Source organism: Streptomyces sp. NBC_00631 (genome assembly GCF_045206895.1).
In the GTDB taxonomy this organism is placed as follows: Bacteria; Actinomycetota; Actinomycetes; order Streptomycetales; family Streptomycetaceae; genus Streptomyces.
The window spans coordinates 566049-680022 of the sequence record NZ_CP107734.1 but is presented as its reverse complement, the minus strand read 5'-3'; the positions used below and the strand labels follow the sequence as shown (position 1 = coordinate 680022).

The 113974-nt window shown below is 72.1% G+C and carries 99 protein-coding genes and 2 pseudogenes (2 of these 101 only partly in view); 54 read left to right on the top strand and 47 right to left on the bottom strand.

The genetic code is table 11. The features are described from left to right. Positions 1-378, top strand: partial view of a glycoside hydrolase family 97 catalytic domain-containing protein gene (locus OHB00_RS03405; protein WP_406431051.1) — the 3' portion only. 1518 nt of this gene lie to the left of the window's left edge; 378 of the gene's 1896 nt are visible here — the last part of the coding sequence; its start codon lies off the left edge, out of view; its stop codon occupies positions 376-378. On the opposite strand, the gene OHB00_RS03400 is transcribed toward OHB00_RS03405, so the two are convergent. The 9 genes from OHB00_RS03400 to OHB00_RS03360 all read right to left on the bottom strand — a co-directional run bounded on the left by OHB00_RS03400 (position 369) and on the right by OHB00_RS03360 (position 12726). Beyond that, the gene (locus tag OHB00_RS03400) at positions 369-1283 is read right to left on the bottom strand and encodes a squalene/phytoene synthase family protein (RefSeq protein ID WP_406431049.1); all 915 of its coding nucleotides are present in this window, start codon (positions 1281-1283) and stop codon (positions 369-371) included. The two genes, OHB00_RS03405 and OHB00_RS03400, sit on opposite strands and share 10 nt — an antisense overlap. A gap of 55 nt (positions 1284-1338) precedes the next feature. Continuing rightward, complete coding sequence (locus tag OHB00_RS03395; RefSeq protein ID WP_406431047.1) at positions 1339-2301, bottom strand: alpha/beta fold hydrolase; 963 nt, start codon at positions 2299-2301, stop codon at positions 1339-1341. Between the two features lie 101 nt (positions 2302-2402). Beyond that, positions 2403-3932 carry an APC family permease gene (locus tag OHB00_RS03390; protein ID WP_406431045.1) on the bottom strand — a complete coding sequence of 510 codons (1530 nt, stop codon included), beginning with the start codon at positions 3930-3932 and terminating at the stop codon, positions 2403-2405. Between the two features lie 143 nt (positions 3933-4075). Continuing rightward, a complete protein-coding gene (locus OHB00_RS03385) occupies positions 4076-5089 on the bottom strand; it encodes an SDR family oxidoreductase (RefSeq protein WP_406431043.1) in 1014 nt (337 codons plus the stop codon). A gap of 43 nt (positions 5090-5132) precedes the next feature. After that, on the bottom strand, positions 5133-6242 hold the full coding sequence (locus OHB00_RS03380; protein ID WP_406431041.1) for an enolase C-terminal domain-like protein: 1110 nt from the start codon (positions 6240-6242) through the stop codon (positions 5133-5135). Then, positions 6239-8041, bottom strand: a complete 1803-nt coding sequence (locus OHB00_RS03375; protein ID WP_406431039.1) for a thiamine pyrophosphate-requiring protein — start codon at positions 8039-8041, stop codon at positions 6239-6241. The genes OHB00_RS03380 and OHB00_RS03375 overlap by 4 nt, the downstream gene beginning before the upstream one ends. A 36-nt stretch (positions 8042-8077) precedes the next feature. Further along, positions 8078-11131 carry an FAD-binding and (Fe-S)-binding domain-containing protein gene (locus OHB00_RS03370; RefSeq protein ID WP_406431037.1) on the bottom strand — a complete coding sequence of 1018 codons (3054 nt, stop codon included), beginning with the start codon at positions 11129-11131 and terminating at the stop codon, positions 8078-8080. Continuing rightward, positions 11128-11691 carry a cysteine hydrolase family protein gene (locus tag OHB00_RS03365; RefSeq protein ID WP_406445599.1) on the bottom strand — a complete coding sequence of 188 codons (564 nt, stop codon included), beginning with the start codon at positions 11689-11691 and terminating at the stop codon, positions 11128-11130. Before OHB00_RS03365 ends, OHB00_RS03370 begins: the two co-directional genes overlap by 4 nt. A gap of 78 nt (positions 11692-11769) precedes the next feature. Beyond that, on the bottom strand, positions 11770-12726 hold the full coding sequence (locus OHB00_RS03360) for an LLM class F420-dependent oxidoreductase (RefSeq protein WP_406431035.1): 957 nt from the start codon (positions 12724-12726) through the stop codon (positions 11770-11772). A 139-nt stretch (positions 12727-12865) separates the two neighbouring features. Between OHB00_RS03360 and OHB00_RS03355 the strand changes: the two genes are divergently transcribed. The 6 genes from OHB00_RS03355 to OHB00_RS03330 all read left to right on the top strand — a co-directional run bounded on the left by OHB00_RS03355 (position 12866) and on the right by OHB00_RS03330 (position 17369). Then, positions 12866-13591, top strand: a complete 726-nt coding sequence (locus OHB00_RS03355; protein ID WP_406431033.1) for a diguanylate cyclase — start codon at positions 12866-12868, stop codon at positions 13589-13591. Beyond that, positions 13588-14241 (top strand): hypothetical protein, encoded by a 654-nt coding sequence (locus OHB00_RS03350; protein ID WP_406431031.1) that lies wholly within the window; start codon positions 13588-13590, stop codon positions 14239-14241. Before OHB00_RS03355 ends, OHB00_RS03350 begins: the two co-directional genes overlap by 4 nt. Beyond that, positions 14238-14480 (top strand): BON domain-containing protein, encoded by a 243-nt coding sequence (locus tag OHB00_RS03345; RefSeq protein WP_406431029.1) that lies wholly within the window; start codon positions 14238-14240, stop codon positions 14478-14480. The genes OHB00_RS03350 and OHB00_RS03345 overlap by 4 nt, the downstream gene beginning before the upstream one ends. Then, positions 14477-15202, top strand: coding sequence for a metallophosphoesterase (locus tag OHB00_RS03340; RefSeq protein ID WP_406431027.1), 726 nt, complete (start codon positions 14477-14479; stop codon positions 15200-15202). The genes OHB00_RS03345 and OHB00_RS03340 overlap by 4 nt, the downstream gene beginning before the upstream one ends. 90 nt (positions 15203-15292) lie before the next feature. Next, entirely contained in the window at positions 15293-15712 is a 420-nt protein-coding gene (locus tag OHB00_RS03335; protein WP_406431024.1) for a CBS domain-containing protein, read from the top strand. Positions 15713-15851: 139 nt separating this feature from the next. Continuing rightward, positions 15852-17369 (top strand): cytochrome bc complex cytochrome b subunit, encoded by a 1518-nt coding sequence (locus OHB00_RS03330; protein WP_406431022.1) that lies wholly within the window; start codon positions 15852-15854, stop codon positions 17367-17369. On the opposite strand, the gene OHB00_RS03325 is transcribed toward OHB00_RS03330, so the two are convergent. Both OHB00_RS03325 and ctaD read right to left on the bottom strand, forming a co-directional pair. Beyond that, the gene (locus OHB00_RS03325) at positions 17290-17691 is read right to left on the bottom strand and encodes a cytochrome c oxidase subunit 4 (RefSeq protein WP_406431020.1); all 402 of its coding nucleotides are present in this window, start codon (positions 17689-17691) and stop codon (positions 17290-17292) included. The genes OHB00_RS03330 and OHB00_RS03325 overlap by 80 nt on opposite strands. Further along, a complete protein-coding gene (gene ctaD / locus OHB00_RS03320) occupies positions 17688-19364 on the bottom strand; it encodes a cytochrome c oxidase subunit I (RefSeq protein WP_406431018.1) in 1677 nt (558 codons plus the stop codon). The genes OHB00_RS03325 and ctaD overlap by 4 nt, the downstream gene beginning before the upstream one ends. A 231-nt stretch (positions 19365-19595) precedes the next feature. On the opposite strand from ctaD, the gene OHB00_RS03315 reads away from it, so the two are divergent. From OHB00_RS03315 to OHB00_RS03305, 3 genes are all read left to right on the top strand, one after another. Then, complete coding sequence (locus OHB00_RS03315; RefSeq protein WP_406431016.1) at positions 19596-19964, top strand: DUF6479 family protein; 369 nt, start codon at positions 19596-19598, stop codon at positions 19962-19964. A gap of 123 nt (positions 19965-20087) precedes the next feature. Next, positions 20088-20651 (top strand): hemerythrin domain-containing protein, encoded by a 564-nt coding sequence (locus OHB00_RS03310; protein WP_406431014.1) that lies wholly within the window; start codon positions 20088-20090, stop codon positions 20649-20651. 139 nt (positions 20652-20790) lie between these two features. Next, positions 20791-20928 carry a hypothetical protein gene (locus OHB00_RS03305; protein WP_406431012.1) on the top strand — a complete coding sequence of 46 codons (138 nt, stop codon included), beginning with the start codon at positions 20791-20793 and terminating at the stop codon, positions 20926-20928. A 16-nt stretch (positions 20929-20944) separates the two neighbouring features. Here OHB00_RS03305 and OHB00_RS03300 read toward each other — a convergent pair whose 3' ends face one another. The 4 genes from OHB00_RS03300 to OHB00_RS03285 all read right to left on the bottom strand — a co-directional run bounded on the left by OHB00_RS03300 (position 20945) and on the right by OHB00_RS03285 (position 22963). Further along, positions 20945-21466 carry a hypothetical protein gene (locus OHB00_RS03300; protein ID WP_406431010.1) on the bottom strand — a complete coding sequence of 174 codons (522 nt, stop codon included), beginning with the start codon at positions 21464-21466 and terminating at the stop codon, positions 20945-20947. Positions 21467-21666: 200 nt separating this feature from the next. Beyond that, entirely contained in the window at positions 21667-22143 is a 477-nt protein-coding gene (locus OHB00_RS03295) for an SRPBCC family protein (protein WP_406431008.1), read from the bottom strand. 24 nt (positions 22144-22167) lie between these two features. Continuing rightward, on the bottom strand, positions 22168-22374 hold the full coding sequence (locus tag OHB00_RS03290; protein WP_406431006.1) for a hypothetical protein: 207 nt from the start codon (positions 22372-22374) through the stop codon (positions 22168-22170). Between the two features lie 58 nt (positions 22375-22432). Further along, positions 22433-22963 (bottom strand): hypothetical protein, encoded by a 531-nt coding sequence (locus OHB00_RS03285; RefSeq protein WP_406431004.1) that lies wholly within the window; start codon positions 22961-22963, stop codon positions 22433-22435. A 139-nt stretch (positions 22964-23102) separates the two neighbouring features. On the opposite strand from OHB00_RS03285, the gene OHB00_RS03280 reads away from it, so the two are divergent. After that, positions 23103-23756 (top strand): dienelactone hydrolase family protein, encoded by a 654-nt coding sequence (locus OHB00_RS03280; protein ID WP_406431002.1) that lies wholly within the window; start codon positions 23103-23105, stop codon positions 23754-23756. A gap of 49 nt (positions 23757-23805) precedes the next feature. On the opposite strand, the gene OHB00_RS03275 is transcribed toward OHB00_RS03280, so the two are convergent. Continuing rightward, a complete protein-coding gene (locus OHB00_RS03275) occupies positions 23806-25041 on the bottom strand; it encodes an MFS transporter (protein WP_406431000.1) in 1236 nt (411 codons plus the stop codon). 253 nt (positions 25042-25294) lie between these two features. Here OHB00_RS03275 and OHB00_RS03270 point away from each other — a divergent pair, with 253 nt between their 5' ends. Further along, complete coding sequence (locus OHB00_RS03270) at positions 25295-26065, top strand: dienelactone hydrolase family protein (protein WP_406430998.1); 771 nt, start codon at positions 25295-25297, stop codon at positions 26063-26065. A 216-nt stretch (positions 26066-26281) separates the two neighbouring features. Next, a complete protein-coding gene (locus tag OHB00_RS03265) occupies positions 26282-27511 on the top strand; it encodes an alpha/beta hydrolase family protein (RefSeq protein ID WP_406430996.1) in 1230 nt (409 codons plus the stop codon). Between the two features lie 35 nt (positions 27512-27546). Here the strand turns inward: OHB00_RS03265 and OHB00_RS03260 are convergent, their stop codons facing one another. Continuing rightward, complete coding sequence (locus OHB00_RS03260) at positions 27547-29064, bottom strand: tryptophan 7-halogenase (RefSeq protein WP_406430994.1); 1518 nt, start codon at positions 29062-29064, stop codon at positions 27547-27549. A 37-nt stretch (positions 29065-29101) separates the two neighbouring features. Then, entirely contained in the window at positions 29102-37384 is an 8283-nt protein-coding gene (locus tag OHB00_RS03255; protein ID WP_406445598.1) for an SDR family NAD(P)-dependent oxidoreductase, read from the bottom strand. A gap of 324 nt (positions 37385-37708) precedes the next feature. On the opposite strand from OHB00_RS03255, the gene OHB00_RS03250 reads away from it, so the two are divergent. Further along, entirely contained in the window at positions 37709-38860 is a 1152-nt protein-coding gene (locus OHB00_RS03250) for a glutathione-independent formaldehyde dehydrogenase (RefSeq protein WP_406430992.1), read from the top strand. A 50-nt stretch (positions 38861-38910) separates the two neighbouring features. Here the strand turns inward: OHB00_RS03250 and OHB00_RS03245 are convergent, their stop codons facing one another. The 3 genes from OHB00_RS03245 to OHB00_RS03235 all read right to left on the bottom strand — a co-directional run bounded on the left by OHB00_RS03245 (position 38911) and on the right by OHB00_RS03235 (position 41751). Further along, positions 38911-39063: a hypothetical protein gene (locus tag OHB00_RS03245; RefSeq protein WP_406430990.1), complete on the bottom strand. Its 153-nt coding sequence runs from the start codon at positions 39061-39063 to the stop codon at positions 38911-38913. A gap of 75 nt (positions 39064-39138) precedes the next feature. Continuing rightward, positions 39139-39495: an ANTAR domain-containing protein gene (locus OHB00_RS03240; RefSeq protein ID WP_406430988.1), complete on the bottom strand. Its 357-nt coding sequence runs from the start codon at positions 39493-39495 to the stop codon at positions 39139-39141. 84 nt (positions 39496-39579) lie between these two features. Next, complete coding sequence (locus OHB00_RS03235; protein ID WP_406430986.1) at positions 39580-41751, bottom strand: MMPL family transporter; 2172 nt, start codon at positions 41749-41751, stop codon at positions 39580-39582. Positions 41752-42033: 282 nt separating this feature from the next. On the opposite strand from OHB00_RS03235, the gene OHB00_RS03230 reads away from it, so the two are divergent. Beyond that, positions 42034-43431, top strand: a complete 1398-nt coding sequence (locus tag OHB00_RS03230) for a 2-oxoadipate dioxygenase/decarboxylase family protein (protein ID WP_406430984.1) — start codon at positions 42034-42036, stop codon at positions 43429-43431. Between the two features lie 25 nt (positions 43432-43456). Then, the gene (locus tag OHB00_RS03225; RefSeq protein ID WP_406430982.1) at positions 43457-44986 is read left to right on the top strand and encodes an aldehyde dehydrogenase family protein; all 1530 of its coding nucleotides are present in this window, start codon (positions 43457-43459) and stop codon (positions 44984-44986) included. A gap of 19 nt (positions 44987-45005) precedes the next feature. On the opposite strand, the gene OHB00_RS03220 is transcribed toward OHB00_RS03225, so the two are convergent. Further along, the gene (locus tag OHB00_RS03220) at positions 45006-46118 is read right to left on the bottom strand and encodes a PP2C family protein-serine/threonine phosphatase (protein ID WP_406445597.1); all 1113 of its coding nucleotides are present in this window, start codon (positions 46116-46118) and stop codon (positions 45006-45008) included. Between the two features lie 393 nt (positions 46119-46511). On the opposite strand from OHB00_RS03220, the gene OHB00_RS03215 reads away from it, so the two are divergent. The 3 genes and pseudogenes from OHB00_RS03215 (at position 46512) to OHB00_RS03205 (ending at position 49639) form a co-directional block, all read left to right on the top strand. Further along, positions 46512-47180, top strand: coding sequence for a glycoside hydrolase family 11 protein (locus OHB00_RS03215; protein WP_406430980.1), 669 nt, complete (start codon positions 46512-46514; stop codon positions 47178-47180). Continuing rightward, positions 47180-47866 (top strand): annotated as a pseudogene (locus OHB00_RS03210) (polysaccharide deacetylase family protein); the annotation flags it as partial. The gene OHB00_RS03215 and the pseudogene OHB00_RS03210, both read left to right, overlap by 1 nt. Before the next feature lie 111 nt (positions 47867-47977). Beyond that, the gene (locus OHB00_RS03205; protein WP_406430978.1) at positions 47978-49639 is read left to right on the top strand and encodes a hypothetical protein; all 1662 of its coding nucleotides are present in this window, start codon (positions 47978-47980) and stop codon (positions 49637-49639) included. Positions 49640-49743: 104 nt separating this feature from the next. Here OHB00_RS03205 and OHB00_RS03200 read toward each other — a convergent pair whose 3' ends face one another. Next, positions 49744-51828: a SpoIIE family protein phosphatase gene (locus tag OHB00_RS03200; protein WP_406430976.1), complete on the bottom strand. Its 2085-nt coding sequence runs from the start codon at positions 51826-51828 to the stop codon at positions 49744-49746. A 218-nt stretch (positions 51829-52046) separates the two neighbouring features. Here OHB00_RS03200 and OHB00_RS03195 point away from each other — a divergent pair, with 218 nt between their 5' ends. After that, positions 52047-54515: a SpoIIE family protein phosphatase gene (locus tag OHB00_RS03195; protein WP_406430974.1), complete on the top strand. Its 2469-nt coding sequence runs from the start codon at positions 52047-52049 to the stop codon at positions 54513-54515. A gap of 280 nt (positions 54516-54795) precedes the next feature. Next, on the top strand, positions 54796-56313 hold the full coding sequence (locus OHB00_RS03190; protein WP_406445595.1) for a hypothetical protein: 1518 nt from the start codon (positions 54796-54798) through the stop codon (positions 56311-56313). A 439-nt stretch (positions 56314-56752) separates the two neighbouring features. Here the strand turns inward: OHB00_RS03190 and OHB00_RS03185 are convergent, their stop codons facing one another. Continuing rightward, positions 56753-57043 carry a hypothetical protein gene (locus OHB00_RS03185; RefSeq protein WP_406430972.1) on the bottom strand — a complete coding sequence of 97 codons (291 nt, stop codon included), beginning with the start codon at positions 57041-57043 and terminating at the stop codon, positions 56753-56755. A gap of 147 nt (positions 57044-57190) precedes the next feature. Here OHB00_RS03185 and OHB00_RS03180 point away from each other — a divergent pair, with 147 nt between their 5' ends. Further along, positions 57191-58810 (top strand): serine/threonine-protein kinase, encoded by a 1620-nt coding sequence (locus OHB00_RS03180; RefSeq protein ID WP_406430970.1) that lies wholly within the window; start codon positions 57191-57193, stop codon positions 58808-58810. Positions 58811-59038: 228 nt separating this feature from the next. On the opposite strand, the gene OHB00_RS03175 is transcribed toward OHB00_RS03180, so the two are convergent. Together OHB00_RS03175 and OHB00_RS03170 are read right to left on the bottom strand one after the other, a co-directional pair. After that, complete coding sequence (locus OHB00_RS03175) at positions 59039-59983, bottom strand: D-2-hydroxyacid dehydrogenase family protein (protein WP_406430968.1); 945 nt, start codon at positions 59981-59983, stop codon at positions 59039-59041. 61 nt (positions 59984-60044) lie between these two features. Continuing rightward, positions 60045-60641, bottom strand: coding sequence for a hypothetical protein (locus tag OHB00_RS03170; protein ID WP_406430966.1), 597 nt, complete (start codon positions 60639-60641; stop codon positions 60045-60047). A gap of 180 nt (positions 60642-60821) precedes the next feature. Here OHB00_RS03170 and OHB00_RS03165 point away from each other — a divergent pair, with 180 nt between their 5' ends. Then, on the top strand, positions 60822-62066 hold the full coding sequence (locus OHB00_RS03165; protein ID WP_406430964.1) for a ThuA domain-containing protein: 1245 nt from the start codon (positions 60822-60824) through the stop codon (positions 62064-62066). Between the two features lie 54 nt (positions 62067-62120). Here the strand turns inward: OHB00_RS03165 and OHB00_RS03160 are convergent, their stop codons facing one another. Then, the gene (locus tag OHB00_RS03160; protein ID WP_406430962.1) at positions 62121-62597 is read right to left on the bottom strand and encodes an iron chaperone; all 477 of its coding nucleotides are present in this window, start codon (positions 62595-62597) and stop codon (positions 62121-62123) included. Positions 62598-62983: 386 nt separating this feature from the next. Here OHB00_RS03160 and OHB00_RS03155 point away from each other — a divergent pair, with 386 nt between their 5' ends. Continuing rightward, the gene (locus OHB00_RS03155) at positions 62984-64588 is read left to right on the top strand and encodes an MFS transporter (RefSeq protein ID WP_406430960.1); all 1605 of its coding nucleotides are present in this window, start codon (positions 62984-62986) and stop codon (positions 64586-64588) included. 71 nt (positions 64589-64659) lie between these two features. Here the strand turns inward: OHB00_RS03155 and gap are convergent, their stop codons facing one another. From gap to OHB00_RS03140, 3 genes are all read right to left on the bottom strand, one after another. Continuing rightward, positions 64660-65655 carry a type I glyceraldehyde-3-phosphate dehydrogenase gene (gene gap, locus OHB00_RS03150; RefSeq protein ID WP_406430958.1) on the bottom strand — a complete coding sequence of 332 codons (996 nt, stop codon included), beginning with the start codon at positions 65653-65655 and terminating at the stop codon, positions 64660-64662. Between the two features lie 110 nt (positions 65656-65765). After that, a complete protein-coding gene (locus tag OHB00_RS03145) occupies positions 65766-66722 on the bottom strand; it encodes a GlxA family transcriptional regulator (protein ID WP_406430957.1) in 957 nt (318 codons plus the stop codon). 63 nt (positions 66723-66785) lie between these two features. Continuing rightward, the gene (locus tag OHB00_RS03140) at positions 66786-67151 is read right to left on the bottom strand and encodes a low affinity iron permease family protein (protein ID WP_406430955.1); all 366 of its coding nucleotides are present in this window, start codon (positions 67149-67151) and stop codon (positions 66786-66788) included. On the opposite strand from OHB00_RS03140, the pseudogene OHB00_RS03135 reads away from it, so the two are divergent. After that, positions 67143-67514 (top strand): annotated as a pseudogene (locus OHB00_RS03135) (FAD-dependent monooxygenase); the annotation flags it as partial. The gene OHB00_RS03140 and the pseudogene OHB00_RS03135 sit on opposite strands and share 9 nt — an antisense overlap. Before the next feature lie 112 nt (positions 67515-67626). Next, positions 67627-67794, top strand: coding sequence for a hypothetical protein (locus OHB00_RS03130; RefSeq protein ID WP_406446362.1), 168 nt, complete (start codon positions 67627-67629; stop codon positions 67792-67794). Between the two features lie 6 nt (positions 67795-67800). Here OHB00_RS03130 and OHB00_RS03125 read toward each other — a convergent pair whose 3' ends face one another. Then, positions 67801-68895, bottom strand: coding sequence for a LacI family DNA-binding transcriptional regulator (locus OHB00_RS03125; RefSeq protein ID WP_406430953.1), 1095 nt, complete (start codon positions 68893-68895; stop codon positions 67801-67803). Between the two features lie 260 nt (positions 68896-69155). Here OHB00_RS03125 and OHB00_RS03120 point away from each other — a divergent pair, with 260 nt between their 5' ends. Then, complete coding sequence (locus tag OHB00_RS03120; RefSeq protein ID WP_406430951.1) at positions 69156-70220, top strand: glycoside hydrolase family 5 protein; 1065 nt, start codon at positions 69156-69158, stop codon at positions 70218-70220. A gap of 198 nt (positions 70221-70418) precedes the next feature. On the opposite strand, the gene OHB00_RS03115 is transcribed toward OHB00_RS03120, so the two are convergent. Genes OHB00_RS03115 through paaI form a run of 3 tightly spaced genes read right to left on the bottom strand, consistent with a single transcriptional unit; the run spans position 70419 to position 72739 of the window. Beyond that, complete coding sequence (locus tag OHB00_RS03115) at positions 70419-70904, bottom strand: GNAT family N-acetyltransferase (protein WP_406430949.1); 486 nt, start codon at positions 70902-70904, stop codon at positions 70419-70421. Positions 70905-70964: 60 nt separating this feature from the next. After that, positions 70965-72311 (bottom strand): phenylacetate--CoA ligase PaaK, encoded by a 1347-nt coding sequence (gene paaK, locus OHB00_RS03110; RefSeq protein ID WP_406430947.1) that lies wholly within the window; start codon positions 72309-72311, stop codon positions 70965-70967. Then, complete coding sequence (gene paaI, locus OHB00_RS03105) at positions 72311-72739, bottom strand: hydroxyphenylacetyl-CoA thioesterase PaaI (protein WP_406430945.1); 429 nt, start codon at positions 72737-72739, stop codon at positions 72311-72313. Before paaI ends, paaK begins: the two co-directional genes overlap by 1 nt. 74 nt (positions 72740-72813) lie before the next feature. On the opposite strand from paaI, the gene OHB00_RS03100 reads away from it, so the two are divergent. The 6 genes from OHB00_RS03100 to paaE all read left to right on the top strand — a co-directional run bounded on the left by OHB00_RS03100 (position 72814) and on the right by paaE (position 77018). After that, complete coding sequence (locus OHB00_RS03100; protein ID WP_406430943.1) at positions 72814-73152, top strand: hypothetical protein; 339 nt, start codon at positions 72814-72816, stop codon at positions 73150-73152. Between the two features lie 146 nt (positions 73153-73298). Next, positions 73299-74270 carry a 1,2-phenylacetyl-CoA epoxidase subunit PaaA gene (gene paaA, locus OHB00_RS03095; RefSeq protein ID WP_406430941.1) on the top strand — a complete coding sequence of 324 codons (972 nt, stop codon included), beginning with the start codon at positions 73299-73301 and terminating at the stop codon, positions 74268-74270. Next, positions 74267-74557: a 1,2-phenylacetyl-CoA epoxidase subunit PaaB gene (gene paaB / locus OHB00_RS03090; RefSeq protein WP_406430939.1), complete on the top strand. Its 291-nt coding sequence runs from the start codon at positions 74267-74269 to the stop codon at positions 74555-74557. Before paaA ends, paaB begins: the two co-directional genes overlap by 4 nt. Before the next feature lie 9 nt (positions 74558-74566). Beyond that, complete coding sequence (gene paaC, locus OHB00_RS03085; protein WP_406430937.1) at positions 74567-75397, top strand: 1,2-phenylacetyl-CoA epoxidase subunit PaaC; 831 nt, start codon at positions 74567-74569, stop codon at positions 75395-75397. Beyond that, on the top strand, positions 75391-75906 hold the full coding sequence (gene paaD, locus OHB00_RS03080; RefSeq protein WP_406430935.1) for a 1,2-phenylacetyl-CoA epoxidase subunit PaaD: 516 nt from the start codon (positions 75391-75393) through the stop codon (positions 75904-75906). Before paaC ends, paaD begins: the two co-directional genes overlap by 7 nt. Beyond that, positions 75906-77018 carry a 1,2-phenylacetyl-CoA epoxidase subunit PaaE gene (gene paaE, locus OHB00_RS03075; RefSeq protein ID WP_406430933.1) on the top strand — a complete coding sequence of 371 codons (1113 nt, stop codon included), beginning with the start codon at positions 75906-75908 and terminating at the stop codon, positions 77016-77018. The genes paaD and paaE overlap by 1 nt, the downstream gene beginning before the upstream one ends. A gap of 96 nt (positions 77019-77114) precedes the next feature. On the opposite strand, the gene OHB00_RS03070 is transcribed toward paaE, so the two are convergent. Continuing rightward, positions 77115-77939, bottom strand: a complete 825-nt coding sequence (locus OHB00_RS03070; protein WP_406430931.1) for a DUF1684 domain-containing protein — start codon at positions 77937-77939, stop codon at positions 77115-77117. 456 nt (positions 77940-78395) lie between these two features. On the opposite strand from OHB00_RS03070, the gene OHB00_RS03065 reads away from it, so the two are divergent. Continuing rightward, positions 78396-78737: a hypothetical protein gene (locus OHB00_RS03065; RefSeq protein WP_406430929.1), complete on the top strand. Its 342-nt coding sequence runs from the start codon at positions 78396-78398 to the stop codon at positions 78735-78737. A 222-nt stretch (positions 78738-78959) separates the two neighbouring features. Here the strand turns inward: OHB00_RS03065 and OHB00_RS03060 are convergent, their stop codons facing one another. Next, the gene (locus OHB00_RS03060; protein WP_406430927.1) at positions 78960-79856 is read right to left on the bottom strand and encodes an RNA polymerase sigma-70 factor; all 897 of its coding nucleotides are present in this window, start codon (positions 79854-79856) and stop codon (positions 78960-78962) included. A gap of 253 nt (positions 79857-80109) precedes the next feature. Between OHB00_RS03060 and OHB00_RS03055 the strand changes: the two genes are divergently transcribed. Both OHB00_RS03055 and OHB00_RS03050 read left to right on the top strand, forming a co-directional pair. Continuing rightward, the gene (locus OHB00_RS03055) at positions 80110-81723 is read left to right on the top strand and encodes a purple acid phosphatase family protein (protein WP_406430925.1); all 1614 of its coding nucleotides are present in this window, start codon (positions 80110-80112) and stop codon (positions 81721-81723) included. Positions 81724-82106: 383 nt separating this feature from the next. Then, positions 82107-84014 (top strand): FHA domain-containing protein, encoded by a 1908-nt coding sequence (locus OHB00_RS03050; RefSeq protein WP_406430923.1) that lies wholly within the window; start codon positions 82107-82109, stop codon positions 84012-84014. 92 nt (positions 84015-84106) lie between these two features. Here the strand turns inward: OHB00_RS03050 and OHB00_RS03045 are convergent, their stop codons facing one another. Further along, positions 84107-84871, bottom strand: a complete 765-nt coding sequence (locus OHB00_RS03045; RefSeq protein ID WP_406430921.1) for a hypothetical protein — start codon at positions 84869-84871, stop codon at positions 84107-84109. Positions 84872-85061: 190 nt separating this feature from the next. Here OHB00_RS03045 and OHB00_RS03040 point away from each other — a divergent pair, with 190 nt between their 5' ends. From OHB00_RS03040 to OHB00_RS03010, 7 genes are all read left to right on the top strand, one after another. Continuing rightward, positions 85062-86219: a sensor histidine kinase gene (locus OHB00_RS03040; RefSeq protein ID WP_406430919.1), complete on the top strand. Its 1158-nt coding sequence runs from the start codon at positions 85062-85064 to the stop codon at positions 86217-86219. Next, positions 86216-86878 (top strand): response regulator, encoded by a 663-nt coding sequence (locus OHB00_RS03035; RefSeq protein WP_406430917.1) that lies wholly within the window; start codon positions 86216-86218, stop codon positions 86876-86878. The genes OHB00_RS03040 and OHB00_RS03035 overlap by 4 nt, the downstream gene beginning before the upstream one ends. A gap of 467 nt (positions 86879-87345) precedes the next feature. Next, positions 87346-88482: a molybdopterin-dependent oxidoreductase gene (locus OHB00_RS03030; RefSeq protein WP_406430915.1), complete on the top strand. Its 1137-nt coding sequence runs from the start codon at positions 87346-87348 to the stop codon at positions 88480-88482. Then, positions 88479-88880, top strand: a complete 402-nt coding sequence (locus OHB00_RS03025; RefSeq protein WP_406430913.1) for a hypothetical protein — start codon at positions 88479-88481, stop codon at positions 88878-88880. Before OHB00_RS03030 ends, OHB00_RS03025 begins: the two co-directional genes overlap by 4 nt. Positions 88881-88980: 100 nt before the next feature. After that, positions 88981-89622 carry a hypothetical protein gene (locus OHB00_RS03020; RefSeq protein WP_406430911.1) on the top strand — a complete coding sequence of 214 codons (642 nt, stop codon included), beginning with the start codon at positions 88981-88983 and terminating at the stop codon, positions 89620-89622. A 53-nt stretch (positions 89623-89675) separates the two neighbouring features. Continuing rightward, on the top strand, positions 89676-90728 hold the full coding sequence (locus OHB00_RS03015; protein WP_406430909.1) for an NAD-dependent epimerase/dehydratase family protein: 1053 nt from the start codon (positions 89676-89678) through the stop codon (positions 90726-90728). A gap of 118 nt (positions 90729-90846) precedes the next feature. Then, positions 90847-91521: a formylglycine-generating enzyme family protein gene (locus tag OHB00_RS03010; protein WP_406430907.1), complete on the top strand. Its 675-nt coding sequence runs from the start codon at positions 90847-90849 to the stop codon at positions 91519-91521. A 65-nt stretch (positions 91522-91586) separates the two neighbouring features. Here the strand turns inward: OHB00_RS03010 and OHB00_RS03005 are convergent, their stop codons facing one another. Continuing rightward, complete coding sequence (locus tag OHB00_RS03005) at positions 91587-92156, bottom strand: TetR family transcriptional regulator (RefSeq protein WP_406430905.1); 570 nt, start codon at positions 92154-92156, stop codon at positions 91587-91589. 94 nt (positions 92157-92250) lie between these two features. Here OHB00_RS03005 and OHB00_RS03000 point away from each other — a divergent pair, with 94 nt between their 5' ends. Beyond that, positions 92251-92976 carry an SDR family oxidoreductase gene (locus OHB00_RS03000; RefSeq protein ID WP_406430903.1) on the top strand — a complete coding sequence of 242 codons (726 nt, stop codon included), beginning with the start codon at positions 92251-92253 and terminating at the stop codon, positions 92974-92976. Between the two features lie 519 nt (positions 92977-93495). On the opposite strand, the gene OHB00_RS02995 is transcribed toward OHB00_RS03000, so the two are convergent. The 3 genes from OHB00_RS02995 to OHB00_RS02985 form a co-directional block, all read right to left on the bottom strand. Further along, positions 93496-94224, bottom strand: a complete 729-nt coding sequence (locus tag OHB00_RS02995) for a hypothetical protein (protein WP_406430901.1) — start codon at positions 94222-94224, stop codon at positions 93496-93498. A 192-nt stretch (positions 94225-94416) separates the two neighbouring features. Beyond that, complete coding sequence (locus tag OHB00_RS02990) at positions 94417-95529, bottom strand: sensor histidine kinase (protein ID WP_406430899.1); 1113 nt, start codon at positions 95527-95529, stop codon at positions 94417-94419. Continuing rightward, the gene (locus OHB00_RS02985; protein ID WP_406430897.1) at positions 95519-96265 is read right to left on the bottom strand and encodes a response regulator transcription factor; all 747 of its coding nucleotides are present in this window, start codon (positions 96263-96265) and stop codon (positions 95519-95521) included. Before OHB00_RS02985 ends, OHB00_RS02990 begins: the two co-directional genes overlap by 11 nt. Before the next feature lie 139 nt (positions 96266-96404). Here OHB00_RS02985 and OHB00_RS02980 point away from each other — a divergent pair, with 139 nt between their 5' ends. Genes OHB00_RS02980 through OHB00_RS02965 form a run of 4 tightly spaced genes read left to right on the top strand, consistent with a single transcriptional unit; the run spans position 96405 to position 100070 of the window. Further along, positions 96405-97118 (top strand): glycosyltransferase family 2 protein, encoded by a 714-nt coding sequence (locus OHB00_RS02980; protein WP_406430895.1) that lies wholly within the window; start codon positions 96405-96407, stop codon positions 97116-97118. Further along, the gene (locus tag OHB00_RS02975) at positions 97115-97762 is read left to right on the top strand and encodes a DUF2064 domain-containing protein (RefSeq protein ID WP_406430893.1); all 648 of its coding nucleotides are present in this window, start codon (positions 97115-97117) and stop codon (positions 97760-97762) included. Before OHB00_RS02980 ends, OHB00_RS02975 begins: the two co-directional genes overlap by 4 nt. Then, a complete protein-coding gene (locus OHB00_RS02970; protein ID WP_406430891.1) occupies positions 97759-98637 on the top strand; it encodes a class I SAM-dependent methyltransferase in 879 nt (292 codons plus the stop codon). The genes OHB00_RS02975 and OHB00_RS02970 overlap by 4 nt, the downstream gene beginning before the upstream one ends. Next, complete coding sequence (locus OHB00_RS02965) at positions 98634-100070, top strand: glycosyltransferase family 87 protein (RefSeq protein ID WP_406430889.1); 1437 nt, start codon at positions 98634-98636, stop codon at positions 100068-100070. The genes OHB00_RS02970 and OHB00_RS02965 overlap by 4 nt, the downstream gene beginning before the upstream one ends. Before the next feature lie 316 nt (positions 100071-100386). On the opposite strand, the gene OHB00_RS02960 is transcribed toward OHB00_RS02965, so the two are convergent. Next, the gene (locus tag OHB00_RS02960) at positions 100387-101292 is read right to left on the bottom strand and encodes a LysR family transcriptional regulator (RefSeq protein ID WP_406445593.1); all 906 of its coding nucleotides are present in this window, start codon (positions 101290-101292) and stop codon (positions 100387-100389) included. A gap of 88 nt (positions 101293-101380) precedes the next feature. Between OHB00_RS02960 and OHB00_RS02955 the strand changes: the two genes are divergently transcribed. From OHB00_RS02955 to OHB00_RS02945, 3 genes are all read left to right on the top strand, one after another. Continuing rightward, on the top strand, positions 101381-102010 hold the full coding sequence (locus tag OHB00_RS02955; RefSeq protein WP_406430887.1) for a carboxymuconolactone decarboxylase family protein: 630 nt from the start codon (positions 101381-101383) through the stop codon (positions 102008-102010). An 88-nt stretch (positions 102011-102098) separates the two neighbouring features. After that, the gene (locus tag OHB00_RS02950) at positions 102099-102530 is read left to right on the top strand and encodes a tautomerase family protein (RefSeq protein ID WP_406430885.1); all 432 of its coding nucleotides are present in this window, start codon (positions 102099-102101) and stop codon (positions 102528-102530) included. A 308-nt stretch (positions 102531-102838) separates the two neighbouring features. Then, the gene (locus tag OHB00_RS02945; RefSeq protein WP_406445591.1) at positions 102839-103783 is read left to right on the top strand and encodes an Ig-like domain-containing protein; all 945 of its coding nucleotides are present in this window, start codon (positions 102839-102841) and stop codon (positions 103781-103783) included. Here the strand turns inward: OHB00_RS02945 and OHB00_RS02940 are convergent. Together OHB00_RS02940 and OHB00_RS02935 are read right to left on the bottom strand one after the other, a co-directional pair. Further along, positions 103754-104542 (bottom strand): DMT family transporter, encoded by a 789-nt coding sequence (locus tag OHB00_RS02940; RefSeq protein WP_406430883.1) that lies wholly within the window; start codon positions 104540-104542, stop codon positions 103754-103756. The genes OHB00_RS02945 and OHB00_RS02940 overlap by 30 nt on opposite strands. A 93-nt stretch (positions 104543-104635) precedes the next feature. Further along, positions 104636-106444, bottom strand: coding sequence for an arabinofuranosidase catalytic domain-containing protein (locus OHB00_RS02935; protein ID WP_406430881.1), 1809 nt, complete (start codon positions 106442-106444; stop codon positions 104636-104638). 347 nt (positions 106445-106791) lie between these two features. Here OHB00_RS02935 and OHB00_RS02930 point away from each other — a divergent pair, with 347 nt between their 5' ends. After that, positions 106792-108330 carry an MFS transporter gene (locus tag OHB00_RS02930; RefSeq protein ID WP_406430879.1) on the top strand — a complete coding sequence of 513 codons (1539 nt, stop codon included), beginning with the start codon at positions 106792-106794 and terminating at the stop codon, positions 108328-108330. Here the strand turns inward: OHB00_RS02930 and OHB00_RS02925 are convergent. Next, positions 108323-109948 (bottom strand): serine/threonine-protein kinase, encoded by a 1626-nt coding sequence (locus OHB00_RS02925; RefSeq protein ID WP_406430877.1) that lies wholly within the window; start codon positions 109946-109948, stop codon positions 108323-108325. The two genes, OHB00_RS02930 and OHB00_RS02925, sit on opposite strands and share 8 nt — an antisense overlap. A 214-nt stretch (positions 109949-110162) precedes the next feature. Here OHB00_RS02925 and OHB00_RS02920 point away from each other — a divergent pair, with 214 nt between their 5' ends. Next, positions 110163-110369 (top strand): hypothetical protein, encoded by a 207-nt coding sequence (locus OHB00_RS02920; protein ID WP_406430875.1) that lies wholly within the window; start codon positions 110163-110165, stop codon positions 110367-110369. Positions 110370-110416: 47 nt separating this feature from the next. Here OHB00_RS02920 and OHB00_RS02915 read toward each other — a convergent pair whose 3' ends face one another. After that, complete coding sequence (locus tag OHB00_RS02915) at positions 110417-112033, bottom strand: cation acetate symporter (RefSeq protein WP_406430873.1); 1617 nt, start codon at positions 112031-112033, stop codon at positions 110417-110419. Continuing rightward, entirely contained in the window at positions 112030-112449 is a 420-nt protein-coding gene (locus OHB00_RS02910; protein WP_406430871.1) for a DUF485 domain-containing protein, read from the bottom strand. Before OHB00_RS02910 ends, OHB00_RS02915 begins: the two co-directional genes overlap by 4 nt. A 690-nt stretch (positions 112450-113139) precedes the next feature. On the opposite strand from OHB00_RS02910, the gene OHB00_RS02905 reads away from it, so the two are divergent. Further along, positions 113140-113974, top strand: partial view of a type III polyketide synthase gene (locus OHB00_RS02905; RefSeq protein WP_406430869.1) — the 5' portion only. The gene runs 350 nt beyond the window's last position; the window shows 835 of its 1185 coding nt (coding positions 1-835); its start codon is at positions 113140-113142; its stop codon lies beyond the right edge, outside the window.

The following is a 113974-nucleotide window of genomic DNA, read 5'->3' as shown; positions in this document are numbered from 1 at the left end:
ATGTTCGCGGGCACCCCCGAGTCCTACGACCAGCGGCCCCTGGCCCGGGACTTCCTCGACCAGGAGCCCGCGGCCTGGGACGACACCCGGCTGCTGTCCGGCAGTCCCGGAAAGGAAGCCGTGCTCGCCCGCCGCAGCGGGGACCGCTGGTTCCTCGGCGGGGTCTACGCCGGAGCCGCCCACACCGCCACCGTGCCCCTGACCATCGGCCGGGGGCGCTGGCTGGTGGAGACGGTCCGGGACGGCGCCGACGGCCTGGTCCAGGATCGGCGAGTGGTGAGCGGTGGCGACGAGTTGAGCATCGATGTCGTCGCCGACGGCGGCTTCGCCGGGATCGCCTGCCGCTGGCGGCCGGGCGTCACCACCTGCTACCGCTGAGCGCGCACAGCCTCACGGCGGGCACCGAGCAACAGTCCGAGCGTGCCCGCCGTGGACGGTGACGCCGAACCCCGCAGCACCCCCGTACCGCGCGCCAGTACCGCGTCAGCGGTCATCAGTTCGATCTCGACGAGGGCGCTCACCATCGGCCGGTGCGGCGCCGGCATCAGAGCCAGCACCTCCCGTCCCGACCGCAGATCGGCCCGGGCCTTCTCGACCTCGTGCTCCACCAGGGCGCGCAGGCCGTCGGAGGCCCGGCCCGCTTCCAGGTCCTCCACCGTCACCGAGAAACGCTTCAGGGTCTCGGCCGGGATCCCCAGATGCCCCTCTCGCAGGTCCTCGGCCAGGTCGTTGACGAAGTCCAGCCGCTGGCTGCCGTCGATGAGCGTGCGGCAACCCTCCCGGAACCGCCCGTCGGTGTCGCTCTCGGGCCCCAGCAGGCCGGCGATCGGCAGAAAGGCGGGCAGCGAGTAGGCATCCACATAGGCCTGGTAGTCGGCCTCCGTCGCGAAGCCGTCGAACTCCAACTCGGCGGCGGCGGTGGCCAGATACGACTCCACGACCTCCCGGTGCCGCGGGTACGCGGAGACCGTGTGCAGCAGCGTGCGGATCAGCGGGTCGGCACTGGTCCCGGTCTCCAGAGCGGTGCGCACCCGCTCCTCCCAGGCAGCCCAGGCCGCGGCCCGCTCCGGCTTCGGGCCGCTGTCCAGGAGGTCGTCCCCGTGGTGCATCACCGCCGTCGCGGCCACCACATGGGGCAGCACGGCGGCGGGCAGCAGCACCCGGCAGGCCAGATAGGCGCTGCGCCGGTACTGCCGCACCACACGCCGCTGGGTGCTGTAGTCCCGGCGCAGTTCCGGGTCCGTGATGCCTGCCGCGGTCAGGGTCTTGTTCCACGCGCTCACGAGATGATCGTAGAGGCTGCCGCGGACCGCCGGACGGTGGCCGTGAACCGTGCTCTCAGGAAAGGGGCTTCAGGAACTCCAGGAGCGCCGCGTTCACCTCGTCCGGCCGCTCCTGCTGGGTCCAGTGCCCGCAACCCGCCAGCCTGACGGGCTCCCGCACCAGGTTGGGCATCAGCGCGGGGAGCCGCTCGATGAGTTCGGGTGTGCCGGGGAACGCCGGGACCAGGTCACGGTCGCCGTAGACGTACAGTGCGGGCGGGGTGACGACGGCGCCCTGCCAGGGGGCGGTCAGTTCCCAGTTGCGATCGAGATTGCGGTACCAGTTGAGGGCGCCGGTGAAGCCGTGGGAGAAACTCTCGGTGAGGGCGTCGAGGTCCGCCTCGGTGAACCACCGTGGAAGTGTCTGCGGGTCCGGCATGTCCGCGAGCCACCCGCGCTCCGGGTCGACCAGCGGCTGCCGGACCTCACCGGTGCCCGCGCCCTCCCCGGACGCCATGGTGAAGAACTTCCGCAGGGTGGTGCGCGGGTCGCGGGCGAACTCGGCGTCGGCGACGCCCGGGCGGTTGAAGTAGTTCCAGTAGAAGCGGCCGCCGAATCTCTCCTCCATCGCCCGCAGCGGCGGCTGCGCCCCGCGGAACGGCGGCGGCACGCTCAGCCCGGCCACCCCGCGCACCAGGTCCGGCCGGAGCAGCGCGGTGTGCCAGGCCACCGGCGCGCCCCAGTCGTGCCCGACGACGAACGCCGTCTCCTCGCCCAGCTCCCTGATCAGCCCGACGACATCGCCGACCAGATGGAAGATGCTGTACGCCTCGACGTCCGCGGGGTGATCGCTGCTGCCGTACCCGCGCTGGTCGGGGGCGACCACATGGAAGCCGGCCGCGGCCAGCGGGCCGAACTGGTGCTGCCAGGAGTGCCAGGACTCGGGGAAGCCGTGCAGCAGCACGACCAGCGGGCCGGAACCCTCCTCGGCGATGTGCAGCCGGATCCCGTTCACGTCGACCATTCGATGCTGGACCATGTGCACGAGCGTACGTGCAACGATCTTCGGCTACCCGTCCTGCCCGGCTCCGGACACAGGCGCCGGGAGCCGGGGGCGGGAGCGGGGATCAGCGGGCGAGCCTACCTTCCGCCGGCCGCCGCCCGCCGGGTAGGCCGTCCCAGCGCCCAGAACAGGACGCCGAGGAGCATGAAACCGACGAGCGGGACCAGCTCCGTCAGCAGGTACTTCCCGCGTTCGGCGTGGGTCCAGCCGTCCGGCGCGTAGTCGGTGCCGAACCAGTGGTCACCGGCCCCGGGCGCGACCAGCTGCACGCTGGCGAAGAGGATGAGCAGGGTCAGGACCACGCTGATGGTCCGGGGGAAGGGGGCCCGGTACGGGCGGGGCGTGTCCGGGTACTTGCGGCGCAGGAACGGGAGCGCCGGGAAGATGCCCAGGTAGCTGACGAGCGTGGTGGACACGGCGAGGCCGAGGACGGCGCCGAAGAGCTTGGCCGCACTGCCGTTGGTCAGCTGGTGGGCCAGGATCAGGACGCCGGTGGAGACCAGGCCGCTGAGGACGTTCACCCGGACCGGGGTGCCGAACCGGCTGGAGATGACGCCGAGGAAGCGGGGCGCCGCGCCGTCGTAGCCGGAGACGGCCAGGGCGCGGTCGGAGCCCATGATCCAGGTGACGCCGGAGGACAGCACCGTGAGGATGAACATGATCGCGGCCAGGTCGCCGAGGACGGAGCCGACCCCGGTGAGCGTGGCCGTGCCGTCGGCGGCGACGTGACCGCCGTACACCGTGAAGACCTGGCGGAGCGCGTCGATGAACCCGCCGAGGCCGGTGATGGCCTTGACCGGCAGGACGAGCAGGATGCCGAGGATCGGCAGCGCGTACAGCAGGACCGAGAGGACGGCGCTGCGGAAGATGCCGTAGGGGACGTCCTTCTGCGGGTCCGTCATCTCGTCGCCGGCCGTGTTGGGCAGCTCGAAACCGACGTAGTTGAACATCAGGACCGGCACCAGGCCGACGAATCCCGCGTAGGTCGGCGAGAAATCGCTGATGCCGAAGCCGTGCAGGCCGTGCTGGACGCCGTAGACCACGACCGTCACGGTGAACAGGCCGAGCAGCAGGAACCGGCTCCAGGCGCCGATGGTCGGGATCCACTTGCCGATGTCGAAGGAGAGGATCGCGGCGAGCACGCCCACCCAGACGAAGACGAGGGTGAAGACGTAGAAGGCGGGGGTGCCCAGGTCCTTCCCGCCGTTGAAGAAGGTGGTGTACGCCGTGACGGCGGAGACGGCGAGGGTGCCGCCCAGCCACACCGGGTTGGTGATCCAGTACAGGAAGTTGTTGACGGCGCCGGCGAGGCGCCCGAAGGCCCGGCTGGTCCAGATGTAGGGGCCGCCCTCGTCGGGGAAGGCGGCCCCGAGCTCGGCGATCAGCAGCGCGGAGGGCACGAAGAACACCACGCCGAGCACGATCAGCCAGGTGAACGCCTCGGCGCCGGACGAGGCCACGGCACCGATGGTGTCCACCCCGACGATGGTGCACAGCAGGAAGAACAGGATGTCGAAGCGGCCGAAGTGCTTGCGCAGCTTCTGCCGTTCCGTCTGGGCGGCGGCCGGCGTGTCGACCGGCTCGGATGCGATGGGTCCAGCGGTCACCGGGAGCTCCAGCGTGCTCGGAAGGGGCGCGATTCGGCCATGGTCCACTGTGTCGCACAAGCGCACAAGCTTTCGGCTCAACTCGTGACCATCGCCCCGGCCGCTCACAACCGCCGGAAACCTCCCGGAAACCGGAGGGCCCGCTACCGGCCCCTGGTGCCCAGCAGCCGCCGTGCACCGCCGACCGCCGCGACGGTCAGGGCGGTCGTGGTCGCGGCCGTCACCGCCGGGTGCCGGGCCAGTGCGGCCTGTACCGAATGGGCGTGCGACCGCTGGTCGAACTCGCCGTGGGCGCCGTGGTCGCTGCCGGGCACGGCGTCGGCCGGCGCGTACAGGTTGCCCCGGCCGGCCGGCCGGGGCGCGTCCGTCTGCTGGGAGTCGAAGCCGGTGCGCGCCAGGTAGCGGTCGAGGAGGGCCGGGGCCAGCCGGTTGGCCCATACGGTCGCCGCCGTGCTGGCGCCGATGTAGCGCTGCTTGCGGCCGGGATGGTCGGCGGCGTGCACGACACCGCGCGCGGCCACCTCGGGCTGGTAGATCGGCGGCACCGGCTGCGGATGCCGGGGGAGCCGGGAACGCACCCACGAGAACTGCGGGGTGTTGACCGCCGGCATCTGGGCGACGGTGATGTGCACGTTGCTGCCCTTGTGCAGCAGTTCGAGCCGGACGGACGAGGTGAAACCGTTGATGGCGTGTTTGGCGGCGCAGTAGGCCGACTGGAGGGGGATCGCCCGCTCGCCGAGCGCCGAGCCGACCTGCACGACGGTGCCGCGGTCGCGCGGCAGCATCCGGGCCAGGGCGGCCCGGGTGCCGTTCACGAACCCGAGATAGGTCACCTCGGTGACCCGCCGGTACTCCTCCGGGGTGATCTCGGTGAAGGGCGCGAACACACTGGTGAAGGCGCAGTTGACCCAGACGTCGATGGGCCCGAGGAGCCGTTCGACGGCGTCGGCGGCGGCCTCCATCTGGTGGGGGTCCGCGGTGTCGGCCTGCTGGATCAGCGGGTGGCCGCCGCGTTCGGTGACCTCCTTGGCGGTCGCCTCCAGCCCGGCCTCACCCCGGGCGATGAGCGCGATGCGCGCACCGCGCTCGGCGAAGAGCCGGGCCGTGGCACGGCCGATGCCGGCGCTGGCTCCGGTGATGACGACGACTTGCGACATGGTCCTTTCCTTCGGCTCGTGAGCTTTCGTGAGCTCCGGTCGGTCAGCTGACGCGGTAGGGGCGGGCCCGTTCGGCGTCGAGCCGCAGTCCCAGGCCGGGGGATCCGTCCCGGCCCGGGACCAGGGCGCCGCCCTGCGGGCCGGGCGCGCCGTCGAAGAGCAGCCGCTCGATGCGGACGTGGTCGTGGAACCACTCCAGGTGCCGCAGGTTCGGCACCGAGGCCGCCGCGTGCGCGTGGGCGGCGGGCGCGCAGTGCCCGGAGATCTCCAGGCCGTGGCTCAGTGCCAGCGCCGCGACCCGCAGCCATACGGTGATCCCGCCGCAGCGGGTGACGTCCGCCTGCAGACAGTCGACGGCCCCGGCGGTGAGCATGTGCCGGAAGTACGGCAGCGTGTAGCCGTACTCGCCGGCTGTCACGTCGGCCATGACCCGGCCGCGGACGGCGGCGAGCGCGTCGAGGCGGTCGGAGGAGACGGGCTCCTCGAACCAGGTCACGCCCTCCCCGTCCAGCCCCGCCGCCACCCGCACGGCCTGTTTCACGCCGTAGCCGCCGTTGGCGTCGACGTACAGCTCGGCCGCGTCGCCGATGCTCTCCCGGGCCCGGGCCACCCGCGCCAGGTCGCGTGCCTCGCGGCTGCCCCAGGACTCACCGATCTTGATCTTGACCCTGGGAATGCCCTCCTCGGCCACCCAGCCCCGCAGCTGCCGGTCCTGCCGCTGCGCGTCGTACGTGGTGAAGCCGCCGCTGCCGTACACCGGCACGTCGTCCCGGGCGGCGCCCAGCAGCTCCACGAGCGGGAGCCCGAGCAGCCGCGCCTTGGCGTCCCACAGGGCGATGTCGACGGCGGAGATCGCCTCGGCGGCGATCCCCGGCAGCCCGGCGTTGCGCACGGCGCGCTGCATGGCCTCGTTGGCGCGCGGCACGTCGAGGGCCGGCAGGCCGGTGACCACCCCGGCGAGGAGGTCGTCGACGACCCGCGCGGCCGCGGCCGGGGCGTAGGTGTATCCCAGCCCGGTGACCTCTCCGCAGCGGACGGTGACCAGGACGAGCGTGGTGCTGTCCCAGGCCGCGGTCCCGTCCGCCTCGGGCGCGTCCGTCGGAACGGTGTAGACGGCGCTGTCCACCCGTTCGACGGCCGGCAGGTCGCTCACCGTCGCCCCGCTTCGTGCCGGTGCGGCAGGAACTCCTGCACCTTGGCCTTGAAGCCCTGGCGGACCATCGCGACCCGGTCGCTGTCGCCCTTGAGGACGGCGGCGGCCGCCGCCTCGATCTGGTCGAGGGTGGCGTGCGGCGGGATCGGCGGTACGGCCGGGTCGGTCACGAAGTCCAGCACGCACGGCCGGTCGGCGGCGAGCGCGGCCTCCCAGGCGCCCTGCACCCCGCCCGGCTCGTCGATCCGCATGCCGGTCAGGCCCAGCGAGCGGGCGAAGTCGGCGTATCCGACGTCCGGGATGGACTGCGAGGGCAGGAACTGCGGGGCGCCCTCCATGGCGCGCATCTCCCAGGTCACCTGGTTCAGGTCCCGGTTGTTGAAGACGGCGACGATCAGCCGCGGGTCCTCCCAGTCCTGCCAGTACTTGGCGACGGTGATCAGCTCGGCCATGCCGTTCATCTGCATCGCCCCGTCACCGACCAGGGCGATCGCCGGCCGGTCGCCGTGCGCGAACTTGGCGCCGATGGCGTAGGGCACGCCCGGCCCCATCGTCGCCAGCGTCCCGGACAGCGAACCCCGCATCGCCCCGCCCAGCTTCAGGTGCCGGGCGTACCAGTTGGCGGCCGAACCGGAGTCGGAGGAGAGGATGACGTCGTCCGGGAGCAGGCCGCTGAGGGCGTGGGCGACGTGCTCGGGGTTGATCGGGTCGGCCTCGACGGCGGCCCGCCGCTCCATGACCTCCCACCAGTCCTTGACGTTGTTCTCGATCTTCTGCCGCCAGGACGGGTCCTCCATCTGGTCCAGCAGCGGCAGCAGCCGGCGCAGTGTGCGCGCGGCGTCGCCGACGAGGTTGACCTCGAAGGGGTAGCGCATCCCGACCATGTGCGGATCGATGTCGATCTGCACCGCCCGGGCGTTCCCGAACGCCGGCAGGAACTGCGTGTAGGGGAAGGAGGAACCGATGACGAGCAGCGTGTCGCAGTCACGCATCATCTCGTACGACGGGCGGGTGCCGAGCAGCCCGATGGCGCCGGTGACGTAGGGCAGGTCGTCGTCGAGGGCGTCCTTGCCCAGCAGCGCCTTCGCGACCCCCGCGCCGAGCCGGTCGGCGACCTCCTTGACCTCGGCGCGGGCGCCGCGCGCGCCCTGCCCGATCAGGATGGCCGTCTTGCCACCGGAGTTGAGGACGTCGGCGGCCCGCTGGAGGTCGCCGTCGTCGGGCACGGGCGCGTAGTGCGACATGCCGAGGCTGGACGGCACCATCTTGAAGGCGTGCTCGGGCGGCGAGTAGTCGAGTTCCTGCACGTCGGCCGGGATGATCAGAGCGGTCACCGAGCGGCGCGCCATGGCCGTGCGCATGGCCCGGTCCAGGACGTTCGGGAGCTGCTCGGGGACGGTGACCATCTCGCAGAAGTCCGAGGCGACGTCCTTGTACAGGCTGAGCAGGTCGATCTCCTGCTGGTAGGAGCCGCCCATGGCGCTGCGGTTGGTCTGCCCGACGATCGCCACCACCGGGACATGGTCGAGCTTGGCGTCGTACAGGCCGTTGAGGAGATGGATGGCGCCGGGGCCCGAGGTGGCGGCGCAGACGCCGACCTTGCCGGAGAACTTGGCGTAGCCGCAGGCCTCGAAGGCCGACATCTCCTCGTGGCGGGACTGGATGAACCGGGGGTTGTTCTCCGCGCGTCCCCAGGCCGCGAGCAGTGCGTTGATGCCGTCGCCGGGGTAGGCGAAGACGTTTTCCACGTCCCACTCGCGCAGCCGCTGGAGGATGTAGTCGGAGACCTTCGTCGACATGTTCGACAACCTTTCCTGAAGTGGACGTGCGTGCGTTTACGGGCGGCGCAACTGCCGTACGGCGCCCAGCGCGGCCGCGGCCGCGAGGGTTCCGGCGGCGGCGGTGGTCGCCCACCGGGCCGGGCCGGAGGGTTCGGCGGGCCGCCGGGCCAGCCGCTCGGGCCGGTCACTGGGCACGGGGCCGTCGAGGGCGAGGGCCAGTGCCTCCGCCAGGTGCAGGGCCCGGCGCCCGGTGCCGCCCTGCTCGATCTGGGTGCGGCAGCTGAACCCGTCGGCCAGCACCAGGCTGTCCGGCGCGGCCCCGCGCACCGCGGGCAGCACTCCCAACTCGCCGACAGCCATGGAGACTTCGTGATGCCCACGTTCGAAGCCGAAGTTGCCGGCCAGTCCGCAGCAGCCCTCGTCCAGGACGTCCGCGTCCAGATGCGCACGGCGCATGAGTTCACGGTCGGCGTCGAACTTCATGATCGCGTGCTGGTGGCAGTGGGTCTGCACGGTCGCCTGCCGGGCCAGGAACGGCGGCTGCCAGCCGGCGGGCGCGTGGTGGACGAGCTGTTCGGCGAAGGTGCGGGTCCGCCCGGCGAGGCGCTGCACGTCCTGGTCGTCGGGCAGCAGTTCGGGGGCGTCGGAACGGAACACGGCCGTGCAGGACGGCTCCAGCCCGATGACGGGGGTGCCCGCCTCCAGGTAGGGCGCCAGCGCCCGCAGGGAGCGGCGCAACACCTTCTTGGCCACGGTCAGTTGACCGGTCGAGATCCAGGTCAGGCCGCAGCACACGGGTGTCTCGGGCACGGCGACCCGGAAGCCGGCGTCCTCCAGGACCCGTACCGCCGACATCGCGACCGAGGGGTGGAAGTGGTTGCTGAAGGTGTCCGGCCACAGCACGACGGTCGCCGGGTCCGCCGGGTCCGGCTGCTCGGTGCCGAGGGCGCGCCACCACTGCATGAAGGACCGCTCGGCGAAGACCGGGGGCTGCCGCTGCCCGGCCACCCCGGCGAGAGCTTTGCCGACCCGGCCGAGCAGTGGGGCGTGCAGTACGTTGTTCGCCAACCCGGGCGCGTGTTCCGCCAGTTGGGCCCAGAGCGGCAGCCAGCCCATCGAGTAGTGGGCGGCCGGGCGGGGCCGGCCCGCGTAGTGGTGGGCGAGGAACTCCGCCTTGTACGTGGCCATGTCGACGCCTGTCGGGCAGTCCGACTTGCAGCCCTTGCATGCCAGGCAGAGATCCAGGGCGTCCCGGACCTCCGTGGACCGCCAGCCGTCCTTGACCGCCGAGTCGGGATGCCCGTCGAGCATCTCGAACAGCAGCCGCGACCGTCCGCGCGTGGAGTGCTCCTCCTCGCGGGTGGCCCGGTACGAGGGGCACATCACGTCGCCCTGCAGGCTCCGGCAGTTGCCGATGCCGACACAGCGCAGCACCGCCCGGGTGAAGGAGTGCTCGTCCTGCGGATACCCGAAGTGGGTCTCGTGGGTGTCCGGCCGCCAGGCGGCCCCGAGCCGCAGCTGCCCGTCCACCGGATGCGGGTCGACGACCTTGCCGGGATTCATCCGGTTGCCCGGGTCGAACAGCGACTTCAGCTCGCCGAAGGCACCGACCAGCCGCTCCCCGAACATCCGGGCCAGCAGCTCGCCCCGGGACTGGCCGTCGCCGTGCTCGCCCGACAGCGAGCCGCCGTAGGAGGCCACCAGGTCGGCGGCCCGCTCCACGAAGCGCCGGAAGTGCGCGACACCCTCGGCGGTCTTCAGCCCGAACGGGATCCGGGTGTGCACACACCCCTGCCCGAAGTGCCCGTACAGCGAAGGATGGTCGTAGTCGAACTCCTCGAACAGTCCCTTGAGGTCCCGCAGGTAGTCGCCGAGCCGCTCGGGCGGCACCGCCGAGTCCTCCCAGCCCTCCCAGGTCTCCCGGTCGTCCGGCGGCCGTGCGGTCACCCCGAGCCCGGCCTCCCGCGCCTTCAGCATCTTCTGCTCGCGCTGCGGATTGTCGGAGAAGGCGACCGAGGAGTCCTTCTCCGACCGGCCGATCGACTTCAGCAGGGCGTGCGCCTGGGCGTCGACCTCCTCCTGGCTGTCCCCGGTGAACTGCACCAGCAGCCAGCTGTCCGCCTCCGGCAGCACGCGCAGCGAGTCCAGGTAGGCCTGCTCCTCGCGCATCAGCTCCGCCATCCGCCCGTCCAGCGCCTCCAGCTGGCCGGGGGAGCAGTGCTCCAGCAGCTGCGGCACGTGATCGGCGGCCTGGCAGATGTCGTCGTACCCCAGCACCAGCAGCGACTCGTACGGCGGCACCGGCACCAGCTCCAGCTCGGCGCGCAGGACGGTCACCAGCGTGCCCTCGCTGCCGACCAGGGCCCTGGCCACGTCGAAGCCGTTCTCCGGGAGCAGCGAGTCGAGGTTGTAACCGGAGACCCGGCGCGGGATCTTCGGGTAGCCGCGCCGGATGTCCCCCAGGTACTCGGTGACGAGGCGGTCGAGGCCGTCGTACAGCTCGGCCCGCCGGCCGCCCTCGGCGGCGATCCGGGCCCGCTCCGCCTTCGAGGTGGGCCCCACCCACATCCGCAGCCCGTCGTACGTCAGCACTTCGAGCCGGAGCACGTTGTCGACCGTCTTGCCGTACGCCTGTGCGGACGATCCGCACGAGTTGTTGCCGATCATCCCGCCGAGCGCGCAGTGGCTGTGCGTCGACGGCTTCGGGCCGAACATGAGCTTGTGGTCGGCGAGCCGCCGGTTGAGTTCGTCCAGGACGATGCCGGGCTCCACCACGCAGGTGCGGGCGTCGGGGTCGACGGAGACCAGCGCGTCGCAGTACTTGCTCCAGTCGATCACCACGGCCTCGTTCGTGGTCTGCCCGGCGAGACTGGTGCCGCCGCCGCGCGACAGAACCGGGACGTCGAAGCGGGCGCACAGCTCCACCGCGTGGGCACCGGCCTCCACGGTGCGGGGCACGACCACGCCGAGCGGGACCTGCCGGTAGTTGGAGCCGTCCGTCGAATAGGCACCCCGGCTCCCGGTATCGAAACGGACCTCCGCGTCGGTCCCGGCCCGCAGGGCCTTGACCAGGTCCTCAAGTGAGTCTCCGGGAACGCGTGTGCTCATCGCCGACCTCCGGGCTGACGTGGAGTTTCCTCCGGTACGGCCCCCCGGGTACCCCGGAAGTCGACTTCTTTCGCCAGGACAATCCGGGCACCCATGTTGCGCTCCATCATTTCCAGCGCGGCCTCCGCCAGATGCGAGTGGATCGAGGCGACGGCGTCCCTCGGCACCGTGACCTCCAGATGACGGATGTGCGCGTCCAGAGCCGAGTACAGGACGCACTGCTCGGTGACCTGGCCGGTCAGCACCACCGTCCCGACGCCCAGGTCCCACAGCAGATAGCCCAGCGGGGTGTCGTAGAAGATGGAGTGCCGGGCCTTCACGACGAACAGCGAGTCGTCGTCGGGCCGGATCGGCTCGACCAGGTCCGCGTGCGGGCGGGACAGCGCGGACTCGACGAGTTCGCCGTGGTGGGAGCGCCAGAGCCCGAAGTTGTCGTTCGCGTAGATCACCGGCACGGCCGCCTCCCGGGCCCTGCCGATCAGGTCCGCCAGTACGGCCACCACCTGCCCCGCGGCGGGCAGCAGCAGCTCCGCGTCCTCGTGGTCGTACGTGTTGATCATGTCGATGACGACGAGCGCGCGGCCGTCGGTCGCTCCGGGCCCGGTCACGGCGTTCACCACCTTCCGCTGGGTTCGCGGTCAGTCCCGCAGCCGCGGCAGGACCTTGGTGCGGTAGAAGTCGAAGAAGCCCTGCTGGTCCGGGCCGATCTGGTTGACGTAGACGGTGTCGAAGCCCGCGTCCACGAACGCGGAGACGGCCTTGACGTGGTCGTCCGGATCGTCACCGCACGGCACGGAGCCGGCCACCTGCTCCTCGGTGACCAGTTCCATGGCCTGCTCGAAGTGGCGCGGGGTCGGCAGGACCTGCGGGAGCTCGCCCGGCAGCTGCTCGTTCGCCCACAGCCGGTGCGCGGTGCGCACCGCCTCCTGCCGGTCGGTGCCCCAGCACACCTTCATCCCGCCGTACACCGGCTTGGTGCCGCCGCCCCCGCGCCGGAACCGCTCCACCACGGACTCGTCGGGCATCATCGTGATCAGCCCGTCGCCGATCCGCGCGGCGACCTCGGCGGCCTGCGGGCCGAACGCCGACACGTCGATCGGCACCGGCTCGTCCGGCACCGTGTACAGGCGGGCGTTCTCCACCGTGTAGTGCCTGCCACGGTGGCTGACCTGCTCCCCGGTGAACAGCCGCCGGATGATCTGCAGGGCCTCCTCCAGCATCTCCAGCCGCACCGGCGCCTCGGGCCAGACCGTGCCGAGGATGTGCTCGTTCAGCGCCTCACCGGTGCCCACCCCCAGCCGGAACCGGCCGCCCAGCTGCACCGCGGCGGTGGCGGCCGCCTGGGCGATCACCGCGGGGTGCGTGCGCACCAGCGGGCAGGTCACCGCCGTCTCCACCGGCAGCGAGACCGCTTGCGACAGCGCGCCGATCACCGACCACACGAACGGGCTCTGGCCCTGCCCGTCGTGCCAGGGGTGGTAGTGGTCCGAGATCCACAGCGACTCGAAACCGGCCTGCTCGGCCATCCGCGCCTGTTCGACCAGCTCCGCGGGGCTGTGCTCCTCGCACGAGAGGAAGTATCCGAAGCCCGCCATCGTCTCTCCTGATCCGCGTGTGTGACTGGGGACCGCAGCCGAGTACCCGGTGGCCACCGGGTTGTGCAGGGCGTGTCGCCCGGATGAGGAGGGGTACCGGAGAGGCGGGCCCCGACAGAGCGACCCCACGGAGGTTTTCATGGCACTGCGCGTGCTGCCCCGGAAGGCCTGGCGGAACTGGCGGCGCTCCGCCGACCTGCGCGTTCCGCTCCACTCGACCGAGGTGGAGGACGCGAGCAGGCGCTTCCTCCTGTACGGCGCCCTGCCGCTGTGGGTGCTGCCCGGCCTCGCCGACTGGTGGATGCACCGGCGGACCCGGATCGAGCACACCAGCGGCACCAAGGAGTCCGCGGTCCACGCCCTGATGATGTCCGAGGCCGGGGCACCGGTGCTCATGGGTCTGCTGGCCCGGGTCAACCCCCTGGTGCTCTCGGTGATGGGCGGTGCCGCCCTCGCCCACGGCGCGACGGCCGTGTGGGACGTCTCGCTGGCCGTCGGCGAACGCGAGGTCCGGCCCATCGAGCAGCACATCCACAGCTTCCTGGAGGTGCTGCCGCTCACCGCCCTGGCCTTCACCGCCTGCCTGCACGCCGACCAGGTCCGCGCCACCCTGCGCGGCGGCCCCGGTCCGCAGGACTGGCGGCTGCTGCCCAAGGAGCATCCGCTGCCCGCCACGTACCTGGCCGGACTCGCCGGGGCCGTCGTCTGCGGGGTCGTCGTGCCCTACGCCGAGGAGCTGTGGCGCTGCCGGCGCGCGGCGTCGGCCGAGCCCGCTGTGTCGACCGCGTCCGGCCTGCCGACCGCGCCGGACGTGTCGGGCGTGCCGGCCGTGCCTGCTGTGTCGGCCGAAGGGAGCCGGCGATGAGAAACGGACAGGGCGCGGCGTCCGCCCCCGAGCTCCGGGCGGCCGACCCGGAGGCGGAGCCACCCGCGTCCGGGCAGCTGCCGCCCGACCGCACCCAGGCCATCCTGGAGGCGACCAAGCAGGTCGGCGCCATCCTGAAGCGGGCCGGACACAAGTTCGCGCTGGCCGGCAGCGTCGCCGTCTACGCTCACGGCGGCAGCGGCAGACTCCGGCACGACGCCGACTTCTGCGTGCTGCCCGAGGAGGCCGAGGCCGTGGCGGGCTCCCTGCGCTCGGCCGGTCTGACCGTGCGCGTCCCGCCGGAGGACTGGCTGGTGAAGACCTCCTGCTTCGGCCAGGACGTCGACATCATCTTCGAACTCGCCCACCAACCGGTCACCGTGGACCTGCTGGCCCGCGCCGAGGAACTCTCCGTCGACTCCGTGCACATGCCGGTCCTGTCCGCCACCGACCTGCTGGTGAACCTGAACACCGCCTTCTCGGAGCACCACTGCGACTTCGGGGCCGTCCTCCCGGTGGCCCGCACGCTGCGCGAGAAGGTCGACTGGGGAGAGGTGCGGCGCCGCTGCGGGGACGAGCCGATGCCCGCCGCCTTCCTCTTCCTCCTGGAGCGGCTGAACGTCATCGACCCCCCGCAGGAGCAGCCATGAACCTCGAATACCGCGTGGCGCACGTCGCCGAGCACCTCGCCGCCGGGCCGTGCGGCGAGCTGGGCGTACGGGCCGAGATCCGCGGCGAGACGGTCCTGCTGACCGGCACGGTCCCGTCGGCGGGCTGCCGCGAGGCCGTCCGCCGCGCCGTCCACGACGAACTGGCGGGCGTCCCGGTCCACTGCGACATCGTCGTCGCCGAGACCACCCCGCCCGACCACCCGGAAGTGCTGGCATGACCCGGGTAGCGGCCGTCGGCGACATCCACATGGGGCCCGACAGCCAGGGCACCCTCCGCCCGGCCTTCGAGACCCTGCCGGACTGTGCCGACATCCTCCTGCTCGCCGGTGACCTCACCCGGCACGGCACCCCCGACGAGGCGCAGGTCGTCGCCCGGGAGATCAAGGACCTCGGCGTCCCGGTCGTCGCCGTCCTCGGCAACCACGACCACCACGACGACCACCCCGACGAGGTCACGGCCATCCTGCGGGAGGCCGGAGCGCACGTCCTGGAGGGCGAGGCGACCGTCGTGAGCCACCGGGGCCTGCGGATCGGCGTCGCCGGCACCAAGGGGTTCGGCGGCGGGTTCGTCGGCCGGTGCGCCGGAGAGTTCGGCGAACCCGTGATGAAGGAGTTCGTGCGGTACACACGCCGCCGCGCCGACGGCCTGCGCGCGGCCCTCGAAGAGCTGCGCCGGCACGAGTGCGACGCACGGATCGCCCTGACCCACTTCGCCCCCGTCCCGGACACCCTGGCAGGCGAACCCCCGGAGATCTACCCGTTCCTCGGCAGCTACCTCCTCGCCGAGGCCATCGACACCGTAGGCGCCGACCTGGCCGTCCACGGGCACGCGCACGCCGGCACGGAACACGGCATGACCGGCGGGGGAGTCCGGGTGCGCAACGTCGCCCAGCCGGTCATCGGACGGGCCTTCCACGTCTACTCGCTCAACACGACGTAGCACCCGATCCCGGGCAAACCGGGAGGTACCCGGCACGAGGGGTACCCGGTCCTCGACAGACACCTTCGAACAGTGGGAAGGGGGCCGGTCATGGCCCAGCACGTGCGCGACATCATGACCAGCGACCTGGTGACCGTCGAACCGCAGGCGTCGGTGGCCTTCGTGGCCCGGGTGATGCGGGACGAGGACGTCGGAGCGGTCCTGGTCACCGAGGAGGGGCATCTGCGGTGCCTGGTGAGCGACCGCGACCTGGTGGTGCGGGCCTTCGCCGAGGGCGCCGACCCCGATCAGACCACCGTGATGCAGGCGGCCAGCGACGACCTGGTGACCGTCACTCCCGACGACAGCCTGGACCGGGCGGTCCAACTGATGCGCGAGCACGCCGTACGGCGGCTCCCGGTCGTCGACGGCGACCAGCCGGTCGGCATCCTCGCCATCGGCGACCTCGCGATCGAACGCGACGAGAAGTCCGCCCTCGGCGACATCAGCGCGGCCCGGCCCAACACCTGAGGTGAGACGTGGGACACCCCGAGGCGGCCGCGCCCTCTGCCGATCGGGTGCCACAGCCCAGCCGCGCGAGTGTTTCGCGTCGGCTGGGTGCTCGCCCCGCGCCTGACGGGCAAGGGATGGCGAGAGGCGAGGAGGGCGTGTGGAGAACAGCGGGCGCGGTGCGGCGGGCGAGCGGTTCGCGGACGCGGTGGACGCCCGGCTGCCCGTCCACGACGGGGCCGGCCAGCTGCTGCGCAAGGCCTTCCCCGACCACTGGTCGTTCTTCCTCGGCGAGATCGCCCTCTACAGCCTGATCGTCCTGGTGCTCACGGGCGTGTGGCTGACGTTCTTCTTCAAGCCCGAGATGCGGGACGTCGTCTACCAGGGGTCGTACGTCCCGCTGCGCGGCCGGCCCGTGTCCGGGGCCTTCGACTCCACCCTGCACATCAGCTTCGACGTGCGCGGCGGACTGCTGATGCGCCAGGCCCACCACTGGGCCGCGCTGGTCTTCGTCGCCGCGATCGGCGTGCACCTGCTGCGGATCTTCTTCACCGGCGCGTTCCGCAGGCCCAGGGAGATGAACTGGGCCATCGGCGTCACGCTCTTCGCGCTCGCCCTGGCCGAGGGCTTCGCCGGCTACTCGCTCCCCGACGACCTCCTGTCCGGCACCGGACTGCGGATCGCCCAGGGCATCATGCTCTCCATCCCCGTGGCCGGGACGTACGTGAGCATGTTCGTGTTCGGCTCCGAGTTCCCCGGCCACGACATCATCCCCCGGCTGTACAGCCTGCACATCCTGCTGCTGCCGGGCGCGCTGATCGCCCTGGTCACCGTCCACCTGATCCTGGTCTTCCACCTGAAGCACACGCAGTGGCGCGGGCCGGGTCACAAGAACACCAACGTGGTCGGAAAGCCGCTCTACCCGCAGTTCTCGGCCTCCTCCATCGGCCTGTCCCTCACCGTCTCCGGACTGCTGGTGGCGCTCGCCGGGGTCGCCCAGATCAACCCGGTGTGGAAGTACGGCCCCTACCGCCCCGACCAGGCCTCGACCGGTTCCCAGCCGGACTGGTACGTGGGCTTCCTGGAAGGCTCGCTGCGCCTTGTCCCGCCCTGGGAGACGAACTTCGCCGGACACACCCTGATGTGGAACGTCCTGCTGCCGGCCGTGGTCCTGCCCGTGCTGCTCTTCGCCGTCCTGTACGCCTACCCCTTCGTCGAGCAGCGGCTGACGGGGGAGTGGCGGCAGGAACAGCACTTCAGCGAGCGCCCCCGGGAACGGCCCGTGCGCACCGGACTCGGCGTGGCCGGCGTGACCTTCTACGGGGTGCTGGTGCTGGCCGGCGGCAACGACGTGGTGGCACAGACGTTCCGGGTCTCGGTGAACGCCCTGACCTGGATCCTGCGCGTCGCCCTGGTCGGCGGCCCCGTCGTCGCGTTCTTCCTCACCCGCGCCCTGTGCCGTGCCCTGCTGCACGCGGAACAGGAGCGGCTGACCGAGGGCGAGGAGACCGGTGAGGTCCGGCAGACGATCGCCGGCGGCTACGAGAGCGACCACCGGCCGGTGACGTCGTTCCGGCCGGGCGCCCCACGCCGGCCGCTCAGTCCTGATCAACCCCCCGGTTCACGTACTGGAACACCAGTCCCGCAACACCCCGAGCCAGAACACCGAAGCCGATGAGGAACAGCCACAGCCCGAACACCACCCCGGTCGCCGCGAGCGCGAACCCCAGTGCGGTGACGATCGGCCAGAGGCTGTGCGGCGGGAAGAACTCGACCGACCCGGCGGAGTCCGCCACCTCCGCCTCCGTACGGTCCTGGGCGCGCGGGCCGTGGCGCAGGAAGGTGACCGTGCAGAAGAACGACACCAGCGTGGCCATCCCGAACGCCACGATCAGCGCCGCCGTCCCGGCCGGGTCGGCCCGCGACCACACCCCGTAGAGCGCGGCGGCGGCCCCGAAGAAGACGGCCACCCCGCCGAAGAGCAGTGCCTCCGCCTTCACCGCAACGCCTCCTTCTCCGCCTGCACGATCTCCGGATGGTGCAGGTCGAACGCCGGCGACTCCGACCGCACCCGGGGCAGCGCCACGAAGTTGTGCCGCGGCGGCGGGCAGCTCGTCGCCCACTCCAGGCCGCGCCCGAACCCCCACGGGTCGTCCTCCTCGACCTGCTTCCCCTTGTGGGCGGTGAGCCAGACGTTGTAGAGGAACGGCAGCGTGGAGACGCCCAGCAGGAACGCGCCCGCCGACGAGACGGTGTTGAGCAGGGTGAAGCCGTCGGCCGGCAGATAATCGGCGTACCGGCGGGGCATGCCCTCCGCGCCGAGCCAGTGCTGCACCAGGAACGTCAGCTGGAACCCCAGGAAGAGCAGCCAGAAGTGGACCTTGCCCCACCGCTCGTCGAGCATCTTCCCGGTGAACTTGGGCCACCAGAAGTAGAACCCGGCGAACATCGCGAACACCACCGTGCCGAACAGCACGTAGTGCAGGTGCGCCACGATGAAGTAGGAGTCGGTGACGTGGAAGTCGATCGGCGGCGACGCGATGAGCACCCCGGTCAGCCCGCCGAGCAGGAACGTCACCAGGAAGCCCATCGACCACAGCATCGGTGTCTCGAACGAGAGCGAGCCCCCGCGCATCGTCCCGATCCACGCGAAGAACTTGATCCCGGTCGGGACGGCGATCAGGAACGACATGATGGAGAAGAACGGCAGCAGCACCGCCCCGGTCGCGAACATGTGATGCGCCCAGACGACCGCGGACAGCATGGTGATGGAGGTCGTGGCCCCGATCATCGGGAGATATCCGAACAGCGGCTTGCGCGAGAACACCGGGATGATCTCGGAGATGATGCCGAAGAACGGCAACGCCACGATGTACACCTCGGGATGCCCGAAGAACCAGAACAGGTGCTGCCACAGCAGCGCCCCGCCGTTGTGCGCGTCGAAGACGTGCGAGCCGAACTTCCGGTCGGATTCGAGGGCCAGCAGCGCGGCCGTCAGGACGGGGAACGCGGGCAGCACGAGGATCGACGTGAACAGCACGTTCCAGGTGAACATCGGCATCCGGAACATGGTCATGCCCGGGGCGCGCAGGCACAGGATGGTGGCGAGGAAGTTCACGGCGGTCAGCGTCGTCGACACACCCGAGACGACCAGCCCCATCACCCACAGGTCGCCGCCGGCGCCGGGCGAGAAGTAGGCGCTGTTCAGCGGCGCGTAGGCGAACCAGCCGAAGGCCGCCGCCCCGCCGGGCACCAGAAACCCGGAGACCACGATCAGCCCGCCGAACAGGTACATCCAGTACGAGAGCGCGTTGAGCCGCGGGAAGGCCAGGTCCGGGGCGCCGATCTGGAGCGGCATGATCGCGTTCGAGAAACCGGCGAACATGGGGGTCGCGAACAGCAGCATCATGATCGTGCCGTGGATGGTGACGAACTGGTTGTAGGTCTGGTCGCTGAGGAACTGCAGCCCGGGACGGGCCAGTTCGGCCCGCATACCCAGCGCCAGCAGCCCGGCGAACAGGAAGAAGCAGAACGCCGTCACCATGTACAGCCGGCCGATCACCTTGTGGTCGGTCGTGGACGCCCAGCCCAGCAGCCGGCGCCCCAGCGGCGTCGCCGTCGGCGTCGTAGGAGGCGTGGGCGCTTCGCCGACGCGTTGCGAGAGTTCGCTCATGGTCCTCCTCGGCCGTTCCGAGCGCGGAAAGCGCCTCGCGGGTGCCCTGCTCGCCGTACCCGGGACAGCCGGACCGTGGGGGCGCGGCTGCCGCCCGCCGCACCGAAATCGGCATAGCGGGCGAACAGGGCAGATCGGCTCCTGGTGACGCTACCGGTGACCCGCCGGAGACCCGGTCCGCCACGCCTCGCTGCCGGGCATTCGATGCCGGTCGGCGGGTACCCGACGTTGATGTACACAGCACTTGAGCAACTGGCCGCCGCCGGCTCGGTGGCAGGGATGATCATCATCGTCGTCTGTGGCGTGCTTCTCACGGCCGCGCTGATGGGGGCGGTACGCCTCGGCATCGGGGTGCGGCGGCGGGAACCGGCACCGCCGCGGCGCTCGGAGCAGCCGAAGCTGCCCGACTCCGGCCCGGTGTACGAGGAGCGGAACATGCGCGAACCGAACGAGGTGCCCCGGGCAGGGGACGACGGTGAGCGTCTCACCCCGCACCAGCTCGGCAATGCGCCCAGCAGGCCCAGCGGCGACCAGACCCGCCCGCGCTGGCAGCCCGGCTCCAGCGGATCCTTCGGCAGCGGCGGCGGCGGCGCGAAGTGAGCCGCCGCTCCGGCCGCCGCCGTCTCGCCTCCGACGCGGTTCGTGTGAGGTGCCTGGTGGCGGGCACTCGGGCCGCGGCGGATCCGATTCCGGACCGCCGTGCCACGAGCGGAGGTGAAGGGCATGGGACATGGGGGAAACGTCATCGACGAGCTGATGACCGACCACCGAGAGGTGGAGGAGATCTTCGGCAAGATCGAGGCACTGCCGTCCGGTGACAAGAACCGCAAGTTGTACGCCGACCAGGCCACGATGGAACTGGTACGGCACTCGGTGGCCGAGGAGGCCTATCTCTACCCGGCGGTGCGCAAGCACGTCGAGGGCGGTGGCGCCCTGGCCGACAAGGAGATCGAGGACCACGCCAAGGCCGAGCGGATCATGAAGGACCTGGAAAGCTGCGAACCGGACGACGCCCGGTTCGACGCGCTCATGAGCTCTCTGATGAGCGAGATCCGCATGCATGTGGAGGACGAGGAGCAGAACCTCTTCCCCAGGCTCCGCGCCGCGTGTCCGCCGGAGGCCCTCGACGATCTGGGCGACAAGGTCCGCCAGGCGAAGAAGACGGCACCGACCCGGCCTCACCCCGCCGCCCCTGACAAGCCCCCCGCCAACAAGATGCTGGCACCGGGCGCCGGTCTCGTCGACCGGCTCCGCGACGCGCTGACGGGCCGCGGCAAACCCGGCTGACCCGTCCTCCGCCGTCCGACACCGGGCCCGGCGCCGCGCGCGCCGGGCCCCCGCATGCCCACGGTCGGCCGAGGGCCGGTGACCGTACCGTCGCGTCGCTCGGCCTGCTCATGGAGACGCCGGAGCACGTGGAGCGCTGGTGAGCGGCGGACTCCTCACCGCCGGGACGATCGCGGCCGGCTTCGCCCTACCGGTACGGCGCCCCGCGGCACCGGTGCTGATCCGGCCACGTCACGGCGACGCGCCCCTGGCGGAAACCCTGGAGACGGCCGCCTGAGCACCGGGGCTCAGGCTCAGGCCGACACGGGCCGGCCGGGCCGGTCGAGGCGCTGCAGCAGCTGCTCACGGTGGAGTGCGGCCACCGGCGCGAGCAGGTCAGGATGGCGCAGCAGCGACGCCGCCCGCCGGTCGTCCTCGTCCGGGACGAGCAGCCGCCGGAAGTCCACGGGGCCCCACGCCAGGTGTTCGCCCACCGCGAGCGCGCCGACCGCGGCGCTCGCCAGCTCGGGGTCGCAGAGCAGGCCGGCTGCCCAGCTCGCCACCACCTCGTCGACCCAGGTGCGCCAGTCGCCGTCCGGGTCGTGAGCGGTGTCCGAGCCGGTCACCCAGTCCAGCCGCGCGGAACCTCCCGGACCCGTCATCGCGACCAGACCCGCGTCCAGCGTCGTCGGATAGCGCAGCCAGGCCGCGACCGTCACGGCCTGCCGCACCTGCGCCTCGCACCGCGCGGCGGCGAAGGCGCCGCCGTGGGCGGGAAAGGCGCCCGCGAGCCAGCGAGCGGTCGCCGCGATGAGCGGCGAGAGATCTTCGAGCACTGCCCAACCGTCCGAAGCCTGAAACCAACCGGGAAACGACAAAACGGTATCCCGAGGCGGGCTCGCGGAGATATGGCCCAAAGGCGCCGGGCGACGTGGTTCTGCACACAGTGCGTCGCAGGAGCGCCCCGCAGACGGCGGAACCCCGGGCCCACCGCGCGGGCCCGGGGTTCCAGGAGTGCGACGGCTGCCGGCCGCTCTCAGTGCAGGCCGCCGGGGTCACCTGGCCGGATCCGGCCGCGCCAGGCGCCGCTCTCGGCGCCGCGGTGCTCGATGAAGTCCTTGAAGCGACGCAGGTCGCCCTTGACCCGGCGGTCGATCATGCCGAGCGCGTCCGCGCCCTTCTCGGCCATCCCGGAGGGCTCCACGTCCATCGTGAGCTCGACCCGGGTGTGGGTCTGGTCGAGGGGCTCGAAGCGGACGGACCCGCGCTGCCGGGTGTCGCCGTCGATGGTCCGCCAGGTGATCCGGTCGTCCGGCAACTGGTCGACGATCTCGGTGTCGAACTCGCGCCGCACCCCGCCGATGCTGGTGGTCCAGTGGTTGTGCCGGTCGTCGAGCTGCGTGACCTCGTCGACCCCCTCCATGAAGTTCGGGAAGTCCGCGAACTGGGTCCATTGGTTGTAGGCCGTGTGGATCGGGACGCCGACGTCCACGGCTTCCTTGACCGTGCTCATCTGTTCCTCCTCGTCGCAGGCGGCTCATTCCCGGGGCGCGGACTTGCGTCCCCGGAGGGTTTTCTCATCGGCCCCGGGGTTCGGGGTGATCGGGTCGCCGGACCCGGCCGGCTCGGGCGCGCCCCGGTCGGCATCCTCCCGGCCGGCACGCTTCTCGACCTGCTCCAGCAGCTCGTCCTTGACGGTCCGGGGCCCTCCGTCCTTCGCGTTGCGTTCGGTTCGCTTTCGCACAGCGGCCGGGTACCCCACCCGATGTGCGGGCAACACCCGTCGGCCGGGCGAAGGCGCGTCAGCCGTTGATCAGCACGTCCCGGGCCGCGCCGACCCGCAGGTCCTCCAGCGTGCTCATCTGGCGATGGGCCCGTTCGATCAGCGCGTCGAGTACGTGCTCGTCGAGGCGGTCGTCCGCCTCGGCCAGTGACCGCAGGGTTCGCCAGCCGAGTTCCTTGCCCTTGACCCCCAGCCGGAGGAACTCCAGCTCGATCACCAGTGTCAGCGGCGAAGGACGCAGGAGACGCCCGTTGCTCTTGAGGCGTCCGAGTCGCTCGGCCGTGCCCGCGGCGACGGTCTTGTACCGGCGCTCCGGCACACCCAGGCGCCGCATGACGCCGAGCAGACTCGTACGGTCCTCGGCGATCTCGTCCGCGAGCACCCGCAGGGCTCCGGCCGCCGGAGTGCCACGGTGCGAGCGCGCCATGAACCGGGCGCGGCCGGCGCCGACCGTGGCCCCGGCCAGGTGGTCGTTGAGATAGATCCCGAGCAGGTCCATCCGGAGCCCGCTCACCCCCGGGCGGGTTCGGTGGTGGGTCGGTGTCGTCATCGCTCGTTTCCTCGTTTCCCGCCGTCGGCTTTGCGGCGGCAGAAGCCGAGTACCCGGCAAGGAGCGCCGAATCCGGCCGCCCGCGACACGCGGTCCACGCCCGGAGCATCATGGAACTCCCGCAGGTGAGGAGGGCACCGTGAGCGCGGTCGTGGAGAGCGTGCGGATACCCGCCACCGGCGTGCGGCTCGACGCCGACGTGGCCGTGCCCGAGGCGGCGACGGGGGTCGTGCTGTTCGCGCACGGCAGCGGCAGCAGCCGGCACAGTCCCCGCAACCGCTTCGTCGCCGGCGAACTGCACGCGGCCCGGATCGGCACCGTCCTCGCCGACCTGCTCACCCGCGAGGAGGAGACGACCGACGCGGTCACGGGTGCGCTCCGCTTCGACATCGGCCTGCTCGCCGCGCGCCTGGTCGGCCTCGCCGACTGGCTCCGGGGGTACCGGCCCGCCGCGGGCCTGGGGTGCGGGCTCTTCGGCGCGAGCACGGGCGCCGCGGCCGCCCTCGTCGCCGCCTCCGCACGCCCGGAGACGGTCCGCGCGGTGGTCAGCCGGGGCGGGCGGCCGGACCTGGCCGGGGACGCGCTGACGGCGGTCGGGCAACCGACCTTGCTGATCGTCGGCGGGCGCGACCAGGAGGTGCTGCGGCTCAACCGGGAGGCGATGCGGCGGATCCCGGGCGAGGCCCGGCTGGAGGTGGTCCCCGGCGCGACCCACCTGTTCGAGGAGCCCGGCACCCTGGAACGCGTCGCGCACCTGGCCGGCGACTGGTTCGCCCACCGGCTGCCCCTCTGACACCGCTCAGGGCGCCGGGGGACGGGTCGTGAACATCACCAGCCTCCCTTCAACCGTTCCGCCGTACAGGTGACTTGGCCTGCCGTACGGTCACGAGCATGACGACCAGGGCGGCCAGCGTGAGCGCGGCACCGGTGTAGAGCGGCGCCGTGTAGCCGAGGCCCGCGGTGATGGCCAGGCCGCCGAGCCAGGCGCCGAGCGCGTTCCCGACGTTGGACGCCGACACGTTGGCGCTCGCGGCCAGCGCGGCCCCCCGGGCGGCATCGGTCACCCGAGTGATCATGCCGGGTACGGCGGCGAACCCGGTCACCCCCATCAGGAACACCAGCGCCACAGACGCCACGGCACTGCCGGCCAGCAGGCCGAACAGGGCCAGGGTGACGGTCAGTCCGAGGAGCGCGAGGACCAGGGCGCGGTCCCGGTCGCGGTCCGCGGCCCGGCCGCCGATCAGGTTTCCCACGACGAGACCGACGCCGTACACCATCAGCAGCCAGCCGACGTCCGCCGGAGCGAACCCGCTGACCTCGGTGAAGGTGTAGCCGATGTAGCTGAACGCCCCGAACATCCCGCCGTAGCCGAGCGCGGTGGCCGCCAGCGTGAGCCAGACCTGCGAGGACCCCAGCGCACGGAACTGCTCCCGCAGGCCACTGGGCGTCCCGCCGCCCGGAACCGGCCCCGCCCGGCCGGGGACGAGGACCACGATGGCGGCCAGCGCCAGCACGCCGATCGCCGTGACGGCCCAGAAGGCCGCCCGCCAGCCCCAGCGCTCGCCCACCAGCGCACCGAACGGCACACCGAGTACGTTCGCGACCGTCAGGCCGGCGAACATCACCGCCACCGCGCGGGACTTCCGCTCCGGCTCGACCAGGCCGCGCGCGACCAGCGAGCCGATGCCGAAGAACGAGCCGTGGCACAGGGCGGCGACGATCCGCCCCAGCAGCATCACCGAGTAGGTCGGCGCGATCGCGGACAGCAGGTTGCCGACGACGAACAGGGCCACCAGGCCGACCAGGACCTGCTTGCGAGGCAGCCGCGCGGTCGCCGCGGTGAGCGCGATCGCCCCCACGGCGACACTCAGCGCGTACCCGGAGATCAGCCGGCCCGCGGCCGCCCCGGACACCGCGAAACCCGATGCCACCTGCGGCAGCAGCCCGGCGATCAGGAACTCGGTGAGCCCGATCCCGAAACCGCCCAGGGCCAGCGCCACCAGCCCACCCGACGCCCGTCGCGGCCCCGCGCGCCCGTCCACCAGCACCTGCCCGTCACCGACCCCGAATCCGCCCATGGACCGACCCTCACCGCCGAGGGACGGTCGCGTCCATGGACAAAGATCGACGAGGCTTGGACGAACCAAAATGCGGTGGACGGACGGGCGTCGGGTGCGTAACGTCCGTGGGGCCGTGCTGATCCGCGAGGAGGTGAGACCCATGAACGCTGTACCCGAGTGGGTGCTCCCTCGCTCCGTCACGGTCGGGCGATTGACGTAGGTGTCGCCGGGAGCGCCTGAACGCCAAGGCCATCCCGAAAGGCAACAACCCATGCATTCCGTGCAGTTCACCGCCGAGACGACGTCGGACGGCGTCGTCGAACGCGATTTCACCGTGGGTGACATCCCCGGTGTGCTCTGGTCGCCCGCGTCCGCGTCCGAGCGCGCCCCCCTGGTCCTGATGGGCCACGGCGGCGGCACCCACAAGAAGTGGCCGGCGATGCCCGGCCGCGCGCACCGACTGGTGCACGGCGGCGGTTTCCACGTCGCCTGCATCGACTCGCCCGGCCACGGCGACCGGCCGCGCACCGAGCACGACCAGCAGGAGATCGCCGCGCTCTACCGGGCACGGGAGGCGGGCGAGCCCGAAGGCCCGATCGTGGTCCGCTACAACGCCCACCTCGCGGAGCGCGCCGTACCCGAGTGGCAGGCGACCCTGGACGCGCTCCAGGCCCTTCCCGAGATCGGCGCCGACGGACCGGTGGGCTACTACGGCCTCAACATGGGCACCGCGATCGGGGTGCCGCTGACGGCGGCCGACCCCAGGATCACCGCCGCGGTCCTCGGCCTGCACTGGCCCGACGCCCTGGCCGCGTCGGCACGGCGGATCACCGTCCCGGTCCAGTTCCATCTCCAGTGGGACGACGAACACATCCCTCGCGAGGCCGGTCTCGCGTTGTTCGACGCCTTCGCCTCCCCGGAGAAGACCCTGCACGCCAACGCGGGCAGGCACAAGGAACACCCCAGGTTCGAGGCGGACAGCGCGGCCCGGTTCTTCGTCCGGCACCTCACCCGGTCCGTGCCGGCACCGGCCCTGAGCTGAGCTGACGACCACCGGCGCCCGGCAGCCTGCCGGGCGCCGGTTCCCACGCCCTCGGCGGCGCCGCCCCGGGCACGGCAGGGCGACACACAGTAGGGCTGACCCCCGGACGTGACAACCGGCTTGCCGGATGGTGACGGCCGAGCCCGTCCACGAAGCTGAGCGGAGTCGCTGAACCCGCGCGATCCGCGCCGTCCGCGCAGTCAAGGAGGCCCTCCCTTGCTCACCCGCCGCACCGCCCTGCTGTCGGCCGTCGCCGCCGCCACCCTGCCCGCCGTCTCCGCGCGTACCGCGTCGGCCGCGCAGCGCACGGCAGGGCAGGTGCGGCTGACCCTGCCCCCGCCCAGCGGTCCGTGTCCGGTGGGGACGGTCTCCCTGCGGCTGGTCGACACCTCACGCGCCGATCCCTGGAAGACCGCACAGCGGGACCGGGAGCTGATGATCAGCGTCCGCTATCCGGCGCGGGACACCGGTCGCCACCCGAGGGCACCGCAGATGCTGCCCGGGGAGGCCGCCGGCTTCGCCGCCGTCAACAACCTCGCCGGCGTGCCCGCCGACAAGGTCGACTGGGCCGCCACCCGCACCCACGCGCACCAGGGCGCCCCGGTCGACCGGGACCGCGGCCCGTACCCTCTCGTCTGTTACTCACCCGGTACCGGCGACCCGCGTTCCCTCGGCACCACCCTCTGCGACGACCTCGCCTCCCGCGGCTACGTCGTGGTGATGCTCGACCACACCTACGACGCCACGGCCGTCCAGTTCCCCGGCGGCCGCGTCGAACGCACCGTGCTGCCCGCGGAGTACGACAAGGCCTACCCCGACAAGAAGCGCATCGCGGCCCTCCTGAAGAAGACGGTCGGCGTACGGGTGGCCGACACCCGCTTCCTGCTCGGCGCACTGCCCCGGGCGCTGCCCCCGGAGCTGCGCGGCACGACGGACTGGGACCGTATCGGCATGTTCGGCCACTCGGCCGGAGGCTTCACCGCCCTCCAGACGATGCACGACGACCGGCGCATCGCGGCCGGAGCCAACCTGGACGGCGTGCTCGCGTACGTCCAGGACGACGGCGACCGCGGCCACCTCTCCACCGCCGCCGCCGACGGACTCGACCGCCCCTTCCTGCTGATCGGCAAGGACGGCAACGACCTGAGCACGGTCCCGTCCTGGAACTCCTTGTGGCGCCACAGCCGCGGCCCGCGCGAGGGCCTGACCCTGAGCGGCGCCGAACACGCCACGTTCACCGACGAGGAGGCGATGATCCCGCAGCTCGCCCGTCGGCTCGGGTTGCCCCGTACGACGGTCGTGGAGAACATCGGCACCATCGTCCCCGCCCGCGCGATCCCCGCCGAACGGGCCTGCCTCGCCTCCTTCTTCGACCGCCGGCTGCGCGGCCGGAAGGCAGCAGACCTGCCGGCCCGTGCGCCGGAGGTGCGTCCCTTCACCCGGTGAGGGGCCGCCAGTCCGCCGCCCCCGCCCCGCCGGTGTCAGTGCGGGAGCCAGGACAGACCGTCCTCGGTGACCCCGAGCCGGCCGGCGGAGGCAGGCGGTGCGGCCGGGGCGCCGTCCAGCGGGGCGCCGTACAGGGCCCGCTCCTGGAGGCCGTTGCCGGTGCGGAAGGTCTCGGCGACGACCCGGGTGGCCAGGAGCGGGTTCGTGCGGTCGTCGGCCGTGGCCAACCGGCCCACCGCGCCCTCCAGTTCGGCCGCCGCCGTGCTCCACCGGACGCCGAGCCCGCCGGCGCCGGGTATCCCGGTGTCGCCCGACGCCACGCCCCCGGCCAGCTCGGCGAAGGCGGCGGCCTCACCGACGTCCACCTGGGTGATCTTCTTCGCCGACCAGAAGTCCGAGTCCTCGTCCCGCTCCATGTCGTAGAACGCGACGAGGAACTCGTAGAACACCCCGTACTCGCGGCGGTAGCGCGCCTCGAACTCGGCGAAGCCGCGCTCCTCGGGCACACTGCCCTCCAGGGCCGCGTTCACCGCGCGGGCCGCCAGCAGGGCGCCGTAGGTGGCCAGATGGACGCCGGAGGAGAGCACGGGGTCCACGAAGCAGGCCGCATCGCCGGCCAGCGCCATGCCCGGGATCCACAGGGACGTCTTCCAGTACGAGTAGTCCTTGCGCACCCGGACCCGGTCGTACGGCGGCTCGGTCGCGACCGGTACGTCCCTCAGCAGGCCGTCGACCTCGGGGCAGGCCTTGATCATGTCCTGCCACGCGGCGCGCGGATCGTGCTGGACGGCCGCGTAGTGCTCCGGCGCGATCACGGCACCGACGCTGGTCAGGTCGGGGCGGAGCGGGATGTACCAGAGCCAGCCGGCGTCGAACGCGGCGCAGAAGATGTTGCCGTCGTTCGGCGCGGGCAGCCGGCGGCCGCCCGCGTAGTAGCCGAACACCGCGAGGTTGCGGAAGAAGTCCGAGTACACCCGCGCCCCGCCCACCCGGGCGTGGATCCGGCTGCTGTTGCCGGACGCGTCGATGACGAACCGGGCGTGCGCGGTGCGCGGGGAGCCGTCCCGGCCGGTGTACTCGACACCGCGCACCCGCTCGCCCTCGGCGAGCACCCGGCGTACGGGACTGCCCTCACGTACCTCGGCGCCGAAGCGTTCGGCGTTGCGCAGCAGGATCTCGTCGAACCGGGAGCGCTCCACCTGGAAGGCGGTCGCGGTGGGTTCCGGCAGCCGGGGGGTCGTCGCGAAGGAGAACTGCCAGGGCTCCGGGTCCCGGCCCCAGCGCAGGGTCCCGCCGCGCTTGAGGGTGAAACCGGCCGCCGCGACCTCGTCGGCGACGCCGAGCAGGCGGCACAGACCGTGGACGGTGGCGGGCAGCAGCGACTCGCCGATCTGGTAACGGGGAAAGGTCTCCCGCTCCAGCAGAAGCACCCGGTGCCCACGCCGGGCCACGGCCGTCGCGGCGGTCGAGCCGGCCGGCCCGCCACCGACGACGATCAGGTCGTACTCGCCGTGCTCGGCGTGCTCCGAGTCTCTCTCGGGTGGTGCGGTCATCAGGGAGCTCCTCTTCAGAACGAGCAAGCCGGGAGGGTCACTTGGGCAGCCAGGCGCGGATCGCCGTGGCCGTGCCGGCGGCGTCCTGGTGGAGCAGGGAGTAGTGGTCGCCGGGCACGTCCACGCCGTCGTGCGGCAGCGGCCAGTGCGGCCGCCAGTCGTCGCCGGGTGCGATGCGCAGCATGTCGGCGGTGGGCCGGCCGCGCAGCAACAGGGCCGGGACCGGGGACGGTTCGGGCCGCCAGCTCTCCATCACACGGACGTACCCGCCTCCGACGAGCAGCAGGGAGTCGTCCAGCCGGTCGGCCGTCTCGGAGTCGAGCGCGGCACCCGCGGCCATCAGCGCCTGCCCGCGCGCGTCACCACGGCGCAGCACCCCGGCATGGGTGTCGACCAGGACCACTCCGGCCGGCGGCCGTCCGTCCGCCGCCAGTTGCCGGGCCACGGCATGGGCGATCGCCCCGCCCGCGCAGTAGCCGACCAGGACGGGCGCCGCTTCCAAGGGCAGCGAGCGCACGGTGTCGGTGTGCGCCCGCACCAGCGTCGCCACGCTGTCCGGAACGGCCCGCCGGGTGCCTAGACCCGGATGCTCCAGCACGTACAGATCCCGCTCGCCGTCGAACTGCCGGGCCAGACCGGTGGGCAGACGCAGGTGCGGTGTCAGGTAGTCGGGGAGGTAGACCAGCGGGGTGCCGTCGCCGTCGGCGAGCTGGAGCGGCGGGACGGTGTGACGGGCCCGCTCCCGGTCGGAGAAGACCGGAAGGGCGTACGACGCGAGGAAACGCAGCGCCATCGCCTCCCTCGGCCCCTGCTCCCGCAGGACGCGGTGGTAGAGCGGGCCGAACCGGTAGGGGGAGTGGGGGAGTTGTGCCGGTGAGACGGCTGTGGGCGCGGGCTCGGGCGCGGGTGCGGCCTCGGGCTCGGGCTCCGGCCGGGGCTGCCGAGGACCGTCGGCCCGCTCCGTTTCCGTGCCCGGCAGTGCGTCCGGGGCGTGGAGAACCTCGTGGACGTGTGCCGTCAGCTCGGGCAGTGTCGGGTACTCCAGCACGACGGTGGGTGACAGCCGGACCTGGCTGAACGCGCTGAGGCGGTTGCGGACCTGCACCGCGGAGAGGGAGTCGAAGCCGAGCTCGTCGAAGGAGCGGTCGGCGGGGAGGTCGGACGGGTCCGGGAAGCCCAGCACCGCCGCGATCTCGGCGCCGATCAGCTGGGCCAGCAGCGGCAGGCGTTCGGACGGCGGGACGGCGGCGAGCCGCTCGCGCCAGGCGCCGGGCGTCCGCGCGACGTCGTCCAGGCGTGTCGCGTCGACCGCGGCCGGGCCGCGGGGCACCAGGTCGGCGAGGACGGCCGGCGTGTCGGGCCGCGGGGCGGCCCGCAGGTCCAGCGGCACCGGTACCAGGACCGGTTCCGGACGGCGCAGCGCGGCATCGAGGAGGGCGATGCCCTCCGGCTCGTCGACGGGCAGCACCCCGCCCTCGCGCAGCCGGTCCGGCGCCACCCGGCCCGCCATGCCCTCCGCACCCACCGTGGACCACGGCCCCCACGCCAGCGACTGCGCGGGAAGTCCGAGGGCCACCCGGTACCGGGCGAGCGCGTCCAGGAACCCGTTGGCGGCGGCGTAGTTCGACTGGCCCGGCCTGCCGAGCACGCCCGCGGCCGAGGAGTAGAGCACGAAGGCGGCCAGGTCGAGGCCCCGCGTCGCCTCGTGCAGGTGCCAGGCACCGTCCGCCTTCGGCGCGAGCACGGCCGCGAGCCGCTCGGGCGTCATGGCGTCCGTCACCCCGTCGTCCACCACCCCGGCCAGGTGGAAGACCGCGGTGAGCTCCGGCCTACAGGACGCGACCAGCGCCTCCACCGACGCCCGGTCGCTCACGTCGCACGCCACCACGCGTACGTCGGCGGCCAGTTCCCCCGCCCAGTCCGGGATCTTTCCGCCGCGGGAGGACAGCAGCAGATGCCGGACCCCGCGTTCGGCGACCAGGTACCGGGCCAGGCTCGCCCCCAGCGCGCCGGTGCCGCCGGTGACGAGGACGGTCCCCTCCGGATCCAGCGTGGCGGGCTCGGCGGCCGGCGGATCGGCGAGGACCAGCCGGGGAGCCATGACGACACCGTCGCGCAGGGCGAGTTCCGGCTCGCCGGAGCGCAGCGCCGCCGCCACGGCCGCCATGGTGGCCGCGGCGCCCTGCCGGTCGACCAGCACGATCCGGCCGGGATGCTCCGAACCGGCGCTGCGGACGAACCCGGCGACGGCGGCCTCGGCCAGGTCGGGGGCGTCGCCGGTGGCGTTACCGGTGAGGATCAGCAGCCGGCCCGGCCGGGCGCCCGCGGTCCAGTCGCGCACCCGCTCCAGCACGGCGGCCAGCAGCTCCCGTACCCGGTCGGGCACGGCGGTGTCCGGGGGCAGGGCGGCGGCCAGCCGTGCCACATCGAACACCTCGTCCTCGGGGCTCGCGGCGCCCGACGGACTGCCGATCCCAGGCGGCCTCGGGGTGTCGGTCGGACTCGCGGTGTCGGCCGGCGGCGCCGGCCGCCAGGTGAGGCGGTATGTCTCGGCCGGCGGCCGGGCGGCCGGGATCGGCCGGGTGACCACGGACTCCACCGCCGCCACCGGCAGCCCGGCCCCGTCGGTGAGGGTGACGCCGAACTCGTCCGGGCCGAGCCGTCGCACCACCGCTCGCGCGGCGGCGACACCGGTCGCGTACACCGTCACTCCGGCACAGGCGACCGGTGCCTTCGGCTCGCCCCGCTCCTCGGCCAGCAGCGCCGCGTGCAGTGCCGCGTCGAACAGGGCCGGGTGCAGGGTGTACGACCGCGCGGTCGCCGCTTCCCCCGGCGGCAGCGCCAGTTCCGCGAAGGTCTCGTCGTCGCGGCGCCACAACGCGGTCACCGCGCGGAAGGCGGGCCCGTAGCGATGGCCGTGGCCGGCCAGGCGCTCGTAGTCGACGGCGATCCGCTCCGCACCCACCGGCGGCCAAGCGCCGGTCGTGTCCCCGGGCGGCGCCCCGACCCCGCCGGTCGTCGCCGTGGCGTGCCGGGTCCACGGCTCGGACGTGCCCGCCCGCCGGCCCCAGACGGTGACCGGCCGCCCGCCCGCCCCGTCCGGCGCCCCGGCCACCACCTGCACCTGCGCCCCCTGCCCCGCGGCGAGGACGAGCGGCGCGTGGAGCGCGAGTTCGGTCAGCCGGACCGGCCCGGCACAGCCGCCGCCGCGGGCCGCCAGCTCGGCGAAGAGGGTCGCGGGCACCACCACCCGGCCGCCGATCACGTGATCGGCCAGCCAGGGATGGGAGTCGAGGGACAGATCGGCGGTGTGCCGGATCCCGGGCCCGTCGGCATCCGGCACCGGCTCGCCCACCAGGGGATGACCGGACCCGCTCCGGCGCCGGACGGCGTCCAGCCAGTAGCGCCGGCGCCGGAAGGGGTGGGTGGGCAGCGGGCGCCGCCGGGCACCGGAGTCCGCGTACACCGCCCGCCAGTCCACCCCGACCCCGTGCACATGCAACGCGGCCAGCGCCTCGGCCGTCGTCCGGGCGTCGCCGCACGACGCGAACACCGCGCCCGCGTCCGGCCGCACGCTCTCCTCCGCCGCCACACCGAGGGTGGGGGAGGGCCCGGCCTCGACGAAGGCCGTGACGCCCTCGGCGGCGAGCGCGCTCATCGCGTCGGCGAACCGGACGGTCTCGCGGGCCTGCCGCACCCAGTGCTCGGCGGTGCCGAGCGCGGCCGCCTCGGGGCGTCCGGTGAGCGTGGACACGACCGGAGCGGACGGCCGCCGGTAGGTGACCGACTCGGCGACCGCACGGTACTCGGCCAGTACCGGGTCCAGCAGCGGCGAGTGGAAGGCGTGGCTGACCCGCAGTCGGCGCCGCGGCCGTCCGACGGCGGCGGCCAGCGCCGTCACCGCGTCCTCGGGCCCGGAGAGCACGACCGACTCAGGCCCGTTGACCGCCGCGACCGACACGGTCCGCCCGGGAACCCCGTCGAGCAGAGGCGTCACCTCGGCCAGTGGCGCCCGGACCGCGATCATCGCGCCACCGGCGGGCAGGGCCGCCATCAGCCTGCCGCGCGCGGCGACCAGCCGTATCGCGTCGGCACGGGAGAACACCCCGGCGACATGGGCGGCGGCCAGTTCGCCGATCGAGTGCCCGACCAGCCGGTCCGGGCGCACGCCGAAGCCGGCGAGGAGGGCGTGCAGGGCCACCGCGTAGGCGAAGAGCGCCGGTTGCGCGTACTCGGTGCGGTCGACCAGGCCCGGGTCGTCGATCGCCTCCAGCAGGGGGCGGTCGAGCCAGGGGGTGAACTCCTCGCACACGTGCGTGAACGCCGTGTCGAAGGCGGGAAAGGCCGCCCGCAGGTCGCGGCCCATCCCGGGGAGCTGGGCTCCCTGCCCGGGGAAGAGGAGCGCCACCTTCGGGTGCGGGCGCGCGGTGCCCCGCAGCACGCTCGGACCGTCGACGCCGGCGGCCAGGTCGCGCACGCCGGCGAGCAGGCCCTCGGCGTCCGGGGCCAGGACGGCCGCCCGGTGCGACAGCGGCGCCCGCGTCGTGGCCAGCGAGAACGCGACATCCTGGGCGTCCGCGTCCTCCCGTACGTCGGCCAGTTCGGCCGCCAGTCTCGCGGCATGGGCGCGCAGCCCGGCGGCGTCACCCCCGCCGACCAGCCACGGCAGGAGCGGCAGCCGACGGGACGACGGCGCGCCCGAACCCGCGCCCAGCACCGGGCCGCCCGCCGCTGGGACCGCCGGTCCGACGGCCGCCGGGACCGTCGGTCCGCCCGGCGCTGGGATCGCCGGTCCGCCCGGCGCTGGGATCGCCGGTCCGCCCGGCGTTGGGATCGATGTGTCGCCCCCAGCCGGGACCGTCGGTCCGACCGCCGTCGGGATCGCCGTGTCGCCCGCCGCTGGGATCGCCGGTCCGACGGCCGTCGGGATCGCCGTGTGGCCCGCCGCTGGGATCGCCGGTCCGACGGCCGTCGGGATCGCCGTGTCGACCAACGCTGGGACCGTCGGTCCGCCCGCCGCTGGGAGCGCCGTGTCGCCCGCCGCCGGGACCACCGCGCCGACCGCTGCTGGGACCGTCGTGTCGGCCACCGCGCCGTCCGCCGTCGGGACCGCCGCGCCGCCCCACGTGGCGACCGTTGTCGCGGCCGGCCCGTCGGCCTCCGTCGGCTCTTCGATGATCACGTGGGCGTTCGTGCCTCCGATGCCGAACGACGAGACCGCCGCCCGGCGCGGGCGGTCGCGGCGCGGCCAGGGGCGGGCCCGGTCGAGCAGCCGTACCGCACCGCCGGACCAGTCGACGTGCGGCGACGGCCGCTCCGCGTACAGCGAGGCGGGCAGTTCGTCGTGGCGCATCGCCTCGATCATCTTGATCAGGCCCGCCACCCCCGACGCGGCCTGGGTGTGCCCCAGGTTCGACTTCACCGAGCCCAGCCACACCGGGTCGGCCGGATCACGCCGCTGTCCGTAGGTCGCCAGCAGGGCACCCGCCTCGATCGGATCGCCGAGCGCGGTACCCGTGCCGTGTCCCTCGACCGCGTCGACGTCGGACCCGTCCAGCCCCGCGTCGGCCAGCGCCCGCCGGATCAGTTCCCGCTGTGCCTCGCCGTTCGGGGCGGTCAGGCCGTTGGACGCGCCGTCCGAGTTGACGGCGGAACCACGCAGCACCGCCAGCACCGGATGGCCGTTGCGGCGGGCGTCCGAGAGCCGCTCCAGCAGCACCAGGCCGACGCCCTCGGCCCAGGCGGTGCCGTCCGCTCCCGCGGCGAACGACCGGCAGCGCCCGTCCGGCGACAGCCCGCGCAGCCGGCTGAACACGACGAACGGCCCCGGATTCGACAGCACCGTCACCCCGCCCGCGAGAGCCAGCGAACACTCCCCGGCCCGCAGCGACCGGGCCGCCAGGTCCAGCGCGACCAGCGAGGACGAACACGCAGTGTCCAGGGTCAGCGCCGGACCACGCAGCCCCAGGACGTAGGCGATCCGGCCGGACGCCACACTGGGCGACGAGCCGATGCCGAGCTGGGCCTCCAGCTCGTGCGGCGACCGTCCGCCGCCGTACCCGCCGGCGTGCATCAGGCCCACGAACACCCCGGTGTCGGTGCCGCGCAGTTCCGGCGCCGGGACGCCGGCCCGTTCGAAGGTCTCCCAGGCGACCTCCAGCAGCAGCCGCTGCTGGGGATCGGTGGCCAGCGCCTCGCGCGGCGACATGCCGAAGAACAGTGGGTCGAAGTCCGCGATCCCGTCGAGGAACCCGCCGCGGCGGGTGTACGTCGTCCCGGGGCGGTCGGGGTCGGGATCGTGCAGCGACGCGAGATCCCAGCCCCGGTCGGTGGGGAACTCGCCGGTGGCGTCGCGCCCTTCGGCCACCAGCCGCCAGAGGTCCTCGGGCGAGCTCACCCCGCCCGGAAAACGGCAGCCGACCGCCACTATCGCCACCGGCTCGGCCTCCGGACCGCGAACGGCCGCCCTCGCGTCCGAAGCGGGACGGCCCGCTGTCCCGTCGGCCGCAAGCCCTGGCGTCCTGTCCGCCGCGAGCCCTTCCGTCCTGTGCAGCAGGGCGTCCAGGTGGGCCGCGACCGCGGTCGGGCTCGGGTGGTCCCAGACCAGCGTCGCGGGCAGCCGCAGCCCGGTGCGGGTGCCGAGCCGGTGCCACAGGGTCATGGCGTCCATCGACGTCAGGCCGAGATCGGCGAACGCCGTGCCCGGATCGGCGGCCGTCCCCCGGATCGCCGCCGTCTCCGCGCACACCAGGTCGGTCAGCGCGGCCCGCCGCTCGCCGGGCGTCCGGCCGGCCAGCTCGGCGAGGTCCGCATCGGTCGGCCGGTCGGCGAGCGCCCGGCGCAGCAGGGCCCGGCGCGGCTTGCCGCCCGCGGTGCGCGGCACCGCCGGGGTCAGCAGCACCTCCTCGGGCACCTTGTGCGCGGAGAGCACCGCGGCGCAGCCGCGCAGCAGCGGCGCCGGATCGAGGTCCGGGCGGTCCGGTACGACGAACGCCACCGGAACCTCACCGAGCAGGGGATGGGCCCTCCCGACCACGGCCGCGTCCCGCACCCCGGGCAGAGCGCACAGCACCCGCTCCACCTCGGCCGGGTCGACGTTCTCGCCGCCGCGGACGATACGGTCGCCGGCCCGGCCGGTGACGATCAGAAAACCGTGCTCGTCGAGCCGGCCCAGGTCTCCCGTGCGGTACCAGCCGTCGCGCAGCGCGGCGGCGGTCTCCTCGGGCCGCTCGTGGTAGCCGAGCATGACACCGGGGCCGCGGACCCAGATCTCGCCGTCCTCGTCGGCCGGCCCGGCGGGGGCGACCCGTACGTCCATGCCGGGCAGCGGCAGCCCGCTACTGCCGCGCACCCGGGGCCCGGTGGGCGACTCCACGGCGATCTTGCCGCAGGTCTCGGTACTGCCGTAGCCGTCCAGCAGCGGGGCGCCGAACCGCGCCTCGGCCTCCTCCCGCAGCTCCGGGTCGCTGGGGGCGCCGGCCGTGACGCACAGCCGCAGCGAGGGCACGGCACCCAGTCCGGCGTCCAGCAACTGCCGGTAGGTGAGCGGCACCCCGGCCAGGACGGTCGGCGCGTACTCGCCGACCAGCCGCACCAGGGCGGCCGGTTCCCGCGTCGTGGTGATCCGGGCGCTCGCCCCGGCCATGGTGGTGCCGAGGACGCAGAGCGAGTGGGCGTAGGTGTGGGAGAGGGGCAGCGGCCACAGGACGCGGTCCGCCGCCGACAGGCCGAGCGTGGGCAGATAGCAGGCGGCCGAGGACCACAGCGCGGACCGCTGGCTGGAGATCGCGGCCCTGCTGGTGCCGGAGGTCCCGGACGTGTAGAGCAGCCAGGCCGGCTCGTCCAGGCCGAGGTCGTCGGCAGGGGCGGAGGACGGGTTGGCGGCCAGTGCCTCCCAGGCGGTGACCCGGTCGGGCAGCGGTCCCTCGCCGGTGGCCAGCAGCCGGACGGGCCGTCCGGCCGTCAGCCGCGTGATCCGAGGCAGGTTGTGCCGGTCGGTGACCAGCACGGCCGGATCGCAGTCGGCCAGCAGCTCGGCGAGCTCGGCGTCCGTGGCGCGGGCACTCAGCGGCACCCCCACCGCGCCGGCCCGCACGGTGGCGAGCAGCCCTTCGACCAGCTCCACGCCGTCGCCCAGGCAGAAGGCCACCCGGGCGGTGCGGCCGACGCCCAGGCCGGCCGCCAGCCGGCCGGTCCTGCGCTCCAGCGCGGCCCAGCTCACCGCCCGCCGGTCGTCGGCGAAGGCGACTCTCCCGCCGTAGCGGACGGAGTTCTCGACGAGCAGCTCCGCAACGGGCCGTACGGCCGACGCCCTCGTCACTCCCACCAGGCCCCCCTTGGTCAACACCCTTGCGGATCATCCTCGTTGGCGAGCCTACGGCCGGCCGCCCCGCCGTCGTCCTCGGCACGCCGCCGGCGTCCCGGACCACCGGCGCGCCGCGTTCCTCGCGGGCCGGGCGTCGAAGCGCCGCCGGGGTTGCAGCGCCTGCCCGATCGGCGTTTTCTGGAAGTATCCGATGATGAAACAAGAGCGCCCAGGGTTACGGCACGGACCGAGGGCCCTGCCTCGACGTGTTTCTCCCGGCCAAAGCCTCGGTCCACGCGGTCCGTCCGCCGCCCGGCGTTCGACGCGGAGGTGAGCCAGGTGAAAGCCGTTGTCTACGAGAAGCCGTTCAGCGTCACGGTCAGGGACGTCGACGATCCACGGATCCAGCACCCGAACGACGTGCTGGTACGGGTCACATCGACCGCCATCTGCGGCTCCGACCTGCACATGTACGAGGGTCGTACGGCTGCCGAGTCGGGCATAGTCTTCGGGCACGAGAACCTCGGCATCGTCGAGGAGATCGGCTCGGGCGTGACCTCGCTGTCCGAGGGCGACCGGGTCGTCATGCCCTTCAACGTCGCCTGCGGCTTCTGCAAGAACTGTCTGGCAGGCAAGACCGGTTTCTGCCTCACGGTGAATCCGGGCTTCGCCGGCGGAGCCTACGGCTATGTGGCCATGGGCCCCTACAAGGGCGGGCAGGCAGAGCTGCTGCGTGTGCCGTTCGCCGACTTCAACTGCCTGAAGCTGCCGCCGGGCAACGAGTTCGAGACCGATTTCGTGCTGCTCGCCGACATCTTCCCGACCGGCTACCACGGCTGTGAGCTCGCCCAGGTGACACCCGGTGAGAGCGTCGCCGTCTTCGGAGCCGGACCGGTCGGGCTGATGGCCGCGTACTCCGCGTTGCTGCGCGGCGCGTCCAAGGTGTTCTCGGTCGACCGTGTGCCCGAGCGGCTCGCCAAGGCCGAGGAGATCGGCGCGATACCGATCGACTTCACCAGGGGCGACCCGGCCGAACAGATCAAGGAACAGACCGGAGGCGAGGGCACGGACAAGGGCGTCGACGCCGTCGGCTATCAGGCCCAGGCGCACGACGCGAGCCACGAGGAACCCGCCGTCGTCCTGAACGGCCTCGTCGAGACGGTACGGCCGACGGGCATGCTCGGCGTACCGGGCCTGTACGTCCCGTCCGACCCGGGCGGACCCGACGAGCACGCCAAGCACGGCCAGCTCCTGGTGTCCATCGGCCGCATGTTCGAGAAGGGGCAGCGGATGGGCACGGGTCAGTGCAACGTCAAGCAGTACAACCGCCAGTTGCGTGATCTGATCATCGCGGAGCGGGCCAAGCCCAGCTTCGTGGTCTCCCACGAACTGCCGCTGGAAGAGGCGCCGGGCGCCTACGAGAAGTTCGACCAGCGGATCGAGGGCTACACCAAGGTCGTCCTGCACCCCGGGCACGCTCTCGCGGCGTAGCACCGGCGACGACACGACACTGACACGCCGCGGCGGGCCGGCGGGTACCACTACGTGAAGGCGGTGATCGACTCGGCGGACCAGGGCGCACTCGCCCGGTCCGCCCGCTGCGGCACGTGCACGACCGTACAGCGGCCGGACGCGGCGAGCTGCCGCGGACGGCCGGCGGTCTCCTCGCCCCACACGTCGAATCCGAACGTCATCGAGGAGGCGCCGACGCGCTGGACGGTCGTCCACCTCCGAAGTCAATGCCGTCGTGAAAGGCGGATCCCGCGACGTCAGGGGGTCCGGACGGCGCCCCCGCAGGCCCGGTACCGGACGATCGCCCGCCGCAGCTCGGCCGGGTCGAAGTCCGGAGCGGCCTTGCCCTGCGCGTACCTGAGCACCTGTTCGGCGACGGTGCGCAGCTTGGTGTTGGTGTGCTGCGAGACGTCACGCAGCACCCGCCAGGCCTCTTCGGGAGCGATCCGGCCGCAGGCGACGACGGCGCCGATGGCCTGGTCGATGACGGCGTGCGACGTGACGGCCTGGTTCAGCTGGGCGTTCTCGGCCCGGAGCCGTTCGTGTTCCGCCGCCAGTTCGGTGGCCGACAGCAACCGCAGCGGCTGTGTGCGGGAGATCGCGAAGAAGGCCATGAATCGCCTCGTCGGGGGAGGGGGACCGGGGTCAGCTCTACAGCTTCCCCCGGACCCCGTCCGTACGCGACCGGAATCGTGCGGCTAGCCGCGACGCCCCGCGGGAGTGTTCTGGTCCTCCCCGGTCACCGGCGTGACACCCCCGGGCCCGGTGCCCGCCGCCGGTTCCGCCCGGTCGGCGTGGCCCGGCCACCAGGCCGCGTGGCCGATCAGCGCCGTCAGGCTCGGGGTGAAGAACATCGCCATGACGAAGGCGGCCACCGCGATACCGAAGGAGACCGCGAAGCCCATCTCCGTGAGCAGCGAGTTGCCGGCCAGCATCATCGTGGCGAAGGTCGCCGCCAGGATGAAGCCCGCCGCGGCCACCGTGGGACCGGCGTGCCGCAGCGCCATGCCGGCCGCCTCGCGCGGATCCCGGCCCTCGCGGGCCTCCTCACGGAGCCGGGCGATCATGAGGATGTTGTAGTCCGTGCCGATGGCGACCACGAAGAGATACATGATCACCGGCAGCATGAACATCAGACCCGGCTTGTTCTGGGCCTCCTGGAAGATCCAGACCGTGGCGCCCAGCGTGGCGCCGAAGCCGAGGCCCACCGAGGCGATCAGGTACCAGGGAGCGACCACGCTGCGCAGCAGCAGCCCCAGGATCACCATGATCAGCAGGGCGGCGACGGGGAACACCGTCCGGTAGTCGTGGTTGACCGCGGAGTCGATGTCCTTGTAGATCGAGGACATGCCGCCGACGAGCGCCTCGGTTCCCGAGGGGGCGTCGGCGTGCGCGACGTCACGCACCCGGCCCACGGCGTCTATGGCCTTGTCCGTGGACGCCTCGTACTTGAGGGTGACGGTGAAGTCCGCGGTCGTACCGGCCTTGTTCACCTGGGCCATCCGGGCGCTCGCGACGCCGTCCACCGCCCCGAGCTTCGACGCGTACGCGTCGAAGGAGGACGTGTCCAGCGGCTTGCCGTCGGTGCTGGAGAGGTAGACGTCGGTGGGCGCGGCCGCACCGGCCGAGTACGCCTTCTGCATCTGGTCCTGGACGACCATGGACTCCTTGGTCTTGGGCATCGAGCCCGACGCCAGGTCGAACGTGGCGTGGAAGCCGAGAGTGCCCAGCGACAGCACCACCAGCACGAGACCGGAGACCGCGGCGGTCAGCCCGGGGCGGCGCTGCACCCCACGGCCCAGGGCCGCGAAACGGGCGTTGGCGGGCTCCTGCTGCCAGGACTTCGAGGGCCAGAACACCCTCGGGCCGATGAGCGACACGACGGCCGGGATCAGCGTCAGCCCCGCGACCAGGGTGACCGAGACCGCGATGGCCAGCGCCGGGCCCATCTGCTTCAGGAAGCCCAGCGTGGACAGCACCAGCGCGAGGAAGGCGATGATGACCGCGCCGGCCGCGGAGGCGATGGCCTCGCCGACCCGGGCGACCGCGTTGACCATGGCCTGCTTGGGTTCGTCTCCGGCACGCAGGCGTTCGCGGTACCGGAACATCAGGAACAGGAAGTAGTCGGTGCCCACGCCGAACAGCACGACGATCAGGATCGACGACACGGAACTGTTGGCCTGCAGGCCGAACAGCTTGGTGGCGTACGCGATGAGCCCGTTGGCGATCGCCGACACCACGCCGATCACGATCAACGGCAGGAACGCGAGGATCGGCGCCCGGAAGATGATCAGCAGAGTGACCAGGATGATCACGAACGTGCCGATGCCGATCAGCGCCTCACCGCGCTTGGAGGAGTCCTGCTGGTCGAGGGCCTGGGCGGCCGAACCGCCCAGCCTGACTTGCAGGTTGGTCCCTTTGGCCAGTTGCTTGACGTCGTCGCGCAGCACCTTGGCCGCGTCCGCCTGGACGGGCTGGCCGGCGTTCTTGCTGTCCATCTGCACCAGGGTCAGGTCGTACCTGCCGTCCTTCGACGGCTGGCCGGGGACGACCTTCTGGACCTGGTCGATGTGCTTGCCGCCCAGTTCGGTGGTGATCCGGGCGACGTCCTTCTTGTCCTCGGCGGTGAGCGTGCCGCCGTCGGTGCGCTGGTACAGCGCGATCGCGGACGGGGTGAAGGCGCTGGGGAACGCCTTCACCTGGAGGTCCGCCGCTTTGATGGACTCGTAACTCTTGGGCAGGAAGCTGCTCTCGTCGCTGTTCGAGGGCAGGCTCGGGGCGGTGGCGACGATCGCCACCGCCGCGATCAGCCATGCCACGATCGTCCAGACAGGATGTCGGACGACGGCACTGCCAATTCGTCGGAACATGCGGAAGGTCCTCCTGGGTAGGAAGATCACCGCAGCCCGGGGAGCGGACCCTGGCATCGGCGACCTCGCCCGGCACGCGTCCAACGCGCCAGGCGCATGGTTGTCTTGACGCCATATGTTAGGGAGCAGCTGTGAAGATCGGTCCACTGGGTTTTGCGCGGCGCGCTCAGCTGCGATTTTCCCGACGCCCCGCGGGCGGCCCTGTCGTCTGTACGACGGCGGCCGGGTCGGCGACCATCGAAGACGTGATCGCCGCCCCGTCGCCGACCGAAGGGCCGAACCATGTCAACGATCGGTCAGTGGCAACTGCGAGCCGCGTTCGCGGTGCGGCTGTCGGAGATGTACGGGCGGGAGGTTCCCGCCTACACGACGCTGGTGGACGTCTCCCGTGAGGTCAACGAGGACGTCCTGCGCGCCCGTGGAGCCGACGCCGAACGCCTCGGCTCCATCGGCAGGGTCACCGCCGAGCGGCACGGCGCCATCCGCGTCGGCACACCGCGCGAACTGCGGCAGGTCGCCCGCGTCTTCGGCGCCCTCGGCATGCACCCGGTCGGCTTCTACGACCTGCGGGAGGCCGCGGCCGGCGCCGTGCCCGTGGTCTCCACCGCATTCCGGCCGGTCGACGGCGAGGAACTCGCCCGCAACCCCTTCCGGGTGTTCACCTCCCTGCTCACCCCGGCCGACCCCCGCTTCTTCGACGCGGACCTGCGCGCCCGCCTGGAGACCTTCCTCGCCGCCCGCGAGCTCTTTCCACCGGAGCTGCTCGCGCTGGCCGACCGGGCGGCGGCCGACCGCGAACTGCCGGCCGAGGATGCCGAGCGGCTTCTCCGACTGGCCGTCGAGGCCTTCGAGCTGTCGGCCGAACCGGTGGACCGGGCCTGGTATCGGACCCTGGAGGAGGTCTCCGCCGTCGCCGCCGACATCGGCGGCGTCCGCAGCACACACATCAACCACCTCACCCCGCGCGTCCTGGACATCGACGAGCTGTACCGCCGCATGACCGACCGCGGCATCGAGATGATCGACACCATCCAGGGCCCGCCGGCCTGGAAGGGCCCCGACGTCCTGCTGCGCCAGACCTCCTTCCGCGCCCTGGCCGAGCCCCGCGCGATGCGCACCGAGGACGGCACCGTCGTCAGCGGCGCCCTGCGGGTGCGCTTCGGCGAGGTCGAGGCCCGCGGCATCGCCCTCACCCGGTCGGGGCGCGCACTGTACGACGAACTCCTCGGCCACGTCGACGAGCAGGCGGCCCGGCAGCCCGCGGCGGCACGTGGCGACATCGCGCGGCACGTGTGGGAGGGGCACATGCCCGGCAGCGAGGAGGAACTGGCGGCCCGGGAACTGGCGTACTTCACCTACCGGCTCGCCGACGACCGGCCGCAGGACGGCCGCACGCCGCCCACCGGTATCGCCGAACTGGTGCGGCAGGGCTGGGTGCGTGCCGAACCGATCGTCTACGAGGACTTCCTGCCCCGCTCCGCGGCCGGCATCTTCCAGTCCAACCTCGGCGGCGCGGCCACCCGCGACAACGGCCGGCAGGGCACCGCCCACGACGCCGACTGGCTCTCCGGTGCCATCGGCCGCGAGGTCCTCGACCCCTTCGCCCTCTACGAGCAGCAGCAGAACCGCTCCCTCGCCCGGGTCGCCCGAGCCCTCGGCCTGACCGACCCCGTCCGCTGACCCCTCACCCTTCCGGAGGACCAGCATGACCAGCACCGCGCTGCCCACCACGGACGAGCTGCGCGCCCACGCCCGGACCTGCCTGCGGAACATCGGCGCACAGGCCGCCGAGGGCGACGGTTTCCCGGCCCGCACCCCCATCACCGGCGAACACCTCTTCGGACTGCGGACAGCCACCGCCGCCGACGTCGAAGAAGCCCTCACGGCCGCCCGTGCCGCCTTCCTGACCTGGCGTACCACCCCCGCGCCGCGCCGCGGTGACCTGGTGCGCCGCCTCGGGGAGCTGTTGCGGGAGCACAAGAGCGACCTGGCCGACCTCGTCACCGTCGAGGCGGGCAAGATCCGCTCCGAGGCGCTCGGCGAGGTCCAGGAGATGATCGACATCTGCGACTTCGCGGTCGGCCTGTCCCGCCAGCTCTACGGCCGTACGATCGCCTCCGAACGCCCCGGCCACCGCCTGGCCGAGACCTGGCACCCGCTCGGCGTGGTCGGCGTCGTCTCCGCCTTCAACTTCCCCGCCGCCGTCTGGGCCTGGAACACCGCCGTCGCCCTGGTCTGCGGCGACACCGTGGTCTGGAAGCCCTCGGAACTCACTGCGCTGACCTCCCTGGCCTGCCACCACCTGCTCGTCCGCGCCGCCGAGGAGACCGGCGCCCCGCACGACGTACACCGCCTGCTGCTCGGTGACCGCGCGGTCGGGGAGCAGCTTGTGGACGACCCCCGGGTGGCCCTCGTCAGCGCCACGGGCTCCACCCGGATGGGCCGCGAGGTCGGCCCGCGCGTCGCCGCCCGCTTCGGCCGCAGCCTGCTGGAGCTCGGCGGCAACAACGCCGCGATCGTCGCCCCCTCCGCCGACCTCGACCTCGCCGTCCAGAGCATCGTCTTCGCCGCGGCCGGCACGGCCGGCCAGCGCTGCACCACACTGCGCCGGCTCATCGTCCACCGTGACATCGCCGACACCCTGGCCGAGCGCCTCACCACCGTCTACGGCAGGCTGCCCGTCGGCAATCCCTTCGACGACAGGACTCTGGTCGGCCCGCTCATCACCACGGGCGCACTCGACCGCATGCACCAGGCCCTCAGCCGAGTCCAGGCCGAGGGCGGCAAGCTGCTGGCCGGCGGGAACCGCCGACTGGCCGAGGCGGCCCCCGCGGCCGCCTACACCGAGCCCGTCCTGGTCCGTGTCGACGCCCAGACCGACGTCGTACGGGAAGAGACCTTCGCCCCGATCCTGTACGTCCTCGGCTACGACACCCTCGACGAGGCGATCGCGCTGCACAACGACGTCCCGCAGGGCCTGTCGTCCAGCATCTTCACCCGCGACCAGCGGGAGGCCGAGATCTTCCTGTCCGCCGCCGGCTCCGACTGCGGCATCGCCAACGTCAACATCGGCACCTCCGGAGCCGAGATCGGCGGTGCCTTCGGCGGCGAGAAGGACACCGGCGGCGGCCGGGAGTCCGGTTCCGACGCCTGGAAGTCGTACATGCGCTCCGCCACCAACACCGTCAACTACTCCGGCGAACTCACCCTGGCCCAGGGCGTCAGCTTCCTCTGAGCAGCCCCGCGACCCGGGCTCACGGCCTGCGGGAGTCCTGGCCCGCTTCCGCCGCCTCGGCCGCTCCCGCGGGCAGCAGGAAGGCGGTCAGGGCGGCCGTGTCGTCCTGGAGCTGGTCGTGGCTGTAGTCCAGCAGGTCCTGATGGAGCCGTTCCAGCAGTTCCGGGGGCGGCATGGGACCCCAGGACCGCAGTCGCTGGAGCAGCGGGTAGAAGGAGCCGGCCGGATCCCGGGTCTCGGTGACCCCGTCCGTGTACAGCAGCAGCTGGTCGCCGGGGCCGAAAGGGTAGGTGTCGACGCGGTAGGGATCCCCGACGAGCATGCCGAGGTTCAGCGGTGGACCCGGCTGCCCCTCGTCCAGCTCGCGCACGTCGCCGGGGCGGATGAGCAGCGGCGGCGGATGGCCGCAGTTGAGGAGACGGACGATCCTCTCGTTCTCGGGGATCTCGGCGAAGACGGCCGTGACGAACCGCTCGCCGAGTTCGGTCCCGCCCAGCCGGTCGGCCCGCCGGGTCATGCTGATGTCCACCCGGTCCACCAGGGCGCGCAGGTCGGGTTCGTCGTGCGCGGCCTCGCGGAACGCGCCAAGCATCGCCGCCGCGGTCTCCACCGCGAGCAGCCCCTTGCCGCGCACGTCGCCGATGAGCAGGCGTACCCCGTACGCGGTGGGCACGGCCTCGAAGAGGTCGCCGCCGATGCGGGCCTCCGCCGCGGCGGACAGGTAGAAGCTCTCCAGCAGCAGGTTCCCGATCCGGTGCGGAACCGGTCTGAGCAGGACGCGTTGCGCGATCTCGGCCACGAAGCGGACGTCGGCCAGGGTGCGTTCCCGACGGATCCGGTGCGCCGCCAGGATCGCGCCCAGGGCACCCACCAGGGCCGTGCACACGTAGGCGGCCACATAGTGCCGTTCCCAGATGTAGCCGACGGAGCGCCCCGCACAGCAGGGGGTTCCGGCCAGCAGAAGTTCCAGACCGATGGCGAAGACGGCAGCGACGGCCACGACGACGGGCGGGTGCGCGAAGGCGGTCACCAGGGGCAGCGCGATCAGTACGAAGCTGACCGGCCACTGCACCGGGGTGACCGGTTCGATCAGCAGCACACCGGCGACGTACAGGACCGGTAGCCAGCGCATCCACGCGGGGGGCGCGGGCAGTGAAGGGTTGCGACCGTCGTGCCTCACCCGGGACTCCTGGCCTACGAATCTCGACAAGACACCCAGCCTTCCGGGCCACCGCCCGGCACACCGGGGATTGCTCCACCCAGCGGCATGTTCAGACGTCGACAGAAGCATTCGAGCCAACCATCGAAACATTCGGGATTTATGAGTGGCTGCAGTGGATCTTAATGCGTCTCATCCGTCACTGTGTCGACACCGGATCGAACTCCACACGCCTGAGCTGCGAAGGTGATCGACCACCTCAACCGAAGGTTTCGAAATAATTACCGAAACCGTTGACAGGTGGCATGGGCAGACCAACACTCCCCACCAGGCCACACCCGCACAGGCCACACGAGGAGGCATCCCATGAACCCGCTCGACCACGCCCTGAGCCGCAGGAGTGCCGGAGCCCTGCTGCTGGGCGCAGCCGCCGGGCTGGCCCTGCCCGGCACCGCCCGGGCCGCCACGGTCGTCACCACGAACCAGACCGGCACCAACAACGGCTACTACTACTCCTTCTGGACCGACGCCCAGGGCACGGTCTCCATGACCCTGGGCTCCGGCGGCGGCTACAGCACCAGCTGGCACAACACCGGCAACTTCGTCTGCGGCAAGGGCTGGAGCACCGGCGCCCGCCGCAACGTGACCTACTCGGGCAGCTTCAGCCCCTCGGGCAACGGCTACCTGTCCCTCTACGGCTGGACCTCGAACCCGCTCGTCGAGTACTACATCGTCGACAACTGGGGCACCTACCGGCCCACCGGAACGTACAAGGGCAGTGTCACCAGCGACGGCGGCACCTACGACATCTACCTGACGACGCGGTACAACGCCCCGTCCGTCGAGGGCACCAAGACCTTCAACCAGTACTGGAGCGTCCGCCAGGCCAAGCGGACCGGCGGCACCATCACCACCGGCAACCACTTCGACGCCTGGGCCAGGGCCGGCATGTCCCTCGGCAGCTTCAGCTACTACCAGATCCTCGCGACCGAGGGCTACCAGAGCAGCGGCAGCTCCAGCATCACGGTGGCCTGATGAGTGCCGTAGCGGAGCGCTCGTCACGTCCCCTGGTCGCGGCGGCCGCCGCCGTCGCACTGGCCGCCGCGGGCACCCTCGCCGCCGGCGCCGCCCCGGCCCACTCCGCCACCTGCGCCGGCTATGTCGGCCTCACCTTCGACGACGGGCCGTCCACCGCCCACACGCCGGGCCTGCTGAGTGCCCTCAGGGCCAACGGACTGCGGGCCACCATGTTCAACGAGGGCCAGTACGCGGCCGCCTACCCGGCCCAGGTCAAGGCCCAGGTCAGCGCGGGCATGTGGGTCGGCGACCACAGCTACACCCACCCGCACCTGACCCAGGAGACCCAGGCGCAGATCGACTCGGAGATCTCCCGCACCCAGTCGGCCATCGCCGCCGCCGGCGGCGGAACACCGGTCCTGTTCCGGCCGCCGTACGGCGAGACCAACGCGACCGTGCGCGCGGTCGAGGCCAAGTACGGGCTCACCGAGATCATCTGGGACGTCGACTCGCAGGACTGGAACGGCGCGAGCACCGACGCCATCGTGCAGGCCGTCTCCCGGCTCACCGGCGGCCAGATCATCCTCATGCACGAGTGGCCGGCCAACACGCTGGCCGCGATCCCGCGCATCGCCCAGACCCTCGCGGCCAAGGGGCTGTGCTCCGGGCGGATCTCCCCGCAGACCGGACGCGCGGTCGCGCCCTGAGCAAGCACCCACACCGGTGGCGCGGCGGTCCGTCAACCGCCGCGCCCCTCTCATGACTTCGGATGAACAGGGATCATCGGGACGCCTCGCGTCGATAGGTTCGCCACCGTGGACTACTACGACCTGGGCAGTCACAGCCGGCGTGTGACGACGTCGTCCCCCGAGGCACAGACCTGGTTCGACCGCGGGCTGAACTGGACCTACGCCTTCAACCACGAGGAGGCAGTCCGCTGTTTCGAGGCGGCCGGCGCGGCGGACCCGGAGTGCGCCATGGCCGACTGGGGCATCGCCTACGCCCTCGGCCCCAACTACAACAAGCCCTGGGAGTTCTTCGACGGCGAGGACCTCACGCGCACGGTGGCGCGGACGCACACCGCCGTGGAACACGCCCACGCCAAGGCCGCGCACGCGACTCCCGTCGAACGCGCCCTGATCGAGGCGCTGCGGGCACGTTACCCGCAGGCCGCGGCCCCGGACGCGGCGGCCTGCTCGGTCTGGAACACCGCCTACGCCGACAGCCTGCGCACCGCGTACGAACTGGCACCCGACGACCTCGACGTCGCGACCCTCTACGCGGACGCCCTGATGAACCTCACCCCCTGGCAGCTCTGGGACATCCGCGGCGGCCGGCCCGCCGACGGGGCCCGCACCGAGGAGGCGAAGGCCGTGCTGGAGCGGGCCCTCGGGACCGAGGCCGGCACCCGGCACCCGGGGCTGCTGCACCTCTACATCCACCTGATGGAGATGTCGCCCACGCCCGAGACCGCGCTGCCCGTCGCCGACCGGCTGCGCGACCTCGTGCCGGACGCAGGGCACCTCCAGCACATGCCCTCGCACCTGGAAGTCCTGTGCGGCGACTACCGGCGCGTCGTCTCCGACAACGCCGCGGCCGCCGCTGCCGACGAGAAGTACCATGCCCGCGCCGGCGCGATGAACTTCTACACCCTCTACCGCTGCCACAACCTGCACTTCAGGATCTACGGCGCGATGTTCCTGGGCCGCCTCCAGGACGCCCTCGCCACCGCCGAACGGCTCGAAGCCGCCGTACCGGAGGAACTGCTGCGGGTGCAGAGCCCGCCGATGGCCGACTGGCTGGAAGGCTTCCTGGCCATGCGGGTGCACGTGCTGGTCCGCTTCGGCCGCTGGGACGACATCCTGCGCCTGCCGCTGCCCACCGACCCCGGGCTGTACTGCGTGAGCACCGCGACGCTGCACTACGCACGCGGTGTCGCACACGCGGCCACGGGCCGGATCCCCGAAGCCGAGACCGACCGGGCCCGCTTCCGGGACGCTGCCGCCGCGGTCCCGGCCACCCGCATGCTCTTCAACAACACCTGCGCCGACATCCTGGCCATCGCCTCCGCCCAGCTCGACGGCGAACTCGCCTACCGAAAGGGCGACTTCGACACCGCCTTCACCGCGCTGCGACGCTCGGTGGACCTGGACGACAACCTTCCCTACGACGAACCCTGGGGCTGGATGCAGCCCACCCGGCACGCCTACGGCGCCCTGCTCCTCGAACGCGGCCGGATCGCCGAGGCCGAGGCGGTCTACCGCGCCGACCTCGGCCTGGACGGCACCCTGCCCCGGCCGTTGCAGCATCCCGGCAACGTGTGGGCCCTGCACGGCTTCCACGAGTGCCTCCGGCAGCTCGGCCGGGACGACGAGGCGCGGATCGTGGGCCAGCAGCTGAAGCTCGCGGTTGCTGTCGCGGACGTGCCGATCAGTGCGTCGTGCTTCTGTCGGACGGAGTGCTGCGGCACGCTGTAGGCGGTGCGATGCGCCGTCGTGTGTCCGCGGCGCCGTCGTGGCTGGTTCGCGCCCACGCGGCGGTAGCCGCTGTCGATACAGCCCCGCGCCCCTTTGGGGCGCTTTCACAGTGCCCGGGCCACCAGCAGGGCCACGTCGTCGTGGTCGTCCGGGTGGCGCAGGCCGTGCAGGAGCAGGTCGCAGGTCTCCTCCAGCGGTCGGTGGGGCTCGTCGAGGAAGCCGAGGAGGACGTCGAGGCGGTCGTCGATGGGGTGGCGGCGGGTCTCCACCAGGCCGTCGGTGTACAGCACCAGGAGGTCACCGGCGTCGAGGCCGACGGTGGTGGACTCGAAGGGGACGCCGCCGACGCCGAGCGGGGCGGCCGTCGGCAGCTCCAGCAGCGCCGGCGGCCGGCCGGAGTGCACCAGCGCGGGCGGCATGTGGCCGGCGTTCGCGATCTCGCAGAGCCTGGTGTGCGGGTCGTACACCGCGTACAGGCAGGTGACGATGTAGTGCTCCAGGTCGCAGGTGATCCGGTCCAGGTGCAGCAGCACCGCGGCGGGGGGCAACTCCAGGTCCGCGTAGGCGCAGGTGGCCGTGCGCAGCCGGCCCATGGTGGCGGCCGCGTCGATGCCGTTGCCCATCACGTCGCCGACGACCAGCGCGGTCCGGTCCTGCGACAGCGGGATCACGTCGTACCAGTCGCCGCCCACCTCGCTCGTCGCCTGGGCCGGTTCGTAGCGGGAGGCCAGTTCGAGGCCGGTGTGCTCGGGCGGGTGGTCGGGCAGGAGGCTGCGCTGGAGGGTGAGGGCGGTGTTGCGGACGCTCTGGAACCAGCGGGCGTTGTCGATGGCGACGGCCGCCCGGCCGGCCAGCTCGGTGGCGAGGACGACGTCGTCCTCGTCGAAGGGGAGCGGATTGCGGGTCCGCTTGAGGTCGAGGGCGCCGAGCACCTCGCCGTGCGCGATCAACGGCACCACGAGATACGAGTGCACGCCCGCCTCCTCCAGCAGGGCACCGGCCTCCGGGCTGCGGGCGATGCGCGGCAGGTCGTGCTTGCCGACCCGCGGCACCAGCACCGGGCGGGCGGTGTGCACGCACAGCGTGACCAGGCGGTCGCCGTCATAGGCGGCGAGGTCGCCGGGCAGGTCGGCGGCGCGCAGGGCGACCGTCGGATGGGCCGCCTTGAGGGCGAGGGCGCGGAACAGCTCCGGCCCGTTGTCCGGACGGCGCGAGCGGCGCAGGGCCAGCGCCGCGTCCAGCACGTCCACCGCCACCACGTCGGCGAGGACCGGGGCGGCGATCTCGGCCAGCTCGTGCGCCGTGCGCTCCACCTCCAGCGAGGTGCCCACCCGGGCCGAGGCGTCGGCGATCAGGGCGAGGCGGCGCCTGGCCCGGTCGGCCTCGGCGGCCGCGCGGTGCCGTTCCGTCACGTCGACGACCGAGGTCGCGGCGCCCAGGACCCGGCCGCCGGGATCCTCCAGCCGGTAGAACGACAGTGACCAGGCGTGCTCGTGCTCCGGATCGGCCGGCGGACGGCCGACGTGGTACTGGTCGAGCAGCGGTGTGCCCGTGGTGAGCACCTGGCGCAGTGCCGACTCCACCGTGTCGATGTCGGGCAGCGGCAGCGTCTCCCGCAGATGGCGGCCGATGTGCTCCTCGGCGGGGACGCCGTCGATCCGCTCCAGCGCCGGGTTCACCAGGAGATAGCGCAGATCGGGGTCGAGCAGGGCCAGCCCGATCGGGGACTGGCTGATCAGCCGCTCGCAGAGCGCCAGGTCGGTCTCCAGCCGCTGGAGCAGGGTGTGGTCGGCGACGATTCCCAGGGCGTAGGTGTCGCCGAGGTCGTCCAGCAGCCGCATGGTGCGGAACTCCATCAGCCGGCTGCCGCCGTCCTTGTGCCGGACCGGGAAGGCACCGGCCCAGCTGTGCCCGGTCTCCAGCACGTCCATGAAGACCTTCACCGCGGCCTTGAGATGCTCCGGATGAACGAGCAGCCGCGCCGCGTTCTTGCAGAGGGCCTCCTCGGACGTGTAGCCGAAGAGTTCCTCGGCCTGCGGGGTCCAGAACACGATCCGGCCCTGCGAGTCCAGCGCTATCGCGGCCACGCTCAGCACGTCCAGCAGACCGGTCGGACGCCCTCCGCCGGAGCCGTACTCCTCACCGCCGGAACCGTCGGCGTCACCGGACCGCAGGGAACCTACAGCCATCCCTCAACCACCTCCACCGGCCCCCGGGCCGATGCCGATGCCGCTGCCACAGCCCTTCCATGCTGCCCCCGGTCCGCGGCCCGCCCCAACTGCAGCCCGGGTACCCAGGTCCGCGCCCGCCTCACGCACCGTGGCCGACGGCCTCTCCCGGTTCCGCGCCGGGCCGTGCGCGACGGGCGGACAAGCAGGAACATGGGGGTACGTACAGGATGTAGCCAATGGATTCTCCGCGAGAAGACTTCGACGTGCCGGCCACCGTGGGGCCGCACGACCTCCTGGACGCCTCCAGCGACGCTGCGGCGGTGCTGTCGGCCGGGGGTGACGTGATCGGCTGGACCCGTGGCGCACAGGCGCTGCTGGGCCATCCGGCCGCCGCGGTGCTTGGCCACCCCGCGGCGCGGCTGCTGGCCATGCGCGTCGACGCGGCCCGTGCCATCGCTGTCGCCGAGCGCTGTCGCTCCGGCGTGGGATGGAGCGGCCTGGTCCCGGTACGGCACCAGGACGGCCGCAGTGTCGTCGTCGACCTGCGCGTCTCCGCGGCCTTCCGCATCGGCGGCGAGGAGTGCTTCCTGGTCTCGGCGCGGGAGCAGCGCCCGCAGTGGACAGTGGGCCAGTCCGTCCTCGACGGGTTCCTCACCCGGTCACCGATCGGCATGGCCGTGATGGACCTGGAGCTGCGGTACGTCTGGCTGAACGACACCCTGGAGCAATTCGGCGGCGTCCCGCGCGAGCAGCGCCTGGGCCGCCGGCTGAGCGAACTGCTGCCCGGGCTGCAGGGGAGCACCATCGAAGGCCTGATGCGCAAGGTGCTGACGACCCGGGAGCCGGTCACCGAATACGAGTACCTCGGCTGGAGCTGGTCCGACCCGCACCGCCAGCGCGCCTACTCGACGTCGTTCTTCCCGCTCGTCGACGCCGAGGACTCCGTCACCGGCGTCTGCTACATGGTCACCGACGTCACCGAACGCTGGAACGCCCGGCAGCTGCTGTCGCTGGTCAACGAGGCAGGCACCCGCATCGGCACCACCCTCGACGTGCTGCGCACCGCCCAGGAACTCGCCGACTTCGCCGTTCCCCGGTTCGCCGACTTCGTCATCGTCGACCTCCTGGAGCCCGTCCTCAGTACCGAGGGACACGGCACCTGGCTGACCGACGCGGGCCCGGCGCCCGCTCGGCCGATGATGCGCCGCGCCGCGCTGAAGACCGTCCGCGAGGGCAGCCCCGAGGCCGTGGCGCGGATCGGCGACCGGGTCGACTTCCTGCCGCCGCCGCACGGCGTCGACCTGCTCCTCGGGGGGGAACCGGTCCTCATCCCCGAACTCGACCCGGACGACCACCTGTGGGTCACCGCGCAGCCCGCTCGGTCGGCCCGCATCCGGGAGTTCGGGCTGCACACCCTGATCTCGGTCCCGATGCGGGCGCGCAACACCGTCCTGGGCCTGACCACGTTCGCCCGCTCGCTCAACCCGCTCTCCTTCGAGCCCGACGACGTCCTGCTCGCCCGGGAACTGGTCGCCCGCGCCGCCGTCTGCGTCGACAACGCCCGCCGCTACACCAGGGAGCACACGGCCGCCGTCACCCTCCAGCGCAGCCTGCTGCCCCAGGCCCTGACCGGCGGCACGGCCCTGGACGTGGCCTCCTCCTACCTGCCGGCGGACGCGGCGGACGGCGTCGGCGGCGACTGGTTCGACGTGATCCCGCTGTCCGGCGCCCGGGTCGCCCTGGTCGTCGGTGACGTGGTCGGCCATGGCCTCACCGCGGCGGCGAGCATGGGCCGGCTGCGCACCGCCGTGCAGACCCTCGCCGACATGGACATGCCCCCAGACGAACTCCTCGCCCACCTCGACGACCTCGTGCTGCGGCTGGGGGAGGAGGAGAACGCGGGCACGGTGGTGGAGGGCAGCGCGGACACGTTCGTCGGGGCGACCTGTCTGTACGCCGTCTACGACCCGGTGACCCGGCGGTGTGCGATGGCCCGGGCCGGACACCCGCCCCCGGTCGTCGTGTCACCCGACGGGCACGTCCTCTTCCCCGAGATCCCCGCCGGACCGCCGCTCGGACTCGGTGGCATGGCCTTCGAGGCCACCGAGATCGAACTCGCCGAGGGTAGTCTGTTCGGTCTCTACACCGACGGTCTCATCGAAGGCTGCGACCAGGACGTCGAGCTGGGTATGGCCCGCCTCCGCTCCGCTCTGGCCGGCCCCGGCACCGACCTCGACGCGCTGTGCACGGCGGCCGTGCAGCAGCTGGTCCCGGTTCCCCAGCCCGACGACATCGCCCTGCTGCTGGCCCGCACCCACGCCCTGGGCGCCGACCACGTCGTCTCCTGGGAGGTGCCCGTCGATCCGGCCGCCGTCGCCGAGGTCCGGTCCGAGGCGGTCCGCCAGGTGGCCGCGTGGGGCTACGACGAGCTGGCGACGACCACCGAACTCATCGTCAGTGAACTGGTCACCAACGCCATCCGCTACGCGGAACCGCCCATCCGGCTACGGCTGTTGCGCGACTCCAGGCTGACCTGCGAGGTCGCCGACGCCAGCAGCACGGCACCCCGGCTGCGGCACGCCCGCTCCACCGACGAGGGCGGCCGCGGCCTCTTCCTGGTGGCCCAGCTCGCCCATCGCTGGGGCGCCCGCTACACGGGAGAGGGAAAGATCATCTGGGCCGAGCAGGAGATCCCGGGAGTGTGACAGGGCCGTCCGGACCGCCTTCGCCCCCTGTCGAATTCGTACGTATGGCCGTACGCTGTCAATTCATAGGGATTCGGCAGCAATTGGGGGAGCCGCCATGTCCGGGGACGCGTACGGTCCGCACCAGCAACTGCCGAACCAGGGACCGCCCGACCACGGTGTTCCGAACCAGGGTGTTCCGAACCAGGGACCGCCCGACCACGGTGTTCCGAACCAGGGTGTTCCGAACCAGGGCTATCCGGGCCCCGGTTTCCCGCCTCCGGGCCCCTTCGTGCCGCCCATGCCGTCGAGTCCGCCGCCCGCCCCGCCGGACCCCCTGCGCGCCACCGCCGTCGCCCTGCTCAACCTGAGCGGCCTCGGCCTCGGCTATCTGCTCCTGCGAAGATGGATCCCGGCGGCCGCGTGTCTGGCGGCCACCGTCGTCCTGCTGCTCGTGGCCCTGCCCGCGGACGCCGACGGCGTCTCCGGAGCCGCGCTCGTCCTGTACGCCGTGTTCCTGCTGCTGGCCGCCGTCCACGGCTGGTTCGCCGGCCTGCGCACCCGCCTGGTCCGGCCGGGGCAGCGGCCCGTCGCGCTCGTGCTGGGAATCGTCCTGCTCGCCGTCCCGGTGGGCGGCGCGCTCTGGTACGACAGCGCGCAGAAGGAAGCCGTCGAACGCGCCCTTCTCGACCGTCTCGACCGCGCCGACCGACAGGTCAGCGCGGCCGGCCGGCAGGACTTCGCCACCGCCAAGTCCGGCTACCGGGACGCCCTTGCCGTCTACCGCGACCTCGCCGTCCACCACGCCGGCTCGCGCGCCGCCGCCCAGGTGCCCGACCGCCTGAGGACCTACTACACGACGGTCGCCGCGGCCTACAGCCACCGCGACTACTGCTCGGCCGTCGAACCGCTCCAGTACTTGCGGACGGTGCCCGACTCCATGCCGAAGGACCAGCTCGGCACACTCGCCCACTGGCCCGACGACCGGCTGGCCACCTCGCTGTACGAGTGCGGGGCGGACGGCCTCGCCACCGGCGACACCGGCTGGTCCACCCGGTTCGGCGTCCTGCTGAGCACCTTCCCCGACTCCGGTCAGGCCGCCAAGGTGGTACCCGCCGTGGACGCGGCCGAGAAGAAGGCCGCCAAGGCCGTCGCCGGCAACGACCCCTGCACCGCCGTCGAGCAGTTGCACACGCTCAGCAGCCAGATCACCCAGCTGTCCAACGGAGCGGCCGCCCAGGCCGACGCCCTGACCGCCGTGGCAGGACGAGCCGACCGCAGCGGTGACTCCGGGGAGTACGAGTGCGGCGTGAAGCAGTACAAGGACGGCGACTTCGAGCAGGCGCAGCAGACCATGCAGCAGTTCGTCACCGACAACCCGCACCACAAGAACGCCGACCGGGCCCGGAAGATAGCCATCGGCGCCGAGGTCGCCCAGACCCTCCCGGCCGCCGGCAAGAAGCTGCCCACCACCGGCTCCGGCGGCGGCATCACCGTGACCGTCAAGAACGACAGCCCCGATGACATCACCGTCCTCTACACGGGCCCGGTCACCGGCAGCTTCACCCTGAAGGCATGCGGCAGCTGCAAGGCGTACTCGTTCGCCAGCTCGATCATCAGCGGCTGGGAGCCGTGCAGCGACAGCGGCAAGAACTACCCGCAGCGCACCATCAGCCTGCCGCCCGGCACCACGTACTTCGTGCACAAGCCGAAGACCGACACCACCGCCACCCCGGGCTCCGACACCGCCAAACTGCGCTACGGCTACATCTACACGGAGTGCGCCTACACGACGCAGACCCTGGGGTCCGGCTACTGAGCGCGGCAATCCGACCGCACCCTTCCGGCCTGGGCCATCGGACTCCGGTTCGACCCTGGTCGCTCAGCGGCAGTCAGCGGAGATCCCTCTGAACTCGCCTACGAGCGACCCGAGTCGGACGGCCGAATTCAGGAGGCGGTCCCTCTCGGCGGGCGCTCTGCGGAGAGGCGCCGTCTCGCGGAGGACCGCAGTCCGGCCGGACGGATTCGCTCCGGCTGGCACGCCCCTGGAGGACCCGTCCTCGATCCCGCCGACCGGCGCACCTAGGAGGAGCTGGCCGCGGCCCGAGTCCAAGTCCCCGGCGCATGGGAGCCCGCCGCATGAACACCGCCCCCGAACCGGCGCGTCGGCGAACCTCCCAGCTCACAGAGGCGGCTCCGGTGGTCGTTCCCGGACGTTCGGCGACGTGTCGACGACTTCGTCGGCCGCGGGCGGGCTGTCAGGGCAGAGCCGCTGTGACGCGCAGCGGCTCGAAGGACACGACGGTCTCCGGACCGTCGGCCCAGCGCACCCGCAACTCGTCGTCCGCGCAGCTGACTTCGGCTACGGCGGCGGTGAGCGGTGGCGCCGTTGCGCCGGTGCCCAGGGCGGCCAGCGCGGCGAACACCGCGGTCCCTGCGAGCTCCGCCGACAGCCTGGGCATCCGCGCCCAGGGCTCGTAGGCCGTGCCCTCGGGGGCGCGGACCCGGTCCTGCCCGCTCCAGCCGTGTACCCAGCGGGCTTGCGCCACCGGTGCGCTCGATTCGACCCCGATTCGACCCGATGGGTACCGGGAGCGCGGAACACCGCTCTGACCAGGAAAGGCGGGGTACGGCGGAGGCCACGGGTCCTTACTCGTCGTACGAGGCTGTCGGCGGGCCCAACTAAGCTCCCGCGCATGAACGACGAGGGCAGAGACGACCCCGCGAGACGGGTGGTCGACGGGCGGTTCGAGCTGGCGGCACGGCTCGGTGGCGGCGGCATGGGCATGGTGTGGCGGGCCACCGACCTGGTGCTGCGGCGGAGCGTGGCCATCAAGGAGGTACGGCCGTCCGATCCCGCCCTCGCGGAGTACGACCCGGAGGCCGCACGGCTGCTGCGGGAGCGGGTGCTTCGGGAGGCCCGCGCCCTGGCCCGGGTCGACCACTCCAACGTGGTGACGATCCATCACATCGTCGACGGCGGCCCGGGGACCTACCCGTGGATCGTCATGGAACTCGTGACCGGCGGATCGCTCGCCGACCGCCTGGCCGCCGGCCCGATGAACCCGGTCGAGGCCGCGCGTATGGGCCGCGAGGTGCTGGCCGCGCTCCAGGCCGCCCACGAGGCGGGCATCGAACACCGTGACGTGAAGCCGGCCAACGTCCTGCTGCGCCCCGACGGCCGCCCCGTGCTCACCGACTTCGGCATCGCCGCCGTCCGCGAGGCCACCGCCCTCACCGCCACCGGATCGGTCATCGGCACCCCCGACTACATGGCGCCCGAGCGCGTCGCCGGCAAGGACGGCGGCCCGGCCGCGGACCTGTGGTCGCTCGCGATGATGCTGTACGTCGCCGTCGAAGGCCACCATCCGCTGCGCCGGGGCACGACCCTCGCCACGCTCGCCGCGGTCCTCGCCGAGGACGTCCCCCCACCGGTCCAGGCCGGACCCCTCACGGACGTCCTCACCCGCGTCCTCGTCCGCGACCCGGCGGCCCGCCCCGACACCGCCGCACTGGAACGGATGCTGGCCCGAGCCGCCCGGCAGACCGGGTCCCCCACGTCCTTCCCGCTGCAACCCCCGTCCGCGCCCCCGCGGAACACGTCACCGCAGGACGCGCGGCCGCCGGCCCCACTGCAGGACACGGCGCCCACGCCGCTTGGGCCCGCCCCGCGCCGCCGCCGGACGCTCCTCCTCCTGCCCACGGCCGCGGTGGCCGTCGCCGGCGTGCTCGCGTGGACACTGCTGCCGGGCACGGGCGACCACGCCTCCGGGTCCAAGGACTCCGGTACCGCGCCCGCCACGACCTCGCCCTCGGCCGGGAGCACCGCCTCACCCACGGCCGCGCGGCAGACCGCCACCACCGACCTGCTGACCCCGAAGGGCATCCGCACCGCCGTCGCGGCCTTCGAGAAACAGACCGGCCGGGACCGCTTCGGCAAGCTCACGGTGTACCCGGACTACGTCGTCGCCTGGATGATGGTGAAGGGCAGCGACACCGCGTACGACATGTACACCTACCGCTCCGGCCAGGGCGTGCAGAAGGACATCATCTCGGGCACCCTGCCCGGCAACGAAACCCCCGTCCGCCTCGACGACTTCGCCTGGGACAAGGTCCCCGCCCTGCTCTCCCAGGCCCGCGAAAAACTCAAGGTGCCCGCCCCGACCAGCCGCTACCTGCTCGTGGACCTGCCGGGCGACGCCTTCGGCGACCCCGCCGGGATGTCCGTCTACCTCAGCAACAAGTACAGCCAGAGCGGATACCTCCAGACGGACACGAAAGGCAAGATCGTCAGGGTGATGCCCTACGACGGCTGAGCGAGCGCGCCGTCGCTCCCGCCCGGCGCCGGCTCCGCCCGCGTACCCACTCGCCGGGCCCGGCCGCCGAACCCGACCGGGACCGGCTGCTCGGCCTCGCGTCCAAGCGCTCCGTCCGGCGGCCGACGACCGTGCGGAAGGAGACCGGCGCGAGGCCGGCGACGCCCTCACAAGACACCGTGCCCATCCGGGCGACGGCGCGGTGAGTGACGCCGAGCGGCGGACGACTCACGCCGTGAGGGTCCGCACCGGCGCTCCGGCCTGCCATGCCGCGATGTCCTCGACCGCGTCCCGGTAGAACACCTCGTACAGATCCCGGCTGACATAGCCGATATGGGGCGTGACCACGGCGTTCGGCAGGGACCGCAGCGGGTGGTCGCGGGGCAGGGGCTCGCGGTCGAAGACGTCCAGCGCCGCCGAGGCGATACTGCCCTCGGTCAATGCCCTGATCAGCGCCGCCTCCTCCACCACGGGTCCGCGCGAGGTGTTCACCAGGATCGCCGTCGGCTTCATGAGACCCAGCTCGCGGGCGCCGACGAGGCCCCGGGTGCGCTTGCTGAGCACGACGTGGACGCTCAGCACGTCGGAGCGCTCGAACAGCTCGTCCCGTGCCACGTAGGTCACCCCCTTCGCCTGCGCGTCCGCGGGCGTCAGGTGCTGGCTCCAGCCGATGCACCGCATGCCGAAAGCGCGCCCTACCTCCGCCACCGCGGTCCCCAGCCGGCCGAGGCCCAGCAGCCCCAGCGTGGCACCCCGCAGGCTGGTGCCCAGCCCCTCCTGCCAGCCGCCCCGGCGCACCGAGGCCACCTGCTGCGGGATCAGCCGCGCCGCGGACAGGATGAGCCCCCAGGTCAGCTCGGCCGTCGGGTACGAGAAGTACCCGGTACCGCAGACCGTGATGCCCAGCCGGCGCGCGGCGTCCAGGTCGATGGCCGCGTTGACCGGCCCGGTGGTGACCAGCAACCTCAGACGCGGCAGCTTCTCCAGGGTCGACGCCGGAAACGGAGTCCGCTCGCGCATGGCCACGACCACCTCGTGGTCGGCCAGCGCGGCGACGACGTCACCCTCGTTTCCGAAGGCATCCGAAAAGGCCCGCACGTCGGCACCGAGGGAATCCCAGTCCGCCAGGCCCAGTGCCACGCCCTGATAGTCGTCCAGGATCGCGATCCGCATCCGCATTCCCCTCGCTCTTGGCTCCGATCTTCAGGGTGGCACCTGCACCAGGCCGTCGGACTCAGTCCGCGGACGGCGGGTCGTACGGCGGCGCCGTCCCCCTCGTCCGTGCCGGATGTGCTCCCCGCAGCAGCCAGGGGCGTGCCTTGCGGTTGAGCCGAGGCTGGATCACCCAGGTGAGAAGGGCGGTGAGGACGAGCGAGTTGACGGCCAGGGCCGCGTACTGCGGCAGGCCGGGGAAGAGCAGCTTCAGCAGCGTGGCGATGGCCAGCAGGCAGGGATAGGCGGCCGCCCAAGTGGTCAGGAAACGCTTCCACTTGGGCGGGACGTCCCGTCCCTGGAGGGTGAACCAGGGCGCCGGACCGGCGCTGCGGCTGCTGCGCGGATCCGAGATCCGGTTGCCGCGCCTGACCAACGCGTTCCGCACGTCCGACCGCTCCCAGGCGTCGAGGTGCTCGACCGAGTCGAAGCGGTGGACGAGGTGGTGCAGCCCCTGGCCGTCGTGGAGCCGTACGGCACCGAGGTGGCCGCGGAAACCGGCGGCGGCCCGGTCGACCTCGTCGGCCCAGCGTGCGAACTCGTCCTCCTTGCCCGCGGCGACCACCCGGGTCACCACGACGGTCACCGCCTGGTCGGTGCCGGTCGGGCCGGTGCGCATACGGCCTCCTTCCGCGGATACGACGCCGTCCGCCCGAGTACCCCGGGCCCCGGCCGGAACACGGCGGCCGCCCGCGGTGCCCACCCTTGGTCTGCACCATTGACATGTACGCGCCTTGGGGCCTTCAATGCGGCTCAGCCGCATATGTATCCGACGGTCATGTATGAGGAAGGCCCCCTCATGATCACCCCCCACCCGCACCTCACCTGGCCCCGCACCCTGTCAGGACTTCTCGCCCTGCTCGCGATCGTCCTGGGCATCCAGGCCGGCCCCGCCCACGACGCCCGCGCCGCCACCGCCGTCAACGTGATCGCCTTCTACGACGGCACGTACGACGCCGCACACATCAGCTTCGACCACGAGGCCAACTCCTGGTTCCCGCAGGCCGGCGCGGCGAACGGCTTCACCTACACCGCGACCACGGACTGGAGCCGGCTCAACGCCTCGACCCTGGCCGGCTACCAGGTCGTCATGTTCCTCGACGACTACCCCCACACCGCGTCCCAGCAGGCCGCCTTCCAGACCTACATGGCGAACGGCGGCGGCTTCGTCGGTTTCCACGTCTCGGCGTACACCGACGACACCAGTGACTGGCCCTGGTACCACAACACGTTCCTCGGGACCGGCACCTTCAAGAGCAACTCCTGGGGACCGACCTCCGAAACCCTGCGGATCGACGACCCGAGCCACCCGGCGACCGCGAACCTGCCCGCCACCATCACGTCCTCGGTGAGCGAGTGGTACAGCTGGCAGAACGACCTGCGGCAGAACCCGGCCATCGACATCCTCGCCTCGATGGCCCCGTCCACCTTCCCGGTCGGCACCGACCCCGACCAGACCTGGTACAGCGGCTACTACCCGATCGTCTGGGCCAACCGCGACTACAAGATGGTCTACAACAACTTCGGCCACAACGCGATGGACTACTCGACCGACACGACCCTCTCGTCCACGTTCGCGAGCGCCCAGCAGAACCAGCTCCTGCTCCAGGAGATCAAGTGGGCGGCCGGGCAGTCCGGCCCGGTGACCCCGCCGACGAGCGCCACCGGGCCGATCCACGGGTACGGCGGCACGTGCGTGGACGTCGCGGGCGCCGCCACCGACAACGGCACCGCCGTACAGCTCTACGACTGCAACGGCACCAGCGCCCAGAACTGGACGGTCGGCGGCTCGGGAACCCTCAGCGCCCTCGGCAAGTGCATGGACGTGACCGGGGCCGGCACCACCGACGGCACCAAGGTGCAGCTGTACGACTGCAACGGCACCGGTTCACAGGTCTGGCGGCCGGGGTCGAACGGCTCCCTGGTCAACCCGCAGTCGGGCAGGTGCCTCGACGCCACCGGCCCCAGCTCGGCCAACGGCACCCGGCTCCAGATCTGGTCCTGCTCGGGAGCCGCCAACCAGAACTGGACCCTCCCCTCCTGAGAGCCGCGGGCATGCCGCCCCACGCCACACGGCATGCCCGCACCCTGGGCCCGCTCAGTTCGTCGCCCTCCTGACGAGTTCCGCGATCCTCGACTCGGCGGCCGGGGTCAGGGTCGTCAGGGCGAAGGACGTCGGCCACATGGCGCCGTCGTCGAGGGTCGCCTGGTCGCTGAAGCCGAGTGTGGCGTAGCGCGACTTGAACTTCTGGGCGCTCTGGAAGTGGCAGACGACCTTGCCGTTCCTGGCGTACGCGGGCATCCCGTACCAGAGCCTCGGCGACAGGTCCGGCGCGGCCGACGTGACGACGGCGTGGATCCGCTCGGCCAGGACCCGGTCCGCCTCCGGCATCTCGGCGATCTTCGCGAGTACCTCGCGCACCGCGTCCGCCGCCTTGTCCGCGCGCGAGCCGCCGCGAGCCGCCGCCTTCAGCTCCCGTGCGCGCTCCTTCATCGCACCGCGCTCCTCCTCCGTGAACCCGTCGTACTTCTCGTCGGCGGTGGCGCTGGTGGCGGAGGCCTGCGTGCGCTTCATGTCGGGTTTCCTCTCCGGCGTGACCTGATGAGGACTCCATGCTAGAAATCCGCCGGACCCGGGGGCTTCTCCAGAACTGACCGGTCAGGCGTCAGCGCCGTTCACCTTAGGTTGCAGGTCCAAGGGCATCTCCGCAGGCCGCACGTCGGTATACCGTCCGAAGCGCTTGCCCCGACAGAAGTGGCTCGCGTCAACGGAGATTCCGGCCGAACCCGCCGCGCAGGCGCCGCGCGGACGGCGGCGGCCGGAACCGACCTGACGTGGCTCCCGCTGTCGGCCCGGCGGCAGAGCCGCGGTGAACCGGTCGATCGGGAGTCGACAGGCCACCCAGCGCCGCCCCCGTATGTCTGCCCTGTCACTCCACTGCTCCGAGGTGCCTTGTGGCCATGCCTTCTCCTGCCTCCTCGTCGTCCGCGCCGCCCGACACCGGCACCCGGCACATCACGGCCACCATCGTGCTGGCCTGCCTCGGCGTGTTCGTCTCGTACCTGCCGGTCGTCGGCGTCTCCGTCGCGCTGCCGGTCATGCAGCAGGCACTCGACGCCTCCACCGAGGGCCTGCAGTGGATCACCGACGCCTTCATCCTGCCGACCGCGGCGCTGCTGCTGACCTGCGGCATGGTGGGTGACCTGTTCGGCCGAAAGAAGACGTATCTCGCCGGGCTCGCGCTGTTCTGCCTCGGCTGCCTGGTCTGCCTGACCGCCGGCAGCGTCGTCCAGGTCTGTGTGGGCCAGGCCCTCACCGGCATCGGCACCGCCGCGCTGCTTCCCTCCACGCTCGCCCTGATCGGCCATGTCATCCCGGACCCCCGCAAACGCCGTCACGCGATAGCACTCTGGACGGCGGCCCTCGGCCTCGGCCTGACCCTCGGCCCGGTGGCCAACGGCGTGATCGTGGCACACACGAGCTGGCGGTGGATCTTCCTGCCCTCGATGGTCCTCGCCGTGGTCACGGCCGTGATCGGCGCCGTCGTCCTGACCGACTCCCGCGCGGAGCGCGAGCGTCACCTCGACATTCCGGGCCAGCTGCTGGCCGCCGTCGCCATCACCGGCCTGGTCTACGGCGTCATCGAGGGCGGCAGCGCCGGCTGGTCCTCCGCCCAGGTCGTGATCGCCTTCGTGGCCGCCGTACTCGGCGCGGTCGGCTTCGTCCTCGTGGAACTCCGCTCCGCCTGTCCGATGCTGGACATGCGCCTGTTCAAGTCGTCCGCGTTCTCCGGAGCGGCGCTCGTCATGGCCGTCACCCTGTTCGCCCAGGTCGGCCTCGTCTTCGCGCTGAGCGAGTACTTCGGGCTCGTCCACCACGCCTCGACGCTGGACATCGGCATCCGGCTCATCGCCATCAACGGCTTCACCGTGGTGCTCGGCCCGCTGGTCGGGCGGCTGATGAACCGGGCCACGCCCGGACTGCTCCTGGTCACCGGCCTGGTGATCGGCGGGATCGGCGCGCTCCTCATGAACGCCTTCCAGGCCGACACCGGCACCGGCGAGGCCGCCCTGGTCATCGGTGTCCTCGGCATCGGGATCGCGCTCGCCATGGCGCCCGTCACCACCATCGCCATGGACGCCCTGCCGCACCGGCTCGCCGGCACCGCCGCCGCGGCCAACAGCGCGCTCCGCCAGATCGGCAGCGCCCTCGGCCCCGCCGTCTTCGGTGTCATCCTCACCCACCGGACCCTGGCCACCCTGCCCGGCCACCTCGCCTCGTCCGGGCTGAGCCCCGCCGACCAGGGCCAGGTGAGCGGTCTGGTGTCCAACGTCGGCATCCAGGCAGGCGCCTTCCTGCACCTGAAGACCCCGGCGAGCACCGGGCAGGCCCAGGGCGCCTACGGCGCGAGCTTCACCGACGCCCTGCACACCTGCGCGCTCGTCGGCGGTATCGGGATGCTGGTGGCCGCGGTGATCGCCGTGGTGCTCATCGGGATCCGCCCGGCGCGCGCCCCGCAGACGGCGCCGGAGGCGGCGGTGCATCCCGCCGGGGCCGCCGGCTGAACCACAGCGCGAAGCGGTCGGCCACCGGAAGGCGGCCGACCGCTCAGCCCGTCAACACACTCCGACGCCCGTCAGCGCGCCAGCAGTTCCAGCGTGTCGATCACCCGGTTCGAGAAGCCCCACTCGTTGTCGTACCAGGCGACCACCTTGATGTGGCGGCCGTCGACGCGGGTCAGAGCCGAGTCGAAGATGGACGAGGCGGGGTTGCCCGTGATGTCCGACGACACCAGCGGATCGTCCGAGTATTCGAGGACGCCCGCGAGCGGCCCCTCGGCCGCCGCGCGGTACGCGGCCAGCACCTCGTCGCGGGTCACGTCACGCGACACGGTCGTGTTCAGCTCGACGATCGAGCCCACCGGCACCGGTACCCGGATCGAGTCGCCCGACAGCTTGCCGTCGAGGTTCGGCAGCACCAGACCGATCGCCTTGGCGGCGCCCGTCGTGGTCGGCACGATGTTGACACCGGCGGCACGGGCGCGCCGAGGGTCACGGTGCGGGCCGTCCTGGAGGTTCTGCTCCTGCGTGTACGCGTGCACGGTCGTCATGAACCCGTGCTCGATACCGGCGAGTTCGTCGAGCACCGCGGCCAGCGGGGCGAGCGCGTTGGTCGTGCAGGAGGCGTTGGAGACGACCGTGTGCAGCTCCGCGTCGTACGCGTCGGTGTTCACGCCGTACGCCAGCGTGACGTCGGCACCGTCCGACGGCGCGCTGACCAGCACCTTGCGCGCGCCCGCGTCGAGGTGGGCGCGGGCGGCCTTCGCCGAGGTGAAGCGGCCGGTCGACTCCAGCACGATGTCCACGCCGAGCTCGGCCCACGGCAGTCGCGCCGGCTCGCGCTCCGCGAGGACCTTGATACGGCGGCCGTCGACGACGAGGACGTCCCCGTCGACGCTCACCGGGCGCCCGAGACGGCCGGCCGTCGAGTCGAAGGCGAGCAGCCGCGCGAGGGCGGCCGGCTCCGTGAGGTCGTTGACGGCGACGATCTCCAGGCTGCTGTCCCGCTCCAGCAGCGCTCGCAGCACGTTGCGTCCGATGCGGCCGAATCCGTTGACGGCGATACGAGTCATAAGTGGTGTCCCTTCGCTACGCCACCAGGTTCGCGGCCCGCGCCCGGCCGGGACAGCGGCGAGATCGCCATGGTTCGAAAGGATCTCGCCACGCCGCCGACCCGGCAGCCCTACTCACCCTTGGTGAAGGTGCGCCGGTAGTCGCTCGGCGTCGTGCCGAGAATCCGCTGGAAGTGCAGCCGCAGGTTCGCCCCGGTGCCGAGACCGACGTCGTCGGCGATCTGCTCGACGCTCCGCTCCGACCGTTCGAGGAGCTCCCGGGCCAGGTCGATGCGGGCCCGCATCACCCACTGCATCGGCGTGTACCCGGTGTCCTCCGCGAACCGCCGCGAGAACGTGCGCGCCGACACCCCCGCATGCCGGGCGAGCGCGTCGAGGGTGAGCGGCTCGCCGAGCCGGTGCAGCGCCCACTCGCGGGTCGCGGCGAACCGCTCACCGAGCGGCTCGGGCACACTGCGCGGCACGTACTGCGCCTGGCCCCCGCTGCGATAGGGGGCCGCCACCAGACGCCGGGCCGCGTGGTTGGAGGCGGCCACACCGAGGTCGCCGCGCAGGATGTGCAGGCACAGGTCGATCCCCGAGGCCGCGCCTGCGGACGTCAGCACGCTGCCCTCGTCGACGAACAGCACGTTCTCGTCGACCTTGACCAGCGGATGCTTCTCGGCGAGGGCCCGCGTGTAATGCCAGTGCGTGGTGGCGCGCCGGCCGTCGAGCAGGCCGGTCGCGGCGAGCGCGAAGGCCCCGGTCGAGATGGCGGCCAGCCGCGTGCCCCGCCGGTGCGCGCCCTGCAGCGCGTCGACGACCGCCGGCGGCGGGTCGTCCCGGTCCGGGAACCGGTAGCCCGGCACGAACACGATCTCCGCCCACTCCAGCGCGTCCAGGCCGTCGGCGACGTGGTACGACAACCCGTCGCCGCCGGTCACCAGACCGGGCGCCGCACCGCACACCCGTACCTCGTACGGCATGCTCGCCCGGGTCGTGAACACCTGTGCCGGGATACCGACGTCCAGAGGCTTCGCTCCCTCCAGCACGAGGACGGCGACGCGATGCAGACGGACGGCAGACACATCGAACAGGGTACGAGGGCCCGACCCGGGCCCGGCGCGGCCCGCCCGCCGGCCGCGCCGGGATCAGAGCTCCTCCTCCATGCGGATCGCCTTGCGCAGTTCCTCGGCCGACTCCTCCGGGTGCTCGCCCTCCCGCTGGTCGAGCAGCGCGGCGGCGATGCTGTCGAGCTTGCGCTGGACGGCGTGTTCCGCCCGGCGCTCGGAGTTCTTCAGCAGGGCGAGGAGCAGCAGGTTCACGGAGGTCATGAGGTCGCCGACGAGCAGCTGCCAGGTCAGTCCGAGGCCCGCTAGGTGCACGGCGGCGAAGGCGGCGACCAGGGCCACACAGAAGCACATGAACAGCACGGAACTGGTGACGTTCGAGGCCGCCTCGGCCAGCCGCTCGAACCAGCCCCGCCCGTCACGGGAGCGCTCGGCAGGATGCGTCATGGACACAGGGGGAACTCCCACGCCCGCGCGGTGCCCTTCACCACGATCCCGCCCCGGGTACCCCGCGCCGTCCCCCTCATCCGCGGCCTGCCGCCGGACACCGCCGCCGCGGGCGGGGACCCGTTCGGGTGGATGCCCGCGGGTGGAGACGGCGGGCGGGCGCCGGGGCCGGATCATGGAGCCATGTCCGGAGCGGACGCAGAGGTACCGGTGCTGATCGTCGGCGGCGGGCCGGTCGGGCTCACCGTGCGGGCGCTGCTGGACCGCTGGGGTGTGGCCACCCTGCTGGTCGAGAAGCACCGGCAGCCGTTCCCGTTTCCCCGGTCCCGCCTGGTCAACGTGCGGTCCATGGAGATCTTCCGGCAGCTCGGGACCGCCGCCAGGATCACGGCGGACGCCTTCGCACCGAGTACGGTCGGGTGTGCTTCCGTGACACCCTGTGCGACCCCGACTTCGCGGGTGCCGCCATGGTCGGGTGCGCGCCCCGGTCGCCGAGAGCCCGGCCGTCGGCGTGGTCACCTCCCGGGACCGGCTGGAGCCCACCCTGCTCGCCGCCGGGGGAGTGGTGCGGTTCGGGACCGAACTCGTCCCGCCCGCTGGGACGACCCTCCGCCGGCCGACTCGGCACTGCGCGACGCCCTGACCGTCGTCACGTCGGGCGGGGCGGGGCGGTGCTGTTCCTGATCACCAGACGGGCCGGGACGAGGTCGGTGCCGGGGCGGGAGTCGTCTCCGGTGCGGAGCTGGCGCAGGACGCCCTCCACGCAGCGGCGGCCGACCTCGGCGAAGTCCTGGTGGACGGTGGTGAGGGGCGGGATGAAGAAGGCCGCGTCCGGGGTGTCGTCGAAACCGACCACACTGATGTCGGCCGGGACCGACCGGCCCCGTTCGTGGAAGGCGCGCAGCAGCCCGAGGGCCATCTGGTCGTTGGACGCGAACACGGCCGTACAGTCCGGCTCTTCGGCGAGCGCGAGCCCGGCCGCGTAACCCGACTCGGCCGACCAGTCGCCGCGGAAGGGGACGGGGGCCGGACACCCCGCCTCCTCCAGCGCCGTCCGCCAGGCCTGGGTGCGGCGCTGGGCCGCGTACGAGGACTCGGGACCGGTCACGTGCCACACCGTCCGGTGGCCCAGCTCCAGCAGATGCCGTACGGCCCTGCGCGCGCCGTCGGCCTGGTCGGTGTCGACCACTCCGTAGCGGTCCCCGGCGTCCGAGTCCACGACCACCACATGGACACCGGGCGGCAGTTGCACGGTCGCGGTGTCGAGCAGATGGATCTCCATGATGACGATGACGGCGTCCACCGCCAGCTCGCCCATGCGCGTGAAGGCGCCCAGCACATTGTCCTGCGTGGCCACGTCGATGGGGATGAGGGTGATCGCGTAGCCCTCGGCGGCGGCATGGGTGGCGATGGCCTCCACGGTGCGGCTGCTGCCCGTGGACGACAGGCTGAACAGGATCACGCCGATGGTGTTGAACCGGCCGTAACGCAGCGCGCGGGCCGCGCTGTTGGGCCGGTAGCCGAGCTCGCGCATCGCGGCCAGCACCTGCTCCCGGGTGGAACCGATCACCCCGGGACGCCCGTTGGAGACCCGCGAGACCGTCTGCGAGGAGACCCCGGCGAGTTCGGCGACGTCGGCCATGGAGACCCGCTGTTTGCGGCGCCCGCCGGGCACCCCGGAACCGTCGCGCCCCGCACTGCCCGCGGCCCGCGCGACCGGCTGCTCCGGCTCGTTCAGGACCATCGCCCCACCCCTCAAATCTCCTTCATGCACGGGAAGTCGGGACCGGGAATCTTGACGGCCGCAGGAGCGGGTGCCACGATTCCGACGCTTTCGAGTTTACGTAAACATCGCCGTGTGACCAGCCCGGACAGAGATCCTGTCCGGACGTCGCGCGGGGGATGTTCACGTAAACACGTCTGCCTGATGTTTACGTGAACACGCTGCCTGGGTCCCGATCCCCCCATCCGCGCCGAGCCGCCGTCTTCCGAAAGGGCACGTTGATGCGCAAGACCCCCGCCAGAATCCGTATCACCCCCCGCACCCGCGCCGCCCTCGCGGCGGTGGCGATCGCCGCGGTCGGCGCCACCACCCTCACCGGCAGCCCCGCCGCCGCCTCCGCCGCCGTCCCGGGCCACGGCACCAGCCAGTTCAAGGGCGTCAACTGGGCCGACCCGCGCGACAACTACGCCGACGACCCCGTGGTCCTGTCCGGCCTGTCGCTCTCCGACAGCTACGCCCAGACCTACGCCAAGGCGACCCGCGTGATCGCGGCCTTCCGGGCCAACCTCGGGGCCAACACCGTACGGCTGCCCATCAATCCGTACACGGTCAACGGCACGTACTGGAAGTCCTACCGCGGCGTCATCGACGCGGCCTCGGCGCAGGGCTTCAAGGTGATCGTCTCCTACTGGGAGGGCACCGGTGCCAACAAGGACGGCTTCATCGACGACGAGGCCACGTACTGGCCCATGTGGGACACCGTCGTGAAGGCCTACCGGCACGACCCGCACGTCTACTTCGAGCCGATGAACGAGCCGCACGGCTACACCGACGCCGAATGGGCCGACCTGGCGGCGAAGTGGCTGGCGACCTACCCGTCCGTCCCGCACGACCGCGTCTTCGTCAGCGGCGCCGGATACAACGACCACGTCACCACCGTCTGCGCCGACCCGCGCCTGAAGGGCACCTACCTCTCCCTGCACCACTACGGCTTCTGGAAGAGCTACGCCACCTACGACCAGTGGGTGGCCGACCTGAAGGAGCGGCTCGGCGACTGCGCGAACCGCACGGTCGCCGACGAGTTCGGTGCCCCCATGACCACAGGCCTCGACTACGACAAGCCCGCCCCCGACGACAACTCCGTCAACTTCATCCAGGCCGACACCGACACGTTCCGCAAGCTCGGCATGGGCTCGGTGTACTGGCCGGGCCTGCGCACCGACGACACCTACTCCATCCAGAAGCTGATCGGCGACGCGTCCCGCCCCTGGCTGGCCACCACCAACCAGTCCGGGGCCGACCGCCTCGCCTGGGCCTGGGGCCGGGGCAGGCCGGTGAGCGGCTGACCGACCCGACGGCGGCCGCGGTGCCCTCGAACACCGCGGCCGCCGTGAAGCAGGCGGCCCGGCGGCGCCCCGAAGGGGCGCGGGGCCGCATGGAATGTGCGGCTGCCGCCGCGTGGGCGCGACCAGCCCCGACGGCGCGCGGACGAACGACGGCGCGTCGCGGCAGTTCCAGCGGAGCGCTCGGGGCCCCGTGCATGGCTACGGCTGGAGTTGGCGCACATACGTCAACCCCGGACGGCCGGAGAGCCGTGTCTCACCGGTCACGGTGAATCCGGTCCGGGCCAGGACGGCCCGGGACGCCGTGTTGGCGAGGGTGGCGGCGGCCCGTAGAGCGGTCAGTCCGTAGGAGTCGACGGCGCGCTGGCACACCTCCCGGACACCCCAGGTGGCGAGGCCCCGCCCGGCTGCCCGCTCCGCGATCCGGTACCCCAGGTCGGCGGCGCCGTCCGCGACGTCCACCAGATTGACCCGCCCCAGCACCGCGCCCACGGGGTCGACCAGCACATGGAAGTAGCAGATCCCGGCCTCCTGTTCGACCAGGAGTTCCCGGAGCAGCTCGTCGAACCGGGCGAAGTAGTCGTCACCGCGATCGGGGATCGTCGCCGCGAAGTAGGCGCGGTTCTCCTGCTCGAAGGCGAGCAGTGCCGGGGCGTGGTCCGGGCGGAGCAACTGGAGTTCGGGCATGAGGAGGACGGTAGGCACTCCGGCTGCCGGCCCGCCAACGCATTACGGGCCGCCGGGACATCAAGGCTTGCGCAGATCCTTGACCCGGCGGAGCTTGCCGAGCGAGCGCTCCAGCGTCTCCGGTTCGACGACGGCGACCTCCACGGTGACGCCGACGCCGTCCTTGATGCCCTGGGCGATGGTCCTGGTGGCGGCCTCACGGTCGGCCGGGGACGCGTCGGGCCGTGCCTCCACCCGGACCGTCATGTGGTCCATCCGCCCGCGCCGGCTGATCTGGATCTGGAAGTGCGGGGCCACCCCCGGCGTCCGCAGCACGATCTCCTCCACCTGGCTGGGGAAGACGTTGACCCCGCGAAGGATGATCATGTCGTCGCACCGGCCGGTGATCTTCTCGATCCGGCGGAACCCGGGACGCGCCGTACCCGGCAGCAGCCGGGTCAGGTCGCGGGTGCGGTAGCGGATGATCGGCAGCGCCTCCTTCGTGAGCGAGGTGAAGACCAGCTCGCCGCTCTCGCCCTCGGCCAGTACCTCGTCGGTCAGCGGATCCACCACCTCCGGGAAGAAGTGGTCCTCCCAGACGTGCAGCCCGTCCTTGGTCTCCACGCACTCCTGCGCCACCCCGGGGCCGATGACCTCGGACAGCCCGTAGATGTCGACCGCGTGGATGTCCAGCCGCTCCTCGATCTCGTGGCGCATCTCCTCGGTCCACGGCTCCGCACCGAAGATGCCGACCTTCAGGGAGGTGGAGCGCGGATCGACGCCCTGGCGCTCGAACTCGTCGAGCAGAGTGAGCATGTAGGAAGGGGTGACCATGATGATCTCGGGCCGGAAGTCCTGGATGATCTGCACCTGGCGGGCGGTCATGCCGCCGGAGGCGGGGATCACGGTGCAGCCGGCGCGTTCGGCGCCGTAGTGGGCGCCCAGTCCGCCGGTGAACAGGCCGTAGCCGTAGGAGACATGGACCTTGTGTCCCGGGCGGCCGCCGGCGGCCCGGATGGAGCGGGCGACGACGTCCGCCCACATCGACAGGTCGTTCTCGGTGTAGCCGACCACGGTGGGGCGGCCGGTGGTGCCACTGGAGGCGTGCACGCGCCGCACCTCGGACATCGGCACGGCGAACATGCCGAAGGGGTAGGTGTCCCGCAGGTCCGCCTTGGTCGTGAAGGGGAAGCGGGCGAGGTCCGCGAGGGTGTGGCAGTCGTCCGGGCGCACACCGGCGGCGTCGAACTTCTTGCGGTAGAGCTCCACGTTGTCGTACGCGTGCCGCAACGTCGTGCGCAGCCTGGTGAGCTGGAGCGCCCGGACCTCCTCGCGGGACATCCGCTCCGCCTCGTCCAGCAGCGACTCGGGAAGCGGCTCTCCCCGGCGGGTGCCCCTGGGCTCGGACGCGATCACTTCGCTGCTCATCACGGCTCCTCGTCCTGCGTGCGCAGGGTGCGACTGCGGCCGCGGAACTCCGCGATCACCTCGTCGCCGCGCACGACACTCACGTCGTAGACACCGCTGCGGCCGAACCGGACCCGCTCCCGCGCGGTGGCGACCAGTACGTCGCCCTCGTAGGCGGGCGCGATGAAGTCGATGTCGGCGCCGGCGGCGACCGTCACCGGCCCGTGGCTGTTGCAGGCGCAGGCGAACGCCGTGTCGGCGAGCAGGAACACATGCCCGCCGTGGGCGATGCGGTGTCCGTTGACCTGTGAGGCGGTCACGGTCATCCGCAGCACGGCCGTCCCCTCGCCGTGCTCCAGCAGCTCGATGCCCAGCCGCCGGGACGCCTCGTCCGCGGCGAACATCGTCTCGACGGGGCCGGGCGCGGTGCCGGGTGCCTGGGGCGTCATTTCCACCACCTTGTGAACCGACCGAACATTCGGTTAGCGTGCGGCGAGGTCAAGTAATCCAGCAAGACACCTGCATGTCAAGAGGTCCGTCCCGCGGCCACGGCGACCCGTCCACCGCGTCGAAGAAGGCGTCGAAGGACCTCGGCGGCGGCCGCATGGGCGCGGGGATCGCCCGGTCCTTCGCCGCCGTCGGCTCGGCCGCGATCAACGTGAAGACGGCCGCCGGACTGGCGGTATCGGCCTGCTGGGCGCCAATACGGGAATCCTCGGGCTTCAGACTCGACGTACGGCGCGCCGTCGCCGACTGCCTGCATGAGACCCTCGGTGACCGGTTCGCACCGCCGCGGCTGCTGCGCGAGGTGGCCCGCGGCGAAGTCGGGGAGAAGGCGGGGCAGGGCTTCTGCGGGTGGTGACCGCGGCGGGACGGTGGGGCGCGGGGCGCCTTTCGGTGGACGGCGGCCCTGCCGCTCCGGCTACTGATCGGCGTAGGCCCTTGCCAGACCGGGGAGGGCGCGCCTTATGATGAACCGAACGAATGGTCGGTTGGGAGTGGGTGGAGATGACTGAAGCGGCCGGAAGGGACGCCGGACACGAGCTGGAGTCCCATTTCGAGGCGACGATCTCGCATGACCAGCGGATCGAGCCGCGCGACTGGATGCCGGATGGTTACCGCAGGACGCTGATCCGGCAGATCGCCCAGCACGCGCACTCGGAGATCATCGGCATGCAGCCGGAGGGCGAGTGGATCACGAAGGCGCCGTCGCTGCGCCGCAAGGCGATCCTGTTCGCCAAGGTCCAGGACGAGGCCGGCCACGGCCTGTACCTGTACTCGGCCGCGGAGACCCTGGGCGCCGACCGCGCGGACCTGACCGAGCGCCTCATCGAAGGCCGCCAGAAGTACTCGTCGATCTTCAACTACCCGACGCTCAGCTACGCGGACGTCGGCGTCATCGGCTGGTTCGTCGACGGCGCGGCCATCTGCAACCAGGTGCCCCTGTGCCGCAGCTCCTACGGACCCTATGCCCGCGCCATGGTGCGGATCTGCAAGGAGGAGTCCTTCCACCAGCGGCAGGGCTACGAACTGCTCATGACGATGATGCGCGGCACCGACGCCCAGCGGGAGATGGTCCAGGACGCGGTGAACCGCTGGTGGTGGCCCTCCCTGATGATGTTCGGCCCGCCCGACGACGACTCGCCCAACTCCGCCCGGTCGATGGCCTGGAAGATCAAACGGCACAGCAACGACGAACTGCGCCGGCGCTTCGTCGACATGACCGTGCCACAGGCGGCCAGGCTCGGCGTGACCCTGCCCGACCCCGAGCTGCGCTGGAACGAGGAGCGCGGCCACCACGACTTCGGCACCCCCGACTTCAGCGAGCTGAAGGAAGTCATCAGCGGCAACGGCCCGTGCAACGCGCAGCGGATCGAGCGCCGGCGGGCCGCCCACGAGGAAGGTGCCTGGGTGCGTGCGGCCGCCAGTGCGCACGCCGCGAAGCAGGCCGCCCGAGCCCGCGAGGAGGCAGTGGCATGAGCGACTCCGGGGACTGGCCCCTGTACGAGATCTTCGTCCGGGGCAAGCGCGGCCTCAACCACGTCCACGTCGGCTCGCTGCACGCGGCCGACGACCAGATGGCCCTCACGCACGCCCGCGACCTGTACACCCGGCGCAACGAAGGCGTCAGCATCTGGGCCGTGCGCTCCGAGCACATCGCCGCCTCCACCCGGGACGAGAAGGACCCCTTCTTCGACCCCAGCGCCGACAAGGTCTACCGGCACCCGACCTTCTACGACATCCCCGACGATGTCCCGCACATCTAGGAGCCGGCGATGAGCGACGACCACGTCTACCTGAGCCTGGCCGAGGGGCACGACGACAGCGACGCCCGCTGGGCCTTCGGCACCGGCTTCGAGGACCCGCTGCACGGCGTCGACACCGCCGTACCCGAGGGCGTCGACGCCGCCGGACTGGCCGCCCGCTGCCTGGCGCTCGGCGACGACGCCCTGGTGCTGGCGCAGCGCCTCGCCGAATGGGTCACCCGCGCCCCCGAACTGGAGGAGGAGGTGGCGCTGGCCAACATCGGGCTCGACCTGCTCGGCCAGGCCCGCCTGCTGTACGCGCGCTGCGGCCAGACGGACGGCACCGGCCGCACGGAGGACGCCTACGCCTACTTCCGGGACGCGGCCGACTTCCGCAACGTACGCCTCGCCGAACTCCCCAACGGCGACTTCGCCTTCTCCGTGCTGCGGCTCCTGGTGTTCGCCTGCTGGCGGCTCGCCCACTTCACCCGACTGGCCTCAGCGCCCGACCCGGTGCTCGCGGCGATCGCGGCCAAGGGCGTGAAGGAGCTCGCCTACCACCGGCAGTACGCCGCCGAGTGGGTCGTACGCCTGGGCGACGGCACGCAGGAGTCGCATGCGCGGATGCTGACGGCTCTGGAAGCGCAGTCCCCCTACTGGGAGGAGCTGTTCGCCGCCCACGACGCGCGCGACGCGGTGCTGGCCGATCTCCACCAGGTCCTCGACGCGGCCGGACTCCCCATGCCGAGCGTCCCGCCGCTGCCCGGGCAGGGCCGCGACGGTGAGCACACCGACCATCTCGCCCCGCTGCTGGCCGAGTTGCAGAGCGTGGCCCGCGCCCACCCGGAGGCGACATGGTGACCGTCCTGTCCGACGCCCGGCGGGCCCGGCACATCGCCGAGCAGGTCCCCGACCCGGAACTTCCCATGCTCACCCTCGCCGACCTCGGTGTGCTGCGGGACGTCACCGTCGAGCCGGACGGCACCGTGGTCGCCGACCTCACCCCCACGTACTCGGGCTGCCCGGCCATGGCCGAGATGCGGGCCGGGGTCGCCGCCCGGCTGCGGGACGCCGGCTTCGGCCGCGTGCGGATCCGCACGGTCCTCGACCCGCCGTGGACCAGCGACTGGATCACCCTCGAAGGGCGCCGCAAACTCGCCGAACACGGCATCGCACCGCCCCGGCCCGCGCCACGGCGCGCCGCGGGTCCCGTCCCGCTGGACCTGTCGCCCACCCGGCGCACGGTTCCCTGCCCCCGCTGCGGCTCGGCCGCCACCGTGGAGACCTCCCGGTTCGCGGCCACCTCCTGCAAGGCGCTGTGGCGGTGCCTCGGCTGCCAGGAGCCGTTCGAGTACGTCAAGGAGATCTGATGGCAGAGCTGACGGCACCGGCCGCCGGTGCCCCCGCGACGAGAGCGCACCGGCGCCGCGCGGCCTTCCATCCTCTGCGCGTCGCCGCGGTCCAGCCTCTGTGCGAGGACGCCGTGGCCGTCACCTTCGACATCCCCGCGGCCCTCGCGCAGGAGTTCGCCTTCGGCCCCGGGCAGTCGCTCACCCTCCGCCGGGAGATCGACGGACGCGACGAGCGGCGGTCCTACTCGATCTGCTCGCCGGCCGGCGCCCCGCCCCGCATCGCCGTCCGCGAGGTGCCCGGCGGACTCTTCTCCTCCTGGCTGGTCCGCGAGGTACGGCCGGGCGACACCGTCGAGGTGATGCCCCCCACCGGGGCCTTCACCCCGGACCTCACGGTCCCCGGCCACCATGTGCTCGTCGCCGCCGGCTCGGGCATCACCCCCATGATGTCCATCGCCGAGTCGGTGCTGGCCGCCGACGACCGCTCGAAGGTGACGCTGTTCTACGGCAACCGCCGTACCGACACCGTGATGTTCGCCGACGAACTGGCCGACCTGAAGGACGAGTACCGCACCCGCTTCCACCTCGCCCACGTCCTCTCCCGCGAACCCCGCGAGGCCGAACTCCTCTCCGGCCGCCTCGACGGCGACCGCCTGGGCGCGCTCATCGCGGGCCTGGTCGACATCGCGGGCACCGACCACTGGTGGCTGTGCGGCCCGCACGGCATGGTCCTCGACGCGCAGCAGGTGCTCGCCGAACTGGGCGTCCCCGCCCACCGGATCCACCGGGAGCTCTTCTTCGCCGACGAGCCGATCGAACCCCTGCGGCACGAGGAGGCGGCGGCGACCGGCCCGGCCAGCGAGGTCACCGTCACCCTGGACGGCCGCTCCACCACCGCGAGGCTCCCGCGCGAGCGCACCCTCCTCGACTCCGCCTCCCGCATCCGCTCGGACCTCCCCTTCGCCTGCAAGGGAGGGGTGTGCGGAACCTGCCGGGCGCGCATCACGGACGGCGAGGCCGACATGCGCCGCAACTACGCCCTGGAACCCGCCGAGGTGGACGCCGGCTACGTACTGACCTGCCAGTCGTACCCGGTCTCGGAGTCCTTGACGGTCGACTACGACAGCTGACCGATTGCGGCGTGCCGCCCCGCGGGGGCACGGAAATCCGTCGCACCCCGCTCGGGCGAGCCGCGGGCCGGCGTCTTCTCGGCAGGACCTCGCGGGTCAGGACCCGCCGCGCTCGCGCGGGATCTTCTGACCGGCCTCGACCGCCACCGGCAGCCGGTTCTCGGCCGGCGGCAGCGGGCAGGTGGCCAGGTCCGTGTAGGCGCACGGCAGGTTCGCGGCACGGTTGAAGTCCAGCACCACCGTGCCGTCGGCGGCCGGCCGTTCGACGCTCAGGACACGGTTGGCGGCGTAGGTGGTGACCCCGGAGGTCGCGTCGGTGAACAGCACTGTCAGCCCGCCGGGACCGCGGCCCGGGAACGCGGTCAGGGACAGCTGCCGCCCTGCCAGCTCGAACTCGATCCGGCCCGGCGCGTCGTAGACGTGCTCAAGGCCCTCCACCGCGGCGCCCACGGTGGTCGGCCGCGGCGCGTCGAAGGGGACGTACCGGCCCGTCACGGCCCAGCGCGGGTCGGGAGCGTAGGCGGGGGTTCCGGTGAAGGCGGTGCGCAGCGGAGCGTCAGGGTGCCGCGGGCGCACGATGTCGTTCCCGCCGCGCTTGGCGACCTCGATGACGGCGTCGCCCCAGACCGCGTCGACGCCGCCGCGCTCGGGAAGCACGCCGAAGCGGTGTTCATCCCGCACCGGCGTCCCCTCGACGACCAGTTCCTCGCCGTCGTCCAGGGTGACGACCACCCCGTCCGGGCCGGTGCGCCAGGCGCCGGGAGCGTCGGGGAAGCGCTGCGGCCGGTCGTCCAGCCAGTGCAGACCGGTGATGGCCAGGAATCCGTGCGGGGCGGAGACCCTGGCATCCTGGGCGCGGTGCCAGTCCTGCCAGCTCTCGGTGAAGACCTGGAGATCCGTCGTGGTGGCCTCAGTCGTCATGCGTCCTCTTTCGCCGGGCGAGGATGGGCAACAGCCGTGCCAGTCAGAACGGGGGCGGCCGAACCCGCATTCCGCTCCCCGTGTGACAGCTTCTTGTCAGTCATGTGTCACGCGAGCCCGGGTACCGGCGCCGGCACCCGGGCTCGGGCCTGCCGACGATCGCCTGGTCCCGGCCGGTGACGGGCTCGCCCATCCGGATCAGGGCGGTCCACGGCCGTACCTCGTTGCCGATGCGGCGCCGACCCTCTTGCGACCGCGTGCGGAAGTTGTCACGCTGGTCTTTCAACCGCCTGCTCCAGCTCTCACCACGGCGTTCGCGAGACCGCCGGCCCCGACCAGTCCCGGCTCGACACGTTCGTGCGCGCTGCTCTCCCTCCCGGCGCTGATGCGCGTACACCGCGCCCGAGCACCACAGCGACTGGCCGGACAGCCGCCGCCTCACCTGGGGAGCACACCATGGACACGAGCGAGGAGGCCGCCCGCGGCCTGACCGACATCCAGGAGTTCCTGTACCAGCAGGCCCATCTACGAGCGGCACGCCGACGCGTCTCGGAGTTCGTCGCACGGGAGCCGGGGCTGACCCGGGAGCAGAAGTCGGACATCGAGCGCTGGTATCTCCAGGAGCAGACCTACGTGGCCCACCTGGTGACCGAGCACATCGCCGCCAGCGTCAGCGCGGTGGAACAGCAACATCGCGTCCGCTTCGGACACTGGCTGCGCGGAACGCTGACCGCGATGCTCCTGATCACCGCGGCGATGGCGGTGTGCGTCACCGCGGTGCTGGTGGGCGCGTCGTAGCCCGGAGGAAGCCGCAGGCCGACGGCAGCGGCAGGTCGAAGGCAGCCGGAGGTGGGACGAAGCCGGAGGCCGAAGGAGCACGGAGAAGGGGCCCGGCGTCCGCGCCGGGCCCCTTCGATGGCCTGCCGTCGGCCCCCGTCAGGCGCTGGCGCTGCCCGGCGAGCCAGTCGGCGAACCTGACCTCGCCGCGGTGCGCGTCCGGGCCCGGCAGCAGGGTGTGCGTCACCCGTCCAGCGACGCCACGTAGGGAGCCAGCTTGGCGGGGTTCATCACCCACAGAAGGCGTTCGATGCCGCGCGCCGACACGTCGGCGGACAGCAGGGCCACCGGGTTGCCCGAGGCCGAGACCAGGACGGCCGGCCTGCCGTTGGCCTCGACCCAGCGCACCTGGGCCTGCGGCCAGAAGCGCGGGGCGAAGGCGACGAGGTAGCGGGAGACGTGCGGCAGCCCGGACACCGGGATCCGCGACGCACCGCGCACTCCGCCACCGTCGGCGTAGCTGACCACGTCCTCGGTCAGGACCTCCTCCAGCACCGACAGATCGCCGTGCTGCGCCGCGGCGAGGAACACCTCAAGAAAACGCCGGTGCTCGGTGGAGCCGACCGGCTCCCTGCGCTCCGCCGCCAGCCGCTTGCGGGCCCGGCTCACCAGCTGGCGGGCATTGGCCTCGCTGGTCTCCACGATGTCCGCGATCCGCCGGTACGTGTAGTCGAAGGCCTCCCGCAGCACGTACGCGGCCCGCTCCACCGGGTTCAGCTTCTCCAGCAGGAAGAGCACCGCCAGGTCGAGCGCCTCCGCGCGTTCGGCACCCAGCTGCGGATCGGCGCTCGTGTTGACGGGCTCGGGCAGCCAGGGGCCCACGTACGACTCCCGCCGCACCCGGGCCGACTGGGTGAAGTTGATCGCCAGCCGGGTGGTCACCGTGGCCAGGAAGGCGGCCGGCTCCTGGATTCCGGCACGGTCGGTGTTCTGCCACCGCATCCACGTCTCCTGGACGATGTCCTCGGCCTCCACGGCACTGCCGATCACGCGGTAGGCGATACCGAAGAGCCGCGGACGCGCGGCGACGAATTCCTTCGTCGCCCGGTCCAGGGAGTCGGCGTGGTCACCGGCGCGCATCCATGTCCTCCAGGGTCGGACCAGCATGTTACAAGCCGGTCCGGCTCCGGCCGGCGCACGGCAGCCGGGGTGTCGGCAGCCCTCGGAGGTCAAGAGCGGGGCGGCGGCCGGTAAAGGCACGGCCAGCTGCCGGTCTTGTCGGCCTGATGCCTGTCGTGTGATGGCCAGGTGGTCATGTGGTGTTCATGTGGCGGCAGTTGGGCTGGGCAAGGGTGCGGTCGTTGTCTGCTCAGCTGTACCTCGGGAGGGCGTCATGACCACACACACAGAGTCGACAGAGGACAGATCGGCGGGGGGCACGGACGGGCTCAGCCGCCGTCACGCGCTGGGCCTGCTGGGCACCGCGGGAGCGGGCGCCGCCACCACCGGCCTGCTGGGGGCGGGTACGGCCCAGGCCGCTCAGCTCGCCGCGCCGGCGTTCCACCTCACCGCGGACTCCTCCGGCGCGCCCCCCGTCCAGGGCCTGCACCTGACCTTCGGCGCGGACCCGCGCACCCAGATGACGGTGTCGTGGATCACGGACCGCCCGGTGACCAAGCCGGTCGTGCGCTACGGCACCCTGGAGCACGGCTTCGGCTCCAGCAAGAAGGCGCAGACCGTCACCTATGTCGACGGCACCTCGAACCGCACCGTCTACGTCCACCACGCCCTGCTCAAGAACCTCACCCCGGACACGGACCACCTCTACCTCGCCACCCACGAGGGTGCCACCCCCGACAGCGGTACGTTCCGCACCGCTCCGCAGGGACGCCGGCCGGTCACCTTCACCAGCTTCGGCGACCAGTCCGCCCCGCAGGTCACCTGGGCGGCCGACGGCACCGTCGGCCTGGACGCCAACTCCACGCCCGCGACGAAGGACATCGTCACCGGCGTCGAGCAGGTCGCCCCGCTGTTCCACCTGCTCAACGGCGACCTCTGCTACGCCAACCTGGACGTCGACCGGGTGCGCACCTGGAACAACTTCTTCACCAACAACACCCGTTCGGCGCGCTTCCGGCCGTGGATGCCGGCGGCCGGCAACCACGAGATCGAGAAGGCCAACGGTTCGCTCGGTCTCGGCGCCTACCAGACGTACTTCTCCCTGCCCTCCACCGAGACCGACGCCGAACTCGCCGGCCTGTGGTACGCGTTCACGGCCGGTTCGGTGCGGGTCATCGTGCTGCAGAACGACGACAACTGCCTGCAGGACGGCGGCGACATCTACATCAGCGGCTACTCGGGCGGCCGTCAGCTCGCCTTCCTGGAGAAGGAACTGAAGGCGGCGCGCTCCTCGAAGGACGTCGACTGGGTGGTCGTGGCCATGCACCAGGTCATGGTCAGCTCCTCGGACGCCAACGGCGCCGACCTCGGCCTGCGCGAGAAGTACGGCCCGCTGTTCGACCGCTACGGCGTCGACCTGGTGCTCTGCGGTCACGAGCACAACTACGAGCGCTCGCTGGCCGTGCGCGGCGTGGTGAACGGGAGCGAGACGCTGACGCCCAACCCGGTCTCCCGGGCCACCGACGACATCGACGCGAACCTCGGCACCGTGCACATGATCCTCGGCGGCGGTGGTGTCTCGGGCACCACGAACCAGAAGTTCTTCAACGACGGCACGGGCAAGGTGATCACCGCCGTGTCCGCGACCGCCGGGTCGAACGGCAAGCGCACCTCCACCTATGTGAAGGAGCAGGCGGTCTGGGTGGGCGTCCGGGACGTCGAACACCCCTACGGCTTCGCCGCCTTCACCGTCGACCCCGGTCGGCACCCCGGCGACACCACCCGGATGCACGTGACGTACTACAACGTGAACAAGCCGAACGGGGAGCTGTCGGTGTTCGAGACCTTCAGCCTGCACCGCAAGCGCTCGGACGGCCACGCCGGCTGACCGTGCGACCAGCGGGAGGCGTGGGCCGGGCGGCGACCGCCCGGCCCACGCCGCGTTCCGGTTCAGCGCTCGCGGACGACGCCCCCTGCCCCGTCCGCCACACCGTCGGGCCGTACCGGTTCCCCGCGGTCGGCAAACCGCCGCCGCCGACGTGGCCGAAAGTGGTGAACTCCCGCTGTTCTCAAGCGAGATCGCGGCGTGGCGCCCCCTGGAAATACTTGGCCGCGCACTTATAAGCTCCCGGATGGGGGCGCGATGGGTGGGGAAAGCCGGACGCCGCCAGGGGAACCGTGGCGCCGTCCCGCCCGGCGTGGACGTGCGTGGCCGTGTCCGGTGGTGGTGCCGCAGCGTGGTGAGGTCAATCACTCCTGGAAGGAAGTGCCGTGGCACCGGTGCTGGTCGGACTCGAAGGTCTGCTGGCGGGGGAGCGCATCCCGGTCCTGGACACCCGCGTCACCTTCGGGCGCAACTCGGAGAACACCGTCGTCATCTCAAGTCTGAGTGTCTCCCGCTTCCATGCGGAGATCGTATTCGACGAGGACAAGGGTTACGTCCTGCGCGACCTGGAGAGCAGCAACGGCACGCTGGTCAACGGGGAAGAGGTGGAGTCCCGGCTGCTGCAGCCGGGCGACGAGATCACCCTGGGCGACCAGGAGTTCCGCTTCGAGGTCGCCGACGCCATGGAGACGCTGATGGCGCTCTCCCTGCCCCGGTCCGTCACGCATGGTGCGCAGGACGGTGAAAAGGGGCCCGTCCTGCAGGTCACCGTCGCCGGCGGCGGTCCCGTCGGCCTGTCCCTCGCCCTGCTCCTTGAGCACTTCCTCGGCCCCCAGGTTCAGATCACCGTCTACGACGGCAGGTGGCGCAAGCAGGGCCGTACCGTCGTCTGGAAGAGCCAGGACGAGGGCAACGTACGGCGCCAGCAGGTCGTGACCGTGCAGAGCCGCCAGTACCTCGCGTGGCCCGAGGAGGTCCAGGCGCGCCTCTTCGATCCGGAGCACTACACGGAGATGTGGCCCTCCGGCCCTGACTCGGTCGGCGACCACAGCCCGCGCAACATGCGCATCGCCTACATCGAGGACCGCCTGCTGGAGCTGGCGAACGAGAAGCGGGACCGGATACGCCTGATACCTGCCCGGTTCGACGCGGCGGAGCAGCGGGACGCGCTCGCCACCCAGCACGTCCTCGCCATCTGCGACGGCGGCCGGTCCCGCACCCGCGACCACTTCGCCGCCCGGTTCGGCAAGGCCGACGAGTCCATCTACTCCCTCGACGGCCGCCATTTGCAGGACGTCGTCCTCGGCCTGCGCGTGAAGTCGGGCCTGACCGATCCCATGGCGGTCCTGCTGACGGTCGCCCAGAACCGCTTCCTGCTCAACTCGCTGCGCGGAGAGGGATTCCTCAACATGCGGCTGACCGACGCCGAGGCGGCCGAGGTGATCGGCCTGGACCCCGTCCGCCGTGTCTTCGAGGAGTGCATCGCCTCCCGGCCGTGCCTGATGGACCGCGACGAGTTCGGCGACTTCCAGTGCTCGACCCACGGCACGCTCTTCCTGCCCGCCCTGGTCAAGGGGTCGGCCCTGTGGCGCCGGGTGCGCGAGGGGCTGCTGCTGTTCGGCGTCGAGTCCGACGACCTGACGGCGGTCACGAGCTTCCGCCTGGACATGGTGCAACGCCCCCGGTTCTCCGCCGAGTTGCTGCCTCCCACCACCACCTCGCCGGGCACGTACGGGTTCCTGCTCGGCGATGCCGCCAACGCGATCCATTTCTGGCCGGGCCGCGGCCTCAACAGCGGCCTCGCCTCCGCCGTCTCGCTGGCCCGTTCCCTCAACGGGGCATGGAACGGACGGTCGTTCCGGGACGCGGACTTCCTCCGGCACGAGGCGGCGATGTCGATGCTGCAGTACCGGCACAAGAGCCGGGCCTGGAAGGCGATGGTCACCACCGACGACCAGGGCGTCACCTGGGCGATCAAGAACATCATCGGCCACGGTATCGACGGGATCCCCGAAGAGCCCGACCGCGAGGCGGACACCAAGACGCTGCTGGAGCGCATGCAGGCCATCCGCGCCCGCCTGGAGCCCCGCCTGCCGGGCATGCCGGACGACGAGGCGATCCTGGATCGCCTGCGCACCCTGCAGCCCGCCACCCTGCGCATGCTCGTCCTCAGCGGCGCCTGGGACACGCTGACGATGGGCGGCGAGGAGGTCGACATCGACATCTTCTACGGCCAGGACTCGTCCGCGGCCGCCGCAGCGGTGGAGGCGCTGGAACCGGCCGCCCAGGCCTAGTCACCGGGCACCCCGGGCATGTGCGTGTTGCGCACTCGGTGCCGCGAGCGAAGCCCTTGGAGCGGGTAAAAGCGGGGAGACGCCGATGCCGATCAGGGCAGGGTGGCGGGACTGAGCGCTGGGGTGTCGTGGGTGGCACGGGGGTGGGTCAGTGCGAGGTAGCCGACCAGCGCGGCGCAGACCAGCGCGGCGAGGATCGCCGTGGTGCCGAAGCCGACGCCGATACCCAGTGGCTTGTCCATGCCGAACCAGTCGGCCAGCGAGGCGCCGAGAGGGCGGGTGAGGACGTAGGAGGCCCAGAACGCGGCGACGGCGTTGAGGCCCGCGAAGCGGTGCAGCAGCCACGGCACGAGGATCGCCGCCCCGAACAGCAGCGCGGAGTGCACGAATCCGAGGTCGAGGTAGAAGCCGGTGAGGTCACCCGCGGCGGTGCCCAGCGCGAAGGTGAGAAGCACGGTCAGCCAGTAGAAGACCTCGCGGCGGCGCGTGTCGACGGTGTGGATCGACAGCGTGCGCTCGACCGCGTACCAGGCGGCGAAGCACCCGGCCAGCGCGATCGCGTACCCCGTGGTCGTGATCGGCAGCGCCACGTGCAGTCCGACGCGGAAGCAGTCCGCGGCGGCGGTGCCGAAGACCGCGATCATCGCGACGGTGAGCCAGTACGGCACGGGGTGGTAGCGCGCGGAGCGGAACTGCCACCAGAGGGCGCCCGCCAGGGCGGCGGCGCTCGTTCCGGCGGACAGCCACAGACTCCACTGGCCGAGGAAGTCGGAGGTGGCCTCACCCATGCCGGTGGTGAGGACCTTCACGATCCAGAAGAGCGCGGTGGCCTCGGCGACTTTCGTCGGCGCATTCACCAGTGTTTCCTTTTCCATTTCAGCCCTCTGCTTTCCCTGTGATTTCTCTGAGTCGTCTTCCGGGTGTTGTCCTTTCGGCGAGGTTAGAAATGCGGGCGGGTGCGGCGCGTCAGCCGATGGTCGGCACTTTCGGCGGGTGTACGACCTTCGGTTGATGTTCCGTCCGCCGTTGTCCCGTAGCCTCGGGAGCGTGATTTCGATCGGCCCGGAATTCCTGGAGCGTGCACGCCGGCCGGCCCTCGCGCCCCTGCTGGTGTTCGGGCCGCCCCTCGTCTGCGCTGCCGTCGCGGTCCACGAGCTGCTCTACAACCGGGCCAGTGCGGTGGACTGGACGCTGGCGGTGGCGGTGGTCGCGCCGCTGGTGCTGCGCCGCCGGGCCCCGGTCGCCGTGTTCTGGTGCTGCTGGGTGGTGGCCGTGCTGACCTGGGCCCTGGGCACGGTCTCGCTCGCCGAGCTGGCGGTCCTCGTCGCTCTGTACACCGTCGCCGCCGAGCGCGGCCTGCGGTACTCACTGAGCGCGGCGGCCGCCGTCGCGGCCGGTGCCGGTGTGGTGGCGGTACGGTTCGGGCCGCCGGGAAGTGTCAATGACGTCGTGGTGGTGCTCGTCGGCCTGGCCGCGGCGGCCTTCTTCCTGGGGACGACCGTGCGGGCGCAGAGCCGCTACCTGGCCTCCGTCGAGGACCGCGCCCAGCGGCTGGAGCAGGAGCGCGCCCAGCAGGCCCGGCTGGCCGCGGCGGCCGAACGCACCCGAATCGCACGGGAGATGCACGACATCGTCGCCCATGGGCTGGTCGTTGTCGTCGCCCTCGCCGAGGCCGCCGCGGCCACGACGGCGGCCGATCCGGACGGCGCCCGCGACAAGATGCTCCAGGCCGCCTCGACCGGTCGGCAGTCCCTGACCGGCATGCGCCGCCTGCTCGGCGTCCTGCGGGCGGAGGACGGAGCCGACCGGGCACCGCAGCCGGACCTTGGCTCGCTCAAGACCCTCGTGGACGAGACGCGCCGCACCGGCCTGGACGTCCGGCTGACGGAGACCGGCACCGAGCAGCAGTTGGACGCCGAAGTGCAGACCACGCTGTTCCGGATCGTGCAGGAGTCACTCACGAACGTCGTCAAGCACGCCTCGGAGGCGTCGACGGTCGATATCGTCCTGCGCCGAGATCCCTCCAGGGTCACCTTCACGGTCACCGACGACGGCAGGCCGGCCTCCGGCACCCGCCCGCGCACCGGCAACGGCCTGACCGGGATGCGGGAGCGGGTCGCCCTGTTCGACGGCGACCTGACCACGGGACCCACCGCCACGGGGTGGACGGTCTCCGGCGAGCTGAAGCTGAGCGAGCCGCGATGACCGTCAAGGTCCTCCTCGCCGACGACCAGGCGCTCGTCCGCATGGCGTTCCGCAGCCTGCTCGGCACCATGCCGGACATCACGGTCGTCGCGGAGGCCGCCGACGGCCGGCAGGCCGTCGACCTCGCCCGGCGGACGGCACCGGACGTGGTCCTCATGGACGTGCGCATGCCCGTCATGGACGGAATCGAGGCGACCCGGCGCATCACGGGCGCCTCGTCCTGCCGTGTCCTCATCCTGACCACCTTCGACCTCGACGAGTACGCCTTCGAAGGACTGCGGGCGGGAGCCTGCGGGTTCCTCCTCAAGGACGTCGTACCGGCAGTGCTGCACGAGGCGATCCGCGCCGTCGCCTCCGGCGACGCCGTGCTCACCCCGCGCATCACCCGTGACCTCGTCGACCGCTTCGCCAAGTCCGCGCCCCGCCCGCGCGACGAGGCCGCCGGCGCCCTGTTCGCCCAGCTGACCGCCAGAGAACGGGATGTCTTCCACCTCATCGCCACCGGTCTGACGAACGCGGAGATCGCCCAGCGGCTCCACCTCACCGAGGCCACCGTGAAGACCCACATCACCCGCATCCTGGCCAAGCTGCAGCTCCGGGACCGCGTACAGGTCGTGATCTTCGCCTACGAACACCAACTGCGCCCGCACGGAGTCTGACCAATCACGCTGGCGAGGCGGCGGTAAAGACGGTGCCTTTCCCGGCGGGCGATTTCACGCGAACCGTTTACCGGCTACGGCCTTGCAGACGTCAGATGGACTGTAGATGATCCATTCGTCCTTGCCCTGGGCAGCGGATGCGCGCACCCCTTGCCTGGGCGGTCGGTGAACCTCCGGCTCGGCGGGACCTCGCCGCCCGAACCTGCCTCTGCATCACGTGGCGGCCGGCTCGCGGGCGGGGCCCTGGTTGTCCGCCATGCACGGCGTCGGGATCACCAAGACCATGTCCCGCGGCGCCGACCGCCGCTACGGCTGTCCGCCGCTGACCGCGCCGCTCGCCGCGCTCCCGGGAGCACGCGGGCTGCGTCGGACTTTGGTCAGCAGTTCGTGGAGTGCCCGTGGACCGTCCTTGTTCCGTAAGGCGTTCAGATGTTCCGGAACGGACGGGCGCCGCGTGGGATGGGGGCATGAAACTGCGTGTCTCTCCGCCGGTGTTCAAGGGCAGGTTGCATGATGCCCGCACGGCGACCTCGATCGGCCGCTGGCTGGGGCCGGCGTTCGTCCTGTGCTTCCTCACCGGCCTCGTCAGCCACTTCATGCAGCATCCGCCGGGCTGGCTGGCCGACCACATTCCGAGCCGCCCTTCGTGGGGCTACCGGGTCACCCAGGGCCTGCACGTCGCATCCGGCATCGCGGCGGTTCCGCTGCTGCTCGCCAAGTTGTGGACGGTGTATCCACGGCTGTTCGAGTGGCCGGTGCTGCGGTCCGTGCGGCACGCGCTGGAGCGTGTGTCGGTCGCGGTACTGGTGGCCGGGGCCGTTTTCGAGCTGGCGACCGGGCTGCTGAACACGGTCCAGTGGTACCCGTGGCCGTTCTCGTTCGTGCCGGTGCACTACGCGGTGGCGTGGCTGGTGATCGGCGCCCTCGTGCTGCACATCGCTGTCAAGGCCCCGGAGATCCGGGCGCACTGGAGCCGGCGGTCGCCCGGGACGCTCGCCCTGCCGGCACGGGACGGCGCCGACCGGCGGTCGCTGCTGGCGGCGGTGGGCGCGGCCGTGGGGGCCGTCACTCTCACCACGGTGGGCCAGTCCTTCACCCCGCTGAAGGACTTCATCCTGTTCGCGCCGCGCCATCCCGACCACGGCCCGCAGGCCCTGCCCGTCAACCGGACCGCGGCGGCGGCCGGGGTCGGCCGGGTCGCCGACGAGGAGTACCGCCTCGTGGTGACCGGTCCACGGCCGTACAGCCTGACCTTGGACGAACTACGCGCGCTGCCGCAGCACGAGGTGGAACTGCCCATCGCCTGCGTGGAGGGCTGGAGCAGGTCGGCGCACTGGACGGGCGTGCGGGTCGTGGACCTGCTGGAGCGGGCGGGTGCGCCGCCCGAGGCACGGGTGCGGGTGGTGTCGTTGCAACTGCGCGGCGGCTACCGGGTGTCGGAGATGGGCCACCCACACGCCCGCGATCCGCTGACCCTGCTCGCGCTCCGTCTGAACGGGGAGGAACTGCGCCCCGACCACGGCTACCCGGCGCGGCTCATCGCCCCGAACCGGCCCGGCGTGCTGCAGACCAAGTGGGTGCACCGGCTGGAGGTGCTGTCGTGAAGGTGACGCGTGTTCTCGTGGGCGCGGTGGGAGTGGCACTCATGGGCGTCGGCGCGTCGCTGCTGACGGACGTCCGTGACCTGACCGGCGTGCTGGTCTGGCTCGGCGGGGCAGTCGTCCTGCACGATGCGCTGATCGCGCCGCTGGTCCTGCTGGCCGGACTGGTGCTGGTGCGGGGCAGGGTGCGCGGGCCGGTACGCGGGGCGCTGGTGGTCGCGGGCGCGTTGACGGTGGTGGCGTTGCCGGTGCTGCTGCGCCCGGGACCACGGGCGAACGCCTCGGTGCTCCCGCTGGACTATCCACGCAACTGGCTGATCGCCATGGCGGTCGTGATCGCGGTGACGGCGCTCGCGCTTGCCGCCAGGAGCCTCGTCCACCGTCGGCGGCCACCGTCGTGAAGGGACGGCGGCCGGCCCCGGCCACTTTCGGTCTTACGGGTGTCTTACGCCTGCCGCGCAGGGCCGCGGCGGTGCCCGCGCATCCTCCTACGGTGACGGGATGCGATCCTTGCGTGCTCTGCGTACGACGGCGCTGGTGACGGCGGCCCCTCTGTTGCTGGCCGTCGCCGGCCTCGTCCATCCCCGGCATCTCACGGCGTCGACCGCGGGCCACTGGGCCGGGCTGCACGTCGTTCTGCTGCCGGTGTTCCCCTTCCTGGCGCTCGGTCTGGTGGTCCCGTTGTGGGGCAGGCCGCACCGCGACGCCGAGGGAGTCCTGACGGTGCTGGCATGGGCCGGCTGCCTGGGCTACGCGGCGTACTACTCCGGACTGGACGCCGTCGCGGGGATCTCGGCGGGCACCATGGTGGACCACGGAGTCCACGGGGCGGCAGGGCGGCTGTTCACGACCGGCGACGAGCTGGGCCGGGCGGGCGTGTACGCGCTGGCCGCGGCCTGTCTCGCGACGTGCGCGGTGCTGTACCGGCGCCACGGGACCCGGGTACTGCCGGGTGCCGTGGTGCTGTTCGCCGCCTGCTGGTCGTTCGTCGACAGCCACATCTTCTGGCCCCGCGGCGTGCTCACCATGCTCGGCTTCGCGCTGGCCTTCGCCCTGCTGACGGCGGCGACGTTGCGGCGGAAAGAGGGCGGGGCGACGACCGGAGACGACATGGCACGACCTTCAGGCCTTACGAACCGCTGACGTACCCGCGCCGAACGGCCAGCGGCCGCGCGCACGGCCGTACGGTCGGGGGCATGTTGATCCTGGTCACCGGAGGTGCGGGCTTCATCGGCTCGCACATCGTCACCGCTCTCGTCGGCGCCGGCCACGAGGTGCGCGTCCTCGACGCGCTGCTGCCCGCAGCCCACCGCACCGCCCCGCCGGTCCCCGAAGGGGTGGACTGGCGGCAAACGGACGTCCGTGACGCGGCGGCCGTCGCCGACGCCCTGCGCGGCGTGGACGCCGTCTGCCACCAAGCCGCGATGGTCGGGCTCGGCAAGGACTTCGCCGACGCGCCGGACTACGTCTCCTGCAACGATCTCGGTACCGCGGTACTGCTGGCGGGTATGGCCGAGGGCGGGGCGCGGCGTCTGGTGCTGGCCGGCTCCATGGTGGTGTACGGGGAAGGGCGCTATGAGTGCTCCCGGCACGGTGTCGTCCGGCCGGGGCCGCGCCGGGTGGCGGACCTGGACGCGGGCCGGTTCGAACCGCCCTGCCCGCACTGCGGCGAGCCGCTCGTGCCGGGACTGGTGGGGGAGGACGCGCCGTCCGATCCGCGCAACGTCTACGCGGCCACGAAGCTCGCCCAGGAACACCTCGCCGCCGCGTGGGCGCGTGCGACGGGCGGGAGGGTGGCCGCGCTGCGCTACCACAACGTGTACGGCCCCGGTATGCCGCGTGACACCCCGTACGCGGGCGTCGCGTCCCTGTTCCGGTCCGCGCTCGCGCGCGGTGAGGCGCCGCGGGTGTTCGAAGACGGCGGTCAACGGCGGGACTTCGTGCACGTCGGCGACGTGGCCGGGGCCAACCTCGCCGCGCTGGACGGAGTGGCCGGCCTGGCGCAGGGCGCTGTGCGGGCCTACAACGTCGGCAGCGGGGAGCCGCACACGGTGGGGGAGATGGCCGCCGCCCTGGCCGCGTCGTACGGCGGCCCGGCACCGGCCGTCACCGGGGAGTACCGGCTCGGGGACGTCCGCCACATCACCGCCTCCTCACGCAGGCTCCGCGACGAACTGGGCTGGAAGCCGCGGATCGCCTTCGCGGAGGGCATGACGGAGTTCGCGGGGGCTGCCCTGCGAGCCGGGTGAGCCCGGTCATCCCTGCCTGAACCGACATGCCGCGCCGTCCTGTGCGATCACCGCGTCCTTCGCTTGGAAGGCTGGTCGCGCGATCGTCGAGCGAAGGTGCCGGTAAGATCGTCTGGTCATGCATACGGGTGCAGGGTACGAGATGATCGCAATCCCCGCGGGGCAGGTCAAGCTGTCGGACCGTCGGACACAGCGCAGTTGGGCGGTCGGGCTGGACCCCTACCAGCTCTCGACGTACCCCATCACGCAGGCGTTGTACGCGCGGGTCACCGGCGAGCGTCCGAGCACCGCCCGCGGTGATCAGTTGCCCGTCGAGGGCGTCTCCTGGTGGGATGCGGTCCAGTTCTGCAACGCCTTGTCCCAGCGAGAGGGACTCACGCCCGTGTACCGCCTGCAGACCGGCGGCGAAGACATCGAACGGGACCTGACTGCCGACGGGTACCGGCTGCCGACCGAAGCGGAGTGGGAGCACGCCTGCCGGGCCGGTACGACCGGACCGCGTTACGGCTCCCTCGACGAGATCGCCTGGCATCGAGGCAACTCGGACGAGAGCATCCACGAAGTGGGCGGCATGCGACCCAACGCGTGGGGATGTCACGACATGCTCGGCAACGTGTGGGAGTGGTGCTGGGACATCTACGACGCTGAGGTCTACGGCACCTACCGAGTACTGCGCGGCGGCGGCTGGTTCGACGAGCACTGGAGCTGCCGGGCCTCCGTAAGGCGCCGCAGCCACCCCACTTTCCGGGTCGACGACGTCGGACTCCGCATCGCACGTTCCGCGGTGTGCTGACTGCGCGTCGTTTGACGCCAAGAGACCTTCGGGCCCGGTGTCGATTCGGGTTCGAGGCGGTCTGGTCAGCGACGGTCGAGGGCGTGGGCGAGTTCGTCGGCGGCTTCGCGTACCCGGGCCGAGTAGGCGGCGGCGTCGGGTTCATCGACCCAGCGGGCGAACGCGGTCCGGAAGACGGCGACGCCGACGTCCGCCAGTAGGCCCGCCGTCGGTGGGGTGGCTCCGCGCCGGCGGAGAGCCGCGTCGAGGGCGTCGGAGACGGCGGCGAACTTGGTGCGGCCGCGCTCCTGGAGTTCGGTGCTGCTGTCGACGATGGCCTGTCGCTGCGCGGCGTGCGGGGCGACCCGTACTGCCAGTACGTCGCCGACCTTCTCAAGCGCGTCGAGCAGGGCTTCGAATGGCGTGAGCGCGGCGTCGGCCTCCGCCACCGCGTCGGCGAGGGCGGCCGGAAGCTGGTCCGAGCCGGCGAAGAGCACGTCGCGCTTGTCGGCGAAGTAGCGGGAGAACGTGCGACGCGTCAGCCCGGCGCGCTCGGTGATCTGCGCGACGGTGACGTTCTCGTACCCGTACTCAAGAAACAGCGCCAGCGCGGCCTCGCGCAGCCGATCCTCCGCTCCCTGCTCCCAACGTGGCATAGCCAGGATTCTAACAGTGATGGCACATTGCGACATCAGGCGCTAGGGTGATGTCTCAATGAGTCATCGGCTTGGCGGATCCAGGAGGAGCACCATGGCACTCAACGGTCAGCACATCGTCGTCATCGGCGGCAGTTCCGGCATGGGACTGGCCACGGCCCACGCGGCTGCGGAAGCCGGTGCCGTCGTCACCATCGCCTCAAGCAGCAAGGAGCGCGTCGACGCCGCGCTCACCGAACTCCCGGACTCGTGCAACGGCGCCGCAATCGACGTGCGCGACGAGGCCGCCGTCGCCGAGCTGTTCGCCCGGGTCGGCGAACTCGACCACGTGGTGTTCACCGCCGGCGACCAGCCCGATCGCCGCGCGCTCGCCGAACTCCCGCTCGACCAGGCCCGCCACACCTTCGACGTGCGGTTCTGGGGAGCCGTCGCCGTCGCCAAGCACGCGGCCCCGCGCATCCGTCCCGGCGGCTCGATCACCTTCACCACGGGCACGGTCGGCGTCCGCCCGGTCCCCGGCGCCGCCCTCGCCTCCGCCGGGTCCGCGGCCACCGAGGGCCTCGTCCGTGGGCTGGCCCTCGACCTCGCACCCGTCCGCGTGAACGCCGTTCGCTCCGGCGCCGTCCGCACCCCGCTGTGGGACGCTGTTCCCGAACCCCAGCGTGCGGCCGTGTTCGACGCTTTCGCGCGGCGCGCCCTCACCGGCGCGATCGGCGAGCCGCAGCAGATCGCCGCGGCGAACCTCCACCTGATGGAGAACCAGTTCGTCACCGGCACCGTGCTCACCGTCGACGGCGGCTTGCTCCTGACCGGAAACTGACGGAAGCGGCTCAGCACCCCAGTCGTGCATCCCTCATCTCGCACCATGGCTGACCTCGCGGACGCACCTTGCGCGACGCCGGCCTCGGGGCGTTGGCCGACCTCGGCTTCCGGGGCCCGGGCAACGATCTCCTCGACCCCGTGTTCTCCCGGCTGCACCGCCGGCCGCACCCACACGCTCACCCCGGGCCAGAACGAAGCAGGCCGCGTCCTCGCCGTCGGACGGGCGCCGGTCGAGCACGGCTCCGCCCGCCTCGACGAGAACTGGCGGACGTCACCAAGCTTCGCTTCGATCCCGCCCCCGCCACTCAACTCCTGCGCGCTCTGCTCGTCCTGGCGAGCCTCGAAGTCAACCGCTGACGGATGATCTTCCCCGCGCACTCCCGCCCGCGAACAGCGCGAGTGCCCCGAGAACGGACCACACCAGCCCCTTGACCTGCACATTCACGTTGGCGGAGGCTCACTTGACCTCTGTGCGGGCTCAACCCAGATCTCGTAGGCGAGACCGCCGATCTCCGGATCAAGGCCGGGCCGGCGGCGATGACCGGAGCCTGATCGGCCCGTAGTCGAGCCACGGGTCTTGGAGAAAGCCGTTTCGACGGGAGGCATGGTCCAGAGCGCTGACCCGGAAGTACAGCGCACGCCGTGTCTGCTCCGATTCGTAGTTGCCGCCGATGTTGTGGCCGAGGAGGTAGTGCGCAAGCAGCAGGTCACCTGCTCGCCCCTTGATCTGTTCGGGCTCGGGCAGGCCGATCGGTGGGTAGGCACAGAACATCTGCGGTCCGTGGTCGCGGAAGTACGCGGCGTGGCTGAGATGGGTGCCTGGCCAGACCCAGAGGTTTCCGGAGTTCTCCGTGAGCTGATCTGACATCAGGATTCCGGCCAGGAGAGTGAAGGTGCCCTGCACTGGCTCATCCGTCGGTTTCTGCCTGCCGGCATCGATGTGGGGGCCACAGGGACGGTGTGCGTACGGCGGGATGTTCAGCGCGACCTGGACCTGCCAAGGGACCTTCAGCGTCCCGGTCCCGGCCAGTTCCTCGGCGAGACCGAAGGCAGGGCTGCCGGTCAAAGGCGCCAGCAACGCCGGCTCGTCCTTGGTCCGGAGGAAGTAGAAGTGGTGGCCGTGCTTGGCGGCGGGAGGCGGATCGACGGCGATGACCTCGTCGATCCGCCTGGCTGCCTGGGCCAGAAGATCGTCCTGCACCACCTGAGGAAGCAGGACGAAGCCTCGTTCGGCGAACTCGTTCATCTGACTTTCGCTCAGCACCCGGTCACCCTAGAACGGCAGCGTCACCGTCAGCGAAGGGATTTCTCCCCTGAAGCCAAGCGCCGGCCGAAGACCTGACATCAGCCCATCAGGGGCTGAGCGTCGCCCTCGGAGAGATCGCCGCCGGAGCCCGGAAACAGGCTCGAAGGGGTCCGGGCTCGCCTTGTCGCGGCCTCAGACCGTCGCGGGCAGGTGGACCTCGAAACGGCAGCCGCCCGGCACGTTGTGCACCGCCGCCCGGCCCTGGTGGGCCTCCACGATCCCGCGCACGATGGCCAGGCCCAGCCCGGCCCCGGCGGGTGGGGTGCGGGCGTCGGTGCCGCGCCAGCCGGTGTCGAAGACCCGGGGCAGGTCCTCCGGAGCGATCCCGCCGCAGCCGTCTGTCACCGCCAGTACGACTCGGTCGGCCTCACGGCGGGCGGAGACCGCGACGGTGCCGTCGGCGGGGGTGCGGCGGATGGCGTTGACGAGGAGGTTGGCCAGGACGCGGGACATCTCGCGGCCGTCGACCTCGACCGGTACCTGCTCCACCCCGGTGCCCACCAGCCGCACGCCGTGCTCCCTGGCCAGGGCGTCGACGCCCGCGATCGCGTCGCCGACCAGGTCGTACACCGACATGCGGGTCGGCGTCAGGGCGAGGACGCCGGCCTGGATGCGGGAGAGTTCGAAGAGGTCGCTGACCATGTCGCTCATGCGCCCGACCTCGGTGCGGATGCGGGTGTGGTAGACGCGCGGATCCTGGACCATGCCGTCCTCCAGCGCCTCGGTCATCGCCTGGAGTCCGGCCAGCGGCGTGCGCAGGTCGTGGGAGATCCAGGCCACCAGCTCGCGGCGGGAGGCTTCCAGCGTCCTCTCCCGCTCCCGGGAGGCGGCCAGCTTGGCGCTGGTGGCGGCCAGCTGGGCGCTCAACCCGGCGAGTTCGGCGGTCGGTGCGACGGCGGGCGGGACGAAGCTGCCGTCGTCGCCGAGGGCGCGGGTGGCCTCGGTCAGGGCCCGGCTGCCCTTGACGACACTGCGGCCCACCAGGAGTGCCACGGCGAGGGAGACGACGGCGGCCATGGAGCAGACCATCGTCACCACCCACAGGTCGTGGTCCGAGAGGAGCATCGCCCAGGACACCAGCATCGTTCCGGCGAGCATCGCGGCGACCGCGACGGCCGCCACCACGGCCAGCGACAGCGCGACCGACCGGTCGCGCAGCAGTCGCAGGGCCGCCGCGCCGAGCAGCCCGGCGGCCGCCGCGCCGATGGCCGCGTACAGGGCGATGAGCAGCACGTCACCGATCATGGCCGGCTCCTCTCCCGTCGGTTTCCCCGTCGGCTTCGTCCGGCGCGGGAGGGTCGAAGCGGTAGCCGACGCCCCACACGGTGCTGATCAGACGGGGCTGGGCGGGGTCGTCCTCGATCTTCTCGCGCAGCCGCCGTACGTGGACGGTGACGGTCGACAGGTCGCCGAACTCCCACCCCCACACCTGGTTCATGAGCTCCTCGCGGCTCGTCGCCCGACCGGGGTGCCGCAGGAAGAACTCCAGCAGGTCGAACTCGCGAATGGTGAGGGCGAGTTCGGCGCCGTGGCGGGTGGCGCGGCGGGCGGTGGGGTCCAGGGTGAGCGGCCCGCTATGCAGCCACGGCGCCGCGGGCGCGGTCCGGACGTCCGAGATCGACCCGGCGCGGCGGAGCACGGACTCCACGCGCAGGACCAGCTCGCGGGGGCTGAAGGGCTTGGTGACGTAGTCGTCGGCGCCGACCTCCAGGCCGAGGACGCGGTCCTCCTCGTCGCCCCGCGCGGTCAGCATGATCACCGGCAGGGGGCCGTCCTCCCGGACGCGGCGGCACACCTCCAGCCCGTCCATGCCGGGCAGCATCAGGTCCAGCACCATGAGGTCGGGTGGCCGGGCGGCGGCCAGGGACACGGCGGTGGGCCCGTCGGCCGCCACGGCGACGGCGAAGCCCGCCCGGCCCAGATATCCGGCGACGACCTCGGAGACGGTCGGGTCGTCGTCCACGACGAGTACGCGTTTCACGCCATCAAGTCTCGCACCGGCCTCGCACCGGCACCGGTCTCGGCCGCACACGTCAGCGATCCGTAAGGAACTGCGACGTCAGCGATCCGTAAGGACTCCAAATCCCTTATGTCTTCTTTGCGTTCGTAAGGTGAGTGGCGTGATCGAGACACCCCCTCCCCCTGTGGACGTCGTGCTGCCCTGCCTCGACGAAGCCGAGGCCCTGCCCTGGGTCCTGGAACGGATCCCGCCCACCTGGCGCGCGATCGTCGTCGACAACGGCTCCACCGACGGCTCCGCCGACATCGCCCGCGACCTCGGGGCGTACGTGGTCCACGAACCGCGGCGCGGCTTCGGCGCCGCCTGCCACACGGGCCTGTCGGCCGCCACGGCCGACGTCGTCTGCTTCTGCGACTGCGACGCCTCCCTCGACCCCGGGCTGCTGCCCCGGGTGGCCGGTCCCGTCCTGGACGGCTCCGCCGACCTGGTCCTGGGCCGGCGTCGGCCCACCGCACGCCGGGCCTGGCCGACCCACGCCCGGCTGGCGAACCTGGAACTGGCCCGCCTGATCCGCCGTCGCACCGGGCTGCGCCTGCGCGACCTCGGCCCCATGCGCGCGGCCCGCCGCGAGGCGCTGCTGGCCCTGGAGCTGACCGACCGGCGCTCCGGCTACCCGCTGCAGACGGTGGTCCGCGCCGCCGACGCCGGCTGGCGCGTGTACGAGACGGACGTGCCGTACCAGCCGCGTACGGGCCGCTCGAAGGTCACCGGCACCTGGCGCGGCACCTGGCAGGCGGTCCGCGACATGCGTGCGGTCCTCGCCGAGCAGCCCGTGACCGGGTCGGCCGCCGCGGTGGCGGGAGCCGCGCGATGACCGCTTCCGCAGGGCGGCCCACGCTGCTCGTCATCGCCAAGGAACCGGTACCCGGACGGGTCAAGACGCGGCTCACCCCGCCCTACACGCCGCAGGAGGCCGCCGCCCTGGCCAAGGCGTCCCTCTGCGACACCCTCGACGCGGTGCTCCGGGTGCCTGCCCGGCGCAGGGTCCTCGTCCTCGACGGAGAGCCGGGTCCCTGGCTGCCACGGGGCTTCGACGTCGTCCCGCAGGTCTCCGGAGGGCTGGACGAGCGGATCACGGGCGCCTTCGCCTGCTGCGACGACGGTCCCGCGCTGCTGGTCGGGATGGACACCCCGCAGCTGACCGGGGAACTGCTGGCCGGCATCGGCCCGGACGGCCACGACGCCTGGTTCGGGCCGGCCGCCGACGGCGGCTTCTGGGCCCTGGGCCTCGCCGACCCCTCCCGCGCCGGATCCGTGGTGCGGGGTGTTCCGATGTCGACGGACCGCACCGGCGCGATCCAGCGCCGCAGGCTCGTCGACGCGGGCCTGTCGGTCCGTGACCTGCCGCTCCTGCGCGACGTCGACACCGCGGCGGACGCCGCCTCCGTGGCGGGCCTCTGCCCGCCCGGATCACGCTTCGCCGCCATGCTGACCTCGCTCGCCGAGGTCGCCCGGTGACCGGTACCGCGACCAGAACCGCCGAGCCGACGCTGTCCGGACCACAGCCGCTGTCCGTCCGCCCGCTGTCCGCACGGGTCGTCGCCCCCGCGGAGCCTGCCCAGCCGCTCGCTCCCTCGGAGCCCGGCGAACCCTGGGTGGAAGACCCCTACGCCCAGGCCCTGCGCACCGGCCGCGGGCCGCTGTATCTGCGCCGCACGGCACCGGGCGCCCCAGGGGCCGTGGAACTGCTGCCGCTGGACGTGGAGCGTTGGTGCGCCGCCCCCGACGCCGCCGACACCGATGCCCTGCGCCGCTGCACCGGGCACGTACTCGACGTCGGCTGCGGACCCGGGCGCCTGGTGGCCGCCCTGGCCGCACGCGGATTCCCGGCCCTCGGCGTGGACGTCAGCCCGGCCGCCGTCGCCCGGACCCGGCGACTCGGCGGAACCGCCCTGCGCCGCTCCGTCTTCGACCGGCTGCCGAGGGAGAACCGCTGGGACACCATCCTGCTGATGGACGGCAACGTGGGCATCGGCGGCGACCCGGAGACCCTCCTCACCCGCCTGCGTGACCTGGTCCGCCCCGGCGGCCGTCTGCTGGCCGAGGCAGCCGGCGACGACGTGGACGAACGCCTGACCGTCCGCGTCGAGGACGCCCACGGCCGCCACGGCCGGCCCTTCCCCTGGGCTCGTGTCGGCGTGACGGCACTGCTCCACACCGCCCACGCCACCGGCTGGATCGTCACAGACAAGTGGACGGCGGACAGCCGTCCCCTCGTGGAACTCCACCGCCCGAACGCCGGGCCGGAGCGGCCTGCCGTGCCGCACAAGGGGCACGCCACGACCGAGGACGAGAGCGCCGCCACGTCCCTCCCGGCGGGCGAACGGCCATGACCGACACCACCAGCCGCCGTCCACCGGAGTCCTGGTCCTCCGCGGCACCGCCCAGCCACCCCGCCGCTCTGGCGAACCGCCGGACGGCCCCGCTCGCCGTCACCGCCACCGCCGTACTCCTCGCCGCGCTCACCGCCGTCGTCGTCGACACCCTGCACGCGGGCGACAACCACAGCGCGCCCGCCCGCCTGCTGGTCGGATACGCCGTCGCCTGGGCGCTGTTCGCCGCCGCCGTGTGGACGGTACGCAGGGTTCCGGCCCGGGCCGCGACCGTCCTGGTCCTGCTCGGCGCCGCCGCCGTCGCCGTGGCCGGTCTCGCCGCGCCGCCGCGCACCAGCAACGACATGTACCGATACGCCTGGGACGGCCGCGTCCAGGCCGCCGGAATCTCCCCCTACGCCTACCCGCCCGCCGCACCCGAACTGGCCCGCCTGCGCGACGGCTGGCTCTTCCCCACCGAAGGAGCCTGCACGGACTGGGGACTGACACACACCGCCGGCGGCCTGTGCGTACGCATGAACCGTCCCACCGTGCCCACCATCTACCCGCCCGTGGCCGAGGGCTGGTTCCTGGCCGTGCACGCCGTCTCCCCGCCCGGCAGCCGCCACAAGCCGCTCCAGGTCGGCGGCGCGGCCCTGGCCTTCGGCACCACCGTGGCCCTGCTGGCCGTCCTGCGCCGACGCGGCGATCCGCAGCGGGCCCCGGCGCGGGCCGCGTTGTGGGCATGGTGCCCGGCCGTCGCCTTCGAAGCGGTCAACAACGCCCACATCGACACGCTCGGCGTTCTGTTCGTCGTGCTCGCGCTCGGCGCCAGGACCGCCGGCGCCCGCCGCGGGGCCCTGCTCGGCGTCGCGATCGCCGTGAAGATCCTGCCCGTCCTGGCCCTGCCCGGCGCCCTGTCGGGACAGCGCGGTCCGGCGCGCGTGCTGCGCGTCACGGCCTCCGCCGTCGCCGCTGTCGCGCTCGCCTACCTGCCCTACGTCATCGCCTCCGGCACCGGCGTCCTGGGGTATCTGCCCGGATACCTGCACGAGGAGGGCTACGAGTCAGGGAACGTACACCGCTTCGCCCTGCTGCGACTGATCCTGCCGGACACCGCCGCCGCGGTGACGGCCGCGGTACTGCTGGCACTCACCGCGCTGTACGTGTGGTGGCGCGGAGACCCCGCCCGCCCCTGGCACGGCGCCCTGCTGCTGACCGGCACCGCGCTGCTCCTCTTCTCACCCAGCTACCCCTGGTACTCCCTGCTCGTCGTCGCCCTCGTGGCCCTGGACGGCCGTTGGGAGTGGCTCACCGTCACCCTCGCCGGCACCGTCCTCTACCTCGCCGGCCGGCTCCTGCCCGGCTTCCCCCTCCAGGCGTGGACGTACGGCGCGGCCGCCGTGGTCGTCACGGCCGGCGCCTGCCTGCGCTTCCGTCCGGTACGGGACTGACGCCCCGGCCCACTCGCGCGGCAAACTGCGGGAACGTATGAGCCGGGCAGGCGGAGTCGTGGGTGCCCTCTACGACGTCGTGTTCAGCCTCGTCCGCTCGGTCCGAGGCTGGGCGGGGCAGGTGGACTGGAGGGCGCCTCGGGTTCCTGAGCGGGCCCGGCCGAGGGCGCGCACGGTCTCGGTCTCCCAGTCCTCGTACTGCTGGGGGAGCGCCGCCGGAGCGCGGTCGGCGTCGCGGTGCCGACCTGATCAAGGCCTTGCTCGGCCTTCACCCCACATCGCACTGGGGTCGGAAGGGGCTCCAGATCCAGGACGGTCAGTCGGCGAGGTCGGCGGCTTGCCGGCGCAGGGTGCGTGCCAGCGCCTGCGTGGGTGCCTTGAGGGGACCAGGCATGCGCACCAGACTGACGCGTCGCACCTCCTCCGCGACGCCTTCGACGGGCACGAGGCTTACGCCTGGCGGCACGACGGGCAGCAGCGCCGGCGTGGCTGTGGTGATGCCGGCGCCGGCCGCGACCAGGTGGAGCTTGGTCAGCCAGTCGCGGGCAGTATGGCGGACTGTGGGCCGCCCGGGCAGACCGGGCCAGACGCCGAGCAGCGGCTCGTCCGCGCTGCCCGGACTGGCGATCCACGGTTCGCGAGCGATCTCCGCAACGCCGGCGCTGCCCCGATCGGCGAACGGGCTGTCTGTCGGCACCGCCACAGCCAGGTGTACTTCCAGCAGCGGCTCGACGCGCAGAGGCGGATCGTCGGTGTCGGGCGAGCGGTGCGGTGGCCTGGAGGAGAGGATCGCGAGATCCAGGGAGCCGGCGCGCAGCGCGCGCACCAGCGAGGGAGTGGTCGCCTCACGTGTCGTCACCTGGATGTGTGGGTGCTCCTGGCGCAGCGTCGCCAGGGCACGAGGCACTATCACCGCTCCGGCGGTGGGGAAGAAGCCGAGCCGGACGCGGCCCCTCTCGACCTCCTCCGCTCCGCGAAACTCCCGGTCGGCAGCCTCCAGGGCGTCCAGGGCGACGACGGTGTGCCGCAGCAGGGCACGGCCTGGGCCGGTCAGCCGGACGCCGCCGGCGTGGCGGTCGAAGAGCCGGGCGCCGGTCGCCTGTTCCAGCGCGGCCATCTGGCGGGAGACGGCCGACTGCGTGTACCCGAGCGCGTCCGCCGCAGCCGTGAAGGTACCCCGCTCCGCCACCTCGCGCAGTACCCGCAGCCCGACCAGCGTCATCTCCATGAGGTCTCCATGAGCAATCGTCATATCCATTATGCCGAACATTCGTTGGCGGAATGTCTCCAGCGTTCCTAGCGTGGAGGGCATGAACGAGCACCCCGGCAACGGGACTTCCGGCCTGGGCGGCCGATTGCCCCTCCTTCCTCCCGATGCCCTCGACGAAGCACAGCGCGCACTGCGCGACCGTCTGCAGGCCACACGGGCGCGCAGCGCGGAAGAGGCGGGCTACGCGGCCTGCCTGCCCGACGGGCGGTTCATCGGCCCGTTCAACGCCTTGCTGCGCACTCCGCACATCGCCCGGCCTCTGCTGGAGTGGGCCCAGGCACTCACCCGGGCCGGCATTCCGGCGGATGTCCGAGAGGTGGTCATCCTCACCGTGGCCGCTCACTGGCGGGCCGAGTACGCGCTGTACGCCCACACTGCGGCTGCCGAGCAGGCCGGCCTGCCAGACCAGGCCATCGCATCCCTGCTCCATGGCGAGGCTCCCCGCGGTCTGCGCACTGACACTGATCTCGCGCACCGTCTGGCCGCCGCGCTGGTCCGTGACCATCACGTGGCGGACGACCTCTATGACGAGGCAGTAGCGGCGTTCGGGACGGACACACTCATCGCCCTGGTCAATCTCGTCGGTCACTACCTCAGTACCTCAGCCCTGCTGGCCTGCTTCCAGGTACCGGCTCCCTCCTCGGGCCACAGCCGGGCGCTCGCCACCTGAGACGCCGAATCGCAGGCGTCGTCGGCGATTCGAACCAGAAGTCAACCGACCCGGCAAAGAACCGGAAAGAGAAGGAAGGCAACAGACCATGCCTCTGATCAACGTCTACCTGCGCCGGGGGACCAGCCCCGAGTACCGCCGGAATGTGTCCCTGGGCGTCCACAAGGCGATGGTCGACGTGCTGAAGATCCCCCAGGACGACCAGTTTCACGTCTTCCACGAGGTCTCGCCCGACAACTTCCAGATGCAGCCGGTCGTGTTCGGCCTGCGCCGCAGCGAGCGCACGATGCTCATCCAGCTGTCCTTCAACCACCGCACCGCCGAGCAGAAGGCCGAACTGTTCCAGGCGGTCGTGGACAACCTCCGGCTGTTCGCCGACGTCCCCGAAGAGGACCTCCTGATGATGATCACCGAAACAGCCCGAGAGAACTGGTGGGCCGCCGGCCGCGTCGTCAACCCCACCACCGGCTACGACGAGCGCATGAACGACGTTCTCACCGGCGCCGAGGCCACGAGCTGAGGTCGGCGTCGATCGCCCCGCCCACGACCTGCCCGAGCTCGAACCCGACCCCACCGACGTTGGGTAACCCCCCCACCACATCGACCGGGCCAGGCTCACCGTGCAGTGCTGGCCGGACTCCGTCGGTTCCCGTCCGCGGCCGTAAAGCGCGTCTTGATCCAAGTTTTACGTACCATGCGGAACTGCACGGGGTACTCCGGCAGTCTGACGGACAGTGGGGCCTGTCGAGGCCGCGGAGCGAGATGATGAGTGGGGCAGGCGTGGGACGGCGCAAGGGCGGCATAGGCATCGCAGTCGGTACGGTCGCAATGCTGGTGGGTGTGACCGCCTGCGGCGGTGGCGGCAGCGACAAGGCGAGCGGGGACGACGCCAACAAGGCGGCGTCGGGGAAGCCGAGCGCCAGCGCCTCGCCCAGTCCCACGAAGCCGGCCGGCCCGCCGATGCTGCTGGACACGATCACCCCGCAGACGGGCACCACGGTCGGCGTGGCCATGCCGATCTCGGTCATCTTCACGAACCCGGTGGCGGCGAAGGCCCGGGCCACGGTCGAGAAGCACATGAAGGTCAGCACCTCGCAGCCGGTGGACGGCGCCTGGCACTGGATGGGCGACAGGCGCGCCGACTGGCGGCCGAAGACCTACTGGCCCTCCGGTACGAAGGTGCGGATCGACGCCGACATGACGGGTGTCAGCAACGGCAACGGACGCTACGGCGTGCACGGCTACACGCACACCTTCACCATCGGCGACGATGTGCGCGCCGACGTCTCGGTGACCGGCCACACCATGAAGGTGACCCGCAACGGCCAGACGGTGCGCACCCTGTCGATCAACGCGGGCAGCGCCCAGTACCCGACGTGGGACGGCACGATGGCCGTCATCGACAAGCAGGAGAAGGTGCACATGACCTCCTGCAGCGTCGGCATCAGCTGCGACAAGGGCAGCCCCAACTTCTACGACCTGACGCTGCCCTGGGACGTCCACCTCACCCAGTCGGGCACCTACGTGCACTACTCGACCGGCGACCCCAACCCGGGCAGCGGCAGCGCCCGCGGTTCCCACGGCTGCGTCCACCTGTCCCTGTCGGACGCCAAGTGGTTCTACGGCGAGGTCAAGCAGGGCGACCCCGTCACCATCACCGGCTCGCCGCGGGGCAAGGCCCCGGCCGACAACGGCTACGCCGACTTCAACCTGGGCTGGGACCAGTGGCTCACGGGCAGCGCTTCAGGAGAGCAGACGACCAGCGCACTGTGACTCCGGGCGGGACGGGCGCCGGCTCCCTTCCGGGGGAGGCGGCGCGTCTTCCCGCCCGGGCCGGCCCAGGACGACTCCGGTCAGGACCAGGACCGGTCCGGACACCTGCTGAACCGTCAGCACCTCTCCGGCGACCGCTGTGCCGAGCAGGACGCCCGTGACGGGGTTGAGCAGACCTGTCAGGCCGACCGTCCCCGCGGGCAGATGCCGTAGCCCGGTGAACCAGGCGACGAAGGCCGGCGCGGTGGCGATGAGGGACACGTAGCCGAACGCCACAAGCGCCGCTCGGGAGAGCGCGGGCGGCGGGCCCTCGGCCAGCGCGGCGACCGGGAGCAGGACGAGGCCGCCCGCCGTGAGCTGCCAGGCGGTCGAGGCGAGCACGTCGGCACCGGCGCTCCACCGCTTGGTCAGGACGTGCACCCGCCGCCGTTCCGACGACGACCAGCGCGGCCGGATCGTCGCCCTCGCCACAGCGGGGTGCGAACTCATCGACCGGGCCTTCACCGACCACAAGCGCGACGAACGCCACCTGCTTGATCTGCTGACACCGGCCGAGGCCGGCACGTACTCCAGGCGGCGAGTGACCCGGCGCGCGGCCCGGCGACGAGACCCCGGCGGCGAAACGGCTCCGGCCGACCGGACCGGGCCCGGCACGAAGCGCTCGAACAGGTCGGCGACCGCGTGCCGCAGCCCCAGCGCCTTGGCACAGTGGGCCACGGTCCTGGCGAGGTCGCGGGCCGCGGCGATGAGCAGCCTCACACCCCGAGCGGACTCGCGCATTCCGTCGCCCCGACGCGCTGCGACCCGCCCCGACGCGCCCCGCCGTCGGCGGAGCGCGCCGGACCAGGCGGGTCAGCTCAGTCCGAAGGCCTGCGCGCCGGAACCGTTGCAGTCCCAGATCTGCAGCCGGGTGCCGTTGGCGGTGGCGCCGCTGGGGGAGTCGAGGCAGCGTCCGGACTGGGGGTTGAGGAGGGAGCCGTCGGCCTGCTGGACCCATTTCTGGCCGCCGACGCCATTGCAGTCCCACAGTTCGACCTTGGTGCCGTTCGCCGTGCCGTTGCCCACGATGTCCAGGCAACTCCCCAGTGTGGAAAGGGAGTTGTCCGAGCCGTGGTACCAGTGCTGGTCGACCGCGTACGACTGGCAGCCCCACAGCTGCACGGCGGCGCCGTCGGTGCCGGTGTCGTCGGCGGCCACGTCCACGCACGTGCCGCCCGGGCCCTTGACCGGCCCGCCGCCGTTCACCGAGAACTTCTGCGCGCCGGAACCGTTGCAGTCCCAGATCTGCAGCCGGGTGCCGTTGGCGGTGGCGCCGCTGGGGGAGTCGAGGCAGCGTCCGGACTGGGGGTTGAGGAGGGAGCCGTCGGCCTGCTGGACCCATTTCTGGCCGCCGACCCCGTTGCAGTCCCACAGTTCGAGCCTGGCCCCGCCCGCCGTGCCGTTGCCCTCGATGTCGAGGCATCGCCCGAGGGTGGACAGTGATCCGTCCGGGTTGTGCGTCCAGTGCTGGTCCTCGGCGTACGTCTGGCAGTCCCACAGCTGTACGGCGGCGCCGTCGGTGCCGGTGTCGTCGGCGGCCACGTCCACGCACGTGCCGCCCGGCCCGGTGATCGTCCCCTGGGGACCGTTCGGGACGTCCGTCCCGCCGCTGTAACCGACGGAGACGATGTTCGCCTGGACGGCGTTCTCGGCGGCATCCGTGGGATAGCCGGAGACCATGACGCCCTCGAAGAAGGTGCCCCGGTTCCAGTTGCTGTTGTCGCCGCCGATGCCCAGGATGATGCCGCCCTCCTGCTGCATGGGCCGGTAGCCGCCCCGGGTCGGCAGCGCCCCGTTCCACCAGGTGGTCAGACCGCCGGACCGGGAGTCACCGCCCTTGAGCGCGTACCGGGTCTGCCCGTCGTTCTTCAGCACGGCGGTGACGAAGGTGCTGCCGTTCCCCTGGTTCGCCGTGTTGGAGCCGTTGTCGCCCTGGAACATGCCGTTCTCCAGGTCGGCCTCCACCCACGGGCCGCTGCCGGTACACGGCGCGAAATAGCAGGTGGTGGCGATCGACACGGCGTCCATGTGGCCGTTGCCGGTGTCGGCCGGGGTGCTCTCGGCGTTGCCGTAGTCGAAGCAGCAGGCGGATCCGACATGGGTGCCGCTGGCCACCATGTAGGCGCCCTCGGGCTGACCGCCGACGGCGACACCCGAGGCGACACCGGTGTAGCGGTAGCCCACTCCGGGCGAGATCCACAGCCCGTACACCTTGTGTCCGCCCGCGGTGACGGCGATCTCGGACGCGTCGGCACCCCGGTCGGCACCCATGCCGGAGGTGCCGGCGGGCCCGGGAGTGAGGTCGTTGTGCCGGCCGCTCTGGTCGTAGATCTTCGTGATCCGGCAACCGCCGCTGCCCGCGCAGAAGCCGTCCTGGGCCGCCGCGTCGGCGTACCCGCCCGGTGCCAGCGGCCCGATGTCGGCGGTCGCCCCGTCCGCGACGCGGGTCACCTGGTAGAGGGGGCCGTCGTACGAGGAGAGCAGCGCGCGGGTGACGCTGTGCGCGGCCACGCACGGGGTGCCGGCCGCCGCGTAGATGTCGCACGGCAGCGAGCCGGCGGCCTGCGAGGCGGCCGGGAACCCGAGCAGCAGCCCGAGAGCGAGACCGAGGCAGGCCGACACGGCAAGAAGCCGGGGCCCCACCCTCTTGGCGAGTTCATGACATTCCAGACGGACCGGAAACCACCCATGGACGTCCCTTCGAAGCTGGAGTGGGGGTCGGCCGCATCGACGCGCGGCGGCACAGCTCTTCGATCGGCTCGGCCCGGAACCTACGCACGCTGTTCGGCCGCGTCAATATTTGTTTCCTTATTTTGGTTCAGACCAAGCCCGGATGTGCGCTGGTTGCAAGAGCACAGGCCCTGCGTGTGACATCGCCGTTGTGGGGCAGCCGGTTCTCGTGTGGCGAGGTCACATCCGCCACGGGATTCGCTTCGGCGAACAACTGATCGCGGAACCGGGGAGGCAACGTGTCCGAAACCGTACCCGACGGGATCCGCGCACCCCATCCGGTGGGTGCGCCGGGGCCGGCCGACAAGTTGCCCCGGCAGGTCCGCGACGAACTCGTCCGCAGGCTACGGCGGAACAGGCGGGCCTTCCGCAGCGCCGACGTCCAGATCGTGGAACCCCCGCTGCTGCGGCGGGCGGTCGGCGCGTCCGCGCTCGGCAACTGCATGGAGTGGTTCGACTTCGGCGTCTACAGCTACCTGGCCGCCACCATCGGCAAGGTCTTCTTCCCCGGCGCCTCACCCGGGGCCCAGGTGGTCTCCTCGTTCGCCACCTTCGCGGCCGCCTTCGTCGTACGGCCCCTCGGCGGACTCTTCTTCGGCCCGCTCGGCGACCGGGTCGGCCGGCAGAAGGTGCTCGCCACCACCATGATCATGATGGCGCTGGGCACCTTCGCCATCGGCGTCATCCCCGGCTACGCCACGATCGGCATCGCCGCGCCGATCCTGCTCCTCCTCGCCCGCATGGTCCAGGGCTTCTCCACCGGCGGCGAGTACGGCGGCGCGACCACGTTCGTCGCGGAGTACTCCCCGGACCGGCGCCGCGGGTTCCTCTCCAGCTGGCTCGACTTCGGCACGTTCGTCGGCTACGCCCTCGGCTCCGCCCTGGTCACCCTGCTGAACGTCCTGCTCACCGACGAGCAGATGCTCACCTGGGGCTGGCGTCTGCCGTTCCTGATCGCCGGCCCCCTGGGCGTGATCGGCCTCTACATGCGGCTCAAACTGGAGGAGTCGCCGGCCTTCCAGCAGCAGCTCGACGCACAGGAGAAGGAGCTCGCCCAGGAATCGGCGCACAGTGAGTTCCGGACCATCGTCACGCGGCACTGGCCGGCGCTGCTCATCTGCATGGGCCTGGTGCTGCTGTACAACGTCACCAACTACATGGTCACCGGGTATCTCCCGACGTACCAGACGGAGACCCTGCACCGCTCCAGCAGCTCGGCCGACCTCCTGGTGCTGACCGGCATGGTCTGGATCGTCGTACTGATCACCTTCATCGGCCGGCTCAGCGACCGGATCGGACGGCGTCCCGTCTACGGGGTCTCCGCGGCCGCCATGATCCTGCTCGCGGTGCCGTCCTTCCTGCTGATCAGGATGGACGGCACCTGGCCGCCCGTCCTCGGCGTGCTGATCCTCGCCACCCTGCTGGCGTGCTTCGCCGCGCCGAGTGCCGCCACCCTCCCCGCCCTCTTCCCGACGGCCGTCCGCTACGCGGCCATGGGCATCGGCTTCAACATCGCGGTCGCGGCGTTCGGCGGCACCACACCGCTGGTGACCGCCGCACTGGTCAACCTCACCGGCGACGATCTGATGCCCGCCTACTACCTGATGCTGGCCGGCGCGATCGGCCTGCTCACCGTCCGTTTCCTCCCGGAGAGCGCCCAGGTCCCGCTCAACGGCTCCCGCCCCATGGTCGGTTCACGCGCGGAGCAGCGCCGGCTGATCAGCACCTCGGAGGAGCTGTACGACGCGTGTCGCCCCGTGTCGGACCGGCTCAGGTGACGCGCCTGAGGTGGGCCGGGGACCCCGCCGTCTGGCTGCCCTCGTCGCCGAGCGCCAGGGTGTCCGCTCCGTCCTTGGCCAGCGTGTAGACGTTGCCCGCTCTGCACACCACGCCCAGCGAGGGGTCCGTGGGGGTACTGGTGACCGCCTGGAACACCATGGACGTCGCGTGGGTCTCCTGCAGCCGCAGGGTCTCGGTGCAGCCGATGTCGTTCCCGCTGCCCGCCTCGGTCACATGACTGACCTGGCGGCCCACGAGATCACCCCGTCTCGCGGCGTGCAGGGTGAGGGTCACGGACACCTTCGTCGTACGGGCGTTGAACACCCCGTCGCCCGCGGTGCTGCCTAGACCGGTGCCCTGCCAGGTCCCCACCCAGGACGCGGGCAGCGCGTTCGCCGCGGCCGAGCCGGACGACGACCGGGAGGCGGACGGGGAGCGCACCGACGGCGGGGACGTACCGTCGCCGGCCTGCCCGTCCCCGGCTCCGCCCATCCAGACCGCCACGGCGACGGCCGCGACGACGGCCAGCACGCCCCCGGCCACGACCGCGGTCCGGGGCCGGGCGGCAGCAGGAACAGCGGCACCGCCCGGGACGAAAGGCACCGGCCCTGTGCCGGTCCCGGCCGCAGGACCGTACACCGGCGGCGGCCCGAACCCCGGGATCGCGGGCGCAACCGGCGTCGCGGGCGCGACCGGCGGCGGCACGGCGGCGGTCGGCACCTCCAGCAGGCCCCGCAACTCGCCCTCCCGTGCGGCGAGGTCCTCGGCCAGACCCGGCGGCGGAACGGTGACCCACTCCCCGGTGTCGGGCCCGAGCCGCTCCATCAACTCCGGTGCCGTCGGGCGGGACTGCGGGGCCTTCCGCAGACAGGCCGCCAGTACCGGCCGCAGGGCCGGCGGTACGTCGTCGAGCCGGGGTTCCTCGTGTGCGATCCGGTAGAGCAGCTGCGCCGCCGACGCCTCCTCCCCGCGACGCAGGAAGGGCCCCTCGCCGGTAGCCGCGTACACCAGCACCGCGGCGAGCGAGAAGACGTCACCGGGTTCCCCCGCGGCCCCGCCCGTGACCTGCTCCGGAGCCATGTACCCGGGGGAACCGATGACGCCGCCCGTGCGGGTGTGGCGGGTGTGGTCGGCGGCACGGGCGATGCCGAAGTCGATGAGCAGCGGACGGCGGCGGCCGAGCAGCACGTTGGACGGCTTCACGTCCCGATGCGCGAGACCCGCCCGGTGCACGGCCCGCAGCCCCTCGGCGAGTTCCGCTCCCAGGACACGGACCGAGGCCTCGGGCAGCGGACCGTGCCGGCGCACCCAGTCGGCGAGGGTGGGCGCCGCGACGTACTCCGTGGCCAGCCACTGCGGCCGCTGCCCCGGCGCGCTGAAGTCGACGACCGCGACCGTCCACGGCGAACGGACCTGGTCGCTGCTGGCGATCTCACGAGCGAACCGTTCCTCGAAGCCCGGATCCAGACCGAACTCGCTCCGCACGGTCTTCAGCGCGAGCGGCCGGCCGGAGGACGTACGGGAGAGGAAGACCTGCCCCATGCCTCCGTCCCCGAGCCGTGCGAGCAGGGGGTAGCCGCCGACAGCGGGCGGATCCGTGGGATCGAGACTTCTCATGAACGTCTCCGGGCGGTGAGCGCGTCGCGACGTGGCGGCCCACCACCTGCGAGCGGAGCCCCCCTTGCATCCGCGTGGACTTGGCCTGCGGTGAGGTATTCATATCAGTCGGTGCAGTGGGTCCGTCGGGCCCTCCGACCACCACTCGGGCCTGGGCGGTTCTTCGAGGCGAGCCGCTGCGTGTCCGCGGGCGGAGACGGTCGTTCCTCAAGGCATGAAGAGGATCATCACTGCCGCCGCGCTCGCTCTGACCGGCGTGGCTCTCGCGGCCCCCGCCCACGCGGGCGGGGCCACCCCCGGCCATTCCCGTGACATCGCCACCAAGGTGGCCGGGGCACTGCCCAAGGCCGCGGTGGCGGGTCTCGACGCGGCGGCCACGTCCATGGCCGCCGGACTGCAGGACCCGCCCCCGGCCAGGTAGGTCCGGCCGTCCACCCCGATGCCCGTCCCCCCGCGCCTGACGAAGCCCTACTGGGGCGAGTGGCGCGGCGGCGGGCCGGTCAGCAGGTGGTGCTCGTGGGACGCGTAGCGGCCGCGCTCACGGTCGTTGGCCCGCCGGCCGGACAGGACGGTGGTCAGCCAGCCGGCGAGAAAGCCCGCGGGCACGGAGACGAGCGCCGGCGTGTTGTACGGGAACCAGTCGAAGTCGGCACCCGGGAAGGCGGACAGCGGGGTCCCGGAGACCAGGGTGGTGCCGGGGGCCAGGGCGAGCACACTCAGCGAGCCCACGACGAGGGTGGCCAGCAGCGCCGTGCGTGTGTAACGGCGCCAGAAGAGGGTGTAGAGGAGCGCGGGGGCGATGGCGGAGGCGCCGAGGGTGAAGGAGACCGTCGCCAGGGGCTGAAGACTGCGGCGCTGGGCGAGGACGGCCAGCAGGACGGTGGGGACACCGACGGCCAGGGCACTGCACCGGGCGAGGGCGAGTTCCCGGGCCGGCGCCCAGGGAGTGGTGCGCGACGCCGTCAGGTCGTGGGCGAGGGTGTTGGCGCAGGCCAGCGTCATGCTCGCGACGGAGGCGAGGAGGGTGAGGAAGACGGCGGTGGTGACGGTGGCGAAGAGCAGGCTCTCCGGCCGGGACAGACCGGCTCCGAACGCGGCGCGGGCGCCCAGCAGGTAGGCGGTCGTGCCGTGCGCGTCGGCGGCGGCGATGCGGTCGTGCCCGACCAGCGCGGTCGCGCCGGTGCAGATCAGCGTGAGCATCAGGATGAACAGGGTCACCGAGGAGACCGCCCAGGACATCGCGCGGCGGACCTGGCGCGGTGTGCCCGCCGTGTACATCCGCATGGTGACGTGGGGCAGGCAGGCGCCGCCCAGCACGATGGCGCACTGGGTGCTGGCCATGTCCAGGGCGGGATGCGGGCTGCTGGAGTACTGCAGTCCCCAGGTCAGATAGGCGTCGCCCGCCCCGCTCCGCCGGGCCGCGGCATGGAACAGCGCCTGGGGCTGCCAGTCGAACGCGCGCAGGATCAGGACGCTCACGACCAGGCCGGAGCCGAGCAGCGCGACGGTCTTGATGATCTGGACCAGGGCGGTGCCGGGCATCCCGCCCAGCGCCGCATAACTGATCATGAGGACACCGGCCCCGGCCACGCATCCGTTCTTCATTCCGGAGTCGGTGAACCCGAGAACGTACGCCAGGAGTTCACCGACACCGGCGAGCTGGACGACCATCATCGGGACGAGCGCGGCGAGGGTGACCAGGCAGGCGGTGACCCGTACCGACCTGGCCGGGTGGCGGCGGGCCAGCGCGTCGCCCATGGTGTAGCGGCCCGTGTTGTGGAGGGGTTCGGCCAGCAGGAACATCAGCAACAGCAAGGACAGCAGGGCGCTGAGGGCCAGGACGATGCCGTCATAGCCGCACAGGGCGATGATCCCCCCGATCGTGAGGACGGTGGCGGCGGAGATGTAGTCGCCGGCGACGGCCAGCCCGTTGCGCAACGGCGACAGGGACCGGTAACCGGTGTAGAACTCGGCGAGGTCGTCCGCCTCCGGGCCGGTGAGCACGCACAGCAGCAGGGTGAGGGCGACGACCGCGCAGAACGCGACCAGGGACCAGGACTGGGCCGAGCCGCCGAACCCGGTCACGGCGCCTGCTCCCGGTCCAGGGCGGGTGTGCGCATCTGACGGCGGGCGCGGCGCGCAAGGGGATCCACGAAGCGGTGCGCGGCGGCTTCGTAGAGGAGGACCGCCAGCCAGGTGACGGGGATCTGGGCGAGCGCCAGGAGCAGCCCGGTGGGCAGGCCGCCCGGGCCGGGGCGGGCCATCAGGGAAGGTGCCTTGACGGTCAGGGTGAGGAAGGCGGCGAAGTAGCCGAGCGCGGTGACGGTCGCCACCCGCCGGTGCCAGCGGTACGCCCGCCGCAGCAGACGCAGGGTGCGGTGGGCGCCGGAGAGAGGGCCGGCCGGAGGGGCGCCGTCCGGCTCCGGACCGGTCGACCAGGTCGGGGCCGGGCGGTCGTACGGAGACCGGCCCGAGGGTAAGTCGTGGACATCATAGGACATTTCGGCAACTCCTCGGTGGGGACCGGGGTCGGCCGTGACGGGCCGCGGGCGGGGAGAGCGGTTCGGGCGACCGCACGACGTGCGGCCGGGAGTTCGGGGGAAGCCGTCTGCGCCGGTCGTCCAGGGCGCCGTCTCGTGCGTCGCCGTCGGGTGATCAGGGCGCCATGGTCTCCGGCGTGGGCGTTGTCCGCCAGAGGCGCGGCCGCAGTGACCGAATGCAGTCCGTGGCGCGCGGGGCTGACGTCGGGATCTCCGGCAGGGGGTGATGAAGCATGGGCGGAGCGCGGGGTGGCGCGATTGCTTCGAAAAGTGCGCCGTCGCACACCTCACGAGCCCCGGTCCGTCCGCCGGTTGGCCCGGCCGTGCACGGCGGAATTGTGACGCACTTCATGGGCGCCGGCGGTCTCGGCCGGCGGCCCGACCGGGGCGAAGTCCAACTGCCGCAAGGCGCAAGGAGCTTGCGTCACAACGATCTCGGCCGCGCGCCCGCGCATCCCCTGCCCCGGAACCGCCTAACAGAACCGGCATGGCTCCGTTGGCACATGAGACAGCCCAAGGGCGGTCGAATGCGAAGTACATTGCGATGACACCGTCTTGACTCCGCTCTGCAAAATCAGGCAGGTTTCGGACACTTCACGTCATTCAAGAGCTTTCTGCTCATTTAAGAGCTTCCTGCGAAAGATGCGTGCTATGGGCGCCTATCTGTCTCCTCCAGCCGTCGTACAAGGTGAACACGCCGTGCAGACCGGCGAGATCCTGGCGGAGGTGAGAAGCCGGAAGCCACAGGCGCCGTGGCTGCCGCGGATCGACGGCATCGCGGCCAGCACGGGCATCGACTCCCGCGGATGGATGCTGCCGCTGGAGACGGCCGCCGCCCCCGGCAGCGGAACGGGCCTGCGAACTCCGGGCGCCGGCCCGGCCCGCGCCGCACTGGCCCGCACCGGGTTCACCGACCACGAGGTGAACCGCGCGATCGCCGCCCTGGAGGCGATACCGGCGCCGCAGACCATCCAGGAGCGCACCGCGCCCGCGTGGGCGGCCGTGCAGACGTACGGGGAGCGCGCGGCCCGTGCAGCCCTTCGAAACGCCGGACTGGACACCGCCGACGTCGACTGCCTGATCACCAGTCACTCCACCACCCCGGCCCTGCCGGGGCTGGACCTCTCCCTGCTCAACCGCCTTCCGCTGCGCAACGACGTACTGCTGCTCCCGGCCACCCAGTGGGCGTGCATCGCCGGCACCCGATCGCTGGCACTGGCGGCCGAACTGGTCGCCGCGGACCCCGACCGGGTGGTGCTCGTCGTGATAGCGGAAGCGCTGAGCACCACCTACCAGCCCGGCGACGACACACTGGAATCGCTCATCGTCCGGCTGCTGTTCGCGGACACCGCCGTCGCCGTGGTCGTCACAGGCCGCCCCAGCACGGAGTCGGTCCTGCGACTGGACGCGGCCTGGCACCACACCCTGCCCGGCACCACGGACCTGCACCGGCTGGACACCCGGGACGACGGCACGCACTTCGTCA

What these genes read in the sequence shown, in the direction of transcription:
- OHB00_RS03395 (WP_406431047.1), bottom strand. Translation starts at nt 2,301, where the DNA reads ATGGTCCAGCATCGAATGGTCGACGTGAACGGGATCCGGCTGCACATC.
- OHB00_RS03385 (WP_406431043.1), bottom strand. Translation starts at nt 5,089, where the DNA reads ATGTCGCAAGTCGTCGTCATCACCGGAGCCAGCGCCGGCATCGGCCGT.
- OHB00_RS03375 (WP_406431039.1), bottom strand. Translation starts at nt 8,041, where the DNA reads ATGTCGACGAAGGTCTCCGACTACATCCTCCAGCGGCTGCGCGAGTGG.
- OHB00_RS03370 (WP_406431037.1), bottom strand. Translation starts at nt 11,131, where the DNA reads ATGAGCACACGCGTTCCCGGAGACTCACTTGAGGACCTGGTCAAGGCC.
- OHB00_RS03365 (WP_406445599.1), bottom strand. Translation starts at nt 11,691, where the DNA reads ATGATCAACACGTACGACCACGAGGACGCGGAGCTGCTGCTGCCCGCC.
- OHB00_RS03360 (WP_406431035.1), bottom strand. Translation starts at nt 12,726, where the DNA reads ATGGCGGGCTTCGGATACTTCCTCTCGTGCGAGGAGCACAGCCCCGCG.
- OHB00_RS03355 (WP_406431033.1), top strand. Translation starts at nt 12,866, where the DNA reads ATGGCACTGCGCGTGCTGCCCCGGAAGGCCTGGCGGAACTGGCGGCGC.
- OHB00_RS03350 (WP_406431031.1), top strand. Translation starts at nt 13,588, where the DNA reads ATGAGAAACGGACAGGGCGCGGCGTCCGCCCCCGAGCTCCGGGCGGCC.
- OHB00_RS03345 (WP_406431029.1), top strand. Translation starts at nt 14,238, where the DNA reads ATGAACCTCGAATACCGCGTGGCGCACGTCGCCGAGCACCTCGCCGCC.
- OHB00_RS03340 (WP_406431027.1), top strand. Translation starts at nt 14,477, where the DNA reads ATGACCCGGGTAGCGGCCGTCGGCGACATCCACATGGGGCCCGACAGC.
- OHB00_RS03335 (WP_406431024.1), top strand. Translation starts at nt 15,293, where the DNA reads ATGGCCCAGCACGTGCGCGACATCATGACCAGCGACCTGGTGACCGTC.
- ctaD (WP_406431018.1), bottom strand. Translation starts at nt 19,364, where the DNA reads ATGAGCGAACTCTCGCAACGCGTCGGCGAAGCGCCCACGCCTCCTACG.
- OHB00_RS03315 (WP_406431016.1), top strand. Translation starts at nt 19,596, where the DNA reads ATGTACACAGCACTTGAGCAACTGGCCGCCGCCGGCTCGGTGGCAGGG.
- OHB00_RS03310 (WP_406431014.1), top strand. Translation starts at nt 20,088, where the DNA reads ATGGGACATGGGGGAAACGTCATCGACGAGCTGATGACCGACCACCGA.
- OHB00_RS03295 (WP_406431008.1), bottom strand. Translation starts at nt 22,143, where the DNA reads ATGAGCACGGTCAAGGAAGCCGTGGACGTCGGCGTCCCGATCCACACG.
- OHB00_RS03285 (WP_406431004.1), bottom strand. Translation starts at nt 22,963, where the DNA reads ATGACGACACCGACCCACCACCGAACCCGCCCGGGGGTGAGCGGGCTC.
- OHB00_RS03275 (WP_406431000.1), bottom strand. Translation starts at nt 25,041, where the DNA reads ATGGGCGGATTCGGGGTCGGTGACGGGCAGGTGCTGGTGGACGGGCGC.
- OHB00_RS03270 (WP_406430998.1), top strand. Translation starts at nt 25,295, where the DNA reads ATGCATTCCGTGCAGTTCACCGCCGAGACGACGTCGGACGGCGTCGTC.
- OHB00_RS03260 (WP_406430994.1), bottom strand. Translation starts at nt 29,064, where the DNA reads ATGACCGCACCACCCGAGAGAGACTCGGAGCACGCCGAGCACGGCGAG.
- OHB00_RS03245 (WP_406430990.1), bottom strand. Translation starts at nt 39,063, where the DNA reads ATGACGTTCGGATTCGACGTGTGGGGCGAGGAGACCGCCGGCCGTCCG.
- OHB00_RS03240 (WP_406430988.1), bottom strand. Translation starts at nt 39,495, where the DNA reads ATGGCCTTCTTCGCGATCTCCCGCACACAGCCGCTGCGGTTGCTGTCG.
- OHB00_RS03235 (WP_406430986.1), bottom strand. Translation starts at nt 41,751, where the DNA reads ATGTTCCGACGAATTGGCAGTGCCGTCGTCCGACATCCTGTCTGGACG.
- OHB00_RS03230 (WP_406430984.1), top strand. Translation starts at nt 42,034, where the DNA reads ATGTCAACGATCGGTCAGTGGCAACTGCGAGCCGCGTTCGCGGTGCGG.
- OHB00_RS03225 (WP_406430982.1), top strand. Translation starts at nt 43,457, where the DNA reads ATGACCAGCACCGCGCTGCCCACCACGGACGAGCTGCGCGCCCACGCC.
- OHB00_RS03220 (WP_406445597.1), bottom strand. Translation starts at nt 46,118, where the DNA reads ATGCGCTGGCTACCGGTCCTGTACGTCGCCGGTGTGCTGCTGATCGAA.
- OHB00_RS03215 (WP_406430980.1), top strand. Translation starts at nt 46,512, where the DNA reads ATGAACCCGCTCGACCACGCCCTGAGCCGCAGGAGTGCCGGAGCCCTG.
- OHB00_RS03200 (WP_406430976.1), bottom strand. Translation starts at nt 51,828, where the DNA reads ATGGCTGTAGGTTCCCTGCGGTCCGGTGACGCCGACGGTTCCGGCGGT.
- OHB00_RS03195 (WP_406430974.1), top strand. Translation starts at nt 52,047, where the DNA reads ATGGATTCTCCGCGAGAAGACTTCGACGTGCCGGCCACCGTGGGGCCG.
- OHB00_RS03190 (WP_406445595.1), top strand. Translation starts at nt 54,796, where the DNA reads ATGCCGTCGAGTCCGCCGCCCGCCCCGCCGGACCCCCTGCGCGCCACC.
- OHB00_RS03180 (WP_406430970.1), top strand. Translation starts at nt 57,191, where the DNA reads ATGAACGACGAGGGCAGAGACGACCCCGCGAGACGGGTGGTCGACGGG.
- OHB00_RS03175 (WP_406430968.1), bottom strand. Translation starts at nt 59,983, where the DNA reads ATGCGGATCGCGATCCTGGACGACTATCAGGGCGTGGCACTGGGCCTG.
- OHB00_RS03170 (WP_406430966.1), bottom strand. Translation starts at nt 60,641, where the DNA reads ATGCGCACCGGCCCGACCGGCACCGACCAGGCGGTGACCGTCGTGGTG.
- OHB00_RS03165 (WP_406430964.1), top strand. Translation starts at nt 60,822, where the DNA reads ATGATCACCCCCCACCCGCACCTCACCTGGCCCCGCACCCTGTCAGGA.
- OHB00_RS03160 (WP_406430962.1), bottom strand. Translation starts at nt 62,597, where the DNA reads ATGAAGCGCACGCAGGCCTCCGCCACCAGCGCCACCGCCGACGAGAAG.
- OHB00_RS03155 (WP_406430960.1), top strand. Translation starts at nt 62,984, where the DNA reads ATGCCTTCTCCTGCCTCCTCGTCGTCCGCGCCGCCCGACACCGGCACC.
- gap (WP_406430958.1), bottom strand. Translation starts at nt 65,655, where the DNA reads ATGACTCGTATCGCCGTCAACGGATTCGGCCGCATCGGACGCAACGTG.
- OHB00_RS03140 (WP_406430955.1), bottom strand. Translation starts at nt 67,151, where the DNA reads ATGACGCATCCTGCCGAGCGCTCCCGTGACGGGCGGGGCTGGTTCGAG.
- OHB00_RS03125 (WP_406430953.1), bottom strand. Translation starts at nt 68,895, where the DNA reads ATGGTCCTGAACGAGCCGGAGCAGCCGGTCGCGCGGGCCGCGGGCAGT.
- OHB00_RS03120 (WP_406430951.1), top strand. Translation starts at nt 69,156, where the DNA reads ATGCGCAAGACCCCCGCCAGAATCCGTATCACCCCCCGCACCCGCGCC.
- OHB00_RS03115 (WP_406430949.1), bottom strand. Translation starts at nt 70,904, where the DNA reads ATGCCCGAACTCCAGTTGCTCCGCCCGGACCACGCCCCGGCACTGCTC.
- paaK (WP_406430947.1), bottom strand. Translation starts at nt 72,311, where the DNA reads ATGAGCAGCGAAGTGATCGCGTCCGAGCCCAGGGGCACCCGCCGGGGA.
- paaI (WP_406430945.1), bottom strand. Translation starts at nt 72,739, where the DNA reads ATGACGCCCCAGGCACCCGGCACCGCGCCCGGCCCCGTCGAGACGATG.
- OHB00_RS03100 (WP_406430943.1), top strand. Translation starts at nt 72,814, where the DNA reads ATGTCAAGAGGTCCGTCCCGCGGCCACGGCGACCCGTCCACCGCGTCG.
- paaA (WP_406430941.1), top strand. Translation starts at nt 73,299, where the DNA reads ATGACTGAAGCGGCCGGAAGGGACGCCGGACACGAGCTGGAGTCCCAT.
- paaB (WP_406430939.1), top strand. Translation starts at nt 74,267, where the DNA reads ATGAGCGACTCCGGGGACTGGCCCCTGTACGAGATCTTCGTCCGGGGC.
- paaC (WP_406430937.1), top strand. Translation starts at nt 74,567, where the DNA reads ATGAGCGACGACCACGTCTACCTGAGCCTGGCCGAGGGGCACGACGAC.
- paaD (WP_406430935.1), top strand. Translation starts at nt 75,391, where the DNA reads ATGGTGACCGTCCTGTCCGACGCCCGGCGGGCCCGGCACATCGCCGAG.
- paaE (WP_406430933.1), top strand. Translation starts at nt 75,906, where the DNA reads ATGGCAGAGCTGACGGCACCGGCCGCCGGTGCCCCCGCGACGAGAGCG.
- OHB00_RS03070 (WP_406430931.1), bottom strand. Translation starts at nt 77,939, where the DNA reads ATGACGACTGAGGCCACCACGACGGATCTCCAGGTCTTCACCGAGAGC.
- OHB00_RS03065 (WP_406430929.1), top strand. Translation starts at nt 78,396, where the DNA reads ATGGACACGAGCGAGGAGGCCGCCCGCGGCCTGACCGACATCCAGGAG.
- OHB00_RS03060 (WP_406430927.1), bottom strand. Translation starts at nt 79,856, where the DNA reads ATGCGCGCCGGTGACCACGCCGACTCCCTGGACCGGGCGACGAAGGAA.
- OHB00_RS03055 (WP_406430925.1), top strand. Translation starts at nt 80,110, where the DNA reads ATGACCACACACACAGAGTCGACAGAGGACAGATCGGCGGGGGGCACG.
- OHB00_RS03035 (WP_406430917.1), top strand. Translation starts at nt 86,216, where the DNA reads ATGACCGTCAAGGTCCTCCTCGCCGACGACCAGGCGCTCGTCCGCATG.
- OHB00_RS03030 (WP_406430915.1), top strand. Translation starts at nt 87,346, where the DNA reads ATGAAACTGCGTGTCTCTCCGCCGGTGTTCAAGGGCAGGTTGCATGAT.
- OHB00_RS03020 (WP_406430911.1), top strand. Translation starts at nt 88,981, where the DNA reads ATGCGATCCTTGCGTGCTCTGCGTACGACGGCGCTGGTGACGGCGGCC.
- OHB00_RS03015 (WP_406430909.1), top strand. Translation starts at nt 89,676, where the DNA reads ATGTTGATCCTGGTCACCGGAGGTGCGGGCTTCATCGGCTCGCACATC.
- OHB00_RS03010 (WP_406430907.1), top strand. Translation starts at nt 90,847, where the DNA reads ATGCATACGGGTGCAGGGTACGAGATGATCGCAATCCCCGCGGGGCAG.
- OHB00_RS03005 (WP_406430905.1), bottom strand. Translation starts at nt 92,156, where the DNA reads ATGCCACGTTGGGAGCAGGGAGCGGAGGATCGGCTGCGCGAGGCCGCG.
- OHB00_RS03000 (WP_406430903.1), top strand. Translation starts at nt 92,251, where the DNA reads ATGGCACTCAACGGTCAGCACATCGTCGTCATCGGCGGCAGTTCCGGC.
- OHB00_RS02995 (WP_406430901.1), bottom strand. Translation starts at nt 94,224, where the DNA reads ATGAACGAGTTCGCCGAACGAGGCTTCGTCCTGCTTCCTCAGGTGGTG.
- OHB00_RS02990 (WP_406430899.1), bottom strand. Translation starts at nt 95,529, where the DNA reads ATGATCGGTGACGTGCTGCTCATCGCCCTGTACGCGGCCATCGGCGCG.
- OHB00_RS02975 (WP_406430893.1), top strand. Translation starts at nt 97,115, where the DNA reads ATGACCGCTTCCGCAGGGCGGCCCACGCTGCTCGTCATCGCCAAGGAA.
- OHB00_RS02965 (WP_406430889.1), top strand. Translation starts at nt 98,634, where the DNA reads ATGACCGACACCACCAGCCGCCGTCCACCGGAGTCCTGGTCCTCCGCG.
- OHB00_RS02960 (WP_406445593.1), bottom strand. Translation starts at nt 101,292, where the DNA reads ATGACGCTGGTCGGGCTGCGGGTACTGCGCGAGGTGGCGGAGCGGGGT.
- OHB00_RS02955 (WP_406430887.1), top strand. Translation starts at nt 101,381, where the DNA reads ATGAACGAGCACCCCGGCAACGGGACTTCCGGCCTGGGCGGCCGATTG.
- OHB00_RS02950 (WP_406430885.1), top strand. Translation starts at nt 102,099, where the DNA reads ATGCCTCTGATCAACGTCTACCTGCGCCGGGGGACCAGCCCCGAGTAC.
- OHB00_RS02945 (WP_406445591.1), top strand. Translation starts at nt 102,839, where the DNA reads ATGCTGGTGGGTGTGACCGCCTGCGGCGGTGGCGGCAGCGACAAGGCG.
- OHB00_RS02925 (WP_406430877.1), bottom strand. Translation starts at nt 109,948, where the DNA reads ATGAGAAGTCTCGATCCCACGGATCCGCCCGCTGTCGGCGGCTACCCC.
- OHB00_RS02920 (WP_406430875.1), top strand. Translation starts at nt 110,163, where the DNA reads ATGAAGAGGATCATCACTGCCGCCGCGCTCGCTCTGACCGGCGTGGCT.
- OHB00_RS02910 (WP_406430871.1), bottom strand. Translation starts at nt 112,449, where the DNA reads ATGTCCTATGATGTCCACGACTTACCCTCGGGCCGGTCTCCGTACGAC.